Annotated in this window: 104 protein-coding genes, 3 tRNA genes and 1 other RNA gene (1 of these 108 cut by a window edge); 62 read left to right on the top strand and 46 right to left on the bottom strand. The window is 67.0% G+C overall.

The window, feature by feature from the left end; all coding sequences use genetic code 11:
• Positions 1 to 56 precede the first annotated feature (56 nt).
• From FZ983_RS02130 to ssrA, 3 genes are all read right to left on the bottom strand, one after another.
• Positions 57 to 419 carry a TfoX/Sxy family protein gene (locus tag FZ983_RS02130; protein ID WP_149221967.1) on the bottom strand — a complete coding sequence of 121 codons (363 nt, stop codon included), beginning with the start codon at positions 417 to 419 and terminating at the stop codon, positions 57 to 59.
• Between the two features lie 12 nt (positions 420 to 431).
• Positions 432 to 929 carry a ClpXP protease specificity-enhancing factor SspB gene (locus FZ983_RS02125; protein ID WP_149221966.1) on the bottom strand — a complete coding sequence of 166 codons (498 nt, stop codon included), beginning with the start codon at positions 927 to 929 and terminating at the stop codon, positions 432 to 434.
• Between the two features lie 78 nt (positions 930 to 1,007).
• Positions 1,008 to 1,368: a transfer-messenger RNA gene (gene ssrA / locus FZ983_RS02120) on the bottom strand.
• A 115-nt stretch (positions 1,369 to 1,483) separates the two neighbouring features.
• On the opposite strand from ssrA, the gene thyX reads away from it, so the two are divergent.
• Together thyX and FZ983_RS02110 are read left to right on the top strand one after the other, a co-directional pair.
• A complete protein-coding gene (gene thyX / locus FZ983_RS02115; RefSeq protein WP_149221965.1) occupies positions 1,484 to 2,425 on the top strand; it encodes an FAD-dependent thymidylate synthase in 942 nt (313 codons plus the stop codon).
• 16 nt (positions 2,426 to 2,441) lie between these two features.
• The gene (locus FZ983_RS02110) at positions 2,442 to 2,876 is read left to right on the top strand and encodes a tetratricopeptide repeat protein (RefSeq protein ID WP_149221964.1); all 435 of its coding nucleotides are present in this window, start codon (positions 2,442 to 2,444) and stop codon (positions 2,874 to 2,876) included.
• 19 nt (positions 2,877 to 2,895) lie between these two features.
• Here the strand turns inward: FZ983_RS02110 and ruvX are convergent, their stop codons facing one another.
• The gene (gene ruvX, locus FZ983_RS02105; RefSeq protein WP_149222443.1) at positions 2,896 to 3,435 is read right to left on the bottom strand and encodes a Holliday junction resolvase RuvX; all 540 of its coding nucleotides are present in this window, start codon (positions 3,433 to 3,435) and stop codon (positions 2,896 to 2,898) included.
• Between the two features lie 76 nt (positions 3,436 to 3,511).
• Between ruvX and FZ983_RS02100 the strand changes: the two genes are divergently transcribed.
• The 4 genes from FZ983_RS02100 to gatA all read left to right on the top strand — a co-directional run bounded on the left by FZ983_RS02100 (position 3,512) and on the right by gatA (position 6,311).
• Positions 3,512 to 4,054, top strand: coding sequence for a GNAT family N-acetyltransferase (locus tag FZ983_RS02100; RefSeq protein ID WP_149221963.1), 543 nt, complete (start codon positions 3,512 to 3,514; stop codon positions 4,052 to 4,054).
• Between the two features lie 83 nt (positions 4,055 to 4,137).
• A complete protein-coding gene (locus tag FZ983_RS02095; protein ID WP_149221962.1) occupies positions 4,138 to 4,455 on the top strand; it encodes a hypothetical protein in 318 nt (105 codons plus the stop codon).
• An 87-nt stretch (positions 4,456 to 4,542) separates the two neighbouring features.
• Entirely contained in the window at positions 4,543 to 4,830 is a 288-nt protein-coding gene (gene gatC, locus FZ983_RS02090) for an Asp-tRNA(Asn)/Glu-tRNA(Gln) amidotransferase subunit GatC (protein WP_014248134.1), read from the top strand.
• A complete protein-coding gene (gene gatA / locus FZ983_RS02085; RefSeq protein ID WP_149221961.1) occupies positions 4,830 to 6,311 on the top strand; it encodes an Asp-tRNA(Asn)/Glu-tRNA(Gln) amidotransferase subunit GatA in 1,482 nt (493 codons plus the stop codon). Before gatC ends, gatA begins: the two co-directional genes overlap by 1 nt.
• A 160-nt stretch (positions 6,312 to 6,471) precedes the next feature.
• On the opposite strand, the gene FZ983_RS02080 is transcribed toward gatA, so the two are convergent.
• Together FZ983_RS02080 and FZ983_RS02075 are read right to left on the bottom strand one after the other, a co-directional pair.
• Positions 6,472 to 6,657, bottom strand: a complete 186-nt coding sequence (locus tag FZ983_RS02080; protein WP_149221960.1) for a hypothetical protein — start codon at positions 6,655 to 6,657, stop codon at positions 6,472 to 6,474.
• Between the two features lie 74 nt (positions 6,658 to 6,731).
• Positions 6,732 to 6,926, bottom strand: coding sequence for a hypothetical protein (locus FZ983_RS02075; protein WP_149221959.1), 195 nt, complete (start codon positions 6,924 to 6,926; stop codon positions 6,732 to 6,734).
• A gap of 175 nt (positions 6,927 to 7,101) precedes the next feature.
• Here FZ983_RS02075 and FZ983_RS02070 point away from each other — a divergent pair, with 175 nt between their 5' ends.
• Positions 7,102 to 7,395, top strand: a complete 294-nt coding sequence (locus FZ983_RS02070; RefSeq protein ID WP_188092228.1) for a hypothetical protein — start codon at positions 7,102 to 7,104, stop codon at positions 7,393 to 7,395.
• A gap of 46 nt (positions 7,396 to 7,441) precedes the next feature.
• On the opposite strand, the gene glnA is transcribed toward FZ983_RS02070, so the two are convergent.
• Together glnA and FZ983_RS33955 are read right to left on the bottom strand one after the other, a co-directional pair.
• Entirely contained in the window at positions 7,442 to 8,851 is a 1,410-nt protein-coding gene (gene glnA / locus FZ983_RS02065; protein WP_014248129.1) for a type I glutamate--ammonia ligase, read from the bottom strand.
• 294 nt (positions 8,852 to 9,145) lie between these two features.
• Positions 9,146 to 9,484 carry a P-II family nitrogen regulator gene (locus FZ983_RS33955; RefSeq protein WP_012974531.1) on the bottom strand — a complete coding sequence of 113 codons (339 nt, stop codon included), beginning with the start codon at positions 9,482 to 9,484 and terminating at the stop codon, positions 9,146 to 9,148.
• 368 nt (positions 9,485 to 9,852) lie between these two features.
• On the opposite strand from FZ983_RS33955, the gene FZ983_RS02055 reads away from it, so the two are divergent.
• From FZ983_RS02055 to FZ983_RS02005, 11 genes are all read left to right on the top strand, one after another.
• Positions 9,853 to 9,928: transfer RNA gene (locus tag FZ983_RS02055), tRNA-His, on the top strand.
• Between the two features lie 177 nt (positions 9,929 to 10,105).
• A complete protein-coding gene (locus tag FZ983_RS02050) occupies positions 10,106 to 11,569 on the top strand; it encodes an NAD(P)H-hydrate dehydratase (RefSeq protein ID WP_149221957.1) in 1,464 nt (487 codons plus the stop codon).
• Between the two features lie 102 nt (positions 11,570 to 11,671).
• Complete coding sequence (locus FZ983_RS02045) at positions 11,672 to 13,201, top strand: malonyl-CoA decarboxylase (protein WP_149221956.1); 1,530 nt, start codon at positions 11,672 to 11,674, stop codon at positions 13,199 to 13,201.
• A gap of 136 nt (positions 13,202 to 13,337) precedes the next feature.
• A tRNA-Leu gene (locus FZ983_RS02040) sits at positions 13,338 to 13,422 on the top strand.
• Between the two features lie 91 nt (positions 13,423 to 13,513).
• The gene (gene tig / locus FZ983_RS02035) at positions 13,514 to 14,845 is read left to right on the top strand and encodes a trigger factor (RefSeq protein ID WP_149221955.1); all 1,332 of its coding nucleotides are present in this window, start codon (positions 13,514 to 13,516) and stop codon (positions 14,843 to 14,845) included.
• A gap of 112 nt (positions 14,846 to 14,957) precedes the next feature.
• Positions 14,958 to 15,584 carry an ATP-dependent Clp endopeptidase proteolytic subunit ClpP gene (gene clpP / locus FZ983_RS02030; protein WP_012974527.1) on the top strand — a complete coding sequence of 209 codons (627 nt, stop codon included), beginning with the start codon at positions 14,958 to 14,960 and terminating at the stop codon, positions 15,582 to 15,584.
• A gap of 254 nt (positions 15,585 to 15,838) precedes the next feature.
• Complete coding sequence (gene clpX, locus FZ983_RS02025) at positions 15,839 to 17,101, top strand: ATP-dependent Clp protease ATP-binding subunit ClpX (RefSeq protein ID WP_012974526.1); 1,263 nt, start codon at positions 15,839 to 15,841, stop codon at positions 17,099 to 17,101.
• A gap of 477 nt (positions 17,102 to 17,578) precedes the next feature.
• Positions 17,579 to 19,993 (top strand): endopeptidase La, encoded by a 2,415-nt coding sequence (lon, locus tag FZ983_RS02020; protein WP_149221954.1) that lies wholly within the window; start codon positions 17,579 to 17,581, stop codon positions 19,991 to 19,993.
• A gap of 197 nt (positions 19,994 to 20,190) precedes the next feature.
• On the top strand, positions 20,191 to 20,463 hold the full coding sequence (locus FZ983_RS02015; protein ID WP_012974523.1) for an HU family DNA-binding protein: 273 nt from the start codon (positions 20,191 to 20,193) through the stop codon (positions 20,461 to 20,463).
• 109 nt (positions 20,464 to 20,572) lie between these two features.
• Positions 20,573 to 20,647 (top strand) — tRNA-Val (locus FZ983_RS02010).
• Positions 20,648 to 20,794: 147 nt separating this feature from the next.
• Positions 20,795 to 21,265: a hypothetical protein gene (locus FZ983_RS02005; protein ID WP_149221953.1), complete on the top strand. Its 471-nt coding sequence runs from the start codon at positions 20,795 to 20,797 to the stop codon at positions 21,263 to 21,265.
• A gap of 216 nt (positions 21,266 to 21,481) precedes the next feature.
• On the opposite strand, the gene FZ983_RS02000 is transcribed toward FZ983_RS02005, so the two are convergent.
• On the bottom strand, positions 21,482 to 23,716 hold the full coding sequence (locus FZ983_RS02000; RefSeq protein WP_149221952.1) for a DNA topoisomerase: 2,235 nt from the start codon (positions 23,714 to 23,716) through the stop codon (positions 21,482 to 21,484).
• 174 nt (positions 23,717 to 23,890) lie between these two features.
• On the opposite strand from FZ983_RS02000, the gene FZ983_RS01995 reads away from it, so the two are divergent.
• The 10 genes from FZ983_RS01995 (at position 23,891) to FZ983_RS01950 (ending at position 33,186) form a co-directional block, all read left to right on the top strand.
• A complete protein-coding gene (locus FZ983_RS01995; RefSeq protein ID WP_247883532.1) occupies positions 23,891 to 24,553 on the top strand; it encodes a trypsin-like serine protease in 663 nt (220 codons plus the stop codon).
• A gap of 96 nt (positions 24,554 to 24,649) precedes the next feature.
• Entirely contained in the window at positions 24,650 to 24,997 is a 348-nt protein-coding gene (locus tag FZ983_RS01990) for a RidA family protein (protein WP_014248117.1), read from the top strand.
• Between the two features lie 228 nt (positions 24,998 to 25,225).
• Positions 25,226 to 27,367, top strand: coding sequence for an elongation factor G (gene fusA / locus FZ983_RS01985; RefSeq protein WP_149221951.1), 2,142 nt, complete (start codon positions 25,226 to 25,228; stop codon positions 27,365 to 27,367).
• Between the two features lie 309 nt (positions 27,368 to 27,676).
• Complete coding sequence (locus FZ983_RS01980) at positions 27,677 to 28,204, top strand: tetratricopeptide repeat protein (RefSeq protein ID WP_247883576.1); 528 nt, start codon at positions 27,677 to 27,679, stop codon at positions 28,202 to 28,204.
• A 160-nt stretch (positions 28,205 to 28,364) separates the two neighbouring features.
• Positions 28,365 to 29,756, top strand: a complete 1,392-nt coding sequence (locus tag FZ983_RS01975) for a hypothetical protein (RefSeq protein WP_149221949.1) — start codon at positions 28,365 to 28,367, stop codon at positions 29,754 to 29,756.
• Positions 29,757 to 29,927: 171 nt separating this feature from the next.
• On the top strand, positions 29,928 to 30,296 hold the full coding sequence (gene rpsM, locus FZ983_RS01970; RefSeq protein WP_149221948.1) for a 30S ribosomal protein S13: 369 nt from the start codon (positions 29,928 to 29,930) through the stop codon (positions 30,294 to 30,296).
• 15 nt (positions 30,297 to 30,311) lie between these two features.
• Positions 30,312 to 30,710: a 30S ribosomal protein S11 gene (gene rpsK, locus FZ983_RS01965; protein ID WP_012974490.1), complete on the top strand. Its 399-nt coding sequence runs from the start codon at positions 30,312 to 30,314 to the stop codon at positions 30,708 to 30,710.
• A gap of 136 nt (positions 30,711 to 30,846) precedes the next feature.
• Positions 30,847 to 31,863, top strand: a complete 1,017-nt coding sequence (locus FZ983_RS01960) for a DNA-directed RNA polymerase subunit alpha (RefSeq protein WP_085089782.1) — start codon at positions 30,847 to 30,849, stop codon at positions 31,861 to 31,863.
• Positions 31,864 to 32,023: 160 nt separating this feature from the next.
• Entirely contained in the window at positions 32,024 to 32,452 is a 429-nt protein-coding gene (gene rplQ, locus FZ983_RS01955) for a 50S ribosomal protein L17 (RefSeq protein ID WP_149221947.1), read from the top strand.
• A gap of 155 nt (positions 32,453 to 32,607) precedes the next feature.
• Positions 32,608 to 33,186, top strand: coding sequence for a VTT domain-containing protein (locus FZ983_RS01950; protein WP_149221946.1), 579 nt, complete (start codon positions 32,608 to 32,610; stop codon positions 33,184 to 33,186).
• A 56-nt stretch (positions 33,187 to 33,242) separates the two neighbouring features.
• On the opposite strand, the gene FZ983_RS01945 is transcribed toward FZ983_RS01950, so the two are convergent.
• Positions 33,243 to 33,515: a hypothetical protein gene (locus FZ983_RS01945; RefSeq protein ID WP_149221945.1), complete on the bottom strand. Its 273-nt coding sequence runs from the start codon at positions 33,513 to 33,515 to the stop codon at positions 33,243 to 33,245.
• A 124-nt stretch (positions 33,516 to 33,639) separates the two neighbouring features.
• On the opposite strand from FZ983_RS01945, the gene FZ983_RS33950 reads away from it, so the two are divergent.
• Both FZ983_RS33950 and FZ983_RS01935 read left to right on the top strand, forming a co-directional pair.
• Positions 33,640 to 34,017, top strand: a complete 378-nt coding sequence (locus FZ983_RS33950) for a hypothetical protein (protein WP_188092226.1) — start codon at positions 33,640 to 33,642, stop codon at positions 34,015 to 34,017.
• A 10-nt stretch (positions 34,018 to 34,027) separates the two neighbouring features.
• Positions 34,028 to 35,347: a replication-associated recombination protein A gene (locus tag FZ983_RS01935; protein ID WP_149221944.1), complete on the top strand. Its 1,320-nt coding sequence runs from the start codon at positions 34,028 to 34,030 to the stop codon at positions 35,345 to 35,347.
• Between the two features lie 135 nt (positions 35,348 to 35,482).
• On the opposite strand, the gene FZ983_RS01930 is transcribed toward FZ983_RS01935, so the two are convergent.
• Positions 35,483 to 35,710 (bottom strand): hypothetical protein, encoded by a 228-nt coding sequence (locus FZ983_RS01930; RefSeq protein ID WP_149221943.1) that lies wholly within the window; start codon positions 35,708 to 35,710, stop codon positions 35,483 to 35,485.
• Between the two features lie 172 nt (positions 35,711 to 35,882).
• The gene (locus FZ983_RS01925; RefSeq protein WP_149221942.1) at positions 35,883 to 36,740 is read right to left on the bottom strand and encodes a cell envelope integrity EipB family protein; all 858 of its coding nucleotides are present in this window, start codon (positions 36,738 to 36,740) and stop codon (positions 35,883 to 35,885) included.
• A gap of 109 nt (positions 36,741 to 36,849) precedes the next feature.
• On the opposite strand from FZ983_RS01925, the gene FZ983_RS01920 reads away from it, so the two are divergent.
• The 12 genes from FZ983_RS01920 to arfB all read left to right on the top strand — a co-directional run bounded on the left by FZ983_RS01920 (position 36,850) and on the right by arfB (position 50,491).
• Positions 36,850 to 37,851: a D-glycerate dehydrogenase gene (locus FZ983_RS01920; RefSeq protein ID WP_149221941.1), complete on the top strand. Its 1,002-nt coding sequence runs from the start codon at positions 36,850 to 36,852 to the stop codon at positions 37,849 to 37,851.
• Between the two features lie 241 nt (positions 37,852 to 38,092).
• A complete protein-coding gene (locus FZ983_RS01915; RefSeq protein ID WP_149221940.1) occupies positions 38,093 to 38,827 on the top strand; it encodes a GGDEF domain-containing protein in 735 nt (244 codons plus the stop codon).
• Between the two features lie 265 nt (positions 38,828 to 39,092).
• The gene (locus tag FZ983_RS01910) at positions 39,093 to 39,500 is read left to right on the top strand and encodes a response regulator (RefSeq protein WP_149221939.1); all 408 of its coding nucleotides are present in this window, start codon (positions 39,093 to 39,095) and stop codon (positions 39,498 to 39,500) included.
• A 42-nt stretch (positions 39,501 to 39,542) separates the two neighbouring features.
• Positions 39,543 to 40,937, top strand: coding sequence for a PleD family two-component system response regulator (locus FZ983_RS01905; protein ID WP_149221938.1), 1,395 nt, complete (start codon positions 39,543 to 39,545; stop codon positions 40,935 to 40,937).
• Positions 40,938 to 41,039: 102 nt separating this feature from the next.
• Positions 41,040 to 41,705 carry a phosphatase PAP2 family protein gene (locus FZ983_RS01900; protein ID WP_149221937.1) on the top strand — a complete coding sequence of 222 codons (666 nt, stop codon included), beginning with the start codon at positions 41,040 to 41,042 and terminating at the stop codon, positions 41,703 to 41,705.
• A 188-nt stretch (positions 41,706 to 41,893) separates the two neighbouring features.
• On the top strand, positions 41,894 to 45,421 hold the full coding sequence (locus FZ983_RS01895; protein ID WP_149221936.1) for a DEAD/DEAH box helicase: 3,528 nt from the start codon (positions 41,894 to 41,896) through the stop codon (positions 45,419 to 45,421).
• Positions 45,422 to 45,547: 126 nt separating this feature from the next.
• A complete protein-coding gene (locus FZ983_RS01890; protein WP_188092225.1) occupies positions 45,548 to 47,098 on the top strand; it encodes a tetratricopeptide repeat protein in 1,551 nt (516 codons plus the stop codon).
• A gap of 82 nt (positions 47,099 to 47,180) precedes the next feature.
• Positions 47,181 to 48,047 carry an AraC family transcriptional regulator gene (locus FZ983_RS01885; RefSeq protein WP_247883531.1) on the top strand — a complete coding sequence of 289 codons (867 nt, stop codon included), beginning with the start codon at positions 47,181 to 47,183 and terminating at the stop codon, positions 48,045 to 48,047.
• A gap of 33 nt (positions 48,048 to 48,080) precedes the next feature.
• On the top strand, positions 48,081 to 48,809 hold the full coding sequence (locus FZ983_RS01880) for an AzlC family ABC transporter permease (RefSeq protein ID WP_149221933.1): 729 nt from the start codon (positions 48,081 to 48,083) through the stop codon (positions 48,807 to 48,809).
• Positions 48,802 to 49,110, top strand: a complete 309-nt coding sequence (locus FZ983_RS01875) for an AzlD domain-containing protein (RefSeq protein WP_149221932.1) — start codon at positions 48,802 to 48,804, stop codon at positions 49,108 to 49,110. Before FZ983_RS01880 ends, FZ983_RS01875 begins: the two co-directional genes overlap by 8 nt.
• 56 nt (positions 49,111 to 49,166) lie before the next feature.
• Positions 49,167 to 50,075: a 16S rRNA (adenine(1518)-N(6)/adenine(1519)-N(6))-dimethyltransferase RsmA gene (gene rsmA / locus FZ983_RS01870; protein ID WP_149221931.1), complete on the top strand. Its 909-nt coding sequence runs from the start codon at positions 49,167 to 49,169 to the stop codon at positions 50,073 to 50,075.
• A complete protein-coding gene (arfB, locus tag FZ983_RS01865; RefSeq protein ID WP_149221930.1) occupies positions 50,072 to 50,491 on the top strand; it encodes an alternative ribosome rescue aminoacyl-tRNA hydrolase ArfB in 420 nt (139 codons plus the stop codon). The genes rsmA and arfB overlap by 4 nt, the downstream gene beginning before the upstream one ends.
• A 10-nt stretch (positions 50,492 to 50,501) precedes the next feature.
• Here arfB and FZ983_RS01860 read toward each other — a convergent pair whose 3' ends face one another.
• Positions 50,502 to 50,846 (bottom strand): winged helix-turn-helix transcriptional regulator, encoded by a 345-nt coding sequence (locus tag FZ983_RS01860; RefSeq protein WP_149221929.1) that lies wholly within the window; start codon positions 50,844 to 50,846, stop codon positions 50,502 to 50,504.
• On the bottom strand, positions 50,843 to 51,136 hold the full coding sequence (locus FZ983_RS01855) for a DUF6516 family protein (protein WP_149221928.1): 294 nt from the start codon (positions 51,134 to 51,136) through the stop codon (positions 50,843 to 50,845). Before FZ983_RS01855 ends, FZ983_RS01860 begins: the two co-directional genes overlap by 4 nt.
• A 232-nt stretch (positions 51,137 to 51,368) precedes the next feature.
• On the opposite strand from FZ983_RS01855, the gene FZ983_RS01850 reads away from it, so the two are divergent.
• A complete protein-coding gene (locus FZ983_RS01850; RefSeq protein WP_149221927.1) occupies positions 51,369 to 52,610 on the top strand; it encodes an MFS transporter in 1,242 nt (413 codons plus the stop codon).
• A gap of 6 nt (positions 52,611 to 52,616) precedes the next feature.
• On the opposite strand, the gene FZ983_RS01845 is transcribed toward FZ983_RS01850, so the two are convergent.
• The 8 genes from FZ983_RS01845 to dprA form a co-directional block, all read right to left on the bottom strand.
• Positions 52,617 to 53,108 carry a GNAT family N-acetyltransferase gene (locus FZ983_RS01845; RefSeq protein ID WP_149221926.1) on the bottom strand — a complete coding sequence of 164 codons (492 nt, stop codon included), beginning with the start codon at positions 53,106 to 53,108 and terminating at the stop codon, positions 52,617 to 52,619.
• On the bottom strand, positions 53,105 to 53,401 hold the full coding sequence (locus FZ983_RS01840; protein WP_014248089.1) for a DUF1778 domain-containing protein: 297 nt from the start codon (positions 53,399 to 53,401) through the stop codon (positions 53,105 to 53,107). Before FZ983_RS01840 ends, FZ983_RS01845 begins: the two co-directional genes overlap by 4 nt.
• 117 nt (positions 53,402 to 53,518) lie before the next feature.
• Positions 53,519 to 54,814 (bottom strand): O-acetylhomoserine aminocarboxypropyltransferase, encoded by a 1,296-nt coding sequence (locus tag FZ983_RS01835; RefSeq protein WP_149221925.1) that lies wholly within the window; start codon positions 54,812 to 54,814, stop codon positions 53,519 to 53,521.
• Positions 54,815 to 54,835: 21 nt separating this feature from the next.
• Positions 54,836 to 55,357, bottom strand: coding sequence for a CoA-binding protein (locus tag FZ983_RS01830; protein WP_149221924.1), 522 nt, complete (start codon positions 55,355 to 55,357; stop codon positions 54,836 to 54,838).
• Entirely contained in the window at positions 55,354 to 56,160 is an 807-nt protein-coding gene (locus FZ983_RS01825; RefSeq protein ID WP_149221923.1) for an enoyl-CoA hydratase, read from the bottom strand. The genes FZ983_RS01830 and FZ983_RS01825 overlap by 4 nt, the downstream gene beginning before the upstream one ends.
• A 226-nt stretch (positions 56,161 to 56,386) precedes the next feature.
• Positions 56,387 to 58,201, bottom strand: coding sequence for a tetratricopeptide repeat protein (locus FZ983_RS01820; RefSeq protein ID WP_149221922.1), 1,815 nt, complete (start codon positions 58,199 to 58,201; stop codon positions 56,387 to 56,389).
• Between the two features lie 36 nt (positions 58,202 to 58,237).
• Positions 58,238 to 61,048, bottom strand: a complete 2,811-nt coding sequence (gene topA, locus FZ983_RS01815) for a type I DNA topoisomerase (protein WP_149221921.1) — start codon at positions 61,046 to 61,048, stop codon at positions 58,238 to 58,240.
• Positions 61,049 to 61,094: 46 nt separating this feature from the next.
• Positions 61,095 to 62,231, bottom strand: coding sequence for a DNA-processing protein DprA (gene dprA / locus FZ983_RS01810; RefSeq protein WP_149221920.1), 1,137 nt, complete (start codon positions 62,229 to 62,231; stop codon positions 61,095 to 61,097).
• A gap of 683 nt (positions 62,232 to 62,914) precedes the next feature.
• On the opposite strand from dprA, the gene FZ983_RS01805 reads away from it, so the two are divergent.
• On the top strand, positions 62,915 to 64,393 hold the full coding sequence (locus FZ983_RS01805; protein WP_149221919.1) for a PAS domain-containing methyl-accepting chemotaxis protein: 1,479 nt from the start codon (positions 62,915 to 62,917) through the stop codon (positions 64,391 to 64,393).
• A gap of 14 nt (positions 64,394 to 64,407) precedes the next feature.
• Here FZ983_RS01805 and FZ983_RS01800 read toward each other — a convergent pair whose 3' ends face one another.
• On the bottom strand, positions 64,408 to 65,205 hold the full coding sequence (locus FZ983_RS01800; RefSeq protein ID WP_149221918.1) for an enoyl-CoA hydratase family protein: 798 nt from the start codon (positions 65,203 to 65,205) through the stop codon (positions 64,408 to 64,410).
• A gap of 234 nt (positions 65,206 to 65,439) precedes the next feature.
• Here FZ983_RS01800 and FZ983_RS01795 point away from each other — a divergent pair, with 234 nt between their 5' ends.
• The 3 genes from FZ983_RS01795 (at position 65,440) to FZ983_RS01785 (ending at position 68,951) form a co-directional block, all read left to right on the top strand.
• Positions 65,440 to 66,156 (top strand): rhomboid family intramembrane serine protease, encoded by a 717-nt coding sequence (locus tag FZ983_RS01795; protein WP_149221917.1) that lies wholly within the window; start codon positions 65,440 to 65,442, stop codon positions 66,154 to 66,156.
• A gap of 86 nt (positions 66,157 to 66,242) precedes the next feature.
• Positions 66,243 to 67,118, top strand: a complete 876-nt coding sequence (locus FZ983_RS01790; protein ID WP_149221916.1) for an S-methyl-5'-thioadenosine phosphorylase — start codon at positions 66,243 to 66,245, stop codon at positions 67,116 to 67,118.
• 744 nt (positions 67,119 to 67,862) lie between these two features.
• Positions 67,863 to 68,951: a TRAP transporter substrate-binding protein gene (locus tag FZ983_RS01785; protein ID WP_149221915.1), complete on the top strand. Its 1,089-nt coding sequence runs from the start codon at positions 67,863 to 67,865 to the stop codon at positions 68,949 to 68,951.
• Between the two features lie 58 nt (positions 68,952 to 69,009).
• Here FZ983_RS01785 and FZ983_RS01780 read toward each other — a convergent pair whose 3' ends face one another.
• Entirely contained in the window at positions 69,010 to 69,453 is a 444-nt protein-coding gene (locus tag FZ983_RS01780) for a MaoC family dehydratase (protein ID WP_149221914.1), read from the bottom strand.
• A 148-nt stretch (positions 69,454 to 69,601) separates the two neighbouring features.
• Here FZ983_RS01780 and FZ983_RS01775 point away from each other — a divergent pair, with 148 nt between their 5' ends.
• Positions 69,602 to 70,213: a TetR/AcrR family transcriptional regulator gene (locus FZ983_RS01775; RefSeq protein ID WP_149221913.1), complete on the top strand. Its 612-nt coding sequence runs from the start codon at positions 69,602 to 69,604 to the stop codon at positions 70,211 to 70,213.
• A gap of 70 nt (positions 70,214 to 70,283) precedes the next feature.
• Here the strand turns inward: FZ983_RS01775 and FZ983_RS01770 are convergent, their stop codons facing one another.
• From FZ983_RS01770 to FZ983_RS01745, 6 genes are all read right to left on the bottom strand, one after another.
• The gene (locus FZ983_RS01770; RefSeq protein WP_149221912.1) at positions 70,284 to 70,610 is read right to left on the bottom strand and encodes a DUF1153 domain-containing protein; all 327 of its coding nucleotides are present in this window, start codon (positions 70,608 to 70,610) and stop codon (positions 70,284 to 70,286) included.
• A 201-nt stretch (positions 70,611 to 70,811) separates the two neighbouring features.
• Positions 70,812 to 71,561 carry a flagellar hook capping FlgD N-terminal domain-containing protein gene (locus FZ983_RS01765; protein ID WP_149221911.1) on the bottom strand — a complete coding sequence of 250 codons (750 nt, stop codon included), beginning with the start codon at positions 71,559 to 71,561 and terminating at the stop codon, positions 70,812 to 70,814.
• 62 nt (positions 71,562 to 71,623) lie between these two features.
• A complete protein-coding gene (locus tag FZ983_RS01760; RefSeq protein ID WP_149221910.1) occupies positions 71,624 to 73,498 on the bottom strand; it encodes a flagellar hook-length control protein FliK in 1,875 nt (624 codons plus the stop codon).
• Positions 73,499 to 73,795: 297 nt separating this feature from the next.
• Positions 73,796 to 74,305: a flagellar basal-body protein gene (locus tag FZ983_RS01755; RefSeq protein ID WP_149221909.1), complete on the bottom strand. Its 510-nt coding sequence runs from the start codon at positions 74,303 to 74,305 to the stop codon at positions 73,796 to 73,798.
• Entirely contained in the window at positions 74,298 to 74,621 is a 324-nt protein-coding gene (locus FZ983_RS01750) for a rod-binding protein (protein ID WP_149221908.1), read from the bottom strand. The genes FZ983_RS01755 and FZ983_RS01750 overlap by 8 nt, the downstream gene beginning before the upstream one ends.
• Before the next feature lie 5 nt (positions 74,622 to 74,626).
• Positions 74,627 to 75,769 (bottom strand): flagellar basal body P-ring protein FlgI, encoded by a 1,143-nt coding sequence (locus FZ983_RS01745; RefSeq protein WP_149221907.1) that lies wholly within the window; start codon positions 75,767 to 75,769, stop codon positions 74,627 to 74,629.
• Between the two features lie 230 nt (positions 75,770 to 75,999).
• Between FZ983_RS01745 and FZ983_RS01740 the strand changes: the two genes are divergently transcribed.
• The 7 genes from FZ983_RS01740 to FZ983_RS01715 all read left to right on the top strand — a co-directional run bounded on the left by FZ983_RS01740 (position 76,000) and on the right by FZ983_RS01715 (position 79,683).
• Positions 76,000 to 76,425 (top strand): flagellar assembly protein FliX, encoded by a 426-nt coding sequence (locus tag FZ983_RS01740; protein ID WP_149221906.1) that lies wholly within the window; start codon positions 76,000 to 76,002, stop codon positions 76,423 to 76,425.
• Between the two features lie 189 nt (positions 76,426 to 76,614).
• A complete protein-coding gene (dksA, locus tag FZ983_RS01735) occupies positions 76,615 to 77,034 on the top strand; it encodes an RNA polymerase-binding protein DksA (protein WP_012974451.1) in 420 nt (139 codons plus the stop codon).
• A gap of 211 nt (positions 77,035 to 77,245) precedes the next feature.
• Positions 77,246 to 77,464: a DUF6494 family protein gene (locus tag FZ983_RS01730; RefSeq protein ID WP_149221905.1), complete on the top strand. Its 219-nt coding sequence runs from the start codon at positions 77,246 to 77,248 to the stop codon at positions 77,462 to 77,464.
• Positions 77,465 to 77,522: 58 nt separating this feature from the next.
• Entirely contained in the window at positions 77,523 to 77,663 is a 141-nt protein-coding gene (locus FZ983_RS01725; RefSeq protein WP_149221904.1) for a DUF1289 domain-containing protein, read from the top strand.
• A gap of 110 nt (positions 77,664 to 77,773) precedes the next feature.
• Complete coding sequence (locus tag FZ983_RS33945; RefSeq protein ID WP_188092224.1) at positions 77,774 to 77,938, top strand: hypothetical protein; 165 nt, start codon at positions 77,774 to 77,776, stop codon at positions 77,936 to 77,938.
• A gap of 185 nt (positions 77,939 to 78,123) precedes the next feature.
• Positions 78,124 to 79,236 (top strand): linear amide C-N hydrolase, encoded by a 1,113-nt coding sequence (locus tag FZ983_RS01720; protein WP_149221903.1) that lies wholly within the window; start codon positions 78,124 to 78,126, stop codon positions 79,234 to 79,236.
• Positions 79,237 to 79,479: 243 nt separating this feature from the next.
• Positions 79,480 to 79,683, top strand: a complete 204-nt coding sequence (locus FZ983_RS01715) for a hypothetical protein (RefSeq protein WP_149221902.1) — start codon at positions 79,480 to 79,482, stop codon at positions 79,681 to 79,683.
• A 156-nt stretch (positions 79,684 to 79,839) separates the two neighbouring features.
• On the opposite strand, the gene flgH is transcribed toward FZ983_RS01715, so the two are convergent.
• The 4 genes from flgH to flgF are packed head-to-tail and all read right to left on the bottom strand — an operon-like array spanning position 79,840 to position 82,976.
• Positions 79,840 to 80,604 (bottom strand): flagellar basal body L-ring protein FlgH, encoded by a 765-nt coding sequence (gene flgH, locus FZ983_RS01710; RefSeq protein ID WP_149221901.1) that lies wholly within the window; start codon positions 80,602 to 80,604, stop codon positions 79,840 to 79,842.
• A 13-nt stretch (positions 80,605 to 80,617) separates the two neighbouring features.
• Entirely contained in the window at positions 80,618 to 81,385 is a 768-nt protein-coding gene (gene flgA, locus FZ983_RS01705) for a flagellar basal body P-ring formation chaperone FlgA (RefSeq protein ID WP_149221900.1), read from the bottom strand.
• Positions 81,386 to 81,436: 51 nt separating this feature from the next.
• Entirely contained in the window at positions 81,437 to 82,222 is a 786-nt protein-coding gene (flgG, locus tag FZ983_RS01700; RefSeq protein ID WP_149221899.1) for a flagellar basal-body rod protein FlgG, read from the bottom strand.
• A 31-nt stretch (positions 82,223 to 82,253) separates the two neighbouring features.
• On the bottom strand, positions 82,254 to 82,976 hold the full coding sequence (gene flgF, locus FZ983_RS01695; RefSeq protein ID WP_149221898.1) for a flagellar basal-body rod protein FlgF: 723 nt from the start codon (positions 82,974 to 82,976) through the stop codon (positions 82,254 to 82,256).
• 526 nt (positions 82,977 to 83,502) lie between these two features.
• On the opposite strand from flgF, the gene FZ983_RS01690 reads away from it, so the two are divergent.
• The 4 genes from FZ983_RS01690 to FZ983_RS01675 are packed head-to-tail and all read left to right on the top strand — an operon-like array spanning position 83,503 to position 86,771.
• On the top strand, positions 83,503 to 84,054 hold the full coding sequence (locus FZ983_RS01690) for a flagellar basal body-associated FliL family protein (protein WP_149221897.1): 552 nt from the start codon (positions 83,503 to 83,505) through the stop codon (positions 84,052 to 84,054).
• A gap of 28 nt (positions 84,055 to 84,082) precedes the next feature.
• The gene (gene fliM / locus FZ983_RS01685; protein ID WP_085089732.1) at positions 84,083 to 85,156 is read left to right on the top strand and encodes a flagellar motor switch protein FliM; all 1,074 of its coding nucleotides are present in this window, start codon (positions 84,083 to 84,085) and stop codon (positions 85,154 to 85,156) included.
• Entirely contained in the window at positions 85,153 to 85,782 is a 630-nt protein-coding gene (locus FZ983_RS01680; RefSeq protein ID WP_149221896.1) for a DUF6468 domain-containing protein, read from the top strand. The genes fliM and FZ983_RS01680 overlap by 4 nt, the downstream gene beginning before the upstream one ends.
• Complete coding sequence (locus FZ983_RS01675; protein WP_149221895.1) at positions 85,779 to 86,771, top strand: hypothetical protein; 993 nt, start codon at positions 85,779 to 85,781, stop codon at positions 86,769 to 86,771. The genes FZ983_RS01680 and FZ983_RS01675 overlap by 4 nt, the downstream gene beginning before the upstream one ends.
• A 212-nt stretch (positions 86,772 to 86,983) precedes the next feature.
• On the opposite strand, the gene parC is transcribed toward FZ983_RS01675, so the two are convergent.
• Together parC and recO are read right to left on the bottom strand one after the other, a co-directional pair.
• Positions 86,984 to 89,209, bottom strand: coding sequence for a DNA topoisomerase IV subunit A (gene parC / locus FZ983_RS01670; protein ID WP_149221894.1), 2,226 nt, complete (start codon positions 89,207 to 89,209; stop codon positions 86,984 to 86,986).
• 21 nt (positions 89,210 to 89,230) lie between these two features.
• Complete coding sequence (gene recO, locus FZ983_RS01665) at positions 89,231 to 89,953, bottom strand: DNA repair protein RecO (protein ID WP_149221893.1); 723 nt, start codon at positions 89,951 to 89,953, stop codon at positions 89,231 to 89,233.
• A gap of 207 nt (positions 89,954 to 90,160) precedes the next feature.
• On the opposite strand from recO, the gene FZ983_RS01660 reads away from it, so the two are divergent.
• Together FZ983_RS01660 and FZ983_RS01655 are read left to right on the top strand one after the other, a co-directional pair.
• Complete coding sequence (locus FZ983_RS01660) at positions 90,161 to 92,314, top strand: GGDEF domain-containing phosphodiesterase (protein WP_149221892.1); 2,154 nt, start codon at positions 90,161 to 90,163, stop codon at positions 92,312 to 92,314.
• Between the two features lie 34 nt (positions 92,315 to 92,348).
• A complete protein-coding gene (locus tag FZ983_RS01655) occupies positions 92,349 to 92,732 on the top strand; it encodes a hypothetical protein (RefSeq protein ID WP_109073775.1) in 384 nt (127 codons plus the stop codon).
• A 59-nt stretch (positions 92,733 to 92,791) separates the two neighbouring features.
• Here FZ983_RS01655 and FZ983_RS01650 read toward each other — a convergent pair whose 3' ends face one another.
• The 3 genes from FZ983_RS01650 to FZ983_RS01640 are packed head-to-tail and all read right to left on the bottom strand — an operon-like array spanning position 92,792 to position 95,570.
• Positions 92,792 to 93,580: an SGNH/GDSL hydrolase family protein gene (locus tag FZ983_RS01650; protein ID WP_247883529.1), complete on the bottom strand. Its 789-nt coding sequence runs from the start codon at positions 93,578 to 93,580 to the stop codon at positions 92,792 to 92,794.
• Positions 93,577 to 94,386: a hypothetical protein gene (locus FZ983_RS01645; RefSeq protein WP_149221891.1), complete on the bottom strand. Its 810-nt coding sequence runs from the start codon at positions 94,384 to 94,386 to the stop codon at positions 93,577 to 93,579. The genes FZ983_RS01650 and FZ983_RS01645 overlap by 4 nt, the downstream gene beginning before the upstream one ends.
• The gene (locus FZ983_RS01640) at positions 94,383 to 95,570 is read right to left on the bottom strand and encodes an OpgC domain-containing protein (RefSeq protein WP_149221890.1); all 1,188 of its coding nucleotides are present in this window, start codon (positions 95,568 to 95,570) and stop codon (positions 94,383 to 94,385) included. Before FZ983_RS01640 ends, FZ983_RS01645 begins: the two co-directional genes overlap by 4 nt.
• 638 nt (positions 95,571 to 96,208) lie before the next feature.
• On the opposite strand from FZ983_RS01640, the gene FZ983_RS01635 reads away from it, so the two are divergent.
• Complete coding sequence (locus tag FZ983_RS01635; protein ID WP_149221889.1) at positions 96,209 to 97,306, top strand: TRAP transporter substrate-binding protein; 1,098 nt, start codon at positions 96,209 to 96,211, stop codon at positions 97,304 to 97,306.
• Between the two features lie 181 nt (positions 97,307 to 97,487).
• Here the strand turns inward: FZ983_RS01635 and FZ983_RS01630 are convergent, their stop codons facing one another.
• The 7 genes from FZ983_RS01630 to FZ983_RS01600 all read right to left on the bottom strand — a co-directional run.
• The gene (locus FZ983_RS01630) at positions 97,488 to 98,309 is read right to left on the bottom strand and encodes an MBL fold metallo-hydrolase (protein ID WP_149221888.1); all 822 of its coding nucleotides are present in this window, start codon (positions 98,307 to 98,309) and stop codon (positions 97,488 to 97,490) included.
• Positions 98,306 to 99,100: a TatD family hydrolase gene (locus tag FZ983_RS01625; RefSeq protein ID WP_149221887.1), complete on the bottom strand. Its 795-nt coding sequence runs from the start codon at positions 99,098 to 99,100 to the stop codon at positions 98,306 to 98,308. The genes FZ983_RS01630 and FZ983_RS01625 overlap by 4 nt, the downstream gene beginning before the upstream one ends.
• Before the next feature lie 9 nt (positions 99,101 to 99,109).
• Complete coding sequence (metG, locus tag FZ983_RS01620; RefSeq protein WP_149221886.1) at positions 99,110 to 100,669, bottom strand: methionine--tRNA ligase; 1,560 nt, start codon at positions 100,667 to 100,669, stop codon at positions 99,110 to 99,112.
• Positions 100,670 to 100,708: 39 nt separating this feature from the next.
• Positions 100,709 to 101,839, bottom strand: coding sequence for a DNA polymerase III subunit delta' (locus tag FZ983_RS01615; protein ID WP_149221885.1), 1,131 nt, complete (start codon positions 101,837 to 101,839; stop codon positions 100,709 to 100,711).
• Positions 101,836 to 102,501 (bottom strand): dTMP kinase, encoded by a 666-nt coding sequence (gene tmk, locus FZ983_RS01610; RefSeq protein WP_149221884.1) that lies wholly within the window; start codon positions 102,499 to 102,501, stop codon positions 101,836 to 101,838. The genes FZ983_RS01615 and tmk overlap by 4 nt, the downstream gene beginning before the upstream one ends.
• A gap of 11 nt (positions 102,502 to 102,512) precedes the next feature.
• The gene (locus FZ983_RS01605) at positions 102,513 to 103,703 is read right to left on the bottom strand and encodes a D-alanyl-D-alanine carboxypeptidase family protein (RefSeq protein ID WP_149221883.1); all 1,191 of its coding nucleotides are present in this window, start codon (positions 103,701 to 103,703) and stop codon (positions 102,513 to 102,515) included.
• Between the two features lie 73 nt (positions 103,704 to 103,776).
• A protein-coding gene (locus FZ983_RS01600; RefSeq protein WP_149221882.1) for a septal ring lytic transglycosylase RlpA family protein crosses the window boundary here: on the bottom strand, positions 103,777 to 104,180 show its final stretch. Its footprint extends 568 nt past the window's final position; 404 of the gene's 972 nt are visible here — the last part of the coding sequence; its start codon lies beyond the right edge, outside the window; the stop codon is at positions 103,777 to 103,779.

Here is a 104,180-nt window from a genome sequence, read left to right as displayed (position 1 = left end):
CCCTCACCCTAACCCTCTCCCCGGGGGGGAGAGGGGACTATAGGGGAGAGGGCGTCTTACTTCCGCCCCGCCTTTGCGGCCTTCTTCGCGGCGGCCCGCAAGGCCGCCTCGAACCCCGACCGTGCCCAGGGCAGCAGTTCCTCGCGGTCGTCCAGCGCCGAGTCGGGCGGGGGATAGTAGGACAGGGTGGTCGGCTTGTCCGGCATCGGCCGGAAGGGCTCCAGGCCCAGCGTGGCGAACGACCCGCGGTTCACGTCGTCCGCCTTGAAATACAGCGTCTCGTCCGCGACCAGCGCGAAGGTCAGCCCGTCGATGGACAGGCCATAGCCGCCGAACATGCGGCGCGCCCGCACATCACCCAGCGACGCCATCATCTCGCAGAGATTGGCGACATAGTCGCTGGGCGGCCGGGCGGGCATCCGTGGGAGAGGTTACTTCTTGCGGAAAGCGTCCAGCGCCACGACCTCGCCACGCTTCGGCTCTTCGGGCGGAGCGGCTTCCTCCGCCTTTTCCTCGGCGCGCTCGGCAGCGGGGCGAGGTGGAATGGAGGAGACCTCCGCCGATTCGGCGGCGGCCAGCGGCTGGAACTGCAGCGCGAAATTTACCGACGGATCGGCGAAGGTGGTGATGGCGGCGAATGGGATCACCAGCCGCTCATGCACATTGTTGAAGCTCAGCGTCACTTCGAAATGATCGTCCGTGACGTCCAGGCCGTAGTACTGGAACTGCAGGACGATGGTCATCTCGTTGGGATACTGGGATGCCAGATAGTCCGGAATATCGACGCCGGGAAATCCGGTGCGGAAGGTCAGGTAGAAATGGTGATTGCCCGGCAAGCCGCGCTCGGCAACCTCGGTCAGCGCGTCGCGGACAACGCCGCGCAACGCGGTCTCGACCATGCGGTCATAGCGGAGCTGCTCTTTCGGCATGCTTGGGCGGGTCCCTGATAACGCATCGGTCTGGCGTCCCGCCGGCGCAATGGCCGGTTGCGGACGCTGGGAAGAAGAGGTGTGGGCCTTCTGTTGCTAGGCGGCCCACGGCCCCACCCTTAGGCGCTAACCCTCGGGGATTAGGTTTAGGCTACCAGCCGCCGTTAGGCAGCGAGGCGAGCCTGAGCAACGTTGTCGTTGGCAACTATTGCAACGGCCCGATAACGGCGGAACCATGCCGAGCGAAAACCATGCCTTTACCACGCGTGTCGATCCTATTTCGCCCCCAACGACCCCGGTCAACGAGTCCGGTGTATGGTTGGTGGAGGCGCCGGGTACCGCCCCCGGGTCCACAACGCTTATTCCACAAGGCGTTTATCGCCATAGTCGGCGAACCGACGACGCGAATATAGGCACTCCCGTCCGGCAAGGGAAGGGGGTGTGTGACATGATCGCCGAATGCGTTGCGATGACGCGGGCGGAACCGTTCGTTCACCTTTCCCGACAGCCGCGCGGTCTGGTAAGACAGCCGGCACCGTAACCCCGGAGTCACCATGCCGATCACGCCCGAGCAGCGCGACGAAATTGATCGCCTGCGCGCCGTCACCGCCACCACCCGCCGCGCCACCGTCCCGGCCCTGGAGGATATCCTCTATCAGCCGCTGGAGGTGCTGGACCACGGCTTCGTCCGCGTCATCGACTATATGGGCGACGATGCGGCGGTCGTGCAGGCGGCGCGCGTGTCCTATGGCAAGGGCACCAAGAAGGTCAGCGAGGATTCCGGCCTCATCAAGTATCTGATGCGCCACCGCCACTCGACCCCGTTCGAGATGTGCGAGATCAAGTTCCATGTGAAGCTGCCGATTTTCGTCGCCCGCCAGTGGATCCGCCACCGCACCGCAAACGTGAACGAATATTCGGCGCGCTATTCCATCCTCGACCGCGAGTTCTACGTGCCGGCGCCGGAGCAGCTGGGCGCCCAGGCCGTGGTGAACCGCCAGGGCCGCGGCGACGTGTTGGTGGGCGAGGAGGCGGCCGACGTCATGCGGCTGCTGCGCGAGGATTCCGAGCGCGCCTACAGCCATTATGAAGAGATGCTGAACCACCGCGAGGACGGCACCGTCATCGACCCGTCCCGCCAGGGTCTGGCGCGCGAGTTGGCGCGGATGAACCTGTCGCTGAACTACTATACGCAGTGGTACTGGAAGGTCGACCTCCACAACCTTCTGCACTTCCTGTCGCTGCGCGCCGATGCCCACGCCCAGTACGAGATCCGCGTCTATGCCGACGCGATGCTGGATGTGGTGAAGCGCTGGGTTCCCGCGGTCTTCGAGTCGTTCACGGAATACCGCATGGGCGGCGCCCATCTGTCGCGCACCGGCCTTGATGTGGTGAAGCGCATGCTGGCCGGCGAACCGGTGACGCAGGAGGCCAGCGGCCTGTCCAAGCGCGAATGGCGCGAGCTGATGGACCAGCTCGGCCGTACCGAAGCCTGAGACAGGATCGAAGACGATGACGCCGGATCAGGCCGAAAGCACCTACCGCCAAGGCCTGATCGCCGCGCAGGCCGGGCGCTGGGCTGACGCGCAGGAATTGATCGCCCAGGCCATCACAGCCCGCCCGGGTGTCGCCGTCTGGTGGGCCACCTACGGGCTGGTGCTGGAAAGCCAGGGCGACCTGCCGGCTGCGGTGCAGGCGTTCGCCGGGGCGCTGAACCTCGACGGCGATCTCGCCATGGCGATGGACGGCCTGCTGGCGGCGGCGGAAAAGCTGGCCGTCGCCGGCCACGTCACGCTGGCGGAGGGGTGCTACTGCCGGGCTCTGGCGCTCGCCCCCGCCACGCCGGCCGCTCTGGTCAAGGCCGGTGCCCTGCTTTGGTCGCAGGGAGTCGACCCCGCGGGGCTGCTTCGCCGCGCCGCGCTGCTTCGGCCCGCTGTCTCTGATTGAACTGTCGCCGGAACCCGTTTCAGTCCCGGTCGTCGTAATCGTCGTCCCGGTCGTTCTCTTCCGCTTCCGCTGCGAGGCGGCGCTGGTTCGCCAGCATGTCGAGCGCGCCCTGCAGGATGTAGGCGGCGGCCATCTTGTCCACCACCTCGTCGCGGCGCTTGCGGGTCATGTCGGCCTCGCCGATCATGAAGCGCTCGACGGCGGAGGTCGACAGCCGCTCGTCCCAGAAGGCGATCTCGGCTTCCCAGCCCAGCAGGTCGGGGCGTTCCAGCAGATTCTTGGCGAAGGCGCGCACCGATTCGGCCCGCGGCCCTTCCGTCCCGTCCATGTTCAGCGGCAGCCCGACCACCAGACCGCCGATGCCGTAGTCGCGGATGGTCTTGCCAAGCTCGCGCGCGTCCTGGGTGAATTTGGTGCGCTTCAGGGTGCCGATCGGGGATGCGACGATCAGTCCCGGATCGGCAACCGCCAGCCCGACGGTCTTGGTGCCGACGTCAAGGCCAAGCAAACGTTGGTTTTTGCCCAGGCGGGCAGCGAGTTCGGAGAGGGTGTGGATCATCACCCGACCATAGGGCCGCAGCCTTGTCACCGCAAGATCGCTTGAGTTGTTGTTCAAGATACTTATTCTTCTAACTATGAGCTGCGCATCGACCCCGCCCATCCTGTCGTACCGGCCGCTTGCCGACGGCGACATCCCGACCATCTGTGGATTCCCCCGCAGCGCGGAAGAACTGTATTTTCTGTTCCCGCGCGCGGTCTGGCCGCTGACCCCGGATCAGGTCCGGGCCACGCTCGGCACCCGCCGCGACCCGACCGTCGTGACCCTGTCCGAAAACGGGCGGGAGCGGGTCGTCGGCTATGCCAACTACGCCACTTTCGAGGACGGCCGAACCGCAAGCATCGGCAATGTCAGCGTCGACCCGACCCTGCGCCGCCGTGGCATCGCCGAATATCTGGTGCGGACGATGATCGGCCGCGCCTTTGACCACCACCACCTGCCCGAACTGACCCTCTACTGCTTCAACACCAATACGCCGGCCCTGCTGCTCTATGCCAAGCTCGGCCTGACGCCGATAGCGCTGGAGACGCGGGTGACGCCCTGGGGCGAGCCGATCGCACTGTTCAAGTTGCGCATGGACCATGCCAGCTGGCAGTCTGCATCGCGCATCGCTGCCTGAGCGTCCACTTGCTTGATCATTCGGCCGCTGGCGCCCCGGCCCGTGCGGCGTATAGTCGGTCACCCCATCGACGGAGCGGACGGATGAGCAGGACAGGAACGGGTGCGAACCGGCGTGCGGTGCTGGCCGGGCTGGCTGCCGGCGGTGTCGGCCTTTTCGCCGCCGGGGGGGCGAAGGCGATCACGGCCCAGCCGCGCTCCGACTATGGCGCCATGCTGGATGTGGCCTGCGGCGCCAGCGCCGACCACAAGCGCCAGATCGCCGCGGTGGAACGCGCGCTTGGGCTGGCGTTGCCCGATGTCCGGGTGCTGCAGGTGCTCCGGCAGACCTCTTGCCTGTCCTGCGGATGCCCCCTGGCGCTGGTTGCCGGCCCTGCTTCGGGAAATCCGGACGCCTTCTGAGGGGGCGCGGGCCGCAAACGTTGCGGTGCGCGTGCGCGGGTGATAGCTTCGCGGCCGATTTCCAATGTTTTGGAAGAGAGTAGAGGCATGTCGCTCGACAAGGCCACGGTGGCCAAGATCGCGCATCTGGCCCGCATCAAGGTGCCGGACGAGGAACTGGAATCCCTGGCTGGGGAACTGAGCCAGATTCTGACCTTCGTGGAACAGCTCAACGAGGTCGACACGAAGGACGTGCCGCCGATGACCAGCGTGGCCGCGCAAAAGCTGCGCCGCCGCAAGGACGAGGTCACCGACGGCGGTTACGCCGCGCAGGTCCTGTCGAACGGTCCGGAAACGGCCGAAGGCTTCTACGTCGTGCCCAAGGTGGTCGAGTGATGACGGCGCTCACGCATCTGACGATGGCGGAGGCCCTCAACGGCCTCGCCAAGAAGGAATTCACCGCGGTCGAGCTGACCGAGGCGCATGTGCGCGCGGTCGAGGCCGTGCGCCCCTTCAACATCTTCATCACCGAGACCCCCGACGCCGCCCTGTCGATGGCCAAGGCCAGCGACGAGCGCCGCGCGAAGGGCGCGGCCGGGCCGATGGACGGCCTGCCCATCGCGGTGAAGGACCTGTTCTGCACCAAAGGCGTTTCGACCACCGCCGGCAGCCATATCCTGGACGGCTTCAAGCCGGAATATGAATCCACGGTGACCTCCCAGCTGTGGCGCGACGGCGCCGTCATGCTGGGCAAGGTGAACCTGGACGAGTTCGCCATGGGCTCCGCCACCATCACCGCCCACCAGGGCGAGACGGTCAGCCCGTGGAGCCCCGGCGCCCCCGGCGCCTGGGAGAAGAAGATCGTCGCCGGCGGGTCGTCGGGCGGTTCCGCCGCGGTGATCGCCGCGCGTGCTGCGCTGGGCGCCACCGGCACCGACACCGGCGGGTCGATCCGCCAGCCGGCCGGCTATACCGGCACCGTCGGCATCAAGCCGACCTACGGCCGCTGCTCGCGCTGGGGCATCGTCGCCTACGCCTCCTCGCTGGATCAGGCCGGTCCGATGACCCGCACGGTCGAGGATGCGGCGATCATGCTGCGCTCCATGTGCGGCTTCGATCCGAAGGACTCCACCTCCGTCGACATGGCGGTGCCGGATTTCCGCGCCGCGCTGACCGGCGACATCCGCGGCCTGCGCGTCGGCATCCCGAAGGAATACCGGGTGGAGGGCCTGTCGCCGGAAATCGCCGCGCTGTGGGACCAGGGCATCGCCTGGCTGAAGGAGGCCGGCGCCGAGCCGGTCGAGGTCAGCCTGCCGCACACCAAATACGCGCTGGCCGCCTACTACATCATCGCCCCGGCCGAGGCGTCGTCCAACCTCGCGCGCTATGACGGCGTGCGCTACGGCCTGCGGGTCGAGGGCGGCAACCTCAAGGAGATGTACGAGAACACCCGCGGCGCCGGCTTCGGCAAGGAAGTGCAGCGCCGCATCCTGATCGGCACCTATGTGCTGTCGGCCGGCTATTACGACGCCTATTACAACAAGGCCCGTCAGGTGCGCACGCGCATCAAGTGGGACTTCGACGAGGCGTTCAAGAGCTGCGACGTCATCCTGACGCCGACCGCCCCCAGCACGCCCTTCGCCATCGGCGAGAAGATGGACGATCCGGTGCAGATGTACCTGAACGACGTCTTCACCGTTCCGATCAACCTTGCCGGCCTGCCGGCCATGTCGGTCCCGGCCGGTCTCGGCGCCGACGGCCTGCCGCTCGGCCTGCAACTGATCGGCCGCCCCTTCGACGAGGAGACGTTGCTGCGCGTCGGCCACGTCGTCGAGAAGGCCGCCAACTTCACCGCGCTTCCGCCCTTCGTGGCGTGACGCGGGCGCGATGACAGCGAAAGGGCCGGCTCGAGGGAGCCGGCCCTTTTCGTTTGGGCGATTGGCAAGGATAGATAAGCTGGCAAAACGCCTATAGTCCCCTCTCCCGCGAGAGCGGGGGAGGGTTAGGGAGGGGGTATCGCCAGCAGACACCTATCCATCAAGCCCCGCCGATCCCCTGCACATAGGTCTCGCCGGTCTTCGGATCGATGTTCTCGCCCGTCCCCGGCGTGCCCGGCGGCGCTTCGTCCTTGTCGCTCATCGGCTCGACCGCCGGCTTGACGGGGATCGGCTTGGTGGCGGGACGGTCGCCTTGCGGCATGTCGGACGTCTTCTCTTCGGCCATGGCGGCAGTCTCCCTCTGGTGGACGCTTCACCCCCACCAACAGGCCGCCCGCCGCTTCGTCCCCTTCGGCCCTGCTATTCTGCCGCCTCCAGCGCCACCCGCGCCAGTTCCAGCAGTTTCTTGTCCACCTCCTCCTCGTCATAGCCGGGGTTGTCGGCCAGGGAGTCGCGCAGGCGCATGGTGATGAACTCACCGGTGTGGTGCTTCTCGTAAAGGCGGACCTCGCCCAGCGCCTTGGCGACGCGGTGCAGCCGATCGCGATCCATCATGCTCTCCCGTCCTGGTCACTCATCTCGAACACTGCTGTGGCAACAGCCGGACCGCGGCATCATTCCTGTGCGTTGAACTCCCCTTGCGCCGTACTGCGCATGGATGCCGGAACAGGACGCGGCTTTCGGGCGTCCCTGTTCATGGCTGCAATCACCGGCGACTGGGGGCGACTGCATGGACCCGGGACACGATCAACGGCGAGAACTGCTCACCCGCGTGCGCCATGTCGTGGAGCATTACGAACGCCATAGCACCGCCGGCCCCGCCATCATGCGCGGTGTCCGCTACGACCTTGCGGTGCGGGCGACCGACCTGAACGGCGATGGCTGCCTGTTCCCGGCCTGCACCTGTGCGAAGGCCGATTGTGCCGAGCGCAAGGGCTGCGCGCCGCCCGATGTCGGCGTCTGGATCGAACAGGCCAAAAAAGAAAACCGCCCCCGGCGCGAACCGGGAACGGCTTTCGAATGATGCATGACCGGCCGCGGCGCCCGTTGCCGGACGCCGCGAGGCAACATCAGACCGAGTAGTACATCTTGTACTCGATCGGGTGCGGCATGGTCTCGAAGGCCATCATCTCTTCCGTGCGGAGGTCGATGTAGCCGTCGATCATGTCCTGCGTGAAGACGTCGCCCTTGCGCAGGAACTCGTTGTCCTCGCGGAGCGAGTTCAGGGCTTCGCGCAGCGAACCGCAGACGGTCGGGACCTTGGCCAGCTCTTCCGGCGGCAGGTCGTACAGGTTCTTGTCCATCGCGTCGCCCGGATGGATCTTGTTCTGGATGCCGTCCAGGCCGGCCATCAGCATGGCGGCGAAGGCCAGGTACGGGTTGGCCGACGGATCCGGGAAGCGGACCTCGACGCGCTTGCCCTTCGGCGAGGCGACGTACGGGATGCGGCAGGACGCCGAACGGTTGCGGGCCGAGTAGGCCAGCAGGACCGGGGCCTCATAGCCCGGGACCAGACGCTTGTAGCTGTTGGTCGACGGGTTGGTGAAGGCGTTCAGCGCCTTGGCGTGTTTGATGATGCCGCCGATGTAGTACAGCGCCAGTTCCGACAGGTCGGCGTACTGGTTGCCGGCGAACAGCGGCTGGCCGTCCTTCCAGATCGACTGGTGGCAGTGCATGCCCGAACCGTTGTCGCCGAACACCGGCTTCGGCATGAAGGTCGCCGACTTGCCGTAGGCGTGGGCGACGTTGTGCACCACGTACTTGTAGTACTGCATGTTGTCCGCGGTGCGGACCAGCGTGTCGAACTTGATGCCCAGCTCGTGCTGGGCGGCGGCCACCTCGTGGTGGTGCTTCTCGACCGGAACGCCCATCTCGGCCAGGACGCTCAGCATCTCGGCGCGCAGGTCGTTGCAGCTGTCGATCGGGGCGACCGGGAAGTAACCGCCCTTGGTGCCCGGGCGGTGGCCCAGGTTGCCGTCCTCATAGTCCTTGTCGGACGAATAGGTGCCCTCGTCCGAATCGAACTGGTAGGAAACCTTGTTCATCTCGACCGTGTACTTCACGTTGTCGAAGACGAAGAATTCGGCTTCCGGACCGAAGAAGACGGTGTCGCCGATGCCGGCCGACGCGGTGTAGCGCTCGGCGGCCTTCGCGATGCCGCGCGGGCAGCGGGCGTAGGAGCCGCCGGTGCCCGGATCGTACACGTCGCAGAGGATGTTCAGCGTCGGCTGGGCGGCGAACGGATCCATGACGGCCGTCGTCGGGTCCAGCTTCAGGATCATGTCCGACTCTTCGATGCCCTTCCAGCCGGCGATCGAGGAACCGTCGAACATGATGCCGTCCTCGAACACATCCTCGTCGATGGTCGAGACGTGCTGGGCCGTGTGGTGCAGCTTGCCGCGCGGGTCGGTGAAGCGCAGGTCCACGTACTTGACGTCGTGTTCCTTGATCAGGTCGAAGACCTTGCTGATGTCGGACATGTCTCTTTTTCCACGCTTTAAGAGGGTTGGATCCCGCTGCGTCAAGCCGCCGCCCCAGCCCCTCAGGGGCTTCGGCGGCGGAGGGCGGCGCTTGCGGCGGACGTTATCTCACGCCTTTCTTCCCCGTACAACGCGCCAACCCAAAAAGTCGCACGTTCGCCATAGGCGGCCATCGGCCGTTCGGCGAAGGGTGCGGCAGGGGCCGGAGTGAAGGGGTGGGGAAAGCGGCGCATGTTGGCGGGTGCTGGTCGGAAGGGAGCCGGTTGGAAGGGCGGGAACGGGTGCGTGGCGCGATCAGATCGCGTCGGCACCCTTTTCGCCGGTGCGGATGCGGACCACTTCCTCCACGGGCGTGACGAAGATCTTGCCGTCGCCGATGCGGCCGGTATGGGCGGCCTGCTGGATCGCCTCGATCGCCCGTTCCACCAGGGAATCTTCCATCACCACCTCGATCTTCACCTTCGGCAGGAAGTCCACGACATATTCCGCGCCGCGGTAAAGCTCGGTATGGCCCTTCTGGCGGCCGAAGCCCTTGGCTTCGGTGACGGTGATCCCCTTGATCCCGACCTCGTGAAGGGCTTCCTTCACCTCGTCGAGTTTGAACGGCTTGATGATGGCTTCGATCTTCTTCATGGGTCTCTCGTGTACGAGGTGCCAACGCCGGCAGGCACCGTCCACGGCACTGCCGACAGCGACGACGGTAAGCATGGAGCGTGCCACATTCGGCCGATCCGGTCCGGCGGCATCGACGCTGGTCATAAGACGGTCGTGTGCCGTCCGATGGGGCAGGGTGCTGCCGAAGGATTCAGCGGAGTGAACAATATTTGTGCAAATGGCGCAAGCGCTCCGCAGCCTGCGCGGCATCAAAGGCGGCAGTCGGCGGCAAAATGGGTGCGCTCCGACCCCGAAAGAAGTTTTTTCACTTTTCGCGAAAAAGGCGCTTGACCGGAAAGCCGCGGTGGAGGATAACGCGGCTCCCGACGGCGGAAACGCTGACGGCGGCGGTGGTAGCTCAGTTGGTAGAGCCCTCGGTTGTGGTCCGAGTGGTCGTGGGTTCGAGTCCCATCCATCGCCCCATCTTCCCTTTCCTTTCTCCACAAAATCCGTTCTTCTTATCGTCCGCACGGCTTACTGGCCGTCTTGCGGGCGTTTATGCTTGTCTGCATCGTCCTTTCCGGGCAAAGACGCAGCCCACGGGTAGAGTGGGGGCGTGCAAGTTCGCCCGCAACGGAAGGCAATGCCGGGGAGTGAGGGATGGATGAGCTTCTGTCCGTCGCGGAGATGTATCGGGCCGACCAGCTGGCCATCGCCGCCGGGGTGCCCGGCCCGGCCCTGATGGAAGCCGCCGGCGCCGCCGTGGTCCGCGCGGTGTGCGAACGCTGGGCGCCGCACCCGACCGCCGTGCTCTGCGGCCCCGGCAACAACGGCGGCGACGGCTTCGTGATTGCCCGGCTCCTGCTGGAGGCCGGCTGGCCGGTGCGGCTGGCGCTGCTTGGCACACGCTCGGCCCTCACCGGCGACGCCGCTGTCGCCGCTGACCGCTGGCCCGGCCCGATCGAGGCGGCCGATCCCTACATCCTCAAAGGCAATCCCCTGGTCATCGACGCGCTGTTCGGCGCGGGCCTGTCCCGGCCACTCGAAGGCCACGCCCGCGCCATCGTCGAGGCGATGGAAGGGCGCACGGTGGTGGCGGTGGACGTGCCGAGCGGCCTGCACGGCGACAGCGGCCGGGTGCTGGGCGCCGCTCCCCAGGCCGCGCTGACCGTCACCTTCTTCCGCCGCAAGCCCGGCCATGTGCTGTTGCCCGGCCGTACCCTGTGCGGCGAGGTGGTGGTCGCCGATATCGGCATTCCGGAGCGGGTGCTGGATGGCATCGCTCCGCAGACCGCCGTCAACGAGCCGTCGCTGTGGCACCACCGCTTCCCCTGGCCGGCGCTGGACGGCCACAAATACGCGCGCGGCCATGCCGTGGTTCTCGGTGGTGCGCGGATGACCGGGGCGGCGCGGCTGGCCTCGGTCGCGGCATTGCGGGCCGGAGCCGGGCTGGTCACCATCGCCTGCCCACAGGAGGCCTTCCCGATCTATGCCGCCGGCTGCGCCAGCGTGATCGTCGATCCGCTGGAGGATGCCGGCGCCTTCGCCCGCCTGCTGCAGGACCAGCGGAAGAACGCGGTGCTGATCGGGCCGGGAGCGGGCAAGGGCGCACAGACCCGCGCAGCGGTGATGGCCGCGCTGGACGCCCGCAAGGCCTGCGTGCTGGATGCCGATGCGCTGACCAGCTTCGCCGAATCGGCCGACGAGCTTCTCGACCGTTTGGACAAGCGCTGCGTCCTGACCCCGCATGAGGGGGAGTTCGCCCGCCTGTTCGGCGACTCCGTCGGCATGGATGGCGACAAGCTGTCGCGGGTGCGTGCTGCCGCCGCCCGGTCGGGCGCCGTGGTGGTGCTGAAGGGGGCGGACACGGTGGTCGCTGCGCCCGACGGCCGCGCCGTGGTCAATGTGAACGCGCCGCCCGATCTGGCGACCGCCGGGACCGGCGACGTGCTGGCCGGCATCGTGCTGGGCCTGCTGGCACAGGGGATGGACGGGTTCGAAGCCGCCTGCACCGCCGTCTGGCTGCATGGCGAGGCCGGGCGCGCGCTCGGCCCCGGCCTGATCTCCGACGATCTGCCGGGGGCGCTTCCCGGCGTGCTGAAGGCACTGAAGGCGCAGGGCTGACACCTGCCAAGGGCCGCCCGAATGCCTCGTTGGCGGTACCTCCGACGTCAGCGTACACGCGCCCCCTTGCGGTGCCGGTCGAGGCGGGCCAGACTCCGGGGCATGAGCGACGCACCCGACACGACCACGCTGGATCCTGTGCCGCCATCCCAGGCCGCGCAGCCCAATTTCTTCGACCGCGCGCTGGACAACCTGCGCACCCGCTGGCGCGAGATCGCGGCCTCGGCCCGCGGCGCCGTCGGCGCGCCCCCGCGCACTCACCTGCCCCGGGAGGACGCCGAACGGCTGAAGGAGCAGATCGAGGCCTGCCTGGAATCGCGCGGCGGCGAGGTTTCCGCCCGCGCCCGCGCCGCACAGCTCGGCCGCACCTATCTGGCGCTCGATCCGCAGGGCCGTCGAAACTTCCTTCTGATGCTCGCGCGCGACTTCGACGTCGACCGCGATGCGGTGATGGACGCGATGGTGACCTTCCAGGCGGCGGCCGACCCTGTCGCCCGCGGCCATGCCGAGCGGGCTCTCCGCCGTGCGCTGGAACCGCCGCGCCTGCGCCTGCTCACCCAGTTCAACGCCCTGCCGGAAGGGGTGAAGTTCCTGGTCGACCTGCGTGCCGAGTTGATGGAGATGGCGCGCGGCGAACCGCTGCTGCAGGCGTTGGAAGACGATCTGAAGAACCTGCTGCGTGCCTGGTTCGACGTCGGCTTCCTGGAAATGCACCGCATCACCTGGGACAGCCCGGCCTCGCTGCTGGAAAAGCTGATCAAGTACGAGGCGGTGCACGAGATCAGCGGCTGGCAGGATCTGAAGGACCGGCTCGATTCCGACCGGCGCTGCTTCGCCTTCTTCCACCCGCGCATGCCGCACGAGCCGTTGATCTTCGTCGAGGTCGCGCTGGTCCAGGGCATGTCGGACAATGTGCAGGCGCTGCTCGACCCGACCGCCCCGGTCTGCGATCCCAAGAGCGCCGACAACGCCATCTTCTATTCGATCTCCAACGCCCAGAGCGGGCTTGCCGGCATCAGCTTCGGCAATTTCCTGATCAAGCGGGTGGTCGACGGGCTGGCGACCGAGTTCCCCAACATCAAGTGCTACGCCACCCTGTCGCCGATCCCCGGTTTCCGCCGCTGGTTCGACCGCACGCTCGACCGCGACGGCGACGCCCTGCTGACCAACACGGAGGCCGAGCGCATCGCCGAGCGGCTGTCCGCGCTGGAAAGGACCGACGACACCGAAGCGCCGACCGAGGGCGGTGTCGGCACCGACGAATCGCCGCTGCTCGTCCGCGCGCTGTCCCGCCCCGGCTGGGTGGACGACGAGGAACTGCAGAAACGCCTGCGCGGTCCCTTGATGCGGATGTGCACCCAATACCTGACCACGGTGCAGGAGGCGAAAGGCCATGGCCGCGCCCGCGCGCAGGATCCGGTGGCGCATTTCCACCTGACCAACGGGGCCCGGATGGAACGGCTGAACTGGCTGGCCGACCGGTCTGCCAAGGGGCTGAAACAGTCGCTGGGGATGATGATCAACTACCGCTATCGGCTGGGCGAGATCGATGCCAACCACGAGGCCTATACCGGCGAGGGGCGCATCATCACCTCATCCGCGGTAAGGTCGTTGGGCAAGGCCGGCGGCTGAGGCGAACAGTCTGACCTCACTCAATTGAGCGGGGCCATTTTGCCTGTTTGCTTCCGGCGCGCTGTGCTATAGACCGGACTTCGCCGGCGGTCCGGCGGGTGTTGCGGCACCCGTCGCGGCTGCCTTTGCCATGAACGCGGGCGTGGCGGAATTGGTAGACGCGCTGGATTTAGGTTCCAGTGACTTCGGTCGTATGGGTTCAAGTCCCTTCGCCCGCACCATGGCAACACCTTGAACCGCATGGACAACACGGATTCGGGCCGCCCGGACGGGCGCCGCCGGGCCGGACCAACGAGATAGGCTTTCGTTCCGATGAACATCACCGAGACCAGCACCGACGGCCTCAAGCGCGAATTTCAGGTCGTCATTTCCGCCAAGGACATCGAAGAGAAGGTGAACGGCAAGCTGGAAGAGCTGCGCCGCACGGTCCAGCTGCCGGGCTTCCGTCCGGGCAAGGTGCCGGTCACCGTGATCAAGCAGCGCTATTTCGGCGGCGTGCTGTCCGAGGTGCTGGAGGACGCCATCTCCGACAGCTCGCGCCAGGCGCTGAGCGAGCGCGGCCTGCGCGTCGCCCTGCAGCCGAAGATCGAGGTCGAGAAGTACGAGGACGGCGGCGACCTCACCTACAAGATGGCGGTCGAACTGCTGCCGGACGTCGAGCCGGGCGAGTTCACCGGCATCGAGCTGGAGAAGCCGGTCGCCGAGGTCACCGACGAGTCGGTGGAAGAGGCGCTGGCCCGTCTGGCCTCGGCCCACTCGACCCAGGCCCCGGTCACCGAGGACCGCGCTGCCGAGACCGGCGACATCGCCGTGATCGACTTCGCCGGTTCCGTGGATGGCGAGGCCCTGCCGGGCATGGACGGCAAGGACTATCCGCTGGAACTCGGCGCCGGCCGCTTCGTGCCGGGCTTCGAGGAGCAGCTGATCGGCGCCAAGGCCGGCGAGCACCGCACCGTCAACGTCACCTTCCCGGAAGACTACCCGCATGAGCGCCTGAAGGGTGCCGCGACGGTCTTCGAGGTCGACGTGAAGGAGCTGCGCAAGAACGTCCCGGCCGAGGTGAATGACGAACTCGCCAAGGAGTTCGGCATGGAGAGCCTGGAAAAGATGCGCGAAGCCATCCGCGACCGCATCAAGGGCGAGTATGACGGCCTGTCGCGCCTGCGCGTGAAGCGCCAGCTGCTCGACAAGCTGGCCGAGGCCCATTCGTTCGAGGTGCCGGCCGGCATGGTCGACATCGAGTTCGAGGGTATCTGGGCCCGCCTGCAGGAAGAGCTGAAGAACGGCACGGCCGGCGAGGATGCCAACAAGTCCGAGGACGACCTGAAGGCCGAATACCGCTCGATCGCCGAGCGCCGCGTCCGCCTGGGTCTGCTGCTGTCGGAAGTCGGCCGCCGCAACAACATCCAGGTCACCCAGGACGAGGTGAACCGCGCCCTGATCAACGAAGCCCGCCGCTTCCCCGGCCAGGAGCGTCAGGTGTTCGAGTTCTTCAAGCAGAACCAGCAGGCGCTCGAGAATCTCCGCGCCCCGATCTTCGAGGACAAGGTCGTCGATCACATCCTGGATCAGGCCAAGGTGACCGAGAAGACCGTCAGCGTCGAAGAGCTGACGAAGGACGAGGACGAGGCTGAGGCCGCCTAACTCCCCAAAAGGAGTGGGGGCGGACTACCATCCGCCCCCAAAGGTTCCTATATGTGGTTCCGTGCCGGCAACGATCACCGGTTCAGCCAACTGCGGGGGCAGGGAAGAACACATGTACGACTTCGAGCCGAAGATGAATGCTCTGGTCCCGATGGTCATCGAACAGACCAACCGGGGCGAGCGTGCGTACGACATCTATTCGCGCCTGCTGAAGGAGCGGATCATCTTCCTGATCGGCGGAGTGAACGACGCCGTCGCCAGCCTGATCTGCTCGCAGCTGCTGTTCCTTGAGTCGGAGAACCCGAACAAGGACATCGCGCTCTACATCAATTCGCCGGGCGGATACGTCTCGGCCGGCCTCGCCATCTACGACACCATGCAGTACATCCGTCCGCAGGTTTCGACGGTGTGCATGGGGCAGGCCGCCTCGATGGGCTCGCTCCTGCTGGCCGCCGGTGCGCCGGGCAAGCGCTTCTCGCTGCCCAACAGCCGCATCATGATCCACCAGCCGTCGGGCGGCGCCCAGGGCCAGGCCTCGGACATCGAAATCCAGGCCCAGGAAATCCTGAAGCTGCGTTCGCGCCTGAACGACATCTACGTCAAGCACACCGGGCAGGATCTCGACACCATCGAGACCGCCATGGAGCGCGACAAGTTCATGTCGCCGGAAGAAGCGAAGGCCTTCGGCCTGATCGACGAGGTGGTGGAGAAGCGCCCGGGCGCCGACCACCATTCGTGAGCCACCATTCCTGAGCCCTCCCAACAAAGGGTTGATCGGGTCGTGACGCTGTTGTTGAATGGCAGTGACACGATCCGGTCATAGGGGAAGTCCCGAGAGGGACCCGGATATGCGGATCGTGATGCGTCGCCAAATCGGCGCATGACCTTGTCGCGGGCGTCGTCCGCGATAACCTGAGTAGGACCGGCGTCGGGGGGCGCCGCGAACGGGCATGGTCCTAGGGGCCACGCCTCCCGCGAGATGACGGAGTACCGATGAGCAAGTCCAGCAGCGGCGATTCGAAGAATACGCTCTACTGCTCCTTCTGCGGCAAGAGCCAGCACGAGGTCCGCAAGCTGATTGCCGGTCCGACGGTGTTCATCTGCGATGAATGCGTCGAACTGTGCATGGACATCATTCGCGAGGAGAACAAGACGACCCTCGTGAAGTCCCGCGATGGGGTTCCGACTCCGCGCGACATTCATGCGGTGCTCGACGATTACGTTATCGGACAGTCCTACGCCAAGCGCGTGCTGTCGGTGGCGGTCCACAACCATTACAAACGCCTCGCCCACGGGACGAAGCACAACGACGTCGAACTGGCGAAGTCGAACATCCTGCTGATCGGTCCGACCGGCTGCGGCAAGACGCTGCTGGCCCAGACCCTGGCCCGCATCATCGACGTTCCCTTCACCATGGCCGACGCCACGACGCTGACCGAAGCCGGTTACGTCGGCGAGGACGTCGAGAACATCATCCTCAAGCTGCTGCAGGCCGCCGACTACAATGTGGAGCGGGCGCAGCGCGGCATCGTCTACATCGACGAGGTCGACAAGATCAGCCGCAAGTCCGACAACCCGTCGATCACGCGCGACGTGTCGGGCGAGGGCGTGCAGCAGGCCCTGCTGAAGATCATGGAGGGCACCGTCGCCTCCGTGCCGCCGCAGGGCGGGCGCAAGCATCCGCAGCAGGAATTCCTGCAAGTCGACACCAGCAACATCCTGTTCATCTGCGGCGGCGCCTTCGCCGGCCTGGACAAGATCATCGCCCAGCGCGGCAAGGGCACCAGCATCGGCTTCGGTGCCGATGTGCGCTCCGCCGACGAGCGCGCGACCGGCGAGATCCTGCACGAGGTCGAGCCCGAGGATCTGCTGAAGTTCGGCCTGATCCCCGAGTTCATCGGCCGCCTGCCGGTGCTGGCCACCCTGTCCGACCTGGACGAGGCGGCGCTGGTCGAGATCCTCAGCAAGCCGAAGAACGCCCTGGTCAAGCAGTACCAGCGCCTGTTCGAGATGGAGGACGTCCATCTGGAGTTCTCCGAGGACGCCATGCGCGCCATTGCCCACAAGGCGATTGCCCGCAAGACCGGCGCCCGCGGCCTGCGATCGATCATGGAAGCCATCCTGCTCGACCCGATGTTCGACCTGCCGGGCCTGACCGGCATCGAGAGCATCCTGGTCAACAAGGAAGTGGTCGAAGGGCGCGCCAAGCCGCTCTACGTCCATGCCGAACGACGCAGCGAGGCGCCGGGCGCCTGACCCGGTGACACTCTCTCGCGCGTATCGCGACGCGGCGAATGAAGGGGCGCTTCGGCGCCCCTTTTCTTTTGTCTGCCGCTCTTTCCTTCTATCCGCATGGTCCCGGTGCCTCCGGTGCAAAGGGTTGCCCGCTCTCCGATCCGAATCGTCGCCTCTCCGGAGCCGTCATGGCGGTCCTGTCCTGGGTTGGGGCGAGAACGGGGCTGCAATGCTCCCCATCGGGCCGCCGAACGGGCGCCAAACCGGTCGGAACCGGTGTTCAAGCCGCCCGAAAGGGGAATAAACGCGGTGTTGGCCGGTGGAACGGCCATTTCACCCCGTGGAAACGGCGCGAAGGAAGCCGCAGCCACTTGAAGGGCGCATGGGCGTGTGCCACGTTAGTCGAGTGCCGTAGGCGATCCCCGCGCTCAACCCGAGGCGGGGGCTGTGTCAGGCCCATTCCGGGCTGGCGGCGATCCATTCATCGAGGCCCTGCCCATGATCGAACTCTCCCGTGGTGCCCTCTACCCGGTCCTGCCGCTGCGCGACATCGTGGTCTTCCCCCACATGATCGTGCCGCTGTTCGTCGGGCGCGAGAAGTCCGTGCGCGCGCTGGAAGACGTGATGAAGGATGACAAGCAGATCCTGCTCGTCACCCAGAAGAACGCCGCGCAGGACGATCCGACTCCGGCCGACATCTACAGCGTCGGCACCGTCGGCACCGTGTTGCAGCTGCTCAAGCTGCCGGACGGGACCGTCAAGGTGCTGGTGGAAGGCGGCCAGCGTGCCGCCATCACCAAGTTCGCCGACAATGAGGAGTTCTTCCAGGCCCAGGCCGAACTGGTCGAGGAAAAGACCGGCGAGAACCAGGAGCTTGAAGCCCTGAGCCGCGCCGTCGTCTCCCAGTTCGAGCAGTACATCAAGCTCAACAAGAAGATTCCGCCGGAAGTGTTGGTCTCGATCAACCAGATCGAGGAAGCCGGCAAGCTGGCCGACACCGTCGCCTCGCATCTGGCGCTGAAGATTCCGGAAAAGCAGCAGCTTCTGGAATGCGCTACGGTGTCGGAGCGTCTGGAGCGGGTCTATGCCTTCATGGAAGGCGAGATCGGCGTTCTGCAGGTGGAAAAGCGCATCCGCAACCGCGTCAAGCGGCAGATGGAGAAGACCCAGCGCGAGTACTATCTGAACGAGCAGCTGAAGGCGATCCAGAAGGAACTCGGCGAGACCGAGGACGGCCGCGACGAATCGGCGGAGCTGGAAGAGAAGATCAACAAGACCCGCTTCTCCAAGGAAGCCCGCGAAAAGGCTCTGGCCGAGCTGAAGAAGCTGCGGTCGATGAGCCCGATGTCCGCGGAAGCCACCGTGGTCCGCAACTACCTGGATTGGATGCTGTCCATTCCGTGGAAGAAGCGCACCAAGGTGAAGCGCGACCTGAAGCTGGCCCAGAAGGTACTGGACGCCGACCATTACGGTCTGGAGAAAGTCAAGGAGCGTATCCTCGAATATCTTGCCGTCCAGAACCGGATGAACAAGGTCAAGGGTCCGATCCTCTGCCTCGTCGGCCCGCCCGGCGTCGGCAAGACCTCGCTCGGCAAGTCGATCGCCAAGTCCACCGGCCGCAACTTCGTCCGCATGTCGCTGGGCGGCGTCCGTGACGAGGCCGAGGTTCGCGGTCACCGCCGCACCTACATCGGCTCGATGCCCGGCAAGGTCATCCAGGGCATGAAGAAGGCGAAGTCCTCCAACCCGCTCTTCCTGCTGGACGAGATCGACAAGCTTGGCGCCGACTGGCGCGGCGATCCGTCGTCCGCCCTGCTGGAGGTCTTGGATCCGGAGCAGAACGGCACCTTCAACGACCATTACCTGGAGGTCGACTACGACCTGTCCGACGTGATGTTCGTCTGCACCGCCAACACGATGCGCATGCCGCAGCCGCTGCTGGACCGCATGGAGATCATCCGCGTCGCCGGCTACACCGAGGACGAAAAGGTCGAGATCTCCAAGCGCCACCTGATCGAGAAGCAGATCGAGGCGAACGGCCTGAAGAAGGGCGAGTTCACCATCTCCGACGACGCGCTGCGCGATCTGGTCCGCTACTACACGCGGGAAGCCGGCGTCCGCAGCCTGGAGCGTGAGATCGCCAACCTCTGCCGCAAGGCGGTGAAGGAGATCCTGCTGAAGGGCACCGGCGGCGCCAAGGTTTCGGTCACCCGCCGCAACCTGGACAAGTATGCCGGCGTCCGCCGCTTCCACTATGGCGAGGCAGAGCTGGAGGATCTGGTGGGCGTCACCACCGGTCTGGCCTGGACCGAGGTTGGCGGCGAGCTGCTGTCGATCGAGGCCGTCGGCCTGCCCGGCAAGGGCCGCGTCACCACCACCGGCAAGCTGGGCGACGTGATGAAGGAATCGGTCCAGGCGGCCGAAAGCTACGTCAAGTCGCGCGCCGTCGCCTTCGGCATCAAGCCGACGCTGTTCGAGAAGAAGGACATCCACGTCCACGTTCCCGAAGGCGCCACGCCGAAGGATGGCCCGTCGGCCGGTGTCGCCATGGCCACCTCCATCGTCTCGGTGCTGACCGGCATCCCGGTGCGCAAGGACGTGGCGATGACCGGCGAGATCACGCTGCGCGGCCGGGTGCTGCCGATCGGCGGCCTGAAGGAGAAGCTGCTGGCCGCACTGCGCGGCGGCATCAAGCATGTTCTGATCCCGAAGGACAACGAGAAGGATCTGGCGGACATTCCGGACAACGTGAAGCGCGGGCTGGAGATCATGCCCGTCAGCACGGTGGACGAGGTTCTGCGCAACGCGCTGGTGCGCCCGTTGGAGCCCATCGAATGGACCGAGCCGGAGGTCGATCCGGCCGCGGCGAAGGTCCAGGAGAAGGGCGCCGACGGAGAGGCCCTACGTCACTGATCCGGGGCCGGCGGTTGCGATCCGATCGTGGCCGCCACCGGACGCGCGACTTTTGGAACATGATGAGCTATGCCGCCCGTCGGGAATTGACGGGCGGCAAACGCTGTGCTTATCCTTTGCTTCCAATAAGTCGTGGACGAAAAGTCCTGGGGCGGCTTTTGTCTTTCAGTATTTGCTGAATTTGGAAGGGGGATTGCGTGAACAAGAACGATCTCGTGGCGCATGTTGCCGAAGCGTCCGGTTTGTCCAAGACCGACGCCACGAAGGCCGTCGACGCCGTGTTCGACAGCATCGCCGAATCCTTGAAGAACGGCGATGAGGTCCGTCTGGTCGGCTTCGGCACCTTTGCGGTGGCTGAGCGTCCCGCGACCGAAGGCCGCAACCCGCGCACGGGCGAGAAGATCGACATTCCGGCGTCCAAGCAGCCGAAGTTCAAGGCCGGCAAGACCCTCAAGGACGCGCTGAACTGAGCTTCAGCCGGACAGGCTTGAAGTTTCCGGCCCATTCAGGGCATAGTGCGGCCGGCCGGGCCACCACCCGGCCGGCTAGCGTTTGAAAGCAAAGCCTTTTTCAGGCTTCGGGCGATTAGCTCAGCGGTAGAGCGTCTCGTTTACACCGAGAATGTCGGGGGTTCGATCCCCTCATCGCCCACCAATTTTTTCAGTGAATTGTCTGTGACGCCAAGGCCCCACTGCGGGGCCTTTGTCGTGTCTGGGTAACAGGGGATGACTGTGAAAGCTCCGCCAAGAAGTGTATGGGAGAGACTGTAGGCGAAAATTTGTGGCAGGAGAAACGTTGCGCGTGCAATCTCTCAAGACTCGCTCGATGGAGGTTCACATGTTTCCATTCTTTGCGCCCTTCTCCACGTATGCTGGAAAAGCTCCGCTGTCCGGCGATGTCCTTCAGGCTATCAACCCTTGGACCTGGAACCTCCCTTACTCCAACTGGGGGTTGTTCAACATCGTTCTCGGGAACCCGGGTAGCTCCAAAGCGGAGAGCGAAATATTGAATGAGGTCGGGAGTTACGGGCGTCAGATCGGCAGATTGGCTGATGCCGTCGATGTGCTTCTGGCAACACTCGACATGAAACAACTTACCGATCAACAGGCCGCTGCGGTGTATGCGTTCAAGGAGCAGATCGCAGCGGTTCGTGCCCTTAAGGGCAGAACGACAAACCGTGCCTATTCCGATCTTTCATATCCACCGGTCACTCCGAAATCGTCTCAGCCGGTTACTCAGCAACCTTCTCCACCGGCCACGCCGCAACCCTGACCGGATCGACGTCAGCATTGCTGATACCACCGGAACGGGGCGCCCGATGGGACGCCCCTCCGCCGGTCGCTGCTCACCGCAGGGGGCGGCTGGTCTTTCATGCCGATGCCGTGTCGAGGACGTGCACGGCAACATCATCCAATCGCCGGGATACTGCACATAGGGGTCTGGTAGCTGTCGCAGTGGCCGGATTTCTCGACGCCCAGGATGGAACCTTCAACGGGCATGCTGGTCCAGGAAACTGCGGCACTGGTCGAAGTCGCGCAGACAGGGATCGGGCAGGGCAATGCCCTTGCGCTCAGCCAGGCTGCGGGCGAAGGCGACCATGCGCTCGGTCGGTTCGCGGCGTCGCCGTCCCTCCGGCAAGGGGCTGTCCGCTGCCGGCGCGCTGTCCACAACCGCAGCCACCGGTGGCGGAGTGGCCGTGGCCTTGCGGGGGCGCCGCGGCTTCGGTGCCGCCGGTTCGCCATCGGCGGGTGTGGCGGCCTTGCGCGTCCGCCGACGCACCGGCTTCGCGGAGTTGTCGCTTCCCATAGCGCCGCCGCGCGCCGCCGCACCGCGCCCGGCCACGCCCCGGCGAGCGGATCGTGCCTTGGGAGCAGGCAGGCCGAGGTCCAGCAGCGTGCCTCGCTGCCCGACCAGTGCACCGATCAGCCGTTCCGCCTCCGTCGCGATGGCGTCGATCACGCGGCGGAAGTCGGCGCGGCCGGTGACCACCTCGTCCAGCTTCATTTCCCACAATGCGGTTGTCCCGGGATCCACCAGGGTGGGGGCGGCGGCGCGCAGCGTCTCGAACAGGTGCAGGCCGGCGGGCGTGGGCACCAGCCACTTCCCGTCCGCGCCCAGCAGGTTCTGCTTGCGCAGCCCCTTGATGACTTCGGCGCGGGTGGCCGGGGTGCCGATTCCCTTGGCTTCCTTCAGCCGGTCGCGCAGAGACGGCTCCTCCACGAACCGCCAGGCGTTCTGCATGGCGTCCACCAGCGTGCCTTCGTTGTAGCGTGGCGGCGCCTGGGTGCGCTTGGCCTCCACCTTTGGGTCGCTCAACGTCGCCGGCTCGCCATCGGTCAGCGGCGGCAAAGTCTGCTCGGCCTCCTCCTCCGGTTTGCCGTCGGATTCGGCGGAGCCGAAGGCCGCCTTCCAGCCCAGCTTCAGCGGGATGCGGCCGACGGCGCGGAAGGCGACGGGCTTGCCCCCCACCGGCACCGGCATGGTCACGCTGGTCTGGCGATACTCGTAGTCCGGCATCACGGCGGCGAGGTAGGACCGGCAGATCAGCGCATAGAGCCGCTTCTCGTCGTCGGTCAGCCGGACCAGCCGCGACTCCAGATCGTCCAGCACATTGACGTTGGGGATCACCGCATGGTGCGACACGCCCTCCAGCGCCTTGTCGCAGAAATGGCCGGACTTGCCCTTGCGGATCACCGGGCGGGCAATGTCGAGATGGGCGAAGCCGCGCAGCCGGGTCAGCGCGCCGACGATGGCCGGCACGTCGGCGATCTGGTTCTCCGACAGATACCGCGCCTCGGCGCGCGGATAGGTGATCAGCTTCTTGCCGTCGCCGTCATACAGCTCCTGCGCCACCGACAGCGTGCGGTCGGCGGTCCAGCCCCAGCGTTGTCCGCAGGTCTTCTGCAGCGAAGGCAGGTCGTACAGCTTGGGCGGGGCCTGCCGCTTCTCCTCCACCGTCACGGTCAGCGGGCCGCGGTGATTGTCGGCGGCGCGGGCGATGGCCTCGGCCGCAGCGCGGTCCTTGATGCGGTCCTTCGGCGCCGGGGCGTGGCGCATCTGGAAGCTGCCCTCCGCCACAGTGGCGGTCGCGACGACCTCGAAATAATCCTCGGGCTTGAAGTTGCGGATCTCCAGCTCGCGCAGACAGACGATGGCCAGTGTCGGGGTCTTCACTCGGCCGATGCCGATGACGCCTCGGGTGCCCGGGGCCAGCAGGGTCTTGGTCGCCGTGCGGGTCAGCGACAGATTGTAGATCTGGTCGGCCTGCTGGCGTGCCACCGCCGCCTCGTAGAGCGGGCGCATGCTGTCGTTGGGCTTCAGCGCCGCGAAGGCGTCGCGCAGGGTCTTCGGGTCCTGCGCCGTGAAAAGAGCGCGCCGCACCTTGCCGCGATAGCCGACATGCTCCAGAATCTCCTGCCCGATCAACTGGCCTTCGCGGTCGCAGTCGGTGGCGAGGATCACCTCGTCGCAGGCGCGCAGCGCGGCGGTGATCGCCTGCAGCTTCACAGCCTTGTTGCCGCCCTGGTCGGGACGGGTGGGATAGAGCCCGTCCGGCTTCAGCAGGGTCGGCGACCAGCGCTTCCAGGCGGGATCGACCTCGTCCGGTTCGGCAAGCCGCAACAGGTGGCCCTCGGCCGGCAGGATGCGGCCGTAACGGTCGCCCAGGGCCGCGCGCAGGTCCTTCGCCTGACTGGATTTCTCGGTGATGATCAGGGTCGCCATGCGCGGGAGAATACGGGATTGAGGGAAACGGAGCAAGAACATGCGCGTGGTCGGCACCACCTTGGCCTCGGCCGTATAGTCGCAGCCGCGCTTGCGCTCGTCATTCTGGCTGGTGCGCCCGGAGCGTATGCGGAACGGCCGCTGCTGCCCGGCGTCGGGCCGGGGGACCGGCGGGTGCCGGTGGATGCGTCGGCGGCTCCATGGCGCAGCGTCGTCCGGGTGCAGACCAACCTTGCCGGCCGCTGCACCGGGGCTTTGGTCGGGCCGCGCACGGTGCTGACCGCCGCCCATTGCCTGTTCAACCCGCGCACGCGGCGCTTTCTGCAGGCATCTTCGCTGCATGTCCTGTTCGGCTATGACCGGGGGGAGTTCACCCGGCATGTCACGGTGGCCCGCGTCGCGACCGATCCGGCCTATGATCCCGCCGCGGCCAGCCCCATGGTTTCGGCCGACTGGGCGGTGCTGACGCTGGCCGAGGCGGCGCCGGAGTCGGTGCCGCCGCTGCCCGTCAGCGCCGCGCCCCTGCCGGCCGGGACGCCGCTGATGCTCGGCGGTTACAGCCAGGACCGGGCGCAGATCCTGATGGCCGACCGCGATTGCCGGATGCTGGGGGAGAGCGCCGGGCTGCTGGTCCATGATTGCGACGCCACGCGCGGGACCAGCGGCGGGCCGCTGCTGGTGCGGTCAGCGGACCGGCAAGGGGCAAGCGGTGGCGGATGGGCCGTCGCCGGAGTCGGCGTCGCCGCCGGAAATGCCCCGGCCGTGCGCAATTTCGCGGTCGCCGCCTCCCGGTTCGCCGCACTTTTGGCGAAGGATACCGCCGCGGAGCAGCCCTGAGCGGGGGCGGCGCATTTTTTACTTCGCGCGCGGCTCTGAATGGCATAGACGTACGCGCGTCTTTTTCGAGCCCCCGGAACCCGGAGTCTTTTCGTCATGTCGATCCAGCGCTTCCACACCGGACCGCGCATGAGCCAGATGGTCGTCCATAAGGACACGGTCTATCTCGCCGGTCAGGTCGCCGACGAGCCGACGCCCGACGTCGAGCGTCAGACCGCCCAAATCCTGGCCCAGATCGACGCCCTGCTGGCGGAAGCGGGCAGCGACAAGAGCAAGCTGTTGTCTGCCACGATCTATCTGGTGGACATCGCCAGCTTCGGCGCGATGAACAAGGCGTGGGAGGCCTGGGTCGATCCGGCCAATCCGCCGGCCCGTGCCACGGTGGAAGCCAAGCTGGCGGCCCCGGAGTATCTCGTTGAAATTCAGGTCACCGCTGCTAAATAAGGCGGCGGAAACGGGGCGACCCGGCAGCCTCGGTTGGGGTGTGCCGGCGTGGCCCGAACGCTGTGAGGGCCGCGCGCTTCAATATTCCGACAAATTGCTTGTCGGTTTACGGAATGTTAATGACGCCTTAACAGATCGCCCGTAAAACCCCGACCAACCTCTGCCGCCGAAGCGGACGACCCTGACGGTCGCGCTTCGGTTGTCGCGTTACTGCAATGGAACCGCAACATGCCGCGCCAAACGCCACTGTCTGACATTCGGAACATCGGCATCATCGCCCACGTCGACGCGGGCAAGACGACGACCACCGAGCGTATTCTGTACTACACCGGTCGCAAGCACACGATCATCGACGTCCACGAGACGAAGGATCTGAAGACGTCGACCACGACCGACTACATGGAGCAGGAGCAGAAGCGCGGCATCACCATTCAGTCCGCCGCGGTTTCGGCTTTCTGGCGCGACAAGAAGATCAACGTCATCGACACCCCGGGCCACGTCGACTTCACCATCGAGGTGAACCGCAGCTTGCGCGTGCTCGACGGTGCGGTCGTGGTGTTCGACGGCGTCGCCGGCGTGGAGCCGCAGTCGGAGACCAACTGGCGTCTGGCGGACAACTACAACGTCCCGCGCATCTGCTACGTCAACAAGATGGACCGCTCGGGCGCCAACTTCCAGCGCTGCGTCAGCATGATCCGTCAGCGCCTGAACGCGCGCCCGGTCTGCATCCAGGTTCCGCTCGGCTCGGAAGACAACTTCCGCGGCATGGTCGACCTGGTCGAGATGAAGGCCTATGTCTGGTTCTCCGACGACAAGGACGCCAAGTGGGAGACCTGGGAGATCACCGACGATCTCGCCCAGAAGCTCAACCTGACCGTCAAGGAAGACCTGGACAACGTCGCCAGCATTCCGGCCCTGCGCGCCGAACTCGTCGACACCGCTCTCGAGCAGGACGACGCGGCGATGGAAGCCTACCTGGACTCCGGTGAGGAGCCGTCGGCCGACGTGCTGCGCGCCTGCCTGCGCAAGGGCACCATCACCGGCGCCTTCACCCCGGTCCTGTGCGGCTCGTCCTACAAGAACAAGGGCGTCTGCCAGGTTCTGGATGCGGTCGTCGATCTGCTGCCGGCCCCGACCGACGTCGAGGCGATCAAGACGGTGGACGAGGACGGCAACGCGAACGGCGAGCGTCTCAGCTCCGACGACGCGCCCTTCTCGGCGCTCGCCTTCAAGGTGCTGAACGACACCTACGGCTCGATGACCTTCATCCGCGTCTATTCGGGCGTGCTGACGAAGGGCATGTCGATCCTGAACTCGACCCGCGGCAAGCGCGAAAAGATCGGCCGTATGGTCGAGATGTTCGCGAAGGAAGCCAACCCGATCGAGGAAGCCCGCGCCGGCGACATCATCGCGCTCGTCTCCCTGCAGGAGACCGAGACCGGTGACACGCTGTGCGACGCCGCCCACCCGGTCATCCTGGAGCGCATGCGCTTCCCCGACCCCGTCATCAGCGTCTCGGTCGAGCCGAAGACCAAGGGCGAGCAGGAGAAGTTCTCGATCGCGCTCGGCAAGATGGTCCGCGCCGATCCGTCGCTCCGCCTGGAGACCGACCGTGAGACCGGCCAGACCATCCTGCGCGGCATGGGCGAGTTGCACCTGGAAGTGACGCTGGACCGTATGCGCACGGAGTTCGGCGTGGAAGGCAACATGGGCAAGCCCCAGGTCGCCTACCGCGAGACGATCACCAAGCCGGTCGAGTACACCTACACCCACAAGAAGCAGACCGGTGGTTCGGGCCAGTTCGCCGAAGTGAAGATCATCTTCGAGCCGCAGGAGCGTGGCGCCGGCTTCAGCTTCAAGGACGAGACGGTCGGCGGTTCGGTTCCGCGCGAGTATGTCCCGTCGGTCGGCAAGGGTCTGGAAATGCAGAAGGAAGACGGCGTCCTCGCCGGCTACCCGACTGTCGATTTCAGCGCCCGCCTGGTGGACGGCAAGTACCACGACGTCGACTCGAACGCCCTGACGTTCGAAATCGCCGCCAAGGCCTGCTTCCGTGAGGCTCTGCCGAAGGCCGGCCCGATCCTGCTCGAGCCGGTGATGAAGGTCGAGATCGTCACGCCGGAGGATTATCTGGGCGACGTCATCGGCGACGTGAACCGTCGTCGCGGCACCGTCCTGGGCCAGCTGGAGCGTGGTTCGAACATCGCCGTCGAGGCCAATGTCCCGCTGAACGAAATGTTCGGCTACATCGGCCAGCTGCGCGGCATGACCTCGGGCCGTGCGTCCTACACGATGGAGTTCAGCCACTACGAGCCGGTGCCGCGCAACGTCACCGACGAAATCGTGGCCGGCCGCAACAAGGCCGCCTGATCGCCCGACCTGAATCGCAGGCTGGCAATCGGGGCACACCCGGTAAAGCAGACGGCCGGCGGAGCAATCCGCCGGCCGTTCGCCGTTTCAAGAGGTTATGGGCGAATCTTCAACTTTCGGCTCAAGTCCGTTCCGCCAACCGGCTGAGATTGCACCGATGGTATAAGGGTCATAGGTCAGCGGGGCGGGGCGCCGAGTCAGCGCCTCTGACCAATTCTTTAGCGTTTTGCAACCAAAAAATAGTTGGCAGAGCGTCGAATCCGTGCCCAAATTTGGAGCATGATGATTCGGCGCTTCTTTTCCTTGACTGTGCTTTTGCTGCTGACCCTCGGGGTGCCGGCCGGGGCTGGGCAGGGAAACCTGCGTCTGGACGGCCTTTTCCAAGCCCTGCACAGCACCACCGACGCCGCTTATGCCGAATCGGTGGAGGAGCATATCTGGGACTTCTGGCTCGACCATCCCGACCCGGCGATGGTCCGCGACATGCGCGCCGGTGTGCTCAGCCTGAACAGCGACGATTACGCGTCGGCACTGCGGAACTTCGACGCGGTGGTTGCCCGCGATCCCTCCTATGCGGAAGGCTGGAACAAGCGCGCTGCGACTCACTACATGCTGGGCGACTATCGGTCGGCCATGCTGGACCTGCGCCATGCCTTGTCGCTGGAGCCGCGCCATTTCGGGGCGCTGGTGGAATTGGGGTTGGTCTATCTGGCGCTGGGTGACGAGAAGCCGGCGCTGCGAGCCTTCGATGCGGCGCTGAAGATCAATCCGCATCTCGGCCGGGTGCGGGCGCAGGCCGATGCCCTCCGGCACCGCGCCGCCAGTACTGACCTCTAGGCAGGCCGGCAGGATCGGCTGCTACCGATTGTCACGAGCAATACCCTCCTAAAAGACGCGCGATAGAGGTATAACCTTCGGTGATGCGACCAGGGGGCGGTCGCCGTCTCAATCCTGCGCGTCCGCAATCGGTGCGGTTGGGCCGGATGCCGGGGGTACGATGTTCGACCAAGCTATCCATTTCATCGGCGAATTGCGGGTGCTTAGCGCACTGGGCCTGCTCGGCCTGTCCTTCATCCTGCCGCTGACGATCTTCATCGGCCGCAGCAACATCAAGAATGTCAGGCAGAAGATCATCGCCGACCTGGAGTCGGTCTTCCGCATCGAGGGGTGCGAGCATGACCAGCTGATCCCGTCCTTCGAGTTCGCCGCCTACAAATACCGTGCCCTGCCGCAGGGGCCCGAGAACACGCAGCCATCGGAATGGCGGGCTTACTTCTTTCCCGTCCTGGTCTTCATCATGGTGTCGTTCAGCGGCTTCCTGACCTCCAGCGGCATGCTGCTGGGCAAGGATCGCCTGGACCATTTCCAGCCGCTGTTCAGCGGGATGACGCTGTACGGGGTCGACGGCGTTACGCCGGTCGATCTGGTGCATTACCAGCTTCAGACGGTGGCGGTGCTGTCCTTCACCTTCTTCGGCGCCTATGTCTGGTCGATCAATTACCTGATTCGCCGAATTTCCAACTATGACCTGTCACCGATCTCCTTCCTGCGCGTGACCGGCCACATCATCCTGGCCTGCGTTACCTCTGTCACCCTGCACCACGGCTATATGGATCTGGCGCAGATGGTGCCGGAAGGGGCGGTCGGCGATCGGGTGCCGGAACTGATCGTGGCTTTCCTGGTCGGATTCTTCCCCAAGCTCGGCCTGCAGACGCTGCTCAGCCGGGTGCCGCAGTTGCAGGTACGGCGGATCGACCCGCGGGCGCAGGCTTTCATCCGCGAATATCCGATCGACATGATCCTGGGCATCGACTCGTCCATCAAATTCCGGCTGGCCGAATTCGAGATCGAGGATGTGCAGAACCTCGCCACCGCGAATCCGATCCTGCTCTTCGTGGAGACACCGTACGGCATTTACGAGACGGTGGACTGGGTGGCGCAGGCCCAACTGATCCTGGCGCTCGACCTCGACCAGATCGAGGCGCTGCGCGTCGTCAATGTCCGGACGATCTTCGACATCGAGCGCTTCATGGCGCGGCCGGAGTCGCGGCCCCGGCTGGTCCAGGCGCTGAACTGCCCAAAGACGGACGGCAAGGGCACGGTGCTGCTGGCCGACCGCGGCATCACGTTGGAGAACCTGGAATCGGTTGTGCAGGCCATTGGGGAGGATCTGCATGTCCAGCGCCTGCGCCAGATCTGGCGCAACATCGAGCTGAAGCTCTGCCTCGACCTGCCGCAGGTGAACCGCGACCGCGCGCTTCTGAGTGCCGGGCGGCTGCCGCGGAGCCCGATTCCGGGCAGGGATATGGCGGTCAACGACACCGACGCTGACCGGGAACCGCCCGATACCGTGCCGGAGCTCGTGCGGACGGCGGTTCCGGCCGAGTAATCGGCCTTGACAAGTTCCGGGGTTTTTCTATAGTCCCACCCTCTCGCCGCCCCACCGGGTGGCGGGTAACATTGTGCGTTCCCAGGACCGGTCTTGTGCCGGGCGGGATTTGCTCGGTGTGTAGGCGGCCCGACGGGCTGCCGTTGAGATATCGAGATCGAGGAGAGCAGCGTGGCGCGTATCGCTGGCGTCAACATCCCCGCGCAGAAGCGCGTGGAGATCGGGTTGACCTACATCCATGGCATCGGCCCCTTCAAGGCCAAGGAAATCTGCGCGAAGCTGGCCATTCCGGCCGAGCGTCGCGTGAACGAGCTGACGGACGACGAAGTCCTGAAGATCCGCGAAACCATCGACGCCGACTACCGCGTCGAGGGCGATCTTCGTCGTGAAGTCGCGATGAACATCAAGCGTCTGATGGACCTGGGCTGCTACCGTGGCCTGCGTCACCGCAAGGGCCTGCCGGTCCGCGGCCAGCGCACCCACACGAACGCCCGCACCCGCAAGGGTCCGGCCAAGCCGATCGCCGGCAAGAAGAAGTAAGAGGACAAACGCAAAATGGCCAAGCCCTCTGCCGCTTCTCAGCGCCTGCGTCGTCGCGAGCGCAAGAACATCACCGCCGGCGTCGCTCACGTGAACGCCTCGTTCAACAACACGATGATCACCATCACCGACGCGCAGGGCAACACCATTGCCTGGTCGTCCTCGGGCACCATGGGCTTCAAGGGTTCGCGCAAGTCGACTCCCTACGCCGCCCAGGTCGCTGCCGAGGACGCCGGCCGCAAGGCCCAGGAACACGGCATGAAGACCCTGGAAGTCGAAGTGAAGGGCCCGGGTTCGGGGCGTGAGTCCGCCCTGCGCGCCCTGCAGTCGATCGGCTTCCAGATCACGTCGATCCGCGACGTCACGCCGATCCCGCACAACGGCGTTCGCCCGCCGAAGAAGCGTCGCGTCTAAGTTCAGTACCGTTTCCGCACCCGCGGGGACCAACCGTTCCGGGACAGGGGGCCGCAGCCATCGCGGTCCCCTCAGCATGGGAATGGTTCGGGCCCCGCGGGTTCGTGTTCACCCGATGGCATCTTGAGGTCGATCCGTGCTTCAGAAGAACTGGCAGGAACTGATTAAGCCGAGCAAGCTGGACATCCAGCCCGGTGACGACGCCGACCGCTTCGCGACCGTGGTCGCCGAGCCGCTGGAACGCGGCTTCGGTCTGACCCTCGGCAACGCGCTGCGCCGCATCCTGCTCTCCTCTCTGCAGGGTGCCGCCGTCACGTCGATCCACATCGACGGCGTGCTGCACGAGTTCTCGTCCATCCCCGGCGTCCGCGAGGACGTGACCGACATCGTCCTGAACATCAAGACGATGGGTCTGCGCATGGGCGGCGACGGCCCGAAGCGCATGCGCCTGCGCGCCGAAGGCCCGGGCGAGGTCAAGGCCGGCATGATCGAGACCGGTCCCGACATTCAGGTCATGGATCCGGAACTGGTCATCTGCACGCTGGACAACGGCGCGCGGCTGAACATGGAACTGACGGTCGAGACCGGCAAGGGCTACGTCCCGGCCAGCCAGAACCGTCCGGAAGACGCGCCCATCGGCCTGATTCCGATCGACGCCCTGTTCTCCCCGGTCCGCAAGGTGTCCTACAAGGTCGACAATGCCCGCGTCGGGCAGGTCACCGACTATGACCGCCTGTCGATGACGGTGGAGACCAACGGTTCGGTCAAGCCGGACGACGCGGTGGCTCTGGCCGCCCGCATCCTGCAGGACCAGCTGCAGCTGTTCATCAACTTCGAGGAGCCGACGCACGCCGTCTCCGAGGAGAAGCACGAGGAGGTTCCGTTCAACAAGAACCTGCTCCGCAAGGTGGACGAGTTGGAGCTGTCGGTCCGTTCGGCCAACTGCCTCAAGAACGACAACATCGTCTACATCGGCGATCTGGTGCAGAAGACGGAGGCGGAAATGCTCCGCACCCCGAATTTCGGCCGCAAGTCGCTGAACGAGATCAAGGAAGTGCTGTCCCAGATGGGCCTGCACCTCGGTATGGAAATCCCGAACTGGCCGCCGGAGAACATCGAAGAGCTGGCCAAGCGTCTGGAAGAGCCGTACTAAGCATCTCGGCTGTTGCCGCGCCCTTTCGGTCTCCGAACGGGAAGGGCGCGTTTCCCAGGGCCGCCACGGCCCGACCCGCAAGCCGTACCAGCGTTTCGACTGGGCGGCGGGGTTCACGATCGGCTCCCCGAGGGGGGCCAAGCCATGAAGGAGGACCGCCATGCGTCACGGCGTTTCGGGACGTAAGTTCAGCAAGACCAGCAGCCACCGCAAGGCCATGTTCTCGAACATGGCGAACGCGGTGATCAAGCACGAGCAGATCTCCACCACCCTGCCGAAGGCGAAGGACCTGCGTCCGATCGTCGACAAGCTGATCACGCTCGGCAAGAAGGGTGGCCTGGCCAACCGTCGTCTGGCTTTCGCCCAGCTGCGCGACAACGAGACGGTCACCAAGCTGTTCACCGTTCTGGCGGACCGCTACAAGGACCGTCAGGGTGGCTACAGCCGCGTCCTGAAGGCCGGCTTCCGCTATGGCGATGCCGCCGACATGGCCGTGTTCGAGCTGGTCGACCGCGATGTCTCCGCCAAGGGCCAGAACTCCGGCCCGACGCAGGACGTCGCCGAGGCCGAAGGCGAGACCGCCGAGTAACATGACCGGGCATCGCGCCGGTCTTCTGCCCCGTGCGGCATCGGGTCTCAGGACCCCGTGTTGCGCAGGACGGAACCGCCGATATCGGTGATATATTAGACCCTTCCTTCGGGCCACCCCCCGAAGGAAGGGTTTTCTCTTATGTGGCCGGTCGAATGTTGCGTTCCCTTTACACGCGCCTCCAGCGCCTCTCCGCCCGCGACGATGCCGTTTGGTGGATGTCGGCGATCTCCTTCGCCGAAAGCTCCTTCTTCCCGTTGCCGCCGGACGTGATGCTGGTGCCGATGTGCCTGGAGAAGCCCAAGAAGCTGTGGTTCTACACCAACATCTGCGCGCTGGCGTCGCTGCTGGGCGGGCTGCTGGGCTATGCGCTGGGCTTCTATCTGTTCGAGAGCGTCGGACGGATGATCATCGACTTCTACAATGCGCAGGAGTCGTTCCAGCATTTCCAGGAGATGTTCGCCGAGTTCGGCCCCTGGTTCCTGATCCTGAAGGGGGTCACGCCGATTCCCTACAAGCTGCTGACGATCACCGCCGGCTTCGCGCATCTCGACCTGACGGTCTTCATCCTCTGTTCGATCGTGGCGCGCTTTTCCCGGTTCTACATGATCGCCATCCTGCTGCACTTCTACGGGCCGCAGGTCCAGCAGATCATCGAAAAGCGCCTGATGCTGGTGGCCACCGTCCTTCTGGTCGTGGTGGTCGGCGGCCTGCTCAGCTTCAAGTTCGTCTAGAGTGTGGTCGCTTCAAGCGGAACCGCTTGAAGCGTGAATCACACGGAAAACTCGGATCAGTCCGGCATGCCCTGGTCCTGGCGGTTGCGCCGGGACGGGGGCAGGGCGTCGCGGTCGGCACGGTCACGGCGCACGATCATGACGATAGCGACCGCCACGAACAGCCCGCCCAACATGGGGATGATCATCTCCCCCATGCCGATGTTGGGCAGGGCCAGCGCGCGCGAGGCCAGCATGACGAGACCAAGGACCAGCAGCGCCAGCAGCAGCCGCAGGGAGCGGTGGCGCGGCGGGTTGCGTGTTGATCTGCCGTCCGATTCCGGTGTCATTTCAGTCATTCCCTTCTTGATGCGGTTGTCGGCATAGTGGGGACCGAACGGGGGATGGTCCAGAGGGGTGTGGCATTCCGCCATGCCCGCGGCCGTCCTCACAACAAGAAGAATAGGAGCCGTCGTGGCTATGTTCCGTCCGGTACGTCTCATCGCCCCGCTGGTGGCCGTCGCCCTGCTCGGCTTGTCGGCCTGCGCCGACCGTCCGTCCGACCGTCCGGCCGCTTCGGGCCCGGCGCCCACCGTCACCGTTGTGCCCGGCCCGTCGACTCCGCGCGGCGGCGCCGACGACCAGTCGCTGCGCCTGGACAACGGCACCGGTGCCGACGTCGGCGCCTCTTGCCAGGCCCAGTGCGAGCGCAGCCACAATGTGTGCATGGACTCGGTGGCCGCGCGCAATCAGGGCGGCATCGACCGCACCGATTCGACCCCCTTCAGCCCGACCGACAACTGCAGCTTCCAGCTGAAGCAGTGCTATCAGCGCTGCGGCGCGGCGCGCTGAGGCACCGGCCATGGCGAAACGCGGCGAGTCGGGCGGTGATGCCGGCCTGTTCGAGTCGGCGGCACCCCGCCCGCTCGCCGACCGGCTGCGCCCGCGCACGCTGGACGAGGTGGTCGGCCAGGACCATCTGCTGAAGCCGGACGGTCCGCTCGGCCGCATGGTCGCGGCGCGGCGGCTGGCCTCCATGATCCTGTGGGGGCCGCCCGGCTGCGGCAAGACCACCATCGCCCGCCTGCTGGCTCACAGCACCGACCTGCATTTCGAACCGCTGTCGGCGGTGTTTTCCGGCGTCGCCGACCTGCGCAAGGTCTTCGACGCCGCGCGTGCCCGGCGGGTGGCGGGGCAGGGGACCCTGCTGTTCATCGACGAGATCCACCGCTTCAACCGCTCGCAGCAGGACGGCTTTCTGCCCTTCGTCGAGGACGGCACCGTCACCCTGGTCGGCGCCACCACCGAGAATCCGTCCTTCGAGCTGAACGCCGCCTTGCTGTCGCGGGCGCAGGTGTTCGTGCTGAACCGGCTGGACGATGCGGCACTGGAAAAGCTGCTGTCGCGGGCGGAGGCGGAAATGGGCCGGCCCCTGCCGCTGGATGCCGATGCGCGCGCAGCGGTGAAGGCGATGGCCGACGGCGACGGCCGCTTCTGCCTGAATCTGTGCGAGGAACTGTTCGCGCTGCCCGGCGAGACGGTGCTGGACACCAACGCGCTCGCCGCCACCATACAGCGCCGAGCCCCGCTGTACGACAAGTCGCAGGAAGGGCATTACAACCTCATCAGCGCCTTGCACAAGTCGTTGCGCGGGTCGGACACCGACGCGGCGCTCTATTGGTACAGCCGCATGCTGGACGGCGGCGAGGATCCCCGCTACATCGCCCGCCGGCTGACCCGCTTCGCGGTCGAGGACGTGGGGCTTGCCGACCCCAACGCCCTGACCCAGGCCATCGCGGCGTGGGAGGCCTATGAGCGGCTGGGCAGCCCGGAAGGCGAACTGGCGCTGGCGCAACTGGTCATCTATCTGGGGACGGCGCCGAAGTCGAACGCCGGCTATACCGCCTACAAGGCGTCGGTGCGCGCGGCGAAGGAGACGGGCTCCCTGATGCCGCCCAAGCATATCCTGAACGCGCCGACCAAGCTGATGAAGACCATCGGCTACGGCAAGGGCTACGAATACGACCATGACACGGCGGAGGGTTTCTCCGGCCAGAACTACTTTCCCGAAGGCATGGCTCGGCGCGAGTTCTACCAGCCGGTGGAGCGGGGGTTCGAGCGCGACCTGCGCAAGCGGCTGGACTACTGGGCCAAGCTGCGCGAGCGGCGGGGGGAGGAGTAGTCAGACCCCCACCTAACCTCCCCCGCTGAGCGGGGGAGGGACTGCCGCCACTCTCTTGCATCAGCACTTGTTCCCTCCCCCGCCCAGCGGGGGAGGGTTAGGGTGGGGGCAATAACCTCACCAAAGCAGCATTTCTTACGCCGCCATCCCACCCGACGGCGCCGCAGCGATCAGGCGGTAGTGGCTGGTGTCGGCCAGGACCGAGCAGCTCAGGGTCTTGGACACGCCGTCGTCTTCGGTGCTGACGACGCGGGCGTGGGGGATACCCAGCAGGTTGACCGTCGCCGTCACCCGCCAACCGCGGCCGCCGGCCGTGCCGACCGGTTGGAAAACCTGCCCGATCTGGACATGCTTCTTGCTCATGACGGATAAACCCTTGGACGGCCGCCCGCGCCCCATGATGGGGGCGGGTCGGCCTGTTGCACAAAACTCAACCCACAGTTAATCGCAGCAACGAGTCGCGATCAACAGGGAAACCGCGGTTTTTCCATCCCGTGCGATGACACGGGTATGATTGTCACGGACAAGCGCCCGTTCAGCAGCCCGACTTGGGCAGTGCCTCGATCTTCTCCAGCACGGCGTTGACGGTGAAATCGCCATAGTCGATCTGCATGGACTCGGCGATGCCGTTCTCCAGCAGGCGCAGGCTCATCTCATATTCCGGCTGCGCCGAATCGCTCTGCACGGGGAAGAAGGCCATGCGGACCGGCCAGGATTTGCCCACCTTCAGCAGTGGATCCTTGCCAGCTTCCTTCGGCGCGCCCGGCTTGCCGGCGACGGTCGACACCTCCGTCGGTCCCTCGGCATCCGATCCGTCGAAGATGGTGCGGGTGAAGAAGGGTTCGTTCCGCTCGGCATGGTCGAGGATCGCCAGCGTGTGGGCGGTCGGGAACATGGTGCCGGCCGGCAGTTCCATCTCCTGCGGTTCCGGCTTGGTGAACTGGGCGGTGCCGGCGCCGTCGGCCTGCAGGTTGGCCTCGCCGCGTACTTCCTCGTCCAGTTCGCCGTTCACCAGCTTGCGGACGTTGAAGCGGTAGCGCAGACCGTTCTTCGCCTCCCACGTCGTGTAGTTGGTGTTCATCGCCATGTCGTCGCCCTCGCTGTAGACGAAGCGCAGCTGGAAGCGCTGCTCCGTCGTCCAGCCGTCGCAGGCGTCGGCCCATTCGAACATCATGCGGCCACGGACGTCGCTGACCTTCGAGCCGTTGCGTGCCGATCCCAGCGACATGGCGTAGATCGCCCGATGCGGCTGGATCTTGGCCGCGACCGCCGCCATCGAGGTGGCGGCCGGCTGTGCCAGGACGGGAGTGGCCGCGAGGAGCGCACCGGCGGTGACGGTGGCGGCGAGGACCGTGCCGACGGTCGCCGGCAGGGCAGAGAGACGGTCGAGCAAGACGGGATCCACAGGTGATTGACGGCTCTGGGTGAAGTATGGGTGTTTTTGCCGCGGTCCGAAAGAGCCGCCACCCTTGATTCCTAATCAATGGAAGGGAACAGCCGGAATGACAAGCCCTGCCGAGACCCCGCTGGACGCCGCCGCCCGTCCGGTGGTGCTGCTGACCCGCCGCCTTCCCGACGCGGTGGAGGCGCGGGCGTCGCGCGATTACCGGGCGGTCCTCAACCCCGAAGACCGGGCGTTCAGCGGGACGGAGATCGCCGCCCGCGCCGCTGAGGCGGGGGCCGACGCCGTTCTGTGCTGTGCCGGCGACCGGCTCGACGCCGCCGCCATCGCCGCCCTGCCGAAGCGGGTGCGGGTGCTTGCCACCTTCTCCGTCGGGACCGACCACATCAATCTGGAGGCGGCACGCGCCCGCGGCCTGACCGTCACCAACACGCCCGACGTGCTGACCGACGCCACCGCCGACATCGCGCTGCTTCTCCTGCTGGGTGCCGCGCGCCGGGCGTCGGAGGGGGAGCGGATGATCCGGGCGAATGCCTGGACCGGCTGGACCCCGACCCAGCTGATGGGAACCCATGTCGGGGCCAAGCGGCTGGGAATCGTCGGTATGGGCCGCATCGGCCAAGCGGTGGCGGCCCGCGCCCGCGCCTTCGGCATGGCGATCCACTACAGCAACCGCCGCCGCCTGCCCCCGGAACTGGAATTGGGCGCCACCTATCATGCCGACCCGGAGGAGATGCTGGCGGTCTGCGATGTGCTGTCGCTCCACTTCCCCGCCACGGCGGAAACCCGGCATTGGCTGAACGCCGAGCGGATCGGGCGGCTGCCGCCGGGGGCCATCCTGGTCAACACCGCGCGCGGCAGCGTGGTGGACGACGAGGCGGTGATCGCCGCGCTGAAGGAGGGACGGCTGGCGGCGGCCGGGCTCGACGTGTTCGACAACGAGCCGAACCTGCATCCCGGCTATCGCGACCTGTCCAACGCCTTCCTGCTTCCGCATCTGGGCAGCGCCACGGTGGAGACGCGCAACGCCATGGGCTTCAAGGCGCTGGACAACATCGACGCGGTGATGGCCGGCCGTCCGGCGCCCGACCGGGTGGTGTGAACCGACCCCGGACGGGGGCCGGCGAAGGCTGCCCGGCAGGGATTTCCTGCCACTAAAGGGCGGCGATGGGCAGAAGATGCCGGCCGGGTGGGAAAGACGCTCCATACCCGGCCGGTGATCGGCAGGCACTTTTCGCCGCCGATCGATAAAATGCTTGGTATCTGCGGGGTGCGTGGGATTGGCACGGCGGTTGCTTGTATGAGGTCGAAGTGTTCCGACCTTCATCAGAGGAGCCGACCCCATGAACGCCATCGTCGCCGCCCTGGACCTGAAGCATCATGCCTCCGACCGTTTCGACGTGCCGGTGGGCTGGTCGCCGGTCGCGCTGGCCTCGCGCGTCGGGCTTCTGCGGGGGACCGAGCGCCAGACGCTGGACGAGACGATCGCGCTGCTCTCCGAGGCAAAGGAGACGATCGCCGAGTTGCAGGAGCGCATCGCCTACCTCGAAAGCCTGACGATGACGGACGAGCTGACCGGTCTGTTGAACCGGCGCGGCTTCTACAGCCACTTCCGCCGCGAGCTGGCATCCGCCCGCCGCAGCGGGTCCGCCGGCGGACTGCTGGTCATGATCGACCTGGACGGGTTCAAGGCGATCAACGACACCCACGGCCATGTCGCCGGCGACGCCTATCTGCGGCAGGTCGCGCGCATGATCGTCGGCAATGTCCGCCAGGAGGATGTGGTCGCCCGGCTGGGCGGCGACGAGTTCGCCGTGCTGCTGACCAACACCGACACCGCCAGCGGCCTCGTCCGCGCCCGCCAGCTGGCGGCCATCGCCGACGCCACCCATGTGGAATGGGGCGGGCACAGCCTGCCGGTCCGCTTCTCCGTCGGCACCCAGCCCTATGGTGCCGAGGACAGCGAGGACGAGGTGATGCGCCGCGCCGACGCCATGATGTACGGCGCCAAGGGTGCCCGCCGCCGCGACGCCAAGCGCAAGTGCGACACCAGGCGGAAGACCAGGCAGGCCGCCTGAGACGCGGCACCCGTCCCCACGATCGCCCGCACATAACCGCCCGCGCCCGCCGCGGGCGGTTTTTCCTGTTCGGACAGGGCGATGGGCAGTGTCAGGGGTGACGTCCATTGGTTGGGTAACGACTATTTAACCGTCGCGACCTAATCAGAAAGGGGGTATACCGGAGTGCGATGCCGCACGGGTACCCGCCGCCCGATGGTCGAATGGCGGGCGCAACCGGGTATCGGATGGCGTGAAGGCGGGGGCCAGACCCAGGGGAGGATGCATGTCAGCGGAGCCGGGCGGTCCAACCTTGGCCGGTGGTAAGCCGACGAAGACCGTCCTCATCGTCGAGGACAACGAGCTGAACATGAAGCTCTTTCATGACCTGCTCGAAGCGCACGGCTACGACACGCTGCAGACCCGCGACGGCATGGATGCGATGCGGCTGGCCCGTCTGCACCGCCCCGACCTGATCCTGATGGACATCCAGCTGCCCGAGGTGTCGGGGCTTGAGGTCACCCGCTGGATCAAGGACGATCCGGACCTGAAGTCGATTCCCGTCGTGGCCGTCACCGCCTTCGCGATGAAGGGTGACGAGGAAAAAATTCGTCAGGGCGGCTGCGAGGATTACGTGGCGAAGCCCATCTCGGTCGTGAAGTTCCTCGAAACCGTCAAGAAGTTTCTTGGGTAAGTCGGTTTTCTCTGTAGCAATTCTGCAGGAATTTGCCTTCCAATGTCCGCGCGTGTCCTTGTCGTCGATGACGTTCTGCCCAATGTGAAGCTGCTCGCGGCGAAGCTGACGCGCGAGTACTTCAATGTGCTGACGGCGTACAACGGGCCGGACGCGCTGGAGATGGTGCGGCGGGAATCGCCGGACATCGTCCTGCTGGACGTGATGATGCCGGGCATGGACGGGTTCGAGGTGTGCGAGAAGATCCGCTCCGACCCCGCCACCATGCACATCCCCGTCGTGATGGTGACGGCGCTGTCCGACATTGCCGACCGCGTGCGCGGGCTTGAGGCCGGGGCCGATGATTTCCTGACCAAGCCGGTGAACGACATCGCGCTGTTCGCGCGCGTGCGCTCGCTGGTCCGCCTGAAGATGATGATGGACGAATGGCGCCTGCGCGAAAGCACGTCCGGCCAGTTCGGCGTCATCGAACGCAGCGGCACCATGCTGAGCGAATCCTTCGAGCATGCCACCGTGTTGGTGCTGGAGGATTCCATGCTCGACCTGGAGAAGGTGACGGAGACCCTGCGGCGCGACCACAACACGGTGATGTCGGCCGACACCTGCGCCAAGGCGCTGGAACGCGCGCTGGGAAGTGAGCTGGACCTCGTGGTGGTCAGCCTGACCCTGCTGAACGAGGACGGGCTGCGGCTCTGTTCGCAGCTGCGCTCGCACGAACGGACGCGGCAGGTGCCGATCCTGCTGATGGTGGACGAGGGCGACCTGGGGCAGGTGGCCAAGGGGCTGGAACTCGGCGCCAACGACTACGTCGTCAAGCCGGTCGACCGGAACGAGTTGCTGGCCCGCGCCCGCACCCAGATCCGGCGCAAGCGCTACCAGGAACGGCTGCGCTCCAATTACGAGCAGAGCCTGTCGATGGCGCTGACCGACAGCCTGACGGGCGTTTTCAACCGCCGATACGTCAACGCCCATCTGCCGCGGCTGCTGGAACGCGCCATCGACAGCCACAAGCCGGTGTCGGTGCTGATGTTCGACATCGACCACTTCAAGGTCGTCAACGACAGCTACGGCCATGCCATCGGCGATGAGGTGTTGCGCGAGGTGTCGGCGCGCGCCAGCCGCAACCTGCGCACCTTCGACCTCGTCGCCCGGCTGGGCGGCGAGGAATTCGTCGTCATCCTGCCGGACACCGACGGGGAAGCCGCGCTGATCGTCGCCGAACGCCTGCGCTCGCGCATCGCCGACACCCCTTTCGCCGTATCGGCCGACCGCGGCGAGATCAACGTGACCGTCTCTATCGGCATCTCCATCGGCGGTCGGCTGGGCGACACGGCCGAGGGACTGATCAGACGCGCCGACGAGGCGCTGTACGAGGCGAAGCGGTCGGGCCGCAACTGCGTCATCGCCGACGCGCGCGCCGATCGAGTGGAGGGATAGGGCGGGGCGGAACTGCCCGGCCCTTGCCGTCCGTGCTGCGCCGCACCATTTGGCAAAGCCGTTCCTTCCTCCGCCGCCTCCACCACCATCTACGGGGTCCCGATGTTCGCCACCGCCAGCGGCGCCATCACCCATCTGGGCAGCAGCAGCCTTCTCGTCCCGCTTTCCGCCCTCTACGCCACCGCCCTCTGGCGGCACCATTCGGCACCGCTGGCGCTGCGCTGGCTGCTGGCGCTGTCGCTCTGCCTCGGTGTCATGGTGGTGCTGAAGCTGGTGGGGCACGGCTGCGGCCTGCCTGATTTTCCACTGTTCCCCTCGCTGTTCGCCGGCGACCGTTTCGTCAGCCCCAGCGGTCATGCCGCCTTCGCCGCCGTCTTCTACGGTTCCGTGGCTGCACTGGCCGCGCGCGACGCCCGATCCGTCTGGCTCAGGATCGGCCTGCCGCTGGCGGCGGTGGCCCTGGTGCTGGCCATCGGCGCGTCCCGTGTCGCGGTGTCGGCCCATTCGGGGGCGGAGGTGGTGGCCGGTCTGCTGATCGGCAGCCTGTCGGTCCTGCTGTTCCTGTGGACCAGCCGGAAGGACGGCGCGCCGCGCCTGCGCATCTCGCCCTGGCTGCTGGGGGCTCTCGCGCTCGGGCTCGCCCTGCTGGTCCATGCCGGCGACCCCTCCTTCGTTGAGGGAACCATCCGCCGCGTGGCATACCATTTCGGCAGCGGCGCCGGACTGTGCGAACTGGCCGGCCGGGTCTTCCCGGGCGCCCGCGGATAAGCCACCAATCGGGATGAAGCCGGCGGCGTCCTGTGGTATGACGGGCGGTCGCGCATGACCCGGAGGTTCGAGCCCCCGGAAGCCCGGCACCCCCGCAAGCGTGAGCCAGGGGGTTGCGTCCCGCGGCGCAAGGTCCTATACCGACGCCCCGTTTCCGTTCCGTTCCGGCCAGGTCACTTCCGCACCGCATGTCGCTATTCGATGCCCTGCCGCGTGGCCCTTCGGGTGGCGCCGCCGTCCCCTTCGCCCAGGAGGACCTGACGCGCGTCTTCGATGCCAAGACGCTGCAACGCGGTCGCACGCTGATGATGACCGGTGCGGTGACGCTGGGGCCCCCCGGCGGCGACCGGATCAAGGCGGAGGTCAGCGACCTCGGCCGCCGGCTGGGGGTGACGGTGTACCCGGTGCAGGGCAAGCGCGGCGTCGTGCTCGACCGCAGCTGCACCTGCGGCCGCAACGCCTGCGCCCACATGGCGGCGGCGGCGATGCTGGCGCTGGAAAGCCGCCCGGAATGGCGCCGCGCCTCCTTGTTCGACGTCGCCGACGTGAATGCGCCGATTGCGCCACCCCCGATCCCATCCCCGGTGACCGCGCCGGCAAGCCTCTCGCCGGCCCCGCAACCGAAGCCGCCCGCGGCCCCACCGGCGCCCCCACCGGCGCCCCCCGCGCCGAAGCCCCCGCTGTCGCTGGTCCGCCCGCCGGTCCCGCCGCCGATCCGCACCATCGCGCCTCCTCCCCCTCCGCCGGCCGCGCCGAAGCCGGAGCCGGTACGCAGCCTGCGCTGGACGCTGGAGCCGGGGCAGGGCGATGTCGCCTGCTACATCCTGGCGGAGTTCGTGGCGGAGGGATCGGCCGACAGCAGCCCGGCCACTCCGCGCGACGTGCTGGCGAAGGCGCCGCGCTCGCTCGACGGTGACGCCGACCGTGCCATCGCCCGGCTGCTCGGCGGCGGCGGGACCGAGCGCACGCCCGTCGCCAAGAGCCGGGGGGAGGCGGTGGACCGCCTGCTGCGCCGCCTGCTCTCCACCGGGCGACTGCGCTGGCGCGACGGCACTCCGCTGGCCGAGGCGCCGGGCCGCACCGTCCGCACCTTCCGCGATCCCGCCACCCGCAAGCTGCGCCCGACCGGCCTGCCCGAACGCAGCGTGCTGGTGAAGGGCCAGTCCTATTGGTGCGTCGACAGCGCCACCGGCACCGTCTTCCCGGTCGATCTCCAGGTGGTGGAGGTGCCGAAGGCCAAGCCGGTGCCGCCCGCTCCCGTCCCGCCGCCGGTTCCATCCAAAGCGACGCCGTCCCGCCTGTTCGGCCCGTCGCGCGGCGGTGTCGCGTCGATGCCGCGCATCACCGCGCCGCCGCCGATGCCGGGTTCCAACTTCCGCGACACCGGCATTCCCGGCGTGCGCAGCGGCGCTGCCGATGCCGCGGCCATCGTCGAGCGGTCGCCGCGCATCATCGCGCGGCTGGGCCGCGTGGTGACGCCGGCCGACGGGCTGGTCGATGTGCTGCGGCTGTCCTTCGATTACGGCGAGCCCGGCCGGCCGGTGGAGATCGAGCCCGACGACCAGCGCCAGTTCGCCCGCTACGAGGACGACTTCGGCGACGTCACCTTCGTCCGCCGCGACAAGGCCGACGAACAGGCGGCGCTGGACCGGCTGTCCGGCCTCGGCTTCGCCCAGGCGCGGATCGAGCCGCCGAAGGGCGCGCTCAACGCCCGCGGGTCGCGCGTCCACTGGCTGACCGGCCGCGACGTGGAGGAGCGCTGGCAGCATTTCCTCACCACCGAGGTCCCGGCCCTGACCAAGGCCGGCTGGGTCATGGAGGTCGGCGCCGATTTCGGCACCAAGGTGATCGAACCGGGGGCCGAGGTCGAGGTCGCGGTGAGGGATGCCGGCGACGGCTGGTTCGACCTGGACGTCGGCGTCGAGATCGACGGCGAGCGCCAGCCGCTGCTGCCCATCCTGGCCCGGCTGGTGGAGAAGGGCGGCCTGTCGACCACCCGCATCATCGACGGCCGCGCCCACATCGTTCTCGACGACGGCAACGTCCTGGCCCTGCCGGCCGAGCGCATCGAGAGGCTGCTCAGCGTTCTGGAAGCGATGCTGGACAGCGGGCGCAGCAGCGGCGACCGGCTGAAGGTGCCGCTGGCCGAGGCCGACTCCCTGCTGGACATCGACGACCTGATCGCCCGGCGCGGCGACGAGACGGCGCAGATCGACGGCTATCTCCAGCGCCTGCGCGCCGACGAGATGCCGGGCGACATGACACCGCCGCCGGGCTTCAAGGGCGAACTGCGCGACTACCAGCGCGGCGGCCTCGCCTGGATGCAGAGCCTGCGCGCCAACAACGTCGCCGGCATCCTGGCCGACGACATGGGGCTGGGCAAGACCGCCCAGACGCTGGCCCACATCGCCATGGAGGAGCATGAGGGCCGGCTGACCGAGCCCTGCATGGTGGTGGTGCCGACCAGCCTCGTGCCGAACTGGGTGGCGGAATCGGAACGCTTCACGCCGCATCTGCGGGTGGTGGTGCTGCATGGCGTCGACCGTCACGGCAAGCTGGCCGACATCGGCCGTGCCCACATCGTCGTGACCACCTATGGCGTGGTGGCGCGCGACATCGACCTGCTGAAGCGGCTGACCTGGCACATGATCGTGCTGGACGAGGCGCAGGCGATCAAGAACCCGGACGGCAAGGCGACCCGCGCGGTTGCGGCGCTGCCGGCACGGCACCGGCTCTGCCTGTCCGGCACGCCAGTGGAGAACAATCTGGGCGAGCTGTGGAGCCAGTTCGCCTTCCTGATGCCGGGGCTGCTGGGCGACCGCAAGGATTTCGGCAAGCGCTATCGCGTGCCCATCGAAAAGCGCGGCGACAACACCCGCGCCAACCTGCTGATGCGCCGCATCCGCCCCTTCCTGCTCCGCCGCACCAAGGAGGCGGTGGCGAAGGAGCTGCCGCCGAAGACCGAGGTGGTGGTGCGCATCGACCTCGACCGCGACCAGCGCGACCTGTACGAGACCATCCGCCTGTCGGTGAACGAGACGGTGCGCGCGGCGCTGGCCGCAAGCGGCAAGGGGCTGGGTCAGAACGCCATCGCGGTGATCGACGCGCTGCTGAAGCTGCGTCAGGTCTGCTGCGATCCGCGCCTGCTGAAATCGCTGGGCGGGGTCGGCGGCGGCGCAGGCGGCGGCAAGGGGCGCCACAGCGCCAAGCTGGCCGCCCTGACCGAGATGGTGAAGGAGATGGTGCCGGAAGGCCGGCGCATCCTGATCTTCTCGCAGTTCACGACCATGCTCGACCTGATCAAGCTGGAGCTGGAGAAGGCGGCGGTTCCCTATGTCGAGCTGACCGGCCGCACGCTGGACCGCGCCGAGCCGGTGAACCGCTTCCAAGCCCGCGAGGTCCCGGTCTTCCTGATCAGCCTGAAGGCCGGCGGCCGCGGCCTGAACCTGACCGCCGCCGACACGGTGATCCATTACGATCCCTGGTGGAACCCGGCCGCGGAGGATCAGGCGACCGACCGCGCCTATCGCATCGGCCAGGACAAGCCGGTCTTCGTCTACAAGCTGATCGCCGCCAACACGGTGGAGGAACGCATCCTCGACCTCCAGCGCCGCAAGGGCAGCCTGTCGGCCGCCACCATCGAAGGCAAGGGGCTGGTCAGCGCGCTCGATGGCGGCGACATCGACTATCTGCTTGGCGACGGGGAGGAGGATTAGGCGTCAGCGCGACCGTGACTGGCCGATATCCGGCTGAGTGCGGCTGTGCAACAGTGTACGCCGCGCCGGCCGGCATGTTATCGGCCGTGTAGCCCGTCATTGTGCGCGATGTGTTTGGGGAGTGTCATGGCCTCGATTCAGGAAGCCTTGCGGGTCGCCGTCGACCACCACGGGGCCGGGCGGCTGCGGGAGGCGGAAATCCTCTATGGCCGCATCCTCGACGCCGCTCCCGAAACCCATGCCGCATCCCATCTGCTGGGCATGCTGCTGGCGCAGACCGGCCGCCTGCAGGACGCGGCGTCGCGTATCGCCGCGGCGGTTCGCGCCCAGCCGGACATTGCCGATTACCACCGCGATCTCGCCAAGGTCCATCAGGCGCTCGGGCTGCCGGCGGACGCCATGGTCGGCCAGCGCCGTGCCGCCGCCCTGCGGCCCGACGATGCGGCGGCCCTGGCTCTCCTCGGCGTGGCGGCGCAGATGACGGGCGACACCGGCGCCGCCATCGATGCGCTGGACCGGGCGCTGACGCTCGACCCGCGCGACGGCGAAACCCGGAAACGGTTGGGACTGTTGCTGGAGTTGCGCGGCCTCGACCATCTGGAGCGGCGGCGGGCGGAGCTGGCGGTTGCCGATCTGTCGCGCCTGCCCGCTTTGGAACCGCCGACGGCGGAGCGGCTGTTCCAACTCGGCAACGCCTTGTCACGCGCCGGGCGGCCCGGCGATGCGCTGGCCCGTTACCGGCAGTCGCTGGCGCTGCAACCCGGCCATGTCGGGGCGGTCTTCAACCTTGGCGTCGTCACCCGGCAGGCGGCCGGCCTGGATCTGGAGGCGCTGGAGCAGGCGGCGACGTTTCTGGCCCGGGCGGTGGCGCTGGCGCCCGATTTCCTCGACGCCCGCGAGAACCTCGCCATCACTCTCTTCCAGTCCTACCGGGAGGAGGAGGCGCTGGTGCAGGGTAGCCGGCTCCTCGCGATGAAAGCGCGGATCGCGGCGCAGGAGGGCGCGGCGCTGGCTTTGCCGCCGCTTCGGGACCGCCCGGCCGCTCCGGAGGGGCGCATCCGCGACGTGGTTGCCTTCAGCCTGTGGGGGACGGCCGACATCTACCGCCGTGGTGCGGTGGAGAATGCCCGGCTGGTGCGGTCGGTCTATCCCGGCTGGACCTGCCGGGTTTACCACGACGACAGCGTGCCGCCGGAGATTCTGGCGGAGTTGGACGAACTGGGCGCGGAACGGGTGGCAATGCCGCCCGGCAGCGGCCCGGTCAACGGCCTCTACTGGCGCTTCCTGGCCTCCGACGATCCGACCGTCCGCCGTTTCGTCTGCCGCGATTGCGATTCGCGCGTCGGTCCGCGCGAACGGGCGGCGGTCGAGGCGTGGATCGCCTCCGGCAAGCCCTTCCACGTCATGCGTGACCACCCGCTGCACAGCGAACTGATGCTGGCGGGCATGTGGGGCGGGACCGCCGGCCTTTTGCCGCCTCTGGAACCGCTGATCGAACGCTTCGCTGCGGCGGAGGCCGACCGCTGGCAGGACCAGCGCTTCCTCCGCTCCCACCTGTGGCCGCTGATCGCCGATGCCTGTCTTGTCCATGACAGTCACCAGCCGTACCACGGGGTTTCGTTCCCCGAGCATCCCGGCGACCTGGCGGAGCATGCCGTCGGCCGGCGCGTAGCGTAGGCCGCAACACCGTCCCGGCAATCCTATCCAAGACGGCCGCCGCGCCCGCCTGTTAAACTGCGGCATGGACCAGCACTCCGCATTGATCCGAACCCCGGCCGTCGGCGGCGACTTCGCCCGGCTGTGGCGGGAGGCGCGTTTCGACGGCATGGAATGCCTGAACGCCCGCTTCCAGCGTCACAGCTATGCGCCGCACACCCACGAGACCTATGTGGTCGGCGTCATCACCGCCGGGACCGAACTGTACCGCTGCCGCGGCGCCGAACGGGTGGCGCGGGCGGGGCAGGTGGTGGTGCTCGACCCGGAGGTCCTGCACGACGGCCGGCCGGCGGAGGACGGCTATGCCTATCGCATGTTCTACCCATCGGTCGCCCTGATCGAACAGGCGATGGCCGACGCGGTCGGCCGGCCGGTCGCGCCGCATTTCGCCGCCACCGAACTGGACGATCCGGAGCTGTTCCAGTCCTTGCGCGGCCTGCATCATGGGCTGGAGGGGCCGCATCGCGAACCCTTGCGCACCGACACCGACGCGTTGCGCGCCTTCACCGCGCTGGCCCTGCGCCACGGCGACCTGAGCGCCCGCCCGCGGGAGGTGGGGCGGGAGCCGGCGGCGGTCCGGCGTGCGCGGGAATTTTTGGACGCCCATCTCGACAGCCCGGTCGAACTGGCCGATCTGGCGGCTGCGGCCGGGCTCAGCCGGTTCCACCTGCTGCGCGTCTTCCGGGCGGCGGTGGGGACGACCCCGCATGGCTATCTGACCGACCGGCGGGTTGCGCAAGCCAAGCGGATGCTCATCGGGCCGCTGCCGCTCGCCGACGTGGCGCTGGCCTGCGGCTTTTGCGACCAGGCGCATTTCAACCGGGTGTTCAAGGGGCGGGTCGGCGTCTCCCCCGGTCAATACCGGCGCGGCAGCAATCCCGTCCAAGACGCGTGCGCCTCGGTCGCCTAGCTTGCCGCCCATGAGCAAACATATGGCACACATATGAGTACGGACGGCATCACCATTCCGGCATCCCCGCGGCAGGAGTTCGCGGCGGGTGTCGTCCATTGCCTGCCCATCGTGGCGGGTGCGGTGCCCTTCGGGTTCCTGCTGGGCAGCCTCGCCGCCAAGGCCGGGCTGTCCGCGCTGGACATGGGGCTGATGAGCGCGCTGGTCTTCGCCGGCAGTTCCCAGTTCGTCGCGGTCGAACTGCTGGACAAGAATGGGAGCGGGGGCAGCGCCGGGCTGGCGGTGATCGGCGCGATCCTGCTGGTCAACCTGCGCCACCTGCTGATGGGGGCGACGCTGGAGCCGCGCTTCCGCGGCATCCCGCGCGCGCGGGCCGGTCTGGCGCTGTTCTTCATGACCGACGAGCAATGGGCGCTTGCCCTGCGCCGCGGACCGGAGCTGACGCTGGCCTATTGGTACGGGGTGGCGGCGACGCTGTATCTGGCGTGGCTCGCCAGCACGGTGGCCGGGACGCTGGCCGGGGCGCTGATCGCCGATCCCACCGCCTGGGGGCTGGATTTCACCTTCATCGCCGTCTTCCTCTGCCTGCTCGCCGGATTCTGGCGAGGCGTCGGCTCGCTGCCGCCCTGGCTGGCGAGCGCCGCCGCCGCGCTGGCCGTCCATGCGCTGTCGCCTGGCGGCACCTGGCACATCATCGCCGGTGCGCTGGCCGGCGGGGCAGTGGCGGCTATCCAGGGGAAAAGGAGGGCGCGCGATGCTTGAGTCGCTGCATCTGGATTGGAGCGTCTTCGCCATCGTGCTGGGCGGGGCGCTGGTCACCTGGATGACCCGGATCGGCGGGCCGTGGCTGGTGGCGCGGGTGCGGCTCGGCCCGGCGGCCAATGCGGCGCTGGAAGCCACGCCGGGCGCGGTGCTGGTGGCGCTGGTGGCGCCCGCCGCCCTGTCGCGGCCGTCCGACGCGCTGGCCGCCGCCTTCGTCTGCCTGATCGCCCGCCGTGTGCCGATGGTGGTGGCGGTGGCGGCCGGCGTGGCCGCCGTCGTGCTGCTGCGCCGCCTGCTGTAGCAACTGTTGCAAACTGCCGTCTGGTGAAGTGCGCGGGGGATGCCTATAAGTCGGGGATGACCGACCCGATCCACGCCGCTTCCGCGCCCGCATCCAACCCGGCTGCTTTCGACCCGCACGCCCTGCCGCCGCTGCGCGACGTGATCGCGCGCTTCGGGCTGGAGGCGCGCAAGTCGCTGGGGCAGAACTTCCTGCTCGACCTGAACCTGACGGGGCGGATCGCGCGCTCGGCCAACCTGCCGGCCGGCACCACCGCCATCGAGGTCGGTCCCGGTCCCGGCGGGCTGACCCGCGCGCTGCTGGCGACAAACGCGGTGAAGGTCATCGCCATCGAACGCGACCGCCGCTTCATCGAGGCGCTGCAGGACGTGATCGAGGCGTCCCAGGGCCGCTTGAGTATCGTCGAGGCCGACGCCCTGACGGTGGACCCGGAAGACCTCGCCCCCGCGCCGCGCGCCATCGTTGCCAACCTGCCCTACAATGTCGCAACCCCGCTTCTGCTCGGCTGGCTGGCGCGGATCGAGGCCTATGTCAGCCTGACGCTGATGTTCCAGAAGGAGGTCGCCGACCGGCTGGTGGCGAAACCGGGCAGCAAGGCCTATGGCCGGCTGTCGGTCATCACCCAATGGCGTTCCGACGCCCGCGTGCTGTTCAACCTGCCGCCGCGCGCCTTCACCCCGCCGCCGAAGGTCGAGTCGACGGTCGTCCACCTGACCCCGCGGGCCAACCCGGAGCCGGCGGACTGGCGCGCGCTGGAACAGGTCACCGCCGCCGCCTTCGGCCAGCGCCGCAAGATGCTGCGCCAGAGCCTGAAGTCGCTGGGCAATGCCGAAGCCCTGCTGGAGGAGACCGGCCTCGCCCCGACCGCGCGGGCGGAGGAGATCGACGTCGCCGGCTTCGCCGCACTCGCCCGTGCCTTCCGTGCCCGCCATCCTCTGGAGCCACCGTCGGAGAAGCCGACATGATCCGGGTTACCCCCCGCATCAGCCTGGACGAAAACGAGCTGCAGGAGGAATTCGTCCGCGCCTCCGGCCCCGGCGGCCAGCATGTCAACAAGACGGAGTCGGCGGTCCAACTGCGCTTCGACGTGCGGCGCTCGCCCAATTTGCCCGATCCGGTGCGCTACCGGCTGGAGCGGCTCGCCGGGTCCCGCCTGACCCAGGACGGCGTGCTGATCCTGGTCGCCGACCGCCACCGCTCGCAAATCCGCAACCGGGAAGACGCCCGCGAGCGCCTGATCGACCTGATCCGCGATGCCGCCGCCCCGCCGCCGCCGCCCCGCCGTCCGACCAAGCCGACCAAGGGCTCCAAGGAGCGGCGGCTGGAAGGCAAGGCCAAGCGGTCGGAGGTGAAGAAGATGCGCGGGAACGTTAACGACTGAGCGTTCCCGATCAGAGCGCCATCTTCATTTCGACATCGTCATAGTCGACCCGCAATCCGTCCTGGTCGTCGATCAATCCGGCCTCGACCAATGCGGTCACGTCCATATGGACATTGCGATAGTCGCGGCCCAGCGCACCGGCCAGCGCCCGGATGCTGGCGGTGGGATTGCGGTGCAGATACCGAAGGATTTCCAGCCGCTTCGGCGTCAGGATCCGGGCCATTCCCTCAAAGGATTCGAAGGTGATGTGGTGTTCCCGGACGGTCTCCCCCGCTTCATGGCGGCGGAGCGCATCCTTGATCGCAGCCGCCTCTGCCTGGAGATCGACACCGATGTGGATCTGAAGCGTCGTCATAATCTTCCCTCTCTGACTGCGGCGACATCGGTGAAGAACTCGTCGATCAACTGCTCGATGGTCTCGAACCGAACCGGCAATTCCTGACCACGGACGTGCTTGTGGTCGCCCTTTCCCTTCTCGTTGTCGTACCCGACGATCCGCTCGCCGTGCCTGCCGAAGAACAGGCTGTATTTGTACCGGTGTTCCGACGGCGGCACCGGAGCCGCAACCGACCAGACCCGTACCTGGACGATGCTACCGTCGTCGTAGATAGTCTTGCGGGAAAGGAGGAGCGCGGCTTTACGCATGCTTCAATATAGGCGACATCCTGCGATGTGGTGAAGTCACATATGGCGGATTCTCACATCAGGCGGCTCGCTGCTGAACATGCGTGCTGGGAAACCGTCCTCTGATTCAGGCAGACATGCCCGCCATGAGGCAGGCGCATTGGACGGCTCAACCATCCCGTGCCAGCCTTTGCCCTTCGCTTGCCCGTGAAACATTCCCCCGTGAGGACAAATCCGGGGCCGGAGACGTTCGATGAGTCATCCATCCGCCAGCGCCGCCCTGCCGTCGCCGACCTCGGCCCGTCTGTCGGTCGGCTTCGCCTGGGTCGGGCACACGCTGATGCACATCGTGTCGGCGCTGTTCCTGACCATCGTGCTGGCGCTGGAAACCGAATGGAAGCTCTCCTATGACGAACTGATCCGGCTGTGGACGCTGGGGGCCTTCATGATCGGGCTGGGGGCGCCGCTGGCCGGCTGGCTGGGCGACCGCTGGAGTTCGGCCGGCATGATGGCGGTCTTTTACCTGATGACCGGCGGCGGGGCGGTGATGGCGGGCCTGTCGGATGGGCCGGAGATGCTGATGTGGTCGCTGGCCCTGCTGGGGCTGGGGGCATCGATCTACCACCCCGTCGGCATGGCCTGGATGATGGCGAATGCCGAGAATCGCGGCAAGGCGATGGGCTGGCTCGGCCTGTTCGGCACCTTCGGCGTCGCCACCGCCGCCATCGTCGCCGGTAGTCTGACGGAGTGGCTGAACTGGCGCATGGCCTTCATCATCCCCGGCGCCATCTGCCTCGTGATGGGTGCCGCCCTGGCCCTGCTGATCATGAGCGGCATCGTCCAGGACCGCCATGCCGACGTGAAGCCGCAGCCCAAGCCGTCGCGCGGCGACGTGGTGCGCGCCTTCTTCGTGCTGTCGCTGACCATGGTCTGCGCCGGGCTGATCTTCAACGCCATGCAGGTCGTGCTGCCCAAGCTGTTCGAGGCGCGGCTGGGCGGCTGGCTCGGCAGCGGAACGCTGGGGGTCGGCGGGCTGGTGACGGCGGTCTACCTGATCGCGGCCCTGCCGCAGATGATCGGCGGCGTGCTGGCCGACCGCCATTCGCTGAAGCGCGTCTATATGCTCTGCCTGCTGGTCCAGATCCCGATGATGGCCGCGGTTTCCGTCCTGGCCGACCTGCCGCTGGTGGCCGCGGCCGCGATGGTCGTCATCGCCTCGCAGACGCAGATCCCGGCGGAGAACATGCTGCTGGCGCGCTACACCCCGGACAAGCATCGCGGGTTGGCCTTCGGCGCCAAATACATCCTGTCCTTCGGCGCCGGTCCGCTGGCGGTTCAACTGGTTGCCTGGGTCTATGAGCGCACCGGCGAGTTCACCATGCTCTACCTGACCCTGTCGGCGCTGGCGGCCCTAGCCTTCGCCGCCGCCCTGCTGCTGCCCGACGACCGCCGCAAGGCCGAACCGGTGGCGGCCCCCTTGCCGGCGGCGGAGTGAAGTGCGTTACAGATTGTCCCGCAGGTCGGCCAACGTGACCATCAGCATCATCGGGTCCATCGGCGAGGTATCGAGCCCGAGGCGAAGATAAAATCCCTTCGCCTCATCCGACAGCGCATGGACGATCAGCCCGCGGACGCCGATTAGATCGGCGGCCTGCACGACCCGCAAGGCGGCGTCACGGAACAGCGCCCGGCCGAGGCCCTGCCCCTGCCGTGTCCGGGAAACGGCGAGCCGCGCCAGCACCACCACCGGGATCGGATCGGGCATGTTGCGGCGGAAGCGTCCCGGTGCTTCGGCAACCGCGACCGCACTCGATGCCAGAGCATAATAGCCGGCGATCTCGTCGCTGGCACAGGCGACGAAAGTCCGCGACGCGCCGCTGGCCTGGTTGGCCATTGCCCGGCGTTTCAACCAATTGTCCAAGGACGGCGTGCCGGACTCGAACAGGTCGACGCGATGGTGGGATGCAAGCGGCTCGGGCGCGGACAGCGTCATTCGCTGTCCCAGGGTGCCGGTGTCCGCAAGGTCCGGCGCAGCTTCTCGTTAGGCTTGGGCGGTGCGTCGAGCCGGGCGAGGAACGCTGCGTAGGCCTCGGGGCTGGCCGCGATGATCGCGCGGTCGAGCAGAGCATCCTCGGCGGCGCGGCGGGCGGCCTCCAGGATGAAATCCGTGCGGTTCTTGCCCTGCGCCTGGGCCGCCCGGTCGATCAGGCTGCGCTCTTCCGGGCGGATGCGGATGTTCAGCGTCTCGCGCCGGGACTTCTCTTCTGACGGTTCGACAGGCTGCATGGCGGCCACCTCCGGTTAGGGAGACAGCCTGCCACAGCGCAATGACAATGTCATTACGAACCTACCTGTCCGCCGTTGGGGCGCGCCGGTCCTCCCGGCGCGCTCCCCGGCGAGTCCTCACGCAATCGTCTTGTTCAGCGCCTGATCCAGATCGGCGATGATGTCCTCCGCCGTCTCCAGCCCGATGGACAGGCGGATCACCTCGGGACCGGCGCCGGCCGAGGCCTGGGCTTCCGCCGACAGCTGGCGGTGGGTGGTCGAGGACGGGTGGATGATCAGCGACCGGGCATCGCCGATGTTGGCGAGGTGGCTGAACAGCTCCACGCTCTCCACCACCTTCACGCCGGCCTCGAAACCGCCCTTGACGCCGAAGGTCAGCACCGCACCGGCGCCGCGCGGCAGGTACTTCTTCGCGAGATCACGGTACTTCGACGAGTCCAGCCCGGCATAGCTGACCCAGCTGACCGCCGGATGGCTTTCCAGGAACTGCGCCACTTTCAGCGCGCTGTCGGCGTGGCGCTGCATGCGCAGCGGCAGGGTTTCGATGCCGTTCAGCGTCAGGAAGGCGTTCATCGGCGCCTGGCTCGGCCCCAGGTCGCGCAGGCCCACGGCATGGCCGTGGATGGTGAAGGCCAGATGGCCGAAGGTCTCGTGGAAGCGCAGGCCGTGATAGCCGGGGTCGGGCTCGCTCAGCGCCGGGAACTTGCCGGACTTGCTCCAGTCGAACTTGCCGCTGTCCACCACCACGCCGCCGACCGAGGTGCCGTTGCCGGACAGGAACTTGGTGGTCGAATGCACCACCAGCGTGGCGCCCCACTGGATCGGGTTGATCAGGTAGGGGGTGGCCAGCGTGTTGTCGACGATCAGCGGGATGCCGGCATCGTCGGCGATCTTGGCGATGGCCTCGATGTCCGTCACCACGCCGCCGGGGTTGGCGAGGCTTTCGACGAAGATCGCCTTGGTCTTCTCGGTCAGCGCCGCCTTGACGTTGTCGACGGTGTCGGTGTCGACGAAGCTCGGCTGCCAGCCGAAGGCGCGGGGGAAGCTGATGCCGAGCTGGTTCAGCGAGCCGCCATAGAGCTTCTTCGACGCGACGATGTGGTCGCCGGGCGCCATCAGCGGGAACAGGGCCAGCAGTTGCGCGGCATGGCCGGACGAGGTCGCGGTGGCGCCGGCGCCGCCTTCCAGGTTCGCCAGCCGCTCTTCCAGCACCGCCACCGTCGGGTTGGTCAGGCGGGAATAGATGAAGCCGACCTTCTGCAGGTTGAACAGCGAGGCGGCGTCGTCGACATCGTCGAAGACAAAGCTGGTGGTCTGGTAGATCGGCGTCTGCCGGGCGCCCGTCGCCGGGTCGGGTGCGGCGCCGGCATGGATGGCACGGGTCTCGAAGCCGAAGCTCTTCTGCTCAGTCATCTGTGTGATTCCCCCAGTTTTTCAGATCAGCTTTTTGAACGATTTCGTCGGTGCCATACGGCGCGTCACCAGCACATTGGAATTGATCCCGATCCGGCCGATCTCGCCGTACAGGCGCTGGATTTCCATCTTGGGGCAACGGTCCATCACCACGGTCAGTCCGGCGGCCTGCGCCCGCGCCGCCGCCTCGTCGTTGCGGACGCCCAGCTGCATCCACACCACCTTGGCGCCCGCCGCGATGGCCTCGTCCGTCACCCCGCCGGCGGCGGCGGAGTTGCGGAAGACGTCGACCATGTCCGGCGGCTCCGGCAGATCCTTGAGGCTGGCATAGACCGGCAGGCCGAGGATGGTCTGGCCGGCCATCTTCGGGTTGACCGGGATTACCGTGTAGCCCTTGTCGCGCAGGTACTTCATCACGAAGAAGCTGGCCTTCACCGGGTCGGCGCTGGCCCCCACCACGGCGATGCTCTTCGTGGTTTCCAGCACGCCGCGCAGGAACGCGTCGGTGTAGTCGGCCGGCTCGGTGATCTTCTGCCCGCTCATCGACCGCACCAGACGGGCGTGCGCTTGCCCAGGAAGGCGTCGATGCCCTCGGCGGCGTCCTGCGCCATCATGTTCTCGGTCATCACCTTGGCCGCATAGGCGTAGGCGCCTTCGGCATCCAACTCGATCTGGCGGTAGAAGGCTTCCTTGCCGGTGGCGAGGGTCAGCGGCGATTTGGAGGCGATCTTCGCCGCGACGCTGTCCACCACCTCGTCCAGCTGGTCGGTCGGCACCGCGCGGTTGACGAGGCCGATGCGCTCCGCCTCATCCGCATCGATCAGGTCGCCCAGCAGCAGCATCTCCATCGCCGCCTTGCGCCCGACCGCGCGGGTCAGCGCCACCATCGGCGTCGAGCAGAACAGCCCGATGTTCACCCCCGGCGTGGCGAAGCGCGCCTCCTCTTCGCAATAGGCGAGATCGCAGGTGGCGACCAGCTGGCAGCCGGCGGCGGTCGCCACGCCGCGGACCTTGGCGATCACCGGCTGGCGGATGCGGTTGATCGTCAGCATCAGGCGGGAGCACTGGGTGAACAGCGCCTCGTACAGCTCGCGCGACGGGGCGGCGCGCATCTCCTTCAGGTCATGCCCGGCACAGAAGGCGCCGCCGGCTCCGGCCAGCACCACGGCGCGCACGGAGCGATCTTCGTGGATGGCGTCCAGCGCGCCCTGCAGCGCCGCCATCAGCCCCACCGACAGCGCATTGCGCGCCTTCGGCCGGTTCAGCGTCAGCGTGGCGACCCCGTCGCGATCCTCGCGCAGGACCAGAGGGGCATGGGGATCGTGTGTGGAAAGCGCGGCGCTCATGGTCGTTGTCCTCCCGTATTCCTTTGGTTGCGCACCGCCGGCAGCTTAACGCGCCGCGCCTGCGGGTGACACGGGGAACCTGCAGGGCAGGGACAATGAGACGACAGGTGGAGGAGGAATTCAACAGGTGTTTTTGCTATAACCCTTAAAAAATCTATTATTTTAATAGAGAATGCATCTGAGCCAAGCCGTGCGGACCGACGCCCGGTCTGTGCGGCAGGCGTGGTCAGACCGAGAAGTGAAGCCGTCCGGCGATGTAGCTCAGATGGGCCTCGACCATGTCGCCAGTCCGGACCCGCCGGTCGATCGTCAGGAATTGCAAAGCCTGCTGCCAATGGCGCGACTCCGAACCCGGAGCGGTGGACAGCATCGTGTGGTCGTCGATGTGCAGTTCGAACCAGAAGGCGATGGCGTGCAAGGCACCATCGGCGGCGATTGGAAGGCGGGCGGACCCGACCGGCCCATGCGCGGGTGGATTGCGCAGGTCGATCCAGCAGACATCGGTCGGCGGCGCCAGCGGCCGGTGCGGCAGATCGTTCAGCGCCAGTACCATGTAGGAGGGATTGCGATACGCCTCCAGCCGCGACAGGTCGAATCCGGCGATGGTGCCGATCGGGTTTGCGCTTCGCAAGGCGGGGCATTCGATCGGCATCGCCCTGATGACCGCGCCTCGCGGCAGGATTACGGCATCGGGTTTCACCAGGGCGCGCGCGGCCTTGGCCACGCTTGCGGCGGCACCCTCGCCCAGCAGTCCGGCGTCAAGGATTTCGGAGATCAGCAGATCGGCCGGTTCGGGAAGATCGATCCCGACGCGCAGTTCCGACGACCGCTTGTTGATGATGGTGATCCGGTCCGACAAGCCGTTGTCGGACACGATTCCCCTCGCGAGTTCCGCCAGCGGCCGCGACAGTTCGCAGCTGTAGACATGGGCGGCGCCGGCCCGGGCCGCCATCAGGGCGAGCAGGCCCGCACCGGTGCCGATCTCCAGGACGATCATGCCGGGCTTCACGGCTGCGTCGATCGCACGCTGGTAGGCGGCGTTACGGGCCTGATCCGCCAGCATGGTGAAATGCCAGGCGGGAAATTGTCGGCCGAGAACGACGCGCAGATCGAGTTGGGCTGCCTGGAAGGAGGGATCGACAGCCAGCGCCCGGCGGTATCCCCTGACCGCGGCATCCATCTGGTGCCGGTCCTTCTCGACGGACGCGAGGCTGTACCATGCCTCGGCATCGCCCGGCGCCAGCGCAAGAGTCCGGCGGTAGCCTGCGGACGCGGTCTCCAGACTGCCCGATTCGTGATGAAGGCCGGCGCGGTTGAAATGGACCTCGGCCAGATCCGGAACCTTGCGGACCAGATCGTCGAGGAGGGCGATGGCTCCGTCCACCGCGCCGGATCGCGAGAGGGCCGTGGCGGCGCGAAGGGTGGACCCGAAGGAATCCGGAACCAGACGGGCAACCCGCAGGAACAGGGCGGCCGCCTCGGCCGGCCGATCCGTTTCCAGCAGTTCGGCTGCCGCATGAAGGGTGGCGGCATGCGCGGGCGAAAGCTGCAGGCAGGCGCGAAAGCTGTCCAGCGCCTCGCCCTTGCGTCCAAGCCGGCGCTGTAGAACGCCGCAATTGAACGGCGTCTCCTCCTTCAGCGGGTCGAGACGGCCGCTGCGGCGGGCGATGGCCAGTGCTTCGGCCGGATCGGCGGTCATGGCGGCGAGATTGCCCAGCGCATCCGGATGATCGGGTTCCAGGGCAAGAGCCATGCGGTAGAAAATCTGGGCTTCGTCCTGCCGCCCGAGCGCCTTCAGGGCGTTTCCGGCGTTCGACCGGAAGGAGGCCTGCTCCGGTGCGAGACGGATCGCCGTTCGGAAGGACGCGACGGCATCGATTGCGCGCCCCATCTGCGTCAACGCGACGCCGAGCAGATGGTGGGCATCCGCCTGGCCGTGATCCGCTTCGATGATGCGGCTGTAAAGCGTCGCCGCCGCATCCAGCCGACCGGAGGCGTGATGGTCGAGGGCGGCAAGCAGGGCTTCACGGATCGTCGCCATTGCTCAGGTCCCCGCCATACGCCGCCTTCCGCCCGGTCAGGATGCCTTGGCGGTCTTCTTCTTCGGTGCGGCGGCCTCCGCCGGAGCATCCTTGGCGGCCTTGGCCTTGGTCGCCTTCTTGGCGGCGGGCTTCTTCGCCGCGGTCTTTGCCGCAGTCTTTGCCGGGGCCTTCGCCTTGGCGGGCTTTTCCGCGTCGGTGCCCTCGGCCTTGGCCGGCTCGGCGTCCTTCGGAGCCTTGCCCTTCTTGGCGGCGTCCTTTGCGACCTTGGCGTCGATCAGTTCCAGCGCCTGTTCCAGCGTGACGCTGTCCGGCTCGGTCCCCTTCGGGATCGAGGCATAGACGCTGGCATGCTTCACATAGGGACCGAACCGGCCGGAGCCCATGGTGATCGGCTTGCCGGTCTTCGGGTGATCGCCCAGCGTCTTGGCCGGGGCCGATGCCTTCTTCGCCGCGCCGGCCAGCAGATCGACGGCGCGGTTGATGCCGATGGTCAGCACGTCGTCGTCCGGCGTCAGCGACTTGTAGACGCTGCCATGCTTCAGGTAGGGACCGAAGCGGCCGATGCCGGCGCTGATCTCCTCGCCGGTTTCCGGGTGGTTGCCGATGGTCCGCGGCAGGGCCAGCAGCTTCAGCGCGGTGTCGAGATCGACGTCCGCCGCGGCCATGCCCTTGGGCAGCGACACCCGCTTGGGCTTCGGCGCCTCGTCCTTCTTCTTTTTCTTCGCCTTGGGCTTCTTGCCGTCTGCCGCGGGCTCCTCAACGGCCGGTTCCTCCGGCGGGGCGGCGACGGTGGGCGCCGGGCCGAGCTGGATGTAGGCGCCGTAGGGGCCGCGGCGAACCGTCACCGGCAGACCGGTCTCCGGATCGTTGCCCAGCTCGCGCGGGCCTTCCTGCGCCTCGCCGTTCTCGTCGTTGGCGACGGCCAGCGGCCGGGTGTAGCGGCACTCCGGATAGCGCGAGCAGCCGATGAAGGCGCCCATCTTGCCCAGCTTCAGCCCCAGCCGCCCCTCGCGGCAGACCGGGCAGACCCGCGGGTCGTGGCCGTCCTCGGTGGCGGCGGGGAAGAAATGGGCGCCCAACTCGTTGTCGAGCGTGGTCAGCACCTGGGTGATCGTCAGATCCTTGGTGCCGTTCACCGCCACGTCGAAGGCGGTCCAGAAGTCGCGCAGGACGGTCTTCCAGTCGATCTTGCCGTCGGAGATCTCGTCCAGCTGGTTCTCCAGCTCCGCCGTGAAGTTGTACTCCACATAGCGGTGGAAGAAATTCTCCAGGAAGGCGGTCACCAGCCGGCCGCGGTCTTCCGGAATGAAGCGCCGCTTGTCCAGCCGGACGTAATTGCGGTCCTGAAGCACCTGGAGGATCGAGGCGTAGGTGGACGGCCGGCCGATCCCCAGCTCCTCCAGCTTCTTGACGAGGCTGGCTTCGGAATAGCGCGGCGGCGGCTGGGTGAAATGCTGGTCCTGGGCGATGTCGCCGCGGGCCAGGGCATCGCCCTGGTCCATGGCCGGCAGGCGGCGCTCTTGCTGGTCGTCCTCGGCCGCGTCGTCGCGGTCCTCCTGATAGACCTTCAGGAAACCGTCGAACACGACGATGGAGCCGGTGGCGCGCAGCACCACGTCCTTGGACGGGCTGGCAATGTCCACCGCCACCTGGTCCAGAACGGCGCTTTCCATCTGGCTGGCCAGTGTACGCTTCCAGATCAGTTCATAGAGCCGCAGTTCGTCCCCTTCCAGATAGGCGGAGACCGTGTCCGGACGGCGCTGCAGGTCGGTCGGCCGGATGGCCTCGTGGGCCTCCTGGGCGTTCTTGGCGGCGGTCTTGTAGACGCGCGGCTGGGCCGGGACGTAGCGCTCGCCATACTGGGAGCCGATCAGGCTGCGGGCGCCGTCGATGGCTTCCTGCGACAGGCTGACGCCATCGGTTCGCATATAGGTGATGAGGCCGACCGTCTCGCCGCCGATGTCCACGCCCTCATACAGCTTCTGCGCGGTCCGCATGGTGCGGGTGGCGCCGAAGCCCAGCTTGCGCGAAGCCTCCTGCTGCAGTGTGGAAGTGGTGAAGGGCGGCGACGGGTTGCGGCGGCTCTGCTTACGCTCCACCGACGAGACGGCGAAGGTCTGCGGGCGGATCTTCGCCACCGCGGCTTCCGCCGCCTCGCGGTTGGGAAGGCCGAACTTGTCGAGCTTCTTGCCGTCCAGCTGGGTCAGCGACGCGGTGAAGGTGGCCCCGGCCGGCGTGGTGAAGCCGACCGCGATCGACCAGTATTCCTGCGGCTTGAAGACCTCGATCTCCGACTCGCGCTCGCAGATCAGGCGCAGCGCCACCGACTGGACGCGGCCGGCCGACTTGGACCCCGGCAGCTTGCGCCACAGCACCGGCGACAGCGTGAAGCCGACCAGATAGTCCAGCGCCCGGCGCGCCAGATAGGCGTCGACCAGTTCGCGCGACACGTCGCGCGGGTTGGCGATGGCGGCCTGCACCGCGCTCTTGGTGATCTCGTTGAAGGTGATTCGCTGGACGTCGCGATTGTCGGTCAGGTGCTTTTCGCGCAGCAGCTCCGACAGGTGCCAGGCGATGGCCTCTCCCTCGCGATCCGGGTCGGTTGCGAGATAGACGCGGTCGGCCGACTTCACCGCCTTGGCGATCTCGTCGATGTGGCGCTTGGAGCGGTCGCCCAGCTCCCATTCCATCGCGAAGTCTTCATCCGGGCGCACCGAACCGTCCCGCGCCGGAAGGTCGCGGACATGGCCGAAGCTGGCGATGACGGTGTAGTCGTCGCCCAGATACTTGTTGATGGTCTTCGCCTTGGCCGGCGATTCGACGATGACGACGTTGCTGCCCGGCAAGAAACCAGCCCTTCGCGTATGCCCACCCAAACCACGGCGATGCCGATCAGGCGAGAGAGACCTGATGACCGGGAAGACGCTGGACTCGGCCGGCAAGCTCAAGTTCCAGAACCACAGTCAGCACCACCGGAGCGGACAATTGGCACCCGCGGACGAGTTCGTCAATGGTGACGGGCGAGGGCCCCAGGTTTTCCAGCACCAGGGCGCGTGCCTTTGCAAGGTCGGATTCGTCCGGTTCCGCGGTAGGGCCGGGGGCCAGCCCGGCGGCGCTGAACAGGTCGCGCGGCCGTTCCGCCAGCGTCGGCGGGCGCAGGTTTTCGATGGCGCGCAGCACATCGTCGGCCCGTTCCACCAGCGTCGCCCCCTGGCGCAGCAGATTGTTGGTGCCATGGCAACGCGGGTCGAGTGGAGATCCCGGAACCGCCATCACCTCGCGCCCCTGTTCCAACGCCATCCGCGCGGTGATGAGCGAGCCGGAGCGCAGCGCCGCCTCCACCACCAGCACACCCAGCGACAGGCCGGAGATCAGACGGTTGCGGCGGGGAAAATGACGAGCCTGCGGTTGGGTGCCGATTGCGCTTTCCGCCACCACCACGCCCTGCGCCACGATGTCGCGGTAGAGCCCCTCATTCTCCGGCGGATAGACGACGTCGATGCCGCCCGCCAGCACCGCGGCGGTGCCGCTGCCGATCGAGCCGGCATGGGCGGCGGTGTCGATGCCGCGGGCAAGGCCGGAAACGACCAGCAGCCCGGCCGCGCCAAGTTCCCGCGCCAGCGACTCGGCGAATTTCTTGGCGTTCAGCGAGGCGTTGCGCGCCCCGACGATGGCGACCGCGCGCCGTTTCAGCAGATGGGCGTGGCCCGCCACCGAGATCACCGGCGGCGCATCGTCGACCGCGGCCAGCGGTTCCGGATAGTCGGGTTCGCAGGCGCAGATCAGCCGGGCGCCGAAGCGGCGGTTCGCCTGCATCTCCCGCTCCGCCTCCGTCTTGGAGGCGACGCGCAACGGCTTGGTCCGCCCGCCGCGCCGTGCCAATTCCGGCAAGGCGTCCAGCGCCGCACGGGCACTGCCGAACTGCTCCAGCAGGCGGTGAAAGGTGATCGGCCCCACATTCTCGGTGCGAATGAGGCGGATCCAGTCGAGCCGTTCGGCATCGGACAAGGGGCGGCGCGGTTGTGTCATGCTTGGAATTCATACAACCAAGCGATATGTGCCATCAACATGCAAACGTATGGAGACGCGATCTCCCGGGTAAATCTCCTTGCAATGGTGTGCGTCGTCGCTGCCGCAATCCGGCGGGTGGCATCGTGCCGTCTTTCTGCCTCGTTGAACTCCACAACGTTGTGTGCAGGAGGTGACGCGAGTTTCCATCCTGAAGGCGGAGTCGGTTGCCCGGCCCCGCCCGTCGGCCCTTAGCTATCACGGTCCTTGTCGAAGCTGGCTTGGAACTCGATCTTCCACTTGAACCAGAAGCGGTCGAGCCACTCCAGGAACTTCTTCACTCGCGTCACCTCCTTGGATCGCCGGCCGAGACACATCCCTGCCGGCCCGGCGACACCATGTGGACCCTGTGCTTGTGCCAATTGAAGCGGGGTGTCGCGTGGCTGCGTTGCCGGTCAATGCAATGAAACACCGCTCACAAGTAATATAGTTTCGTTGTGCTGAAATCCGTTTGCGACGACAGTCCTCCATCAGGGTGTGTCGCGATGACGGGTGTTCTCAATTAAGAAATATGGAATTCTGACAAATCAGTGGTTTGTGATCTTTTCGGAAAAGCGACGTATGCCGGAGTTTCCCCAATAGAACCCACTCCACGTTTAGGTATCATCAGCCCCGGATATATGGACTGAGGTGGGGTGCGGGCAATGTTCGGACGGGGAAAGATCAATCGGGCGTTGGCGTGGAAGATGTCGGCGCTCGACGCCCTGCGGGCGAGGGTGATGGTGGCCGACGAGGATCTGACGATCGTTCACGTCAATCCCGCCGTGGTCTCGATGCTGCGCGAAGCGGAGAGCGATCTGCGCAAGGATTTGCCCCGGTTGGACGTGAGTCGTCTGGTTGGCAGCAACATCGACGTGTTCCACAAGAATCCCGACCACCAGCGCCGGTTGCTGGCCACCCTGACGAAGCCGTACAGCGCCACCATCAAGGTCGGCGGCCATCAGTTCGACCTGTTGGTCACCCCGCTGACGGAAGACGGGCAGCGCATCGGCTTCGTCGTCGAATGGGCCGACGCCAAGGAGCGGCTGGAGAATCTCGACTATGCCGCGCAGATGGCGGCGATCAGCCGGTCGCAGGCGGTGATCGAGTTCACCACGGACGGCACCATCACCAAGGCCAACGACAATTTCCTGAGGGTGATGGGCTATCGCCGGGATGAGGTGATCGGCAAGCATCACAGCATGTTCGTCGAACCGGCCCAGCGCGACAGCGCCGACTATGCCCGCTTCTGGGATACGCTTCGCCGTGGCGAATTCCAGGCCGCGCAATACAAGCGCATCGGCAAGTCCGGCAATCCGGTGTGGATCGAAGGCGCCTACAATCCGATCTTCGACGAGAAGGGTCAGGTGACGAAAATCGTGAAGTTCGCAGTGGACATCACCGCCCAGGTGGCCCTCCTGAACAATCTCAAGGTGTTGATCGACAAGAATTTCGGCGAGGTCGATCAGGCGCTTCGCCTGTCGCTGGGCGAGGCGGGCTCCGCCAACGCCGCCGCCGGTTCGACGTCCGCCAGCGTCCAGGCGGTGGCCGCCAGCGCGGAGGAACTCGTCGCCTCGATCGGCGAGATTTCGCAAAGCATGGCCCGCGCCCGCGCCGCGACCGACGGCGCCTTCGACCGCACCGTCGCGGTGGGGGAAAGCACCGATCGGCTGGCCGCCGCCGCCCAGGCGATGAACGGCATCGTCGGGCTGATCAACTCCATCGCCGGCCAGATCAACCTGCTTGCGCTGAACGCCACCATCGAAGCGGCACGCGCCGGAGAGGCCGGCAAGGGCTTCGCCGTCGTGGCGTCGGAGGTGAAGAACCTCGCCAATCAGGCCGGTAAGGCGACGGAGCAGATCTCGGCGGAGATCGAGGGCATCCAGTCGACCTCGACCGAGGTCGCCAGTGCGCTGAACGCCATCCGCGAGGCGGTGGCCGTCGTGCGGGAGCATGTGACCGGCACCGCCTCGGCGGTCGAGGAGCAGAGCGCCGTCACTCAGAACATGTCGGCCAACATGCAGACTGCATCGGCCGCCGTGGCGACGGTGACCTCCAACGTCACGGCAATCTCCACGGCGGTCAATCAGGTGGCCGGAGCGGTCGAACGGACCAAGGAGGCGGCGCACGTCCTGGTCCGCTGACGACCTCGGCCGGATCAGCGCTTGTGGAAAGCCGGCGGGCGCTTTTCGAAGAAGGCGGTGATGCCCTCCTTCGCTTCGCCATGGTGCAGGGCCTCCACGAACAGGTCGCTTTCGCGGGCGAGCTGGGTGGCGAAGCTGCCATAGGCCAGTTCCATCAGCTTCTTGGCGCGACCCATGGCGCCGCTCGGGCCCTCGGCGATGGTCTTTGCCCAGGCGACCGCCTCCGGCAGCGCCTGTCCCGGCGCCGTGACGCGGTTGACGACGCCGGCCGCATGCAGGCGGGCGGCATCCACCGGGCCGCCGGTCAGCATCAGTTCGGCATAAAACTGCGGCGGCAGCGCGCGGGCCAGCGAGGCCGAGGCGCCACCATCCGCCGTCAGCCCGACCTTGACATAGGCGGTCAGGAACTGCGCGTCCTCCGCCGCGACGATCAGGTCGCAGGCCAGCGCCAGCGAGAAACCGGCGCCGGCGGCCGGCCCTTCCACCGCGGCGACGATCGGCTTCGGGCATTCGCGCATGGCGCGGACCCAGCCGTGGAAACGCTCGATCCCATCCCGGTTCTCCGACCGCGAGCGGCTGCCGTGGTGATAGAGATTGGTCAGGTGCCCGCCCGAACTGAAGGCACCGCCGGCCCCCGTCAGCACGATGGCGCCGATGTTGGGATCATGCGTTGCCTCGTCCAGCGCATCGCGGCCGGCGGCCATCATCCGCAGGCCGAGCGCGTTGCGGGTGCCGGCGTCGCTCATGGTCAGCACCATGACGCGGCCCTGGCGTTCCACCGTCATGCTGCCGGTATCCTGACGTTCGTTCATGGTCGTTTCTTCCCCGGTTGTCCTTGTCCGGCGGAGGGATCCTCGCCGGATGGTAGAACCACTGTGACAGCGGGAGGGCACCGCTCCAATCCGTACGACCGGTATAGGAAGGAGCCGGATTTCGCGGAAAGCGCCTGTTCTTCCACAATACCCCTTCCTACATTGGGGTGAGGCCGATCGCCGCGGCAGCGCTTGGCGGGCCGGCATGGCGTGACCGACGGGCGGAGGCGGGGGATGGCGCTGGCTCTGGATCGGCAGGGGGATCGGCAGGGGGATCGGCAGGGGCGGGGCGGGGGTGGCGGGAAACGGCCGGTCATCGCCGTGGCGGTTCCTCCCTATGCCAACCGCACCATCATCCTGGCGTGCGTCCTTGCTTTCGTGCTGAGGCTTCCGCCGGAGTCCTTCGCCTTCGTCCCCGCCTATTTCTTCGGAACGGTCGAACTGGCCGGGCCGCTGCCCACCGCGGCCTTATGGCGCGGGCTGTTCGGACATGTGCTGATCCATGGCGACCTGACGCATCTGACCTCCAACATGGCGGTGCTTTTGCTGTTGGGCGACGTGGTGGAGCGCGAGGCCGGGCATCTGCGCTTTCTGCTGCTGTTCTTCGCCGGCACCGTGGCGGCCGCATTGACCGAGGGGCTGCTGGCGGCCGACCGGATGGCGCCGCTGATCGGGGCGAGCGGGGCGATCTGCGCGCTGATGGGTGCCTTCCTGTGGATGCGCCCGCGCTTCGGGCTGCTGTCGCGGCGCCTTCCCCGGCGGCTGGTGCAGGGAGCGATCGTGGTGTTCGCGCTGCTCAACGCGGCGATGACGCTGATGCCGCCGCCCGCCGGCTCTCCGCTGGCGGAAGTCGGATGGGGCGCCCATGCCGGCGGACTGGCCGCCGGGTTGCTGCTGGGGGCGCTGCTGCTATGTCTGGCCGGACCCCGGCGGCCGGCAACCGTCGGGTAGCGGCGTCCGGTATTGTCTCCAGGGCGGTTGCAATCCGTCCCCCTGCCCGAAATACTCGCGCCATCGTCAGCGGGAGAGAGTGGACCATGGGGAACGACGCGGTTCTGGGCGTGATCGGCGGCAGCGGCCTTCACTACATCGATGGTTTGGAGAACACCCGCTGGGTCAAGGTGACGACGCCCTTCGGCGACCCGTCCGACGAGCTGCTGACCGGCGAGTTCGAGGGCCGCAAGCTGGTCTTCCTGCCGCGCCATGGCCGCGGCCACCGGATTCCGCCGTCGGACCTGAATTTCCGCGCCAACATCCACGCGCTGAAGCAGCTGGGCGTGACCGACATCCTGTCGGTCTCCGCCGTCGGTTCGCTGAAGGAGCATCTGCCGCCGGGCACCTTCGTGGTGATCGACCAGTTCATCGACCGCACCTTCGCCCGCGACAAGAGCTTCTTCGGCAGTGGGCTGGTCGCCCATGTGGCGCTGGGCCATCCGGTCTGCGGCCGGCTGGGCGACCTGATCGAGCAGGCGCTGGCCGAACTGGACATCCCCCACCAGCGGCGCGGCACCTATATGGTGATGGAGGGGCCGCAATTCTCCACCGTCGCCGAATCGAACCTGTACCGCAGCTGGGGCTGCGACGTGATCGGCATGACCAACATGCCGGAGGCCAAGCTCGCCCGCGAGGCGGAGATGTGCTACGCGACCGTCGCCATGGTCACCGATTACGACTGCTGGCACGAGGGTCACGACCATGTTTCGGTCGATGCGGTGATCAAGGTGGTGGTCGCCAATGCTGGCAAGGCGCGCTCGCTGGTGTCGGCCTTGGCGCCCAAAGTGGCGCATCGCGACGGCCCCTGCGCCCAGGGGTGCCACACGGCGCTCGACAATGCGATCATGACCGCTCCGTCCCACCGCGACCCGGCGATGCTGGAAAAGCTGTCGCTGATCGTGAAGCGCGCCTTGGGGTGAATCGTGGCGGGGTGAACCGTTGCCGACGGCGTGAAAACGCATTATTTTCGGGGAAGGCGTACCGAGGCCCAATCCCCGGTACGCCGACCCGATCAGCGGTTCAGATACTCAAGCACCAGCTTGAGCAACTGCAACAGCAGGATCAGGAGAGTGAGGATTTGGTTCATCCTCTTGCCCTCCGTCAGTGCGGCGCGGGCGGTGGCCGTTCCACCGCCCCGACCGCGGCGCAAACATGCCAAGCATCCCCGCCAGTCGGAAGCTGAAAGTTGTATGTCGTGTCTTGCGCTCGCTTTTATGTGTGCGCGAAGCGCTTGCCCACGGCATGGGACTGTGACGCCGCAGGCAAGATTGGCCCCTGAACGAAAGTAGGGGTGTGTACCTTACCGGACGTCGAATATATCATCGGTACACGTAACCATTCTGGTGGTGGCAAGACGGTTCCGCGGTTGATCGATGCGGCTGATGGATGCTTCCAGGAGCAGACGCCGGTCTTCGCATGGTCCTGCGATGCAGTGCTTTGAAAATCTCCGGGGCGGCGACGGGATGTCGGCGCCGGTACAGTCCTGCGCTCGCGCTGTATTTTCCACGCGATGGAATAAATCCGGAATGGAAGCCATGCATTTTGACGAATTGCCGGAAAGCCGCTGCGATTTCTAGGATTGTTCAGGCACCATAGTGTCTGCTGCTCGGCAAAAGACGCCTTCACGCAATGGGCGTCATGGCCATAACGATGAGGAAACGTTCATGAAGCGCCGTTCCTTCCTGACCTCGGCCGGCGTCGGCGTCGCCGCCAGCACGCTGGCGGCTCCCGCCATCGCGCAGTCCCAGCCGGAAATCCATTGGCGTCTGGCGTCCAGCTTCCCCAAGAGCCTGGACACCATCTACGGCGGTGCCGACACCATCGCCGCCCGCGTCGCCGCGGCGACCGACGGCAAGTTCACCATCCGCCCCTTCGCCGCCGGTGAAATCGTCCCCGGCCTGCAGGTGCTGGACGCCGTGCAGAACGGCACGGTCGAATGCGGCCACACCGCCAGCTACTACTATGTCGGCAAGGACCCGACCTTCACCTTCGACGCGACGGTGCCGTTCGGCCTGAATGCCCGTCAGCAGAACGCCTGGATCTACAATGGCGGCGGCATGCCGCTGCTGCGCGAGTTCTTCGACGGCTACGGCGTCGTGAACTTCCCGGCCGGCAACACCGGCGTGCAGATGGGCGGCTGGTTCCGCAAGGAAATCAAGACCGTCGAGGATCTGAAGGGGCTGAAGTTCCGCATCGGCGGCTTCGCCGGCCAGGTTCTGTCCAAGCTGGGCGTCGTGCCGCAGCAGATCGCCGGCGGCGACATCTATCCGTCGCTGGAAAAGGGCACCATCGACGCCGCCGAGTGGATCGGCCCGTACGACGACGAGAAGCTCGGCTTCAACAAGGTCGCCAAGTACTACTACTATCCGGGCTGGTGGGAAGGCGGGCTGAACGTCTCGCTGCTGGTCAACAAGCAGCAGTGGGAACAGCTGCCCAAGCAGTACAAGGCCGTTCTGGAGGCCGCCTGCTTCGAAGCCAACGTGACCATGGCCGCCAAGTACGACGCCGAGAACCCGGCGGCGCTGAAGCGTCTGGTCGGCGGCGGCGCCCAGCTGCGCCCCTTCCCGCGCGACGTGATGGAGGCCTGCTACAAGTCCGCCACCGAGCTGTATGACGAGACGGCGAAGACCAACCCGAAGTTCGCCAAGATCTACGAGCCGTGGAAGAAGTTCCGCGACGACGAGTATCTGTGGTTCCGGGTGGCCGAGAACTCCTTCGACAACTTCGCCTTCACCGCCGGCCTGAAGCGCTGACGGCAATATGAAGAACAAGGCCCCCGCGACCCGCCCGGTCGCGGGGGCTTTTTCCTGTTCAGGCCGGGCGTCCGGGCGCCAGCAGGTTGGCGATCATGGTCTGCACCACCTCGTCATTCTGGTTGAAGGTGGTGGTCTTCACCCGCAGCACGCCCTGGTCGGGGCGCTTGACGGAGCGCCGGGCCTCCAGCACCTCCATCTCGATGCGCAGCACGTCGCCGGGACGGGTCGGGCGGGGCCAGCCGATCTGGTCGACGCCCATGCCGATATAGCCGCCGGCCAACTCCGCGTTGCTGCCCACGATCATGCGCATCGTCATCCCGGCGGTGTGCCAGCCGCTCGCCGCCAGCCCGCGGAACAGCGTGTCCTTCGCCGTCTCTGGGTTCAGGTGGAAGGGTTGGGGGTCGAACTTCTCGGCATAGGCGACGATCTCCGCCGTCTCGACCATCAGCGGCCCGCCGGTGAAGCGGTCGCCCACCGTGATATCCTCGAAATAGCGCATCCCCCGGAACTCCGTTCGTTGTGGTGGTCAGGGCCGGTTCGGCCGGCTATGATACAGACCTGTCTCTTCCGGGCGATGGTAGAGACAGGTCTGTATCATTGTCAACGGCCAAGCTTGCGGCGGGGCCGTCCTGAACGGGTGGGGTCGGATGGCAGAAGCGGTAACGGTCAGGAAGCCGGCGCGGGAACGGATTCTCGATACGGCGGCGGAACTGTTCTACCGCGAGGGCATCCGCGCGGTCGGCATCGACACGATCATCGCCAAATCCGGCGTCGCGAAGATGAGCCTGTACCGCAATTTCGCGTCCAAAGACGACCTGGTCTGCGCCTATCTGGAGCGCAACATCGCCCAGCATGGGGCGTGGTGGGACCGGGTGACCGCCCGCCATCCCGGCGATCCACGGGCGCAGATGAAGGCGCTGTTCGTGGCGCTCGGCCACTGGATCGACCATCCCAAATTCCAGGGCTGTCCTTTCACCACCGCTGCCGCCGAACTGCGCGACCCGGCCAACCCCGCCCACGCGCTCGCGCTGGCCCACAAGCGCATGGTCCGCGACCGCCTGCGCGCGTTGGCCGCCGCCGCCGGCGCGGACGATCCGGACCGGCTGACCGGGCAACTGCAATTGCTGATGGAAGGTGCCTACGCCGCCGGCCGCGCGCTGGATCTGGGCCCGGGCAACGGGGCGGTGGCAAGTGCGGCGGCGGCGCTGATCGACGGGGCTTGTGGTGGAGGGTCATCGGCTGACGATCCCCCAACCTAACCGACCGACCTGAAACACAAAAAGCGCCGCAGGTTTGACCTGCGGCGCTTCTTCAATTCTGCCCAATGCGTCAGTCGGCGCCGATCCGGTCGCGGACAGGCTGGCCGGGACGGTAGTCCTGAAGGCGGGTGGCGCGCAGGCCACGCATGCCGTGGCTGTCGATCAGCCGCTGCCAGGACAGGAATTCCTCCACCGACAGGGTATAGCGGCGACAGGCTTCCTCCAGGCTGATCAGGCCCGATCGGACGCCGGCGACCACTTCCGCCTTGCGGCGCATCACCCAACGCTTGGTGTCGGGCGGGGGAAGGTCGTTTTCGGTCATGGGACGCCCCTCAGGACCAATGACCGATGCACCGGCCGCAGAGTCGTCGGCGGTGTCGAGTTCTATGAGTGCCATGCGCGGACGCTCCAACCCAAACTGTGGATTCCACGATTTCGGGGTACTTTAGGCGCCGGCACTTAACAAATGCCTAAACGATAGAGTTAACTTTTTATCGCGGGTTATCCCCTAACCCGAATGGACAGCAGGGGCGACGCGCTCGTCCGGCGGCCGGAGGTGGCCGGCCGCCCTATCTGAAATTCCCGGCAATGACGCCGGTCAGTAAACCATGGTCAGCTTGGAGAGCGGGACTTCGCTGGCGCCGATGTTCAGCACGGTCTCGCCTTCCTTGTTGTTGCCGATGCCGGCGACGGTGCCGAAGGTGTAGGTGGTCGCCTTGATGATATCGTCCTTGTTCTCGGCCACCGGGGCGACGTTCATCCGGTAGGCGCCCGGCTGAACGGCGCGGCCGTTGTTGTCCTTGAAGTCCCAGTTGACCGCATGCTTGGTCCCGGCGCTGGTTTCGCCCTTCATGGAGCGGACGATGTTGCCGTTGGCATCCAGGATGTCGACACGCACCGACTTGGCGGAGGTCGCCAATTCGTAGCCCAGCGGGGTTTGGGTCATGCCCTGGGTGTACTGGAAGCTGTCGCCCTCGAAGGCGACCGTGCGGCCGAGATAGGCCAGGTTGGTGGAGGCGGTGCCGGCGGACTGCAGCTGCACCAGCTTGTCCAGGCGGCTGTTGGTGCCGATGTTCTGTTCGACGTTGGCGAAATCGACCAGCTGTTTGGTCATGTCGTTGGTGTCGAGCGGCTTCAGCGGGTCCTGGTTCTTCATCTGCGTGGTCAGCATGGTGAGGAACGTCTGGAAATTGTCGCCCAGGCCTTTGGTGGCCGACGCCGTCTTGTCGGCGTCGGTCTGCGGGGTCTTGGCCGTCTCGGCCGCCGTCTTCGACCCGGTCGACAAGCCGCCCGAATAGGTGCCGTACTTGTTCACGGTCGGGGTGGTGGTGGCGTTGGTCGTGGTCATGGCGGTCGTCCTTCGTGGCTCTTGCGGCCGGTGTCTTGAGTGCGGCGGGCGTGCCGCCGGGGTCAGGCGCGGATGTCGAGACGTCCGTTGCCGAGCGTCGCGGTATAGACGGCGGTGTCGGACGCGTCCTGGTCGCCGCTTCCGTCGAGGCCGCGGCCGCGCCGGCCCGCTCCGTTCCCCTTGCCGTCGCCCCGACCGTCATTGCCGAAGGGGTTGCCTTCGCCGCGCAGGCTGAAGTTCAGGCTGTTGGAGTCCGTCTGCAGTCCAGCCTCTTGCAAGGCGCGTTCCAGTCCGCGGCTGTCGCGCTGCAGAAGTTCGAGAGTCTGGGCTCTTTCCACCGCGACCATCGCGCTGACCCGGCCGTCGGCGCCGATGTCCAGCTTGATGTCGATCCGTCCCAGTTCCGCCGGGTGCAGGTTGATGGTGAACTGGTCGACCTCGTCGGCGACCTGCTTCTTGATGTGGACGGCGATCTGGTCATGGACGCCCATCGGCATGCCGGCGCTACCGCGCGACGGGCGCAGCGTCGCGGTCGCCTGCGGCTGGTCGATGCCGGGAATGCTGCCGTGCATCCCCTCCATTGCGGCCAGCGCCGGATGGGTGTGGACGCCCCCAGCGGCATGGGCCGAGCCCGCGATGGCACCTGCGCCCTCGAGCCCCTCCAGCGCTCCGGCCGCCTTGGCGGCGGTCGACGCTGCAACCGTTTCCGCGACCGGCGGAACCGCCGGAGCGACTGCTGCCGGCTGCGGCATGGCCTGGGATTGGGAATCGTTGCGGCTGCCGCCGTCGGCGCCGGTCTGTTTGCCCCCCTGTTTGGCCTCGCCGGACTTCGCCTTGGCGGCGGCGAGCAGATCGGCGAAGCGGTCGGGCAGGGCGGCGTCATCGTCCGGCAGAGCCTCCGCCGCGTCTTCGCCGCTTTGGGGGCCGCCATCGACCCCGGTCAAGGCCGCGGCCTGGGCCTGCCGGGTGCCGTCTCCGTCCACGGCCAGCGCATCGGCGGCGTTCTTTGCCGCGGCATCCGCACCGGCCTGCGCCGCACCCGGGGTGCCGGCCGTGGCCTGAGCCTGAGCAAGTTGGGCGGCAAGCTGCGCGGCAGGATCGACCGTACCTGCCGTTGCGCCACCGGCAACCGCACCAGCTGCCGCAACCGCCGCATCGCTGTCCGCACCGGCGGCGGACTGGCCGGGCGCCGTCAATCCGGCGAGGATCAGGTCACTCGGCTGCGGGACCGGCTGCTGCAACTCCGCTTCCGCGGTGACGGTCAGGGGCTGGTCGGCGATCTGCTCTTCCGCCCCGGCATCCTCGGTGGGCGCGTCTCCGGTCCCGCCCCCCTCGGCCATTGCCGCGTCGATGTCCGTCTGTGCTGTCTCGGCGTCCGCAACCGCCGCATCCGTCCCATCGCCCGCCTGTGCCTGATCGGTGCCGGCGGTTTCCGTGCCGGACTTTGCAGCATCGGACTTCGCCGCATCAGACTTCGAGGTTTTGGCCTCGGCGCCACCGGCCTTGGCGGCATCCTTCGGCTTGTCGCTCTTGACCGGCTTGCGGTCGTCCTGACCGGCCTGGACCTCGCGGTCGCCGTCCGTCTTGGCGGCCTTCGGTTCCTGCGTCCGGGCGGGCTCGGCATCCGCATCGTTCCGGCGCGCGGCCTGGGCCCTGGTGTCGCGACCGAGCTCGGGCTTCGGCTCGGCCCGCACGGGTGCCTTGCGCTGCGCGTCGGCCGCGCGGGCGTCGCGGGCTTCCTTCGCCTCGTTGGCGGAGTCGCGGGCGGCATCGGCGGCCTGCTCGCGCTTCCGCGCGGCGGCGTCGGCCAGCATGCGGTCCATCATCTTGGAAAACAGGTCGTTCTTCGCCCCCGCCCCCTGCGTTCCCTGTGTCTGCTGGGACTGGCCGAGACCGTCGAACAAGGATGCGGCGTTGTTGTTCGATTGGATATCCATGGAACGGCCTCTCAGGACGGCGGAGCGCACCGACGGCGATGCGGCGGGATCAATGCAACGGGCGGGCCAAACGTCGGACGGGCTCCGCCGGGGTGCCCGGGAGGGGTAGGGCGGCAGTTCCCGCCTCATGACATGGCCGCTACCGGCAAAAACGTCCCCATGCGGGGTCTTTCTTGCCGCGGCGCCTTGCCGATGCCGGCTCACCGATCCCGGCAAAGAAAAAGGCCGCCTCCGATCGGGAGGCGGCCGTCCGAAACGTCTCGGCAGTCACGGATGAAGGCTATCGGCGAGTGTCGCTCAGAGCCGGGTGTTGAGCGCCGCCGAGGTGCGCGGGCCGCTCGGTGGCGGGGAATAGCCGCGGCCGCCCCCCATGTGCGCGGCATAGGCGGTCGCGGGCGCCTTCTGCTGGCGGGTGATCACGGTGACCACGGTATCGACCATCACCTTCTGGGCCTCGCCGCCGATGCGCAGGGCCTCGGCGTTGTCGGCGGTGGCGGCATAGAGCCTGGCGGTCGCATCCTTCAGCGCCGTTTTCATCTCCGGCGCCAGGCCGATCAGCCCCTCGCGGTCGACGCGCAGCAGGCGGCTGATCTCCTCATAGACCAGCGTCATCGGCTGCTTGTCCCTGACGATCTGGGCCAGTTCCTTCGCCGGGCGGCGGGCGCGGACGGCGGCGGCCTCGCGCTCCAGCAGGGCGGTCAGGCGGCCCATCAGCTCGACCAGGGCCACCGCGCGCTCCTGTGCGTTCTTCGGCAGGTTGGCGGCCGGCTTGGACTGCTGGGGGAAACGGACGTCGACCTTATCCATGGCTGGCCTCCTGGGCGCGAAGAAGCTCTCCGTAGACCTGATTGGCGATGCCGAAGCCGCCGCGCTGGGTGATCTGCTTGCCGAACTGCTCGATCAGCATCGGGCGGAACATCTCCTCGCCGCGCCCGCCGCCGAAGGTCTCGTCGGTGCCGATTCCCTCGAACATCGGGCCCAGCATCTGCGAGATGAACTGGCTCTCGAACTCGTTGGCGGACTTGCGCAGCTGGGCAAGCTTTGCCGGGTCGGCCTTAGCCTCCAGATCGGAAATCCTTGCCTGGGTGCGCACGCCGAAACCGGCGGAAAGGGCGGAGCTCATGGACATCAGATCACCTCGATCTCGGCTTGCAGGGCTCCGGCGGCCTTGATCGACTGGAGAATGGCGATCATGTCACGCGGCCCTACGCCAAGCGCATTCAAGGATTGTACCAACTCCTGCAGCGTCACCCCGGCATTCATCACGGCGAGGCGGTTGTTGGACTGGTCGTCGACCTGGATGTCGGTGCGCGGCACCACCGCGGTCTGGCCCTGGCTGAAGGGGCCCGGCTGGCTGACCTGCGGGGTCTCGGTGATGCGGATGGTCAGGTTGCCCTGGGCGATGGCGACGGTGGAAATGCGGACATTCTCCCCCATCACGATGACGCCGGACTTCTCGTCCACCACCACGCGGGCGACCTGATCGGGGGTGATGCGCAGCTGCTCGATCTCCGTCACCAGCCCCACCACGTCGCCGCGCCGCGTCTCCGGCACGTTGATGAGGACGGAGGACGGGTCGGTCGCCTGGGCCCGGTTGCCGCGCAGCTGGATGTTGATGGCGGTCGCCACACGCTGGGCGGTGGTGAAGTCGGGATTGCGCAAGCTGAGGCGCAGGACCGGCAGCTCTGCCAGCGAGAACTGGATTTCCCGCTCGACGATGGCGCCGGAGGAGATGCGGCCGGAGGTCGGCACGCCGCGCGTCACACTGGCCCCCTGGCCCTGGGCAGTGAAGCCCGACACCGCGATCGGTCCCTGCGCCACGGCATAGACCTCGCCGTCGGCGCCGATCATCGGGGTGACCAGCAGGGTGCCGCCCAGCAGGCTCTTGGCGTCGCCCATCGCCGACACGGTGACGTCGATGCGTGTGCCCTGCGCCGCATAGGCGCCCAGCGTCGCCGTCACCATCACCGCCGCGACGTTCTTGGTGCGCAGGTTGGTGCCGCGGGTGTTGACGCCCATCCGCTCCAGCATGCCGGTCAGGCTCTGCTCGGTGAAGGGCGAGTTGTTCAGGCTGTCGCCGGTGCCGTTCAGGCCGACCACCAGCCCATAGCCGATCAGCATGTTGTCGCGCACACCCTCCACATCGACGATGTCCTTGATACGGGCGGACGCGGCAAAAGCCGGTGCCGCCTGGACACCGAACGCCAACAGGGCGGTCAGCACGACCAGAACGGTGCGGCGGCGCAGAAGGCGAAGGGTGGTGGGGATCATGACGCGGACACTCCTGAACTCGTGCCCGGTCCTATACAAACGCCATGCCAGACGCGGCAAACGGCGGCTTTCGGTCGTTGACCTGAAAAACGCCCGCGATATGACGCGTTTCGGTCACAGCCGCCCGGCAATTTTTGCCCAATTGCGGCAAGCCTTGACCGGATGTTAAGGTTGATCCATCTACAGTGCGCGCGTTTACGCATCCTTTACTGCAAACGGTTGCACGGATCATGAAAGTCGAAGGCACCGGAAATATACGCGGCGGTGGTTCGGTCCGCCGCACCGGCAAGGCCGAAGGCTCGTCCGGCGCCGCGTTCTCCAAGCAGCTGGTGGGAGAGACCGGCTCCGCCCACGGGGTCAGCGGCACCGCCGCGACGGCCGGGATTGCGGGCGTTCTCGCCATCCAGGAGGTCGATGCGACCGACGACGCCACCGCGCGTGCGTCGCGTGGCAAGATGCGGGCGGAAGAGATGCTTGACCGGCTGGAGGAAATCCAGCACGGGCTGCTCTCCGGCACCCTGTCGGTCCAGAAGCTGGTGGATCTCGCCAAGGTGGTCCAATCGCGCCGCGCCCAGGTCGACGATCCCGGTCTGGCCGAGATCCTCGACGAGATCGACCTGCGCGCGCAGGTGGAACTGGCGAAGCTCACCTCCTGACATGTCGGTGTCCATCCGGCCGCCCCGCGCGCACGGGTTGGGGCGGCGGATTCGCCACGGTCACAAATCTTTTTTATTCCAAGGGCTTGTTTGGTCGTTGCGGGGGCGAACCATAGGGTTGCGGTCCTGACGTGGCGTGCCTATACTCCGCGCCGCCCGGATCACCCCTTTTTCGCTGGATGCTTTCGGATGACGTCGCCGCTTCTGCCCCAGAACTATTCCCCGTCGGAAGACGAGGAGTTCATGAACCCGATCATGCGGGAGTATTTCCGCCAGAAGCTGCTGCGCTGGCGCGCGGAACTGCTGGCGGAATCCACCGGCACGCTGAACAGCCTCCAGGAAGGCGGTATCCAGGAACCGGATATCGCCGACCGCGCTTCGGCGGAGACCGACCGCGCGCTGGAACTGCGCACCCGTGACCGCGAACGCAAGCTGATCTCCAAGATCGACGCGGCGCTTGAGCGCCTCGTCGACGGCAGCTACGGCTATTGCGAGGAGACGGGCGACCCCATCTCCGTCCGCCGGCTGGATGCCCGCCCGATCGCGACGCTGAGCCTGGAAGCCCAGGAACGGCACGAGCGGATGGAACGGACCCAGCGCGACGACTGACGTCGCGTGGCCGCAGGGGATAGCCGCCGGTCCCGGTCGCCGGTGGCGAAGCCCTGCGTTGCCGCCACTGTCGTCACGCAGTTCCGACAAAGGCATCGGCCGTCCCGACCGGTGCCTTTGGCATGTGCGCACGGTCGGGCGGAACCAAAGCCAGCTCTCCTGGGTTCGGAACGGCAGGGCAAACTGCGGTTCCGACTCCGGGGGACGATCCATGGACAACGAGACCTTCAACCTCGACCTGCGCAAGTTCCTGAAGCAGGTCGGCGTGACCTCCCAGCGGGAAATCGAACTGGCCGTCGGCCGCGCACTGGCGGACGGCCGGTTGGACGGGGTGACGACGCTGCCCGTCCGCGTGGTCCTGACCGTCGACGGCATCGGCCTGACGCACGAAGTCACCGGCGACCTGTCGCTGGAACAATCGCCGGAGTGAGGCGTCGGGGGGGAACTGCTGCGTGCCGGCCGCCAACTGTCAAGGAAGCTCCACGTCCATGAGCGACGATTCCGATTGCCTGGGCATGTGTGCCATCGACGGCGAGATCTGCACCGGCTGCGGCCGCACGCTGGACCAGATCAACGCCGCCCTGGACCGCGCCGACACCGACCGCGACACCGATCCGCCGACCGGCTGAAATCGGCACCTGCCGCCTCCGCCGGCCGCGTCACCGAATGGTCGCGACGTTCCGGTGCCTGTGCTGTTTCCTCCTCATCGCCGATCGATAAGCGACCGAGGAGCACCAATATGGCCGATCAACGAGACAAGCAGCAAACCGACGCCCAGCGCGACGACCTGCAGAAGCCCGCAGGCGATACCGGCAAGACCGAAGGCGGCAAGATCGACAGCCGCACCGAGAAAGCCCAGGAGGAAGCCGCCAAGGACCGCGCCCGCGAAGGCGGTTATCAGTAAGCGGTAAGCGGCGACGAACCGACCATGCGGCGGCCCGGCTCCCGGATAAGGGGCCGGGCCGTTCCCTGTCCGGGCTGCGCCGGTTCTTATCGAAGCGGGCGCATCGCGCCGGAAAATCACCTTGAAGTTTATATGATTGTAGATAATTTCTCCTTCTAAGACGCATTTAAAGGAAACATACAACCATGTGTACGGATTTTATGGTCGTGGCGAAGGACCAAACATGTGTGAACGGTCGAAGCATGGATTTTGAAGACGATCTGATAAGCGACCTGATCGTGCATGCGCCGGGCAAGGCTGCCATCGTGGCCAGCTTTGTATCCGATTATCTGTCCAGCCAACCGGGCGGCTCGACGTTCAAATGGCTCGCCCGCAAGCTGTTCGGAGCGGAAATCGACACGGCGATGGAGTGGATTGAAAGGCGATTTGATCTGGTGCCGAAATACGGATATGTCGGCATGACCGTCAAAGGCTACCCGCTCTGTGCTGACGGCATGAACAGCCAGGGTCTGTCCGTCGGTGCACTCTGGCTGACCGGAACGAAATTCCAAGAAGCCGACCTCAAAGCGACGAACGTCGTTTGCGGTACCTTCGTCGACTGGATGCTGGGGCATTGCGCCACTGTTGCCGAGGTCCGGGAGCTCCTGGAGAGTCATAAGGTCCACGTCACCGATAATCCTCCGCTTACTGAAAGTGCTCCGCTGCATTTCGCGGTTCATGACGCCGAAGGCAAGAGCATCGTCATCGAGTTCATTGACGGCAAGGCGGTCATCAGCGACAACCCGGTGAAGGTATTGACCAACCTGCCGACGTTTTCCTGGCACCTGACCAATCTTGCGACCTACATCAACCTCACCCAAGATCATATCGAGGAGAGGCGCATCGGGGACTTTACCGTGCGCGCTCCCAGCCCAGGCACGGGATTGATCGGCCTTCCCGGCGATGCCACGGCACCCAGCCGTTTTGTCCGCACCGCGCTTCTGAAAGAGTTCGCTGAGCGACCCAAGAACGCAGCCGACGCGCATAACCTTGCCTTCCATCTGCTGAACGCCGTTCACACCACCAAGGGTGTGGTGCGCGCCTACAGGGAGGTGCCCGGCGATAAACCCAAGCGGGAGGAAAAGTTCGACCATACCCAGTGGGCGGTGGTGAAGGACCTGACCAACCGCGTCATCACCATCCGCATGGCCGCGTCGCAGGTTCCCTGGAGCCTGGATCTGAAGACCTTGCAATTCGATGCCAATCACGGTCGGCGGATCGCCATTCCGACGGATGTACACAACCGGCTGCCGCTCTGACCCCGTCAGGCGTCAATCCGCATAGCCGAGTACAGGGCACGTCGGCCGACGGTGAAGCGGCAGGCGGCGCCGTCGGTCTTCGCAACGCAGGAACGCTGCCGACGGCACGTTGGGCCGTCGCGGCTTCCTGCGGCACGATCCGATCCGCTTCTCCGTTCCGTTCTCCGTGGCTGTCGCTCGGGTTGGATTTCAAAGCCGGTGCGGTATCCTGTCCGCCTGCGTCAACAAGCCCCGTGCATCGACATGATCGCTCGCCTCGGCAATGTTCTCTATTGGGCCGGTTGCGGGATCGCCGTTCTGATCCTGATCTTCGCGGCGCTTCTGGCGACCGAGCTGGAGAGCGGGCAAAGGTGGAACGCCCTTTCGGTCGCGCTGATGGCCGTCGCGCCCTGGCTGCTGGGGCTCGCTTGCCGCTACGTGCTGGCCGGCCCGCGGCGGAGGCGATGAGCGACGGCCCGGCCGGCCGCCGACCGCAGGCATCTCCTGCGCCCGGCAACATCGGCCCGGCACAACCCACCGGGCGGCAGCAATTTCCCATCAGGCGGGGATGTGCATGAGCGAAGCGCCCATGCCCCATCCCCGCCACCACTCCGCGGACAATCGTCAGAACGGCATGATGATGTCGTACAGCTGCTGGCCGTAGCGCGGCTGCTGGACGTCGCTGATCTGGCCGCGGCCGCCGTAGGAGATACGGGCCTCCGCGATCTTCTCGTAGCTGATGGTGTTCTGGGCGGTGATGTCCTCGGGGCGGATCACGCCGTGGATCTGCAGGTCGCGGACCTCGAAATTCACTCGGACTTCCTGACGGCCCTGGATGACGAGATTGCCGTTGGGCAGGGATTGCGTCACCAGAGCCGCGACCTTCAGGTCGATCTGCTCGTTGCGGTCGACCGAGCCCTTGCCGTCGTTCGAGCTGTTGCTGGTCAGGTCCACCAGATTGGCGGCGGAGGCGCCGGCCGGCAGGACGCGGCTGAGGGTGGCGCCTTCCAGCCCGAACAGGCTCGGCATGCCGGCATCCTCGGAATTGGCGCGCGACCGCTTGCTGGAGTTGGCGACTTTGGCGCTGTCGTCGATCGAGATGTTGATGGTGAGGATGTCGCCCACCTTGTTGGCGCGCTGGTCCTTGAAGAAGGCCTTCGAGCCGTTCCGCCACAGCGAGTTCGGGTTGCGCTCCGTCGGCAGCGGGGTCGGCATCGGCAGGCTGACCGGCTGGTAGCCGGGCTTGGCCTGCGGGTCCTGGATGGTGGACAGTTCCGGCGCCTTGCCGATGTCCGCGATGCGCGAGGCGGCACCGCAGGCGGTCAGCGAGGTGGCGGCGGCGGCGATCATCGCGAAGCGGATCAGGCGGGCGGTCTTGGTGGCGGACATTGGAGCTTTCTCCTCACTGCGCGATGGTGCCGGGCTTTGCCACGGCGACGACGTTGGGGCCTGCGACCGTCGCTTCGACGATCCGGTTTGATTGGGTGTTCACGACGCGGATGACCTCGCCCTTGCCACCGTCCTGCAGGGCCTTGCCCTGGGTGGTCAGCGTCATCGTCGGCGTCGACAGGGTGATGGTGACCAGGGATCCCTTGTCGATCATGCGCGGCGATTGCAGGTCGCGCAGGCGGACGGGCTGGTTGGTGGACACGCCGCGCCGGGGCGTCATGCCGATCAGCTGGGCGTCGGTGGCGGCGGTGTCGCTGGTGGTCTGGTCGGCGCGCACGTCCTGCCAGTCGATGTCGCCCGGACCGATGACGTCGCCGGGGATGACGCGGCGCGACAGCACCGGGATCTGCACCACGCCGAAGGCCCGGCCCGACACCGGCAGGCGGACCTGGCTGCCCGTCACCACGATCTCGGCGGCGAAGCGGCCCTGGACCGGGCTGTAATAGAGGTTTTCCACCGCCAGCCCGCCGGCGCCCTGGGGCGCCCGCATCTCCACCGCGCGGTTGTCCAACTCCATCTGGAGCCGGCCGACGGTGACGACCCGCGAGAGCGCCTCCGACAGCACCGCCTCGACATGCGGCATGCCGTAGACGACATCCGGAACCGGTGCCGTCACGCCCGCGCCCGGAACCGTGGCGGCCATCGCCGCGACCGGGGCGGTCAGCAGGGCGGCGCCGAGGATCAGGGCGGGCAGGCGGCGGGTGGCGAGGTGGCGGATCATGGCGGTGGTTCCCGAATTCGAGGCTGAGGCGAGGCGCCGGCGGTGCCGGCGTTACTTCATCTGGCTGGCCTGCTGCATCATCTCGTCGGTGGTCTTGATGACCTTGGAGTTCATCTCGTACGCGCGCTGTGCGGTGATCAGGGTGGTGATCTCCTGCACGACGTTGACGTTGGAGGTCTCCAGGGCACCCTGGGTGACGCGGCCGAAGCCGGGGGCGCCGGGGTTGCCGGTCACCGCCTGGCCGGAGGCGCCGGATTCCATGAACAGGTTGTCGCCGGTGGCTTCCAGGCCGGCGGCGTTGGCGAAGGTGGCGAGCTGGAGCTGGCCGACATTCTGCGTGGCGGTCTGGCCGTCCAGCTTGATCAGCACCTCGCCCGACGAGTTGATGGAGATGTCCACCGCGTTGTTCGGGATGGTGATGTTCGGCTGGATCGGATAGCCGTCGGCGGTGACGATCATGCCTTCCGGCGACAGCTTGAAGTTGCCGGCGCGGGTGTAGGCGGTGTCGCCGCTGGGCAGCGTCACCTGGAAGTAACCCGACCCGTTGATCGCCACGTCCAGCTTGTTGTCGGTGATGTTCAGGTTGCCCTGTTCCAGCACGCGGGCCACGGCGGCGACGCGCACGCCGGCACCCACCTGCACGCCGGTCGGCACGATGGTGCCGGCATCCGACGAGGTCGAACCGATGCGGCGGAAATTCTGGTACAGCAGGTCCTGGAATTCCGCCCGCTGCTTCTTGTAGCCGGTGGTGGTCGAGTTGGCGATGTTGTTGGAGATCGTCTCGACGTTGAGCTGCTGGGCGATCATGCCGGTGGCGCCGATGGCGAGGCTGCGCATGGTGGTCTTCTCCTCTCGTCTTCGGTCTGGTTCAGACGCTGCGGCCCAGCCGCTGAAGCATCGTGCGGACGCGCTCGTGTTCGTTGTCCATCATCTTCTGTGCGGACATGTACTGGCGCTGGAGCTCGATCATCTGCGTCATCTCGACCACTGGCTTCACGTTCGAACCTTCAAGCAATCCCTGTGCCACTTTGGTCTCGACCGGGGCGGGCTCGGGCTGCTCGTCGCTGACGTACAGGCCGCTGCCGACTTCGGTCATCAGCTGCTCGTTCTTGAAGGTGACGATGTTCAGCTTGCCGACCGGGCCCAACTCGGTTGCGACGGTGCCGTCGCCGCTGACCTTCACGTCGCTGGTGCCGGCCGGGATGGTGATGGGCTGGCCGTTGTTGGCCAGGACGGGCAGGCCGCCGGCATCCACCAGCTGGCGCTGGTCGTTCAGGCGGAAATTGCCGGCGCGGGTGTAGCGGGGGCCACTGGCGGTATCGACGGTGAAGTAACCCTGGCCGGTCAGCGCCAGATCCAGCGGATTGCCGGTCTGGGTCATGGCGCCGTTGGACAGGTCACGCACCACCGCGCGGTCCTGGACGAAGCTGACCTTCTCGTGCAGACCGGGCCGTTCCAGGAACTCCGTGAACAGCATCCGCTGGTTCTTGTAGCCGGTCGTGTTGACGTTCGCGATGTTGTTCGAGGTCACGTCCAGCTGGCGCCGCAGGGCCATCTGGTGCGACAGGGCGACGTAGATCGAATTTTCCATCTTGCGGCCTCTTCACCTTGCGAACGGATCGGGCGACAGCGTCCGACCGGCGAAAGGGGTATTGCAGGCGCCGTGCCAACTTCGCCGAACCCCTCTGAGCCGCTGAATCCGGGCAAGGCGGTGGCGGTCCCGCCGCGTGGGGCAGGGGATGCCGGGCAGAATCTGCCGGGGTATGGGCGTTCCTTGCCGGGTTCTGCCGGGCAAGACTCTCCCGTTCCCGCCGCACGGCTGGTGCGGCAGGGCGATGGACGGCAGCTCCGCGACCCTGAGGGGGACAGCGGGCGGCCAGGGGCGGAGTCCGGGCGTGGTCCGGCCTTGTACGGCCGGGCGGTGGCGGACTGCCGGGCAGGCCCAATCAAGAACCGTGCCGAAACGGCCACAACAGGGTGAAACCTGCTCGTCCGGGGTGTCCCATCAGCCACTCGAAAGGAGTTATTAACTATCCCAAAAGTAGCTTTGGCATGGACAGACGGTAGGGCGGGCGGATGCCTGTGCCTGTTGCGCACCTCGAACGATCCAGGATGTCATGGCTGCCGAAACCGACGCAGGCGAACTTTCGACCGATGGCCTGCCGCGGAAGAAGTTCAGCGGCAAGAAGCTGGTTCTGTTCGTCGTCCTTCCCCTGGTCCTGCTGATCGGCGCCGGTGCGGGCGTCTATTTCTCCGGCCTGCTCGACGGCCTGCTGGGCAAGGAGGAACAGGCGGCGGAGGGTGAGCATGCCGCGGCGGAAGGTGAACACAAGGCCGAGCCCGGCAAGCCCGATCCGCATGCGGCCCCGGTCTTCTACGACCTGCCGGACATGCTGGTGAACCTGAACACCGGCAACAAGCGTCCGGCTTTCCTGAAGATCAAGATCTCCATCCAGCTGTCGAAGCCGGAGGATGTCGGTGCGGTGGAACATGTGCTGCCGCGCATCATCGACAACTTCCAGGTCTATCTGCGCGAATTGCGGCTGGAGGATTTGCGCGGCTCGGCCGGCATGTACCGGCTGCGCCAGGAACTGCTTCTGCGCATCACCGCCGCCGCCTATCCGGTGAAGGTGAAGGACGTGCTGTTCAAGGAAATGCTGGTCCAGTGAGGGCCCGGTCAGGTGGGGATGTGGACCGATGAGCGACACCGGTGAACTGAGCGAGGAAGAACGGCTTGCCGCCGAATGGGCGGCATTGGCCGAGGACAGCGGCGATGTCGGCGACATGGGCGGCGGCGGGTCGACCCGCGTCCTGAACCAGGACGAGATCGACAGCCTGCTGGGCTTCGACCAGGGTGGTGCCGGCGACGGCGACAACTCCGGCATCATGGCGCTGGTCAATTCGGCGCTGGTCAACTACGAACGCCTGCCCATGCTGGAGGTGGTCTTCGACCGCCTCGTCCGCATGATGTCCACCTCGCTTCGCAACTTCACTTCCGACAACGTCGAGGTCAGCCTCGACCAGATTTCCTCGGTCCGTTTCGGCGATTACCTGAACTCCATTCCGTTGCCGGCGATGCTGTCGGTCTTCAAGGCGGAGGAGTGGGACAACTACGGCCTGATGGTCGTCGATTCCGCGCTGATCTATTCCATCGTCGACGTGCTGCTGGGCGGCCGGCGCGGCACGGCGGCGATGCGCATCGAGGGGCGTCCCTACACCACCATCGAACGCAACCTCGTGGAACGCATGGTCCATGTGGTGCTGTCCGACCTGTCCGCCGCCTTCGATCCGCTGTCGCCCGTCACCTTCCGCTTCGACCGGCTGGAGACCAACCCGCGCTTCGCCACGATCGCGCGGCCCGCCAACGCGGCGGTGTTGGTCAAGCTGCGCATCGACATGGAGGATCGCGGCGGCCGGCTGGAGTTGATGATCCCCTACGCGACGCTGGAGCCGGTGCGCGAACTGCTGCTCCAGATGTTCATGGGCGAAAAGTTCGGCCGTGACTCGATCTGGGAAACCCACTTGGCGTCCGAGCTGATGGTGACGGACGTCGACCTGTCGGCCGTGCTGGACGAGGTGACGATGACGCTGCACGACGTGCTGAACTGGCGCGTCGGCACCCGCATCCTGCTGAACGCCACCCCCGACGGCGCCATCGAGCTGCGCTGCGGCGACGTCTCGATGTTCCAGGGGCGGATGGGGCGCAAGGGCGGGCACATCGCCGTCCGCCTGGAAAAGGAACTGCCCAAGCAGGAGGTCATGAGGTTATGAGTCCGCTGATCTCCATCATCATCGACGTCGTGATGGTCGGCCTGCTGGCCGCGACCATCGCCTATGCGATCATCCTGAACCGGCAGATCATCGCGCTGCGCGAGAGCCGCGGCGAGATGGCCGAACTGATCCAGGGCCTGAACGACGCGATGGCGCGGGCGGAGACCGGCGTGCGCACGCTGAAGAAGGCGGCCAGCGACACCGGCGAGGATCTTCAGCGCACCGTCAACAAGGCGCAGACCCTGCGCGACGAGTTGGAATTCATGATCGAGGCGGCCGACGCGCTGGCCAACCGCCTGGGCAGCGTCGGTGACCGTGACGGTGGCCGGCGCGATGGCGGGCGCTCCAACGCCGTGGCGCCGGCGCTGGCCTCGCGCATCCCGGCCAAGACGCCGATGGTGGCGCCGCGCCCGGCGCTGCGCAGTCTGCCGGTCGAGGATGATCACGACCACGACGACCACGCACCGCCGCCGGCCCGGCTGGACGCGCCGCCGCGGCGCGCCGCCGCCCGCGCCGAACCGCCGGCCGAGGCACGCGATCCCATCACCCGTGATGGCGAGAGCCTGTCGCGGGCCGAACGCGAACTTCTGCAGGCGATCGAGAATGCCGGTAAGGGGCTCGGATGACCATGCGCACCAGTGACGGCAAGCCCGCCGCGGCGGGGGCATCCCAGGAACAGAAGGTCGTGATCCGCCCCGCCGGTGCCGCGCCGACCGGCGTCCGCACCTCTGCCACCCTCGCGGCGGCCCAGCAGGCGCAACTGCCGGCTGTGCGTCCCGCCGCGGGCAAGGTGCCGGCGAAGAAGGGCAAGGCCAAGGGCAAGCCGCGCAAGCCTGCGACGCCGCGCGTGCCGTTGACCGAGCGGCTGCGGGCGCGGCTGCGCGGTTTCCGCTTCCGCCTGCTGCCGCTGACCATCTTCGTCGCGGTGATGATGCTGGGGGTTCGGGTCGGCGATCTGTGGCGCCTCGCCACCCATGACGCCCGCCTGCCGGACTTCCCGGTCAGCCTCGCCCAAGGGCCGCAAAGCTCTCTCCCGGCGACCCCTCCCGCCCTGACCGTCGCCCAAGCTCCTGCCCAGGCCCCCGCCGCCACCAACAAGCCCGCCGGCAAGGAAGCCCCGCCGGCTCCCGGCGGGTCGAGCGGCCAGCCAAATGCACCGGCTGCCAACGCTCCTCCGGTCCCGCTCGGCCCGATCAACAACCAGGAACTGCTTCAGCATTTCGCCGACCGCCGTGCCGAGATCGAGCGCCGCACCAAGGAGATGGAGCAGCGCGAAGCCCTGCTGGCCGCCGCCGAGAAGCGGATCGACCAGAAGGTCGCGGAGATGGAGAAGACCCGCGCCGACATCCAGAAGCTGATGTCCCAGGGCGACGAGAAGCAATCCGCCCAGTTGGAAAGCCTGGTGAAGATCTACGAGACGATGAAGCCGAAGGAAGCGGCCCGCATCTTCGAGGAACTCGACATGCCGGTTCTGCTGGGCGTCATCCAGAAGATGAAGGAGCAGAAGACCGCCCCGATCCTGGCCGCCATGGACCCGGTCAAGGCCAAGGAGGTCACCTCGGCATTGGTGGAGCGGCGCGTGCCGCTGTCGGCGACGGTGACGGTGCCGAAGTAGGGGGTGTTGTTGCGTAGCGGGCGAGGTCACGCGGCGGTGCCCCCTCCCTAACCCTCCCCCACCTTCGGTGGGAGAGGGGACTGCCGCCGCAATGCAAATCTACCCTCTACCGCGATCGGACCGACCTTCGGTTGGCCGAGGGCGGGGGAGGGAGGGACCCGCGGCGAAGCCGTGGGAGGGAGGGGGCACCAGCAAGCACCCCCACATTCCCCTCACATGAAGCGGTTGTTCTTCGGGAACCCGTTCGGCGGCATCTTGCCCTGGCCGGCGCGGTCGCCCATCCAGCCGGTCAGGTCGGTGACGTTGAAGTTCCGCTCGCCGTTCCTCCAGCTCAGGCCCTCGGCCAGCGTGAAGGTCTTCACGTCGGCGACACTGGCGTCCTTGTACTTCTGAAGCTGGACGCCCTTGCCGCGGGTCATCACCGGCACCTGCTCCAGCGGGAAGACCAGCATCTTGCGGTTGTTGCCGATGATGGCGAGGGTGTCGCCGGTCACCGGATGGCAGATGCGTGCGGACTTGCCGTCCTCCAGGTTCAGCACCTGTTTGCCGGCGCGGGTCTGGGCCAGCACCTCCGCCTCCTCCACGCGGAAGCCGCGGCCGTCCTCCGACACCACCAGCAGGGTGCGGCCGGGCTGGTGGCGGAACAGGTCGACGATGTCCACGTCGTTGCCGAGGTCGATCATCAGCCGCACCGGCTCGCCAAAGCCGCGGCCGCGCGGCAGCTTGTCGACGCCGATGGTGAAGAACTTGCCGTTGCTGGCGAAGACAAGAAGCTTGTCGGTCGTCTCGCACCGCTCGACGAAGCCGCGGGCGTCGCCGTCCTTGTACTTCACGTCCTCCGCTTCGGCGTCGGTCAGGTGGCCGCGCATCGTGCGGATCCAGCCCTTGGCGGAGCAGATGACGGTCACCGGCTCGCGCTCCACCAGCGCGTCCAGCGGCACCTCGATCACCGCCGGCGCGTCGGCCACGTCGGTGCGCCGCTTGCCCAGCGCGCCGCCGCCGAACTTCTTCTTGATCTCGGCCACGCTTTCGGCGATCCGCTTCCAGCGCAGGGTCTCGTCGCCCAGCAGCTCCAGCAGGCCGTTCTTCTCGGTGGTCAGCGTGTCGTGCTCGCGCCGGATCTCCATCTCCTCCAGCTTGCGCAGGTTGCGCAGCCGCATGTTGAGGATGGCGTCGGCCTGCACGTCGGTCAGGGTGAAGGCGCGGATCAACTCCTGCTTCGGCTCGTCCTCCTCGCGGATGATGCGGATCACCTCGTCCAGGTTCAGATACGCGGCGAGATAGCCGCCGAGAACCTCCAGCCGGTGGTCGATCTGCCGCAGGCGGTGGTTTGACCGGCGGACCAGCACCTCGTGCCGGTGGTCGAGGAAGGCCTGCAGCACCTCTCGCAGGTTCATCACCCGCGGCACATGATCGGCGCCCAGCACGTTCATGTTCAGCGAAAAGCGGATCTCCAGGTCGGTCGCCTGGAACAGCGAGGCCATCAGCACCTCGGGATCCACGTTCCGGCTCTTCGGCACCAGGACGAGGCGGACATCCTCCGCCGATTCGTCGCGGACGTCCTCCAGCAGGATCAGCTTCTTGGCCAGCAGCAGCTCGGCAATCTTCTCGACCAGCCGGGCCTTCTGCACCTGATAGGGGACCTCGGTGACGACGATCTGCCAGGTGCCCTGGCCCAGCTTCTCCACTTCCCAGCGGGCGCGCAGGCGGAAGGCGCCGCGGCCGGTGCGGTAGGCCTCGACCACATTTTCCCGCGACTCGACCAGCACGCCGCCGGTGGGGAAATCGGGGCCGGGCATGAATCCGACCAGCGTCTCGATCGACGCGTCGCGGTGCTTGATCAGATGGCGCAGCGCGTCGCAGATCTCGCCGACATTGTGCGGCGGGATGTTGGTCGCCATGCCCACCGCGATGCCGCTGGACCCGTTCGCCAGCAGGTTCGGGAAGTTGGAGGGCAGGACCGCCGGCTCGTCGCCGTCGCCGTCATAGGTCGGGCGGAAATCGACGGCGTCCTCGTCGATACCCTCCAGCAGGGCCTTGGCGACCTCGGTCAGGCGGGCTTCGGTGTACCGCATCGCCGCGGCGTTATCGCCGTCGATGTTGCCGAAATTCCCTTGTCCATCGACCAGCGGATAGCGGACGGAGAAATCCTGCGCCAATCGCACCAGCGCGTCGTAGACCGAGCTGTCGCCGTGCGGATGGAACTTGCCGATCACGTCGCCGACGACGCGCGCCGACTTCTTGGGCGGCGTCGTCGGTTCCAGCCGGAGTTGGCTCATGGCGAACAGCAGGCGTCGGTGCACCGGCTTCAGCCCGTCGCGCACGTCGGGCAGCGAGCGGGACATGATGGTGGACAGCGCGTAGCTGAGGTAGCGCTCGCCGAGCGCGTCGGCCAGCGGCTTTTCCAGAATCTCGGAGGCGGGGTTTTGCGGCTTCATGATGAGGTCGGTTTAACAGTTTCAGGATGAGCGCGCTACCGCGTTCGCGTAACGTTCTCTTAGGCGTTCGCGCGCGGGCGGCAGCGGCCCGTTCAGCACGTGGCGTTCCAGGAAATGCGCGGTCAGCCGCAGCCCGTCGGACACCGCAGCCGGCCCGCCGCCGCCGCGCCCGGCCAGGAAATCGGGCAGGGGAAGCAGCCGGTCGCGATAAGGCTCGCCCACCGACGCGGTCACCGCGCGGCCGGTGCGCGGGCTGACATAGGCGAGATAGTCGTTCGCCCCCGACACGGCACAGCGGTCGAGGTCGAGGCCGAATCCAAGCTCCGCCAGCAGCCCGATCTCCCACCGCACATAGCTCTCCGCCCAGGCCGGGCTTTCCAGCAGGTCGAACAGGGCGAGCAGCCCGTCGAACAGGGCGGGATGGGCCTCCCGCTCCGGCAGGGCCGCCTCCACCAGCGCGCAGGCGCTGATCAGGGCGGCCAGCGCCTGGGCGTCGTCGAAGAAATTGGCGGCATAGCCCTTCACCGGCTCCAGGGTGAAATGGCCGAGATGCTCCGGCAGACGCCCGCGCCAGCGGACATGGACCAGGGTTCCCGGCTCCAGCGTGCCGCGCTGGCGCGCCGACCGGCCGCCCATCACCATGCCGGCATGGCGGCCGTGCTCACGCGTCAGCAGGGTCGCGACGGCGGATCCTTCCCCCTGGGGGCGGGCGGACAGAACGATTCCCTGATCGGACCAATCCATCGGTGCCGTTCGCAGATGAGGTGGCAGGGGAGATGGCGAGCTATCCTAATATAGGAAAAAATCTCCCCAAGGGAACCGGTCGTGATGATTGGAACCGCCCGCGTCGAGGGCATTCACCGATTCTTCACCAAACCACCCCCACAATCGTGACCTCAACGGTGGGAGGCCCCACCAATCGCAGGCCGCCAACGGGTCCGACGAGGGGTCTTGAACACCAACATCGACCGATATCTGCTGGCGGAAAAGGCCGGCTCCGAAGGCGTCTGGGACTGGGACCTGCGCAGCGACACGCTGTACCTCTCCCCCCGCTTCAAGGAATTCCTTGGTCTGCCCCCGGGTGATCCCAGCCGCGAGACCAACCGGCCGAACGACTGGCTGTCGCTGGTCCACCCGGAGGACATCGACTGGCTGCACGCCTCGTTCGAAGCGCAGATGGTCGGGCTGTCTGTTCCCTTCCAGATCGAGCACCGCATCCGCCGTGCCGATGCCGCCGCCGAGTCGGCCGACAAACCGCGATGGCGCTGGCTGGTCTGCCGCGGCATGGCGGTGATGGACGATACCGGGTATCCGATCCGGCTGGTCGGCTCCGTCGCCGACATCACCGACCGCAAGCTCGCCGAACAGCGCCTGCGCCAGAGCGAGGAGCGCTATGCGCTCGCCGCCGCCGGTGCCGCCGATGGGTTGTGGGACTGGCACATCGACAGCGGCGAGGTCTACTACTCCCCGCGCTGGAAGGCGATGCTGGGTTATGAGGATGCCGAGATCGGCGACACCATCGACGAGTGGTTCCGCCGCGTCCTGCCCGGCGACCTGGACGGGCTGCAAACCGCGATCAACCTGCATCTGGCCGGAGAGCGTCCGCACCTTCAGCACGAATTCCGCATCCGCGACAAAGCCGGGCAGGAGATGTGGATGCTGGTGCGCGGGCTGGCCGTGCGCAATGAGAAGGCGCGCATCGAAAAGGGCGGCGCCGTCCGCATGGCCGGTTCGATGACCGACATCACCGCGCGCAAAAAGGCCGAACAGCAGATCCTGTTCGATGCCGTCCACGACGCCATGACCGGGCTGCCCAACCGCACGCTTCTGCTCGACCGCATCGGGCAGGCGCTGGACCGCAACCGCCGGGCCGGCGCCCGGCCTTTCGCCGCGATCATCATCGACCTGGACCGCTTCAAGGCGATCAATGACGCGCTGGGCAGCAGTGCCGGCGACCGCGTACTGCGCATCATCGCCAAGCGGCTCGACACCAGCCGGCGCGTCGGCGACACGCTGGCCCGCCTGTCCGCTGACGAGTTCGCCGTGCTGGTGGATGAGCTGGACGATGCCGGCGACGCGCTGGAGGCGGCGGAGCGCATGGCACGCGCCATTTCCCGTCCCATCACGCTGGAGGAGGGCCGCGACCTCGTGCTGACCGCCTCCATCGGCGTGGCGCTGAGCCAGACCGGCTACGACCGGGCGGAGGACATGCTGCGCGACGCCAGCCTGTCCATGTACCGCGCCAAGAGTGGCGGGCGTGCGCGCATCGACGTCTTCGACGCCAACCTCCGCCGTCAGGCGATGGCCGCCATGCGGATGGAGGCCGACCTGCGCGCCGCCCTGGAACAGGGCCAGCTCTGCCTGCACTACCAGCCCATCGTCCTGCTGGAGACCGGGGCCATCGCCGGCTTCGAGGCGCTGATGCGCTGGAACCACCCCGACCGCGGACTGGTCCCGCCGGCGGAGTTCATCCCGCTGGCCGAGGAGACCGGCCTGATCGCGCCGATGGGCCGCTGGGCATTGGGGGAGGCGGTGCGGCAGTTGGCACTTTGGCAGGCGCGCTTCCCGAGGCCCGTGCCGCTGTTCATGAGCGTCAACGTCTCCACCCGCCAATTCCGTGACGACGATCTGGTCGGGGCGGTGCGCGACCTGCTGGACGCCGTGCCGATCCCGCCGTCCAGCCTGAAGCTGGAACTGACCGAAAGCCTGCTGATGCAGGACCCGGACGAATGCCGGATGCTGATGCAGAGCATCCGCGACATGGACGTCCGGCTGTCGATCGACGATTTCGGCACCGGCTATTCCTCGCTGGCCTATCTGCACAAGCTGCCGGTGGATGTGCTGAAGATCGACCGCAGCTTCGTCCGCGCGGTGTCGACGGGGGAGGGCAACGCCGCCATCGTCCAGGTCATCGCCGGCCTTGCCACCATTTTGCGGCTCGACGCCGTGGCGGAAGGGGTGGAAACGGCGGACGAAGCGGTGTATCTGCGCGGTCTGTGCAAGTACGCCCAAGGCTATCACTTCGCCCGCCCGGCCCTGCCGGAAGCGGTGGAGAGGCTGCTGGCCGCCGAAGACGAGCACATCGCCCTGCCAGCACCGGCTTAAGGCCGCTGCGAGCCGTTGATTTGGAGTTTGCGTGATGTCCGACCGCACCTGCGGTGAATGCACCCTCTGCTGCAAGCTGATGGGGGTGCCGGAGCTGAAGAAGCCCGCGGCCAAATGGTGCGCGTCCTGCGACCAGGGCAAGGGCTGCTCGATCTACGAGGAGCGGCCGCAATCCTGCCGGAACTTCCAGTGCTTCTGGCTGATGGACGAGAATTTCCCCGACGAGTTCCGCCCCGACCGCATCCACGCGCTGGCCGCCTTCAACGATGTGAAGGACAGCTGCGTCCTGCATGTCGACCCCGCCAAGCCGCGCGCCATGGGCAGCCCGGAGGTCCAGGCGCTGACCGACGCGCTGCTGAAGGTCTATTCGAAGGTGTTTTTCCTCTGCGGCAAGGAAAGCGCGATGATGCAGCGGTGATAATCCCCTCTCCCCGGGGGAGAGGGAGACTTCCCGGAGAGAGGGGCTCTGAGAGCCCCCTACCGCTTCACCCCGCTCTCATGGACGCGCACCGCGTCCTCGATCCCCATCGCCAGCAAGCGGGCGACACAGTCGTAGCCGCCGTCGTTCTGGTGGACGCCATCCGGTCCGATCAGGTCGGTGACTGCCATCCCCCGCTTCTCCACCAGCGACCGCATCACGTCGAACCGGTGGAACAGGCCGACACGTTGATCGACGGCGATCCCGGCGATGCGCGCCAGCATCGGGGCGACGCCGGTCTTGTCCAGCATCTTCGGCGCGTATTGCAGGTCCATCAGCACCACGTCCACCCCGGCAGCGCGCAGCCGTTCCACCCCCTGGCGGACCGAACGCTCGCTCAGGCCCTGGTCGCCGTCGCGCAGCACCGTGTTGGCGCCGACCTGCCAGATCACCAGATCGGGCCTGGCGCCCAGCGCGTCGGCATCGATCCGCTTTTCGGTCTGGTCGTCGGTCTCGCCGTTGATGCCGCGGTTCAGCACCGCGATGTCCGCGTTGCGGAAGCGCTCGGCGAGATAATGGGCGAGGCGGGCCGGATAGGTCCTGTCGGGCGCGCTCGCCCCCGCCCCGGCGGTGGAGGAGGAGCCGATGGCGACGATGCGGATCGGCGCGCCGGTCGCGATGCGCTGGGACAGCTGCGGCAGGGGGGCCGACAATGCCGCATCGCCGCGCGGCAGCTGGCATTGCGCCGAGGCTGCCGGATCGGCGGCCAATGCGGGAGCGGATAAGGCGATGGCTGAGATCAGTGTCAGGAGGCGGGCGGCGTGATGCAGGCTGAAGGGCTTGTTCAAGGGCTCGTTCCGTTGCTTCGCGCCACTGCCGGGGGGATTGTCGCCGAAGGGGCGATCATCGTGGCGATGCTTTCCGCCAGCAATTGTCCGATGCAACGGTGAACGAAATCATAAGACCGCCGCTTCGCCTCGTCCCCCTCGTCGGCGAAATCGACCCGGCCATCCTCCACCCAATGCCGCATGATGTCGTAGCGGGGGAAGTGGAAGACGTCGGAACTCTGGGCCAGCCAGGACATGTAGGACACGTAGGGCGCGAAGTCGATCAGCTGCGCCGTGTGCATGCTGTACTGCATGTCCATGATGACGATGTCGGCGCCGCGGCGCTGGACCTCGGCGATGCCGGCCTGCAGCGCCGTGCCGAAGCTCTCGGGGTCCAGGTTGCGCATGGCGTCGACCGTGCCGGTCTGCCAGACCACCAGCGCCGGGCGCTGGTCGTCGACCGCCTCGGCCAGCGGTGCCACCATGGCGGGCGCAGGTTCGCCGGGCAGGCTCAGCACGGCGGTCCGCACGGCGCGGCCGGGCAAGCGGCGCTTCAACTCCTCTTCCAGCCGGGCGGGATAGCCGACGATGCCGGGCTTTGCGGCCTGCTTGGCGGAATGGACGATCAGGACCGACAGGCGCCGGCCGGCGGCCAGCCGCGCCGACACCCGTGGCAGCCCTTCACCGGGGGCAAGCACGGTGTCCGGCACGGCGCAGGCGGGATCCACCGCCGCGGCGTTCGCCGCATGGGCCGGTCCGGAAAGGGCGAGAGCCGCCAGCGCGATGGCCATGGCCGTCAGCAACCGTCTCAAACCCTGTCCGCTCATGCACCCACATTCCTGCTGGCCGCGACCCTGTGGCGACGCGCCCGTTCGGCCGACTGGTACCAGCCGAGGAAGCGGGCCAGCAGCACCATCGTGGCGATGCCCAGCACGGTAACAAGGAACTGTGCGGAAAGCGAGCCGCTGACATGGACCAGCACGGTCTGTCCGGCGAAGGACAGGAGCACGCCCAGGCAGAACACCTGCAGCGACTGCCGCCCGCAATCGAGCACCGGCGCGGCCAGTGATCCGTTCAGCCAGGACGCCCCGGCCGGAACCAACCGGAGCACGACATAGGCCAGCGCGAAGAAATGCAACAGGCGCAGCGGATCGAGGTCGGTCTTGCTGATGGGGTAGAGGAACTCCGTCACCGCGTCGGGGATCAGCGCATGCAGCGGGGCGAACTTCCAGGACAGGGTCAGGTACAGGCCGGCCAGCAGGATCGCCACCGCCGCGACCATCACCGGCAGGCGGAAGCGGGTCAGGACGGCGCGCACATCCGGCCGGAACTGCAATGCCGCGCCCGCCACGAACAGCAGCTGCCAGGTGAAGGGGTTGAAGTACCAGACGCCGCCGTCCGGGTGGGTGGGCAGGTTCCAGCCCCAATGCCGGGACGCCAGATAGACCGCGGCGGAACCGGCCAGGACCCCCAGCGGCCGGCGGCGCAGCACAGGCAATATCAGGGGGAAGGCCAGCAGAAGCACGATGTAGAGCGGCAGCACATCCAGATTCGCCGGCCTGAACTTCAGCAGCAGGGCCTGGGTCAGGGCGGTGACGGGGTCCAGGAAATAGCCGGCGATGCCCATCTCCTCGGCGAACAGCGGGCTGTCGAAGGCGCGGGCGGTGTAGGCGATCTGGGCGGTGAAGGCGAAGAACAGGATGATGTAGGTGGCGTACAGCGTCCAGCAGCGGTGCAGCACCTGTGCCGCCGCCATCGGCATGCCCTGCCGGTCCAGCGTCCGGCCATAGACAAGCGCCGCGGTGTAGCCGGAGATGAAGACGAAGATCTCCGTGGCGTCGCTCAGGCCGAAATTGCGCGGCGTCAGCCAGGAAATCTGGTTGGCCGGGATGTGATTCACGAAGATGAACCACAGCGCCAGCCCGCGGAAGAAATCCAGCCGCAGGTCACGCGCCGCGGCAGACACCGCCCCACGCTCCGCCCCACGCTCCGCCACAGTCACGTCTCTCATGGCCGTCCAACCCGCAAGGTCCCACTCTCCCCCAATCAACACGCCAGTGCGGTCTTAAGCTCCGCCGCCCGACCTTTCCAGGGATCATTCCTCCGGGTCATCGGCCGTGCCTGCAACAGATGGGGGCAAGGGCGGCGGAGTCGAGAAGCAATGCCGCGGGACCCACGGCCGACGTCGTCCCGCCGGAGTGGTTGAATGGAACCCGCGGCTTCGCGCCGCAGCGTTAAACCTCTGAAATATGGACGTCAATTCCGCTTCGCGCTTGATCCCGACCATTCGCTTCCTGCATAATCTGATCAGCGAAAGAAAGCTGGGACGGATCGGCCGGAAGGCCGGCCGCAAACCCGGATGGATGGGAGGAAGCGCAAGCAGAGACCGGGAACGGTCGTGCCGTCCATGTGCAGGCGCGTGGGCTTTCACGGTGTCCCCGATGCGCCGTCCGGGCCGGCCGAGCATTCATCCGGTCATGCGTGCATCCGGCCGGGCTGCATCCCAACCACTCCCGCTTTTCCCGCTCAACCGGTGCCGTCCGGTCCCGTGGAGGGTCCGGCTCGTCCGGTTGCGGGCCGGCAGACCCCGGTCCGGCAACAAGAACGCATAACAACGCATAACAGAGAACGGACAAAGGGAGCTTCTGGATGAAACGTCGTGCATTTCTGACCTCGGCCGGTGTGGGCGTCGCCGCCAGCACGCTTGCCGCCCCCGCCATTGCGCAGTCCTCGCCCGAGATCAAGTGGCGTTGCGCCTCCAGCTTCCCGAAGAGCCTCGACACCATCTACGGCGGTGCGGAGTTCGTGTCCAAGCGCGTGGCCGAACTGACCGACGGCAAGTTCCAGATCCGCGTCTTCGCGGCCGGTGAGATCGTCCCGGCGCTCCAGGTTCTGGATGCGGTCAAGGACGGCACCATCGAGTGCGGCCACACCGTCTCCTACTATTACGTCGGCAAGGATCCGACCTTCGCCTTCGACGCGGCGATGCCGTTCGGCCTGAACGCGCGCCAGCAGAACGCCTGGATGACCCATGGCGGCGGCAAGGAGCTGATGGCGGAGTTCTTCGCCGGGCACAACCTCGTCGCCATCGGCGCCGGCAACACCGGCACCCAGATGGGCGGCTGGTTCCGCAAGGAAATCAAGTCGGTCGAAGACCTGAAGGGCCTGAAGTTCCGCATCGGCGGCTATGCCGGCACCATCATGGCCCGCCTGGGCGTCGTGCCGCAGCAGATCGGCGGCGGCGACATCTATCCCGCGCTGGAAAAGGGCACCATCGACGGCGCCGAGTTCGTCGGCCCCTACGACGACGAGAAGCTCGGCTTCAACAAGGTCGCCAAGTATTACTACTATCCCGGCTGGTGGGAAGGCGGCCCGCAGGTCTCCATGATGTTCGGCAAGGAGAAGTTCGAATCGCTGCCGCCGGCCTACAAGGCGGCACTGCATGCGGCCTGCTCCGACGCGACGCTGGACATGCTGGGCAAGTACGACGTCCAGAACATGACCGCGCTGAAGCGTCTGGTCGCCGCCGGCACCCAGCTGCGCCCCTTCCCCAACGAGGTGATGCAGGCCTGCTATCAGGCCGCCATCGAGGTGTACGAGGAAGAGGCCGCGAAGAACGAGAAGTTCCGCAAGATCTACGACGCGTGGAAGAAGTTCCGCGAGGAGGAGTATCTGTGGTTCCGCGTCGCCGAATACAGCTTCGACCGCTTCGTCTACGCGGCCCCGCCGCTTGAGAAGAAGAAGTAAATAGTTTTCGATAGGGGAGGGAGGTGCAGGCTTTTGCCCCCTCCCTAACCCTTCCCCTCTTCGAGGGAGAGGGAACTCCGCCGCCCGACGGTTCACTCCCTCTCCCGCCGAAGGCGGGGGAGGGAAGGGGCCCATGGCGCAGCCATGGGAAGGGAGGGGGCACTTACTCCCCCGCCGACTCCTAAACCTCGATCACCATCCCATCATACGCCGGCTCGACCCCCTCCGGCAGGATCCGCCGCAGGCTGTCGTAGTCCATGCTGTTGTCCATGTGGGTCAGATAGGCCCGCCGCGGCTGCACCCGTTCGATCCATTCCAGCGTCAGCGCCAGATGCGCATGTACCGGATGCGGCGGCTCGATCCGCCCGCAATCGACCACCCAGGTGTCCACCCCCGCCAGCGCCGCGAAGGCCCGCTCGTCCAGCCGCACAACGTCGGTCGAATAGGCGAAGCCGCCGAACCGGTAGCCCACCGTCCGCATATAGCCGTGGTCCTGCTCGAACGGCGTCACCTCCAGCCCCTTCACGTTGAACGGGCCGTCGATGCGATGTGTCTTCAGCACCGGCCGGTAGAAGGGGTAGCCGTCGGGCAGAGGATCGAAGCAATAGGGGAAGCGTATCTCGATGTCGCGCAGATGTTCGTCCCAGCCATAGGCGTCGATCGGCGCATGCATCTGCCGGCAGATCTCGCGCAGTTCGTCGATGCCGTGGCAATGGTCGGCATGCTGGTGGGTCCACAGCACGGCGTCCAACCGCGCGCAGCCGCTGTCGAGCAATTGCTGCCGCAGGTCGGGGGAGGTGTCGACCAGAACCGACACGCCGTTCCGCTCGACCAGCACCGATGGGCGCATGCGGCGGTTCTTCGGATTGGCGGGGTCGCAGCGGCCCCACTGGCCACCCGGCACCCCGGCGATCACCGGAACGCCGCGTGACCCGCCGCAGCCAAGGACGGTCACGCGCATCGCGCCGGGTGAAATGCCGGTTGATGCGCCGTCCACACTCATGCAGCCGCCTTGCCTGGAGCGGCCTTGTCGAACAGACGGAAGAAGTTGTCGGTGGTCACGCGCGCCAGTTCCTCCGCCGACACGCCCTTCACCTCGGCCACGCAGGCCGCCGTGTGGGCGACATAGGCCGGCTCGTTGCGCTTGCCGCGGAAGGGGATCGGCGCGAGGTAGGGCGCGTCCGTCTCCACCAGGATGCGGTCGATCGGCACGTCCTTCACGATGGTGCGGAGATCCTCCGACTTCTTGAAGGTGACGATCCCCGACAGCGACAAGGTGAAGCCGTACTCCACCGCCTCTTCCGCCAGCGCCCGGCCGGAGCTGAAGCAGTGCAGCAGCCCCTTCACCGGCTGTCCGGCCGCTTCCTCCTTGACGATGCGCATGGTGTCGTCGTCGGCGTCGCGGGTGTGGATGATCAGCGGCAGGCCGGTTTCCAGGCTGGCGCGGATGTGCCGGCGGAAGCACTCCTGCTGCTGGTCGCGCGGGCTCTTGTCGTAGAAATAGTCGAGCCCGGTCTCGCCCAGCCCGATCACCTTGGGATGGCGCGACAGCTCCACCAGCTTGTCGACGGTGGTGATGGCGAACTCCTCCGCCGCCTGATGGGGATGGACCCCAACCGAGCAGAGGATGTCGTCATAGCGTTCCGCCACCGCCAGGATGCGGTCGAAGCGGCTGATATAGGTGCAGATGGTGACCATCCGCCCGATGCCGGCCTGCCGGGCGCGGTCGACGACCGCGTCCAGCTCTTCGGCGAAATCGGGAAAGTCCAGATGGCAATGGCTGTCGACGAGCATACTGGAAACTCAGGCCTTCGGTTCTTCGACGTAGCGCGGGAAGACGCCCTGCGGCGTCGGCAGCGGCGTGCCGGCGACCAGCGCCCCCGACGGCCCCAGCGTGCCGAAGCCGCGCGCATCCGGTCCCAGGGCCAGCAGGTCGAGGATCTTGGCGGAAGAATCCGGCATCACCGGCTGGGTCAGGATCGCCAGATGGCGGATCGTCTCGGCCAGCACATACAGCACGGTCGCCATGCGCGCCGGATCGGTCTTCTTCAGCGCCCAGGGGGCCTGTTCGTCGACATAGCGGTTGGCGTCGCCGACCACGGCCCAGATGGCATCCAGCGCCTTGTGGAAGGCCTGCGCCCTGATCTCCGCCCGAACGATGTCGAGGATGCCGTAGGCGGAGCCCAGCAGCGCGTTGTCCGCTTCGGTGAACGCACCCGGCGTCGGCACGGCGGCGCCGCAGTTCTTGCCGATCATCGACAGGACGCGCTGCACCAGATTGCCGTAATCGTTGGCGAGGTTGCCGTTGATCCGGTTGACCATCTGCTTGTGCGAGAAGTCGCCGTCATTGCCGAACGGCACTTCGCGCAGCAGGAAATAGCGGGTCTGGTCGAGGCCGTAGGTGTCGACCAGCGTGTCCGGCGCGATGACGTTGCCGAGAGACTTCGACATCTTCTGGCCTTCGATGGTCCACCAGCCATGGGCGAACACGCGCTTGGGCGGCTGCAGACCGGCGGCCATCAGGAAAGCGGGCCAATAGACGGCGTGGAAGCGCAGGATGTCCTTGCCGACCATGTGCAGGTCGGCCGGCCAGTACTTGGCATACTCGCCCGTCGTGTCGGGATAGCCGACGGCGGTGATGTAGTTCGCCAGCGCGTCGAGCCAGACATACATGATGTGGGCGTCGTCGCCCGGCACCGGGATGCCCCACTTGAAGGTGGTGCGGCTGACCGACAGGTCCTTCAGCCCCGACTTGACGAAGGACATCACCTCGTTGCGCTTGCCGGCCGGCGCGATGAAGTCCGGGTTCTGTTCATAGAACTCGATCAGCCGGTCCTGCCAGGCCGAGAGCTTGAAGAAGTAGGACGGTTCCTCCACCCACTCGCACTCGGCACCGGTGGGAGCGATCTTCTTGCCCTCGGCATTGGTGGTCAGCTCGTCTTCGCCATAAAAGGCTTCGTCGCGAACCGAATACCAGCCGGCGTAGGACCCGAGATAAATCTCGCCCTTCTCCTTCAGCACCGTCCACAGCGCCTGCACCGACGTGACGTGGCGCGGCTCGGTGGTGCGGATGAAGTCGTCGTTGGAATAGTTCATCAGCGACACGAGATCGCGGAAGTTCTGCGACACCCGGTCGGTGAAGTCCTGCGGTGGAATGCCGGCCTTTTCCGCCGACTTCTCCACCTTCTGGCCATGCTCGTCGGTACCGGTCAGGAACTTCACGTCATAGCCGTCGAGGCGCATGAACCGGGCGAGGACGTCGCAGGCAAGCGTCGTGTAGGCGTGGCCGATGTGCGGCACGTCGTTCACGTAATAGATCGGCGTCGTCAGATAGAAGGTCTTCGGCCCGGCCATTTGCGGCACTTTCTTCCAGTAGGTTTGTCGGCTCGTCTCGAAAAAACGCTAGGCGGCGGCCGTTTCCAGCGCCGACAGGGCGTTCAGGACCACCTGCTTGCGGTCCAGGTTTGCGGATTCCGCGCGCGCGAAAAGACGCTGAACCTTTTCCCACACCTCCACCCAACGTTCAAGGCCGCGGGCATTGGCGAGCCGGGTCATCAGGGCGGCCTCGCCCGGCACCACCTCCGCCGGCCAGGAACCACGGGCGAGAGAGCGGGCGAAGCGGGCCAGCCACCAGACCAGCAGCTCCGTCGCCGTCTCGAACATCCCGTCGTCCTGTTTGCGGGTCAGCTTGTCGCCGAAGGCGTGGGCCGCGACGATGTCGATGCGCGGCAGGTCGGACAGCAGCCCGATCATCTCGCGGTAGAGCGCCAGCCCGCCCGCATCGGCCAGATCGATGGCACGGCCGACGCTGCCCTCCGACAAACGGGCCAGCGCCGGGCGGTCGTCGGCGGCGATGTCCGGCCGGTGCCGCCCCAGCAGGTCGATCACCGTCTCTTCCGGCAGCGGCTTCAGCGTCAGCTTGCGGCAGCGCGAGCGGATGGTCGGCAGCATCCCGCCGGGATTGTCGCTGACCAGCAGCAGCAGGGCGCCGGGCGGCGGCTCCTCCAGGATCTTCAGGATGGCGTTCAGGCCGCTCAGGTTCATGCGGTCGGCGCCGTCGATCACCGCGACGCGCCAGCCGCCTTCCGCCGAGGTGCGGCGCAGGAAGGGGCCGATCTTGCGCACGTCGTCCACCGCGATGTCGCGCTTCAGCCGGTCCTTCTTCTCGTCGCGCTGGCGCTCGACGGTCAGCAGGTCGGCATGGCCGCCCGACGCCACCCGGCGGAACACCGGATGGTCCGGCCCGATATGCAGCGACGTGACCGGAGCGGCACCCCCCGATGGTCCGCCGAACAGGCTGTCGCCCGGCTGTTCCTGCGCCAGGACGAAGCGGGCGAAGCGGAAGGCCAGCGTCGCCTTGCCGATTCCCGGCGTCCCGCCGATCAGCCAGGCATGCGGCAGCCGGCCGGAGTTCCAGGCTTCCAGCAGCAGCCGTTCCGCCTCATCATGGCCGACGAGATCGGGGTTGCGCCGGGGGGCGAGCGCCTCCTCCGCGGCCGGAGCGGCGGATGCCGATGTGCGCGCCTTGCTCACGGTCTCAGCTCCAGCCCCAGCCGGCCCGACACCGCGTCCCGGATGCGCGCCTGCACGGTGTCGAGGTCGGCGTCGGCATCCACCACGGCACAGCGGTCCGGCTCCCGCCGGGCGATGTCGAGGAAGCCGTCGCGCAGCCGCTGGTGAAAGCCGATGTCCATCCGCTCATAGCGGTCCTCGCCGCCATGGCGCGCCACCGCGCGGCGCAGGCCGGTCTCGACATCGATGTCGAGGATCAGCGTCAGGTCGGGGCGGAAGCCGCCCAGCGCCGCCGTCTGCAGCGTCTCCACCAACTCGCGCCCCAGCCCCAGCCCATAGCCCTGATAGGCCATGGTGCTGTCGAAGAATCGGTCGCACAGCACCCAATTCCCGGCCTCCAGCGCCGGCCAGACCCTGCGCTCCAGATGGTCGCGGCGGGCGGCGGTGTGCAGCAGCGCCTCCGTCACCGGGCTCCAGCGGCCGGTCTCGCCGGTCACCAGCAGGCCGCGGATCTCCTCCGCCCCCGGCGATCCGCCCGGCTCGCGCGTCGTCACCAGCTCGACGCCGCGGGCGCGCAGCGACTCCCGCAAGGTGTCGGCCAGTCGGCGCAGCTGCGTCGACTTGCCGGCCCCTTCGCCGCCTTCCAGCGTGATGAAGCGCCCGCGATGTGGAGAGGTCGGCATGGTCGTCACGGTCACAGGCTGTTGCCGAAGACGAGATACTTGGCGGCGGCGAAGGCGCGGCCGAAGATGCCGGCCTTCGGCACGTCCTGGGCGGCCACCACCGGCACCTCCTTGCCCGGGAAGCCGGGGGCGGAGATCATCAGCTTGCCCACCGTGTCGCCCTTCTTGATCGGCGCGGCGACCGGGGCGTTGCTGACCAGCGACACCTTCATGCCGGGGCGGTCGGCGCGGCCCATGGTGACGCTCAGGTTCTGCGGCACGGTGACGGGAACGGTCTCCTGCTCGCCCAGCCAGACCGGCACCTGTTCGATCGTCTCGCCACCCTTGTAGAGCGTGTAGGATGCGAATTCACGGAAGCCCCATTCGATCAGCCGGGCCGATTCGTCGGCGCGCGCCTGCATGCTGGGCAGGCCGTTGACCACCAGCAGCAGGCGACGCCCCTCGCGCTCGCCCGACGCGGTCAGGCCGTACCCGCCGGCGTCGGTGTGGCCGGTCTTCATGCCGTCAACGTCCATGCCGCGATACAGCAGCGGGTTGCGGTTGCCCTGGTTGATGCCGTGATACTTGAACTCCCGGATCGAATAATAATGGTAGTATTCCGGGTAGTCCTTGATCAGGTGCTCGGCCAGCATCGCCAGATCGCGGGCGGTCATGTAGTGGTTGGGGTCGGGCCAGCCGGTCGAGTTGACGAAGTTGCTGCCCTTCAGGCCAAGCTCGCGCCCCTTGCGGTTGGCCTGCTCGGCGAATGAGCCCTCCGACCCGGCCAGACCTTCGGCCAGCACGATGCAGGCGTCGTTGCCGGACTGGACGATCATGCCCTTGATCAGGTCGTCGACCTTGATGTTGTTGTGAAGCTCCACGAACATCTTGGAACCCTGCATCCGCCAGGCCCGCTCGCTGACCGGCAGCGTGCTCTCCAGCGTCAGGCGGCCGGCCTTGATCGCCTCGAAGGTCAGGTAGGCGGTCATGATCTTGCTCATCGACGACGGCGCCATGCGCTCGTCGGCGTTCTTCTCGAACAGTACGGTGTTCGAGGTGAGGTCGACCAGGATCGCCTGCTTGGCGATGGTGTCGATGGTCGCGGCCTGGACGGACACCGCGGTCATGCCGGCGCCTATCGTGGCCCCGGCCATCGCGATCCCGGCCGCGACAGCGACGGAACGGCCGAAAACGGCGCACAGGCGGACGACAACAGCGTTCATGGCAACAATCCTCCAAGGGCACTCGGTCACAGGCGCTCGGCAGAGCGATCGGGGTGGATAACGGATGGCCGGATCAATCCACCACGATTTTGGCCTCCGTAAGGCCGGCCTGTATGATCTGGTTGAGCAGGGTGTCGGCACGATCGACGCTGTCCAGCGGCCCGACCCTGACGCGATGCAGGGACATGCCGCCCGACCGCGTCAGGCTTACGCTGGCACGCTGGCCCATGGCGGACAGCCGGGCGCGGGCCTTCGCCACATTCTCTTCGCTGCCGTAGGCGCCGACTTGCACATAGATCGACTCCCGCGGCTTCACCGGCAACTGCGCCACCACCGGCGCCGGTACGAACCGGCCTTCCGACATGCTGCCGGCGACGGTGGCGGGCGGCGGCACCGGGGCGCCGACCACCGCCGGGCGCGGCGCACCCGTCGACGCTGAGATCATCGTGACCGGCCCGGACGGTCCGGTCACCTCGA

This window comes from Azospirillum sp. B21 (genome assembly GCF_008364825.1).
GTDB lineage: Bacteria > Pseudomonadota > Alphaproteobacteria > Azospirillales > Azospirillaceae > Azospirillum.
The sequence above is the reverse complement of the archived record's forward strand: the minus strand, read 5'-3'. Positions and strand labels throughout refer to the sequence as shown.

What these genes read in the sequence shown, in the direction of transcription:
- FZ983_RS01770 (WP_149221912.1), bottom strand. Translation starts at nt 70,610, where the DNA reads ATGGCACTCATAGAACTCGACACCGCCGACGACTCTGCGGCCGGTGCA.
- FZ983_RS01805 (WP_149221919.1), top strand. Translation starts at nt 62,915, where the DNA reads ATGTTCGGACGGGGAAAGATCAATCGGGCGTTGGCGTGGAAGATGTCG.
- FZ983_RS01910 (WP_149221939.1), top strand. Translation starts at nt 39,093, where the DNA reads ATGTCAGCGGAGCCGGGCGGTCCAACCTTGGCCGGTGGTAAGCCGACG.
- gatC (WP_014248134.1), top strand. Translation starts at nt 4,543, where the DNA reads ATGTCGCTCGACAAGGCCACGGTGGCCAAGATCGCGCATCTGGCCCGC.
- FZ983_RS01840 (WP_014248089.1), bottom strand. Translation starts at nt 53,401, where the DNA reads ATGCAGCCTGTCGAACCGTCAGAAGAGAAGTCCCGGCGCGAGACGCTG.
- FZ983_RS01935 (WP_149221944.1), top strand. Translation starts at nt 34,028, where the DNA reads ATGGCGAAACGCGGCGAGTCGGGCGGTGATGCCGGCCTGTTCGAGTCG.
- FZ983_RS02125 (WP_149221966.1), bottom strand. Translation starts at nt 929, where the DNA reads ATGCCGAAAGAGCAGCTCCGCTATGACCGCATGGTCGAGACCGCGTTG.
- lon (WP_149221954.1), top strand. Translation starts at nt 17,579, where the DNA reads ATGATCGAACTCTCCCGTGGTGCCCTCTACCCGGTCCTGCCGCTGCGC.
- FZ983_RS02080 (WP_149221960.1), bottom strand. Translation starts at nt 6,657, where the DNA reads ATGGCCGAAGAGAAGACGTCCGACATGCCGCAAGGCGACCGTCCCGCC.
- FZ983_RS01730 (WP_149221905.1), top strand. Translation starts at nt 77,246, where the DNA reads ATGGACAACGAGACCTTCAACCTCGACCTGCGCAAGTTCCTGAAGCAG.
- arfB (WP_149221930.1), top strand. Translation starts at nt 50,072, where the DNA reads ATGATCCGGGTTACCCCCCGCATCAGCCTGGACGAAAACGAGCTGCAG.
- fliM (WP_085089732.1), top strand. Translation starts at nt 84,083, where the DNA reads ATGAGCGACACCGGTGAACTGAGCGAGGAAGAACGGCTTGCCGCCGAA.
- FZ983_RS01745 (WP_149221907.1), bottom strand. Translation starts at nt 75,769, where the DNA reads ATGATCCCCACCACCCTTCGCCTTCTGCGCCGCCGCACCGTTCTGGTC.
- FZ983_RS01875 (WP_149221932.1), top strand. Translation starts at nt 48,802, where the DNA reads ATGCTTGAGTCGCTGCATCTGGATTGGAGCGTCTTCGCCATCGTGCTG.
- FZ983_RS01890 (WP_188092225.1), top strand. Translation starts at nt 45,548, where the DNA reads ATGGCCTCGATTCAGGAAGCCTTGCGGGTCGCCGTCGACCACCACGGG.
- FZ983_RS01635 (WP_149221889.1), top strand. Translation starts at nt 96,209, where the DNA reads ATGAAACGTCGTGCATTTCTGACCTCGGCCGGTGTGGGCGTCGCCGCC.
- rplQ (WP_149221947.1), top strand. Translation starts at nt 32,024, where the DNA reads ATGCGTCACGGCGTTTCGGGACGTAAGTTCAGCAAGACCAGCAGCCAC.
- FZ983_RS01825 (WP_149221923.1), bottom strand. Translation starts at nt 56,160, where the DNA reads ATGAGCGCCGCGCTTTCCACACACGATCCCCATGCCCCTCTGGTCCTG.
- FZ983_RS01750 (WP_149221908.1), bottom strand. Translation starts at nt 74,621, where the DNA reads ATGAGCTCCGCCCTTTCCGCCGGTTTCGGCGTGCGCACCCAGGCAAGG.
- gatA (WP_149221961.1), top strand. Translation starts at nt 4,830, where the DNA reads ATGACGGCGCTCACGCATCTGACGATGGCGGAGGCCCTCAACGGCCTC.
- FZ983_RS01950 (WP_149221946.1), top strand. Translation starts at nt 32,608, where the DNA reads ATGTTGCGTTCCCTTTACACGCGCCTCCAGCGCCTCTCCGCCCGCGAC.
- FZ983_RS33945 (WP_188092224.1), top strand. Translation starts at nt 77,774, where the DNA reads ATGGCCGATCAACGAGACAAGCAGCAAACCGACGCCCAGCGCGACGAC.
- dksA (WP_012974451.1), top strand. Translation starts at nt 76,615, where the DNA reads ATGACGTCGCCGCTTCTGCCCCAGAACTATTCCCCGTCGGAAGACGAG.
- clpP (WP_012974527.1), top strand. Translation starts at nt 14,958, where the DNA reads ATGTACGACTTCGAGCCGAAGATGAATGCTCTGGTCCCGATGGTCATC.
- FZ983_RS01690 (WP_149221897.1), top strand. Translation starts at nt 83,503, where the DNA reads ATGGCTGCCGAAACCGACGCAGGCGAACTTTCGACCGATGGCCTGCCG.
- FZ983_RS02000 (WP_149221952.1), bottom strand. Translation starts at nt 23,716, where the DNA reads ATGGCGACCCTGATCATCACCGAGAAATCCAGTCAGGCGAAGGACCTG.
- flgA (WP_149221900.1), bottom strand. Translation starts at nt 81,385, where the DNA reads ATGATCCGCCACCTCGCCACCCGCCGCCTGCCCGCCCTGATCCTCGGC.
- rpsK (WP_012974490.1), top strand. Translation starts at nt 30,312, where the DNA reads ATGGCCAAGCCCTCTGCCGCTTCTCAGCGCCTGCGTCGTCGCGAGCGC.
- FZ983_RS01655 (WP_109073775.1), top strand. Translation starts at nt 92,349, where the DNA reads ATGTCCGACCGCACCTGCGGTGAATGCACCCTCTGCTGCAAGCTGATG.
- FZ983_RS01755 (WP_149221909.1), bottom strand. Translation starts at nt 74,305, where the DNA reads ATGGATAAGGTCGACGTCCGTTTCCCCCAGCAGTCCAAGCCGGCCGCC.
- ruvX (WP_149222443.1), bottom strand. Translation starts at nt 3,435, where the DNA reads ATGATCCACACCCTCTCCGAACTCGCTGCCCGCCTGGGCAAAAACCAA.
- FZ983_RS02095 (WP_149221962.1), top strand. Translation starts at nt 4,138, where the DNA reads ATGAGCAGGACAGGAACGGGTGCGAACCGGCGTGCGGTGCTGGCCGGG.
- flgG (WP_149221899.1), bottom strand. Translation starts at nt 82,222, where the DNA reads ATGCGCAGCCTCGCCATCGGCGCCACCGGCATGATCGCCCAGCAGCTC.
- FZ983_RS01920 (WP_149221941.1), top strand. Translation starts at nt 36,850, where the DNA reads ATGACAAGCCCTGCCGAGACCCCGCTGGACGCCGCCGCCCGTCCGGTG.
- FZ983_RS02045 (WP_149221956.1), top strand. Translation starts at nt 11,672, where the DNA reads ATGAGCGACGCACCCGACACGACCACGCTGGATCCTGTGCCGCCATCC.
- fusA (WP_149221951.1), top strand. Translation starts at nt 25,226, where the DNA reads ATGCCGCGCCAAACGCCACTGTCTGACATTCGGAACATCGGCATCATC.
- clpX (WP_012974526.1), top strand. Translation starts at nt 15,839, where the DNA reads ATGAGCAAGTCCAGCAGCGGCGATTCGAAGAATACGCTCTACTGCTCC.
- FZ983_RS01795 (WP_149221917.1), top strand. Translation starts at nt 65,440, where the DNA reads ATGGCGCTGGCTCTGGATCGGCAGGGGGATCGGCAGGGGGATCGGCAG.
- FZ983_RS01760 (WP_149221910.1), bottom strand. Translation starts at nt 73,498, where the DNA reads ATGGATATCCAATCGAACAACAACGCCGCATCCTTGTTCGACGGTCTC.
- flgF (WP_149221898.1), bottom strand. Translation starts at nt 82,976, where the DNA reads ATGGAAAATTCGATCTACGTCGCCCTGTCGCACCAGATGGCCCTGCGG.
- rsmA (WP_149221931.1), top strand. Translation starts at nt 49,167, where the DNA reads ATGACCGACCCGATCCACGCCGCTTCCGCGCCCGCATCCAACCCGGCT.
- FZ983_RS01800 (WP_149221918.1), bottom strand. Translation starts at nt 65,205, where the DNA reads ATGAACGAACGTCAGGATACCGGCAGCATGACGGTGGAACGCCAGGGC.
- FZ983_RS01945 (WP_149221945.1), bottom strand. Translation starts at nt 33,515, where the DNA reads ATGACACCGGAATCGGACGGCAGATCAACACGCAACCCGCCGCGCCAC.
- FZ983_RS01640 (WP_149221890.1), bottom strand. Translation starts at nt 95,570, where the DNA reads ATGAGAGACGTGACTGTGGCGGAGCGTGGGGCGGAGCGTGGGGCGGTG.
- FZ983_RS01905 (WP_149221938.1), top strand. Translation starts at nt 39,543, where the DNA reads ATGTCCGCGCGTGTCCTTGTCGTCGATGACGTTCTGCCCAATGTGAAG.
- FZ983_RS02130 (WP_149221967.1), bottom strand. Translation starts at nt 419, where the DNA reads ATGCCCGCCCGGCCGCCCAGCGACTATGTCGCCAATCTCTGCGAGATG.
- FZ983_RS33955 (WP_012974531.1), bottom strand. Translation starts at nt 9,484, where the DNA reads ATGAAGAAGATCGAAGCCATCATCAAGCCGTTCAAACTCGACGAGGTG.
- FZ983_RS01930 (WP_149221943.1), bottom strand. Translation starts at nt 35,710, where the DNA reads ATGAGCAAGAAGCATGTCCAGATCGGGCAGGTTTTCCAACCGGTCGGC.
- FZ983_RS01990 (WP_014248117.1), top strand. Translation starts at nt 24,650, where the DNA reads ATGTCGATCCAGCGCTTCCACACCGGACCGCGCATGAGCCAGATGGTC.
- glnA (WP_014248129.1), bottom strand. Translation starts at nt 8,851, where the DNA reads ATGTCCGACATCAGCAAGGTCTTCGACCTGATCAAGGAACACGACGTC.
- FZ983_RS01645 (WP_149221891.1), bottom strand. Translation starts at nt 94,386, where the DNA reads ATGAGCGGACAGGGTTTGAGACGGTTGCTGACGGCCATGGCCATCGCG.
- FZ983_RS02100 (WP_149221963.1), top strand. Translation starts at nt 3,512, where the DNA reads ATGAGCTGCGCATCGACCCCGCCCATCCTGTCGTACCGGCCGCTTGCC.
- FZ983_RS01630 (WP_149221888.1), bottom strand. Translation starts at nt 98,309, where the DNA reads ATGAGTGTGGACGGCGCATCAACCGGCATTTCACCCGGCGCGATGCGC.
- tig (WP_149221955.1), top strand. Translation starts at nt 13,514, where the DNA reads ATGAACATCACCGAGACCAGCACCGACGGCCTCAAGCGCGAATTTCAG.
- tmk (WP_149221884.1), bottom strand. Translation starts at nt 102,501, where the DNA reads ATGCCGACCTCTCCACATCGCGGGCGCTTCATCACGCTGGAAGGCGGC.
- FZ983_RS01605 (WP_149221883.1), bottom strand. Translation starts at nt 103,703, where the DNA reads ATGAACGCTGTTGTCGTCCGCCTGTGCGCCGTTTTCGGCCGTTCCGTC.
- FZ983_RS01780 (WP_149221914.1), bottom strand. Translation starts at nt 69,453, where the DNA reads ATGCGCTATTTCGAGGATATCACGGTGGGCGACCGCTTCACCGGCGGG.
- FZ983_RS01625 (WP_149221887.1), bottom strand. Translation starts at nt 99,100, where the DNA reads ATGCTCGTCGACAGCCATTGCCATCTGGACTTTCCCGATTTCGCCGAA.
- FZ983_RS01835 (WP_149221925.1), bottom strand. Translation starts at nt 54,814, where the DNA reads ATGACTGAGCAGAAGAGCTTCGGCTTCGAGACCCGTGCCATCCATGCC.
- FZ983_RS01720 (WP_149221903.1), top strand. Translation starts at nt 78,124, where the DNA reads ATGTGTACGGATTTTATGGTCGTGGCGAAGGACCAAACATGTGTGAAC.
- FZ983_RS01785 (WP_149221915.1), top strand. Translation starts at nt 67,863, where the DNA reads ATGAAGCGCCGTTCCTTCCTGACCTCGGCCGGCGTCGGCGTCGCCGCC.
- recO (WP_149221893.1), bottom strand. Translation starts at nt 89,953, where the DNA reads ATGGATTGGTCCGATCAGGGAATCGTTCTGTCCGCCCGCCCCCAGGGG.
- FZ983_RS02110 (WP_149221964.1), top strand. Translation starts at nt 2,442, where the DNA reads ATGACGCCGGATCAGGCCGAAAGCACCTACCGCCAAGGCCTGATCGCC.
- FZ983_RS01680 (WP_149221896.1), top strand. Translation starts at nt 85,153, where the DNA reads ATGAGTCCGCTGATCTCCATCATCATCGACGTCGTGATGGTCGGCCTG.
- FZ983_RS01845 (WP_149221926.1), bottom strand. Translation starts at nt 53,108, where the DNA reads ATGACGCTGTCCGCGCCCGAGCCGCTTGCATCCCACCATCGCGTCGAC.
- FZ983_RS01895 (WP_149221936.1), top strand. Translation starts at nt 41,894, where the DNA reads ATGTCGCTATTCGATGCCCTGCCGCGTGGCCCTTCGGGTGGCGCCGCC.
- FZ983_RS01820 (WP_149221922.1), bottom strand. Translation starts at nt 58,201, where the DNA reads ATGGCGACGATCCGTGAAGCCCTGCTTGCCGCCCTCGACCATCACGCC.
- FZ983_RS01850 (WP_149221927.1), top strand. Translation starts at nt 51,369, where the DNA reads ATGAGTCATCCATCCGCCAGCGCCGCCCTGCCGTCGCCGACCTCGGCC.
- FZ983_RS01915 (WP_149221940.1), top strand. Translation starts at nt 38,093, where the DNA reads ATGAACGCCATCGTCGCCGCCCTGGACCTGAAGCATCATGCCTCCGAC.
- FZ983_RS01725 (WP_149221904.1), top strand. Translation starts at nt 77,523, where the DNA reads ATGAGCGACGATTCCGATTGCCTGGGCATGTGTGCCATCGACGGCGAG.
- FZ983_RS02070 (WP_188092228.1), top strand. Translation starts at nt 7,102, where the DNA reads ATGGACCCGGGACACGATCAACGGCGAGAACTGCTCACCCGCGTGCGC.
- FZ983_RS02075 (WP_149221959.1), bottom strand. Translation starts at nt 6,926, where the DNA reads ATGATGGATCGCGATCGGCTGCACCGCGTCGCCAAGGCGCTGGGCGAG.
- FZ983_RS01880 (WP_149221933.1), top strand. Translation starts at nt 48,081, where the DNA reads ATGAGTACGGACGGCATCACCATTCCGGCATCCCCGCGGCAGGAGTTC.
- FZ983_RS01855 (WP_149221928.1), bottom strand. Translation starts at nt 51,136, where the DNA reads ATGCGTAAAGCCGCGCTCCTCCTTTCCCGCAAGACTATCTACGACGAC.
- dprA (WP_149221920.1), bottom strand. Translation starts at nt 62,231, where the DNA reads ATGACACAACCGCGCCGCCCCTTGTCCGATGCCGAACGGCTCGACTGG.
- FZ983_RS01860 (WP_149221929.1), bottom strand. Translation starts at nt 50,846, where the DNA reads ATGACGACGCTTCAGATCCACATCGGTGTCGATCTCCAGGCAGAGGCG.
- FZ983_RS01765 (WP_149221911.1), bottom strand. Translation starts at nt 71,561, where the DNA reads ATGACCACGACCAACGCCACCACCACCCCGACCGTGAACAAGTACGGC.
- FZ983_RS01900 (WP_149221937.1), top strand. Translation starts at nt 41,040, where the DNA reads ATGTTCGCCACCGCCAGCGGCGCCATCACCCATCTGGGCAGCAGCAGC.
- parC (WP_149221894.1), bottom strand. Translation starts at nt 89,209, where the DNA reads ATGAAGCCGCAAAACCCCGCCTCCGAGATTCTGGAAAAGCCGCTGGCC.
- FZ983_RS01675 (WP_149221895.1), top strand. Translation starts at nt 85,779, where the DNA reads ATGACCATGCGCACCAGTGACGGCAAGCCCGCCGCGGCGGGGGCATCC.
- thyX (WP_149221965.1), top strand. Translation starts at nt 1,484, where the DNA reads ATGCCGATCACGCCCGAGCAGCGCGACGAAATTGATCGCCTGCGCGCC.
- FZ983_RS01975 (WP_149221949.1), top strand. Translation starts at nt 28,365, where the DNA reads ATGTTCGACCAAGCTATCCATTTCATCGGCGAATTGCGGGTGCTTAGC.
- FZ983_RS01790 (WP_149221916.1), top strand. Translation starts at nt 66,243, where the DNA reads ATGGGGAACGACGCGGTTCTGGGCGTGATCGGCGGCAGCGGCCTTCAC.
- FZ983_RS01830 (WP_149221924.1), bottom strand. Translation starts at nt 55,357, where the DNA reads ATGAGCGGGCAGAAGATCACCGAGCCGGCCGACTACACCGACGCGTTC.
- FZ983_RS01715 (WP_149221902.1), top strand. Translation starts at nt 79,480, where the DNA reads ATGATCGCTCGCCTCGGCAATGTTCTCTATTGGGCCGGTTGCGGGATC.
- FZ983_RS02050 (WP_149221957.1), top strand. Translation starts at nt 10,106, where the DNA reads ATGGATGAGCTTCTGTCCGTCGCGGAGATGTATCGGGCCGACCAGCTG.
- flgH (WP_149221901.1), bottom strand. Translation starts at nt 80,604, where the DNA reads ATGTCCGCCACCAAGACCGCCCGCCTGATCCGCTTCGCGATGATCGCC.
- FZ983_RS01775 (WP_149221913.1), top strand. Translation starts at nt 69,602, where the DNA reads ATGGCAGAAGCGGTAACGGTCAGGAAGCCGGCGCGGGAACGGATTCTC.
- FZ983_RS01740 (WP_149221906.1), top strand. Translation starts at nt 76,000, where the DNA reads ATGAAAGTCGAAGGCACCGGAAATATACGCGGCGGTGGTTCGGTCCGC.